The sequence below is a fragment of the Amycolatopsis umgeniensis genome (genome assembly GCF_014205155.1).
GTDB lineage: Bacteria > Actinomycetota > Actinomycetes > Mycobacteriales > Pseudonocardiaceae > Amycolatopsis > Amycolatopsis umgeniensis.
Genome location: NZ_JACHMX010000001.1, coordinates 7844755 through 7960097, shown reverse-complemented (window position 1 = coordinate 7960097; position 115343 = coordinate 7844755). Strand labels below are relative to the sequence as shown.

Sequence of the window (115343 nt, the reverse complement as noted above, 5' to 3'; positions counted from 1 at the left end):
GATTCGTCACGTCCAGAAGGTCGGATTCGGGCCGGGCACGGTTCCCAGCGGGTGGGAGACGTCGGTCACCGTCGGTCACCACGAACAAGAGGTAACGCCTGACAGCCGGCCGACGTCGTGAGATTGTCGGACCCTACTGGGAGGATTCGGACATGTCAGCCTCGCTCATCGGACGCGACCATCCCGCGGGTGTGCTCCGCGCGGAAGTCGCCCGTGCCGCCGAAAGCCACGGCGGCCTGGTGCTGGTCACCGGCGAGGCCGGGATCGGCAAGACCACGCTCGTCACCGGCGCCGCCGAAGAGGCGAAACGCTTCGGCGCACTGGTGCTCAACGGCTCCTGCTGGGACTCGGCCAGCGCGCCGGGCTACTGGCCGTGGACGCAGGTGGTCCGCGGGCTGCGGCGTTCGGTCGGGCCCGGCCGGTGGGCCGCGATGGCGGACAGCGAGCTGGACGTCCTGCTCGGCGAGGCCCGCGGCGACGGCGCCGCCGACGGATTCCGCCTCTACGACGCCGTGACGAGCGTGCTGGTGGCCGCGTCCCAGGAACAGCCGGTCGTGGTGGTGCTCGAAGATCTGCACTGGGCCGACGCGTCGTCGCTGCGACTGCTCGAGTTCGCGGCGCAGCACACCTGGTTCGAACGGCTGCTGCTGATCGGCACGTACCGTGACGTCGAGGTCGAGACCATCGATCACCCGCTTCGCTCGCTCATGCTGCCCTTGCTCACGAAGGCCACTTCGGTGACGCTCACCGGTCTCGAACCGGACGAGGTCGGCGCGCTCATGGCCAGGACGGCGGGCGCGGAACCGGACGGCGCGCTGGTCGCCGAGGTCCATCGCCGCACCGGCGGCAACCCGTTCTTCGTCGAGCAGACGGCGCGGCTGTGGCACAGCGGCGGCTCCGCCGAGACGATCGCGCCCGGCGTCGCCGACGCCCTGCAGAGACGGCTTTCCCTGCTTCCCCAACCGGTGCTCGATCTGCTGACCACCGCGTCGGTACTCGGCAGGGAGTTCCACCGCAGACTGCTCGCGGATGTCGCACCGGCGCCCGTGCCGCAGGTGGACAGGCTGCTCGACCAGGCCGTCGCGGCGCGACTGGTCGTGGTGCACGGCCAGGGCCGGTTCGCCTTCGCCCACGATCTGGTCCGCGAGACGCTGTACGCGAGCCTGTCCGAGGCGGATCGCCGGAAGAAGCACGCCGCGGTCGTCGCGGCCGTCCGAGAGATGCCGAGTTCACCGGACCGGATCTTCCCCGCGGACCTGGCCCGGCACGCGCTGCTCGCCGACCGGGAGCTCGATCCGAATCTGGCCGTCGAACTGTTGCTGGCCGCGGCGATCGACGCCACCGGCCGGATGGCGGCCGAGGAGGCGACCACGCACTACCGGCGGGCGATGGAGCTCGCCGAGGATCGAAAACGGCAGGCGGTCATCGCGCTCGAACTGGGCGCGCATCTGGCCCGTCACAACGAGACCGACGAGGGCAGGCGAGTCCTCGACGAGGTCTCCGAGCTCATCCACGAACTCGACGACGACGATCTCCTCGCCAGGCTGGCGCTGACCCTGATCCGTGCCGATCACAAGAGCCTGCGGGTCGACGAGACGATCAGGGTGCTCACCGAGGCGCACGGACGGCTCTGCGGTCGCGAGCCCGGCCGGGACATCACCGTCGTGGAGATGACGCAGGAGCTGACCGCGCGCATCATGATGACCGCTCGCGACGATCAGGACGATTCCGCGCTGTTGTTCGGTTTGTGGGCCCGCCACGACGCGATCTGGGGGCCGGGCAGCGCCGCGGAACGGGAACGGCTCACCGACGAACTGGTCGCGGTCGGCCGCCGGACGTCGAACCCGGAACTGGAGCACTACGCGGCGTCGTTCAGATGGGTGGCGCTGCTCGAACGCGGCGACCCTCGATATTTCGAGCAGTACCAGGAGTTCGTCGCCTTGGCGAGCACCGGCCGGGCGCCGAGTTCGCAGTTGGCCTCCCGGATCGACCAGAGCATCATCGCCACACTCCAAGGCCGGTTCGCCGAAGCCGAGGCGCTGATCCAGCAGGTGATCTCCAGTCCCGAGGGAGACGAGCATTCCCATTGCGGCGATCTGAACAAGTTGCAGCGGTGGACGCGATGGTGTCTCGAGGGCCGCTTCGACGATCTCGCCGGATTACACCGCGAGATCCACGACGACGGGTACGCCTACGGTCGGCTGCTGGAAGCGATCACCGCCGCCCACCGGGGTGACGCCGCGGAAGCCGTGCGGCTCACCGATCTCGCCGCCGACACGAAACCGTACCCCCGCGACCTGGAAGCGCTGTGGTTGCGCTGCCAGGCGCAAACGGCGGCGGTCTCACGCGACCCTGAACGCTGCGAAGCCGCCCGAGCGCTTCTCGTGCCGTATAGCGGCGAATGGCTGGTTTCCCTGTACGGCTGCGAGGTCTCCGGCCCGGTCGACCTCTGGCTAGGCAGGCTGGACCTGGCACAGGAACGCTGGAACGACGCGGTGGGCCGGTTGCGCGGCGCCGCGCTCTCCGCGGACCGGTTGCGGGCCACGGTCTGGGCGACCGAGGCCAAGTCCTGGCTCGCGAAGGCCTTGCTCGGCCGCGCTCTCGAAGGGGACGCGGCCGCCGCGGCACATCTTCTGTCCGAAGTGGACAGAGAGGCCGCCGCGATCGGCATGTGGCAGGTCGTCGCCAGGGTCGCCGAAACGCGGGATCACGTGCGGGCACCGGCGGCGCCGAAAGCCGAATTCCGCCGGGACGAAGCCGTGTGGACCCTGCGTTTCGACGGCGTCACCTCGCACCTCCCGGATTCGAAAGGCTTGCGGGACCTGCATTTCCTGCTCGGCAGGCCGGGTTCGGACGTGGCGGCCGTCCGGCTGCTCGACCCGGCGGGAGGCGAGGTGGTCGTCGCGGCCAAGAGCCTCGGCGGAGACGCCGTCCTCGACGACGAGGCGAAGGCGCGGTATCGCGCACGGTTGGACGAACTCGACGACCTGATCGACACCGCGACCGGGCTGGGCCAGGACGCCCGCGCCGCGGCCTTGGACCGGGAGCGGGACGCGCTGCTGGCGGAACTGCGGTCCGCGGCCGGGCTCGGCGGCCGCTCCCGGCGGCTCGGAGACGAGGCCGAACGCGCCCGTAAGACGGTGACCGCCCGGATCCGGGACACCCTGCGCAAACTCGACGAACAGCATCCGGCGCTGGCCGCGCACCTGCGCTCGTCGGTCACCACCGGGTCTTCGTGCCGTTACGCGCCCGAAGACAAGGTCCCCTGGCGGCTGTGAGCCGCCAGGGGACCTTGTCACCCCCAGCTCATTTCCGGTTGTAGAGCCGCATCGTCAGCGTGCCGAAGACCGCGAGGATGACCCCGCCCGCGATCAGCACCCAGGTGATCTCGCCGCCGTTCCAGTTGCCGTCCATCATCGAGCGGACCGCCGCGACCACGTGGGTCACCGGGTTGACGTCGACGAAGGCCTGCAGCCAGCTCGGCATCGTCTCCGGGTTGACGTAGATGTTGCTGAGGAAGGTCAGCGGGAACAGCACCATCATGCTGACCCCCATCACCGACTTCTCGCTGCGCAGCAGCAGACCGAACATCGTCCAGATCCACGAGAACGCGAACGAGAACGCCAGCAGCAGGAGGATCGCGGCGGCCACGCCGCCGAACCCGCCGCCGGGACGGAAGCCCATGATCAGCCCGACACCGAGGATCACCAGCGACGCGATGAGGTAGCGCAGCATGTCGCCGAGCAGGTACCCGACCATCGCCGACGGCCGCCAGATCGGCAGCGTGCGGAACCGGTCGAACACACCCTTCTCGATGTCGGTGTTCACCGAGATGCCGGTGTACATGGTGATCATCAGGATGCTGCTCGCCATGATGCCCGGCAGCACGAACTGCAGGTACTCCGTCGGCGAGCCGGACAGCGCGCCGCCGAACAGATAGGTGAACATCAGCGTCATCATGATCGGGAACGCCGTGACGTCGAACAACTGCTCCGGCACGTGCTTGATCTTCAGCATCGCGCGCCACCCGAAGGTGACCGAAGTGGACAGCGCGCTGGCGCGCGGCGGGCGGTTCTTCGCGATCAGGACGGCGGCGAGATCCTCCGCCTTCGGTGCCGCGAGAACGGGTTCGTTTTCTTTGACTGCCGTGGTGCTCAAGCTGCACTCTCCTCAGGCGTGGCTGTGCGGTCGGTGAGGGCCAGGAAGACCTCGTCGAGGCTCGGCTGGCCGAGGGAGAAGGTGTCGACGACGATGCCCGCGCGGGCGAGTTCGGCCAGCGCGCGCGAGGCGTGTTCGGCGGCTCCCTGCTCGGTGCTGTCGCCCGAAAGGCGCGCGGTCAGCGCGAGCGGGTCCGATTCGAGCTGGACCTGGGCCTCCAGGATGCGCACGAGTAGCGCTTCCGCCTCGGGACGCTGATCGGCCTCGCGCAGCCGGACGTGGACCGCGCCCGCGCCGACCGATGCCTTCAGCTGACCCTTGGTGCCTTCGGCGATGACCTTGCCCTGGTCGATGACCGCGATCCGGGAGGCCAGCTGATCGGCCTCGTCGAGGTACTGCGTGGTCAGCAGGACGGTGGTGCCGTGCCGCACGATCGCGCGCACGATGTCCCAGACCTGGTTGCGGCTGCGGGGATCGAGCCCGGTCGTGGGCTCGTCGAGGAAGAGCACGTCCGGGGTGTTGAGGATGCTCGCGGCGATGTCGATCCGCCGTCGCATCCCGCCCGAGTAGTTCTTCACCTGCCGTCCCGCGGCTTCGGACAGGCCGAACGCCGCCAGCAGCTCTTCCGCCCGTGCACGGGCGGCGGGTTTGCGATGCCCGGTCAGCCTACCGATCAGCACCAGGTTCTCGGACCCGGTCAGATCCTCGTCGACCGAGGCGTACTGCCCGGTCAAGCTCACCATGGACCGGACTGCGTCGGCCTCGCGAACGACGTCCTTGCCGAAGATGCGAGCCTCGCCGCCGTTGGGGCGGAGCAGGGTCGCGAGCATCTTCACCGCGGTGGTCTTGCCGGCGCCGTTCGGCCCGAGGACGCCGTACACGGTGCCCGCGGGGACCTTCAGGTCGATCCCGTCGACCGCCCGGTTCTCCCCGAACACCTTGACCAGCCCCGACGCTTCGATGGCCAGTTCACTCATTTCCTTGTTCCTTTCAGAAGCTTTCAGCAGACATAGGGACGAGCGGTGCGCGCTTCTCGCAGGGCGAGGCCCCACCAGACGAGTTCGTCGAGCAAGGTGGTCACGGCCTGTCCCTGCCCGTCGGTGTCGAAGGGGGTGCCGTCGCGGGCGAAGGTGCCGTCGAGGAGGTTGAAGGCGACCGTGTCCCGCATGGTCACGGTGTGCAGCTCGGTGAAAACCGAGCGGAGCTGCTCCACCGCGTAGAGGCCCTGTGAGCGGTAGCCGTAGGAAACGAAGCCGACCGGCTTCGTGCGCCACTCGTCGTAGGCGCAGTCGATCGCCTGCTTCAGCGACGCCGGGAAGCTGCGGTTGTACTCGGGGGTCACCACGACGAACGCCTCCGCGTCGTCGATTCGCGCGCCGAACCGCTTCATGTCCGGGGTCGCCTGCTCCGGCAGCCCGGCGGGCAGCTCGAAGTCGACCAGGTCGAGGACGTCGAGGACGAGGTCTTCCCGGTGTTCCGCGCGGCCGGTGAACCATTTGGCGACGGCGTCCCCCACCCGTCCTTCGCGGGTGCTGCCGATGATCACCGCGACTCGCAGCGGGCTGTTGTTCATGACCGACCTCCTCTCGCCTCACTCTTCAGGCGCGAGAAAGCCGCCGGGAGTTCGCTAGATCGGATCTAGCGAACGCCCGGCGGCTACGGTCGGTGATCTCGCTATGCGTCCAGCGCGATCGCGATCGCGCCCAGCAGGGACGCGTCCTGGTCGAACTTCGCCGACACCAGTTCGGGCGGGAACGGGACGGCCTGCGCCAGCCGTTCACGCAGCGCGGGCAGGAGGACGTCGGCCGAACGCACCAGTCCCCCGCCGACGGCGATCCGCCGCGGGTCGAGCGCGATGGCGAGGTTCGCGACGTGCATCGACAGTTCGTCGAGCGCCGCGCCGACCAGTTCCTTGGCCTGCGCGTTCTCCCTGGCGAGGCCGAACAGCTCGCCCGCGGTCACCGGGCGGCCGAGCAGCACACTCGCCCGGCCGCCCAGCCCACGCCCACCGACGGCTTCTTCCAGCGGCGCCGCTCCGCTGGCGAACCCGTCGGTGTCCTGCGGTGAGAGGAGGTTGTACCCGATCTCTCCCGCAGCGCCATTCGCGCCGGCCAGCAGCCGGCCGCCGACCAGGACCGCCGCCGCGATCCCGGTCCCCAGTGAAAGGAACACCGCCGGATCGGTGTCCGCCAGCGCCCCCCATCGCCATTCCGCGAGCGCCGCCGCCTTGGCGTCGGTGCCCACGGAGATCGGGACGCCGTCGAATTCGTCGGCGACCAGTTCCCGCAGCCGCAGTTCCTCCCAGCCCGGCACGTTGGGGGCCAGCAGGATGCGGTCCTCCAGCACGATGCCGGGGCTGACGACGCCGATCGCGACGAGGTCGTCGGCCGCGCCTTCGTCGGCCAGCAGTTTCCGCGCCGCGGCGAGCGCGCGGCTCACCACCTGTTCGGCGCCCGCGTGCGCGTCGGTGTCGAGCCGCCGGGTGACCAGCAGGCTCCCGGCTCTGTCCGCCAGCCCGATCGCGACCTTCGTCCCGCCGAAGTCGATCCCCAGGATCAGCTCTTCCCCCGTCACTTCCCGTTCCCCTCTGCCGCCCCCGCGAACGATTCCTGGATTCCCTTGGGCCCGAACGGCCACACCCGCTCCGCCTTCGCATAGGCGAGGAACGCCGCCACCCCGAGCGCGATCCATCCCACCGAAAGCCCGATCGAGAGCCAGGTGGCCGAGAAGTAGATGTAGACCCAGCCGAGCAACGCGATGACCGTCGGGATCGGATAGAGCCATTGGCGGTACGGCCGGTGCAGTTCCGGGCGCCGTCGCCGCAGCACCACGATCGCCGCGACCTGCGCGAGAGACTGGATGATCACCAGCACCGTGACCGCCGCGTTGATCACCGCGGTCAGCGTGAACAGCGACCCGATCGCGGTGATGAGCCCCATCGTCAGCACACCGGCTGTCGGCAGGTTCAGTTTCGGATGCAGTTTGGCGAAGACCGGCAGGAACACCTTGTCGCGCGCGGCCTCGAACGGGACCCGCGAGCCGCCGAGGAGACCGGCGAACACCGACCCGATCGCCGCGATCACGATGAACACGGTGATGGCCTTGGCCGCGCCCGTGCCCCAGGCCTGTTCCAGCACGGTGGAGGCGACCGACGTCGCGCTCTTCAGCTCCTCCAGCGGGATCGAGCCCAGCACGCCGAGCTGCAGCAGGAAGTACAGGCTCATGATGCCGAGGATCGAGAAGATGATCGACCGCGGCAGCGTCCGTCCCGGATCACGCACCTCGCCGCCGAGATAGGCGCTGGTGTTGTAGCCGAGGTAGTCGTAGATGGCGATGATCAGGCCGGCGCCGAGCCCGGCCCAGAACGCGCCGCCGCCGAACGAGAACGCTCCCGGCGTGAAGGCGAACGCTTGCGCGCCGTCGAAATGCGTGAAGGCCGCGACGATCACCGAAAGCGCGGCGAACAGCATGATCGCGAACAGGACCGTGGTCAGCTTCCCGATCTCGCCGATCCGGCGGAACAGCGCCAGCACGACCAGCACGATGACGCCGAGCCCGATGACCTTGCCGAGCCCGGTGGTCCCGCCCTCGTCCGCCACCCCCGGGATCAGGTACCCGAGGTACTGGACGAGTCCGATGATGCCGGTGGACATGATCAGCGGGATGAACAGCACCGCGCTCCAGGCGAACAGGAACGGCATGAGCCTGCCGGTCCGGAAGCCGAACGCCTCTCGCAGGTAGACGTAGGTGCCGCCGGCACCGGGGAGGGCGGCGCCGAGTTCGGCCCAGATCAGGCCGTCGGCCAGCGCGATGATCGCGCCGATGAGCCAGCCGAACATGGCCTGCGGGCCGCCGAGGGTCGCCACCATCGCGGGGATGGTGACGAACGGGCCGATCCCGCACATCTGGGTCATGTTGATGGCGGTCGCCTGCAGCGGCCCGATCTTCCGCTCGAGCCCCGGCTGCGGGGATGAACTCAAAACGCGCCTCCCTATTAGTTAGTAAAGTTTCTTAACATAATTTGCGGCGTGTCGGAAGGCCAGGCGGCGAAGTTGTCGCGCCCTGGGACATCCGGAATTGCCCCAACGGGCCGAATCAGCGAAATACGCCCGAATGGACCAATCCGGGACGTATCAGGGAGTAGTGGTTCCGCGTCCTTATCCAGAAGGACGTCTTCACGAGGACGGTGAGGTCCATGAAACGGCTGTTCAGCGCGACGATGGCGATCGCCGCTCTCGGCTTCGCGACGGCTTGCGGCGGAACGTCGGCACCCCGCGACACGGCTCCGGCCGACGTGAGCACGGAGAGCGGGGTGACGACGGAGGTCGCCCCGACGGCATCGGCGGGCTCGACGTCGTCCGCGTCGTCCGGCGGGGGCGGCGGCCACACCGACGGTCCGGCGCCGGGAGTACCCGGCAGCCCGATCATCTACGACCACACCCGCCTCGGCGCCGCCCCGACGATCGCCCAGTCGGACATCCGCGGCGACATCAGGAAGGCCTGTGGCCCGAGCCTGTGCGGTGTGAAGGTCGTGGTCGTCGGCAAGGGCGAATGCACCGCGAGCATCACCCACTCCCCGGTCAAACCCGGCGGGACGGTGACGATCAAGGCCGTCGAGTGCAAACCCGAGGTCACCGAAGAGACCACGACCTCGGAAAGCCCGGTGTCCACCGGCGAGCACCCCACCGAGACCACGGCGGGATGACCGCGCGGCGCGGCCTGCGGCGCCCCTCGCCCCCGGCCACCGAGCCCGACCCCGGGCCACCACAGGCGCTCAAACTGGTCGGTGCGGTGCTGGCCAACACGACCCTGCTCACCGCGCTGCTGTACTTCTTCGGGCTGGTCGAGACGCAGGTGCTCTTCGCGTACTTCCGCGTGCACTACACGCTTCTCGCCCAGACGCCGGACGAGATCTTCGCGCGCGGTGTCGACGGTTTGTACCTGCCGCTGGCGGGTGCCGCGGGGACGGTGCTCGGTTTCGTGATCGCCGTCCGGATCCTGCGGCTGCGGCTGACCGAGCGTTCATGGGCACGGCTGCTCCGGATCTGCGTCCCGGTCGCGGCCGGACTCGGTGCCCTGCTCGTCGTCGCGACCGTGTTCGTCACGCTGGACCCGGAGCCGTTCCGCGACCGTCCAGGCCTGCCGGGGCTCGGCTTCGCGCTCGGCGTGCTGATGCTGCTGTTCGCTTGGCGTCACTGGGCTTCGGCGCTGCGATCGAGCCTGCTGGAACTCGTCCTGGGCTACGCGCTGGTCAGCATCGGGCTGTTCTGGGCCGTCAGCGACTACTCCGCCGCCGTCGGCGTCCGGCGCGGGTTCGAGACCGCGGCGCAACTCCCCACGCGCCCCGCCGCGACGCTCTACAGCGCGGAAAGCCTCAACCTCACCGCAGGCGGTGTCCTGCAGGTGAAATGCGCCGATCCCGACTCGACCTACAAATACCGGTACACCGGGCTGAAGCTGCTGCTCCAGTCCGGCGGCCAGTACGTCTTCCTCCCGGCGAACTGGCGGGCCCCGACCGGAGTGGCCTTCGTGATCCCGAAGACCGACAAACTCCGGCTGGAATTCGGTCCCGCCCGGACGCCGCCGCCCGCCGGTTGCTAGCTCAGATGGCGGACCAGCCACTCGGTGACCGCGTCGTCGACCACCTTCGCGATCGGCAGTTGCGGCGCGGGGTCGATGCCCGGGTCTTCGGCGAGCGGGTGCGCGAGACCGGGCACCCTGGTCAAGTGGACGTCGTCCGGCTCGGCGTACTGCCCGCGCAACGCCTCGACGAGTTCGTCGGTGTCCGCGCGGAAAGCGGGGAAATCCTCTTCGCCGCTGACCGCCAGTAAGGGAACCTGCGTTTCCCGGGCCGAGATTTCACCCGATCGTGCGACGAAGTCGAGCCGATCCGCCGCCTGGTTCGCCTCGTCGTTCCACTGATACGGCTGCTCCAGCATGGTTTCCACCAGGCCGACCACCGAACGCCCCCGCACGGCGGGGTTGACCAGGGCCGCCGCGCGGACCGGGATCTCCCTCGTGGCCAGGATCGTCAGCGCCACGGCACCGCCGAGCGAACCGCCGACGACGGCCAACCGGGAAGTGTCGAAGCCGAAGCGTTCGCGCAGTTCGGCCAGCGCGGCGGGGAATTCCAGCGCCGCCTGCGCGGTGATGGGGTCGATGTAGGCGAGCATCGCGTCACGGCGGGCCCGCTCGACGATCGCGTCCATCGTGCCGTCGACCATTCTCGCGCCGCACAACGGCATTCCGAGGTACACCCGCCACGCAGGCACCCCGGCCAGCGGCAACGCGGCCGCGAACGCGGCATCCGAGCGGGGCGCGTCGATCATGTGCCAGGCGACCACCACCGGCGCGGGGCCGCTGACCTCGGCCGATGGCGGCAAGACCGTGAACGGAACCCTCGCGGCCGTGCCCGTAACCGGTTCTTCCACCGCTGTCCTTCCTCGTGCGCTCTCGATCTCCACGATATCCAGGACGCGCCGGAGGTGGACCTCGTTCCGCCACAAGCGAAACAGTATGCCCACGAGGTCACCCCGACGCGCCGCGGAGGTGGTTGCGGTGCCCCGGCGGCGGCCGAATAGTGTTGCGGCCCGGCCCTTTGGAGGTGAACCGCCCGTGCCAGCTGTCGACTACTACGAGGTGCTCGGCGTGGGCAAGGCCGCCTCGGTCAACGAGATCAAGACCGCGTACCGGCGGCTGGCGAAGTCGCATCACCCGGACGCCGGGGGTTCCGCGCTCACGTTCCAGCTGGTCCGCGAGGCCTACGACACGCTCAGCGATCCGCTGCGGCGCGCGGGCTACGACGCGGACGGCCGGTCCGTGCGCGCGCCGATCCGGCCGCGGCCGAGACGCCGCTTCGGCGACGAGCCGGGCTACGAGCCCGAGCGGGTCGTGATCGATCCGGAAGACCTCGAATGGTGGGAATTCGCCGCACAGGACGAGCGAGTGCGGCACGGACGGCGGCGCGGCCCCGGGCACACCCCGGTCGTGGCCGCGGTCGGCGGGATGGTGCTGGTGCTGCTGCCGGTGCTGACCGGCGTCGGATTCTCGGCCCCCACGCTGATCGTCTGGCTGATCCTGACCGCCGGAACGGCCCTGCTGGTGCAACGGCTCGCCCGCGGCTACCTCGCCGCCTCGCGCGCCAAGAACCGGTTCGCCGCCGAGTTCGGCGGGAAGCGCGTGTTCGGCACCCCCGGCACCGAGGCCGACGAGCTCGCCGAGCGGCTCACCGCCGATCTGCTCGAGCGCTACCTGACCAGGTTGCCCGGCGCCCGCATCTTCCACGGCCTCTCGTGGCCGGACTCGGTGTTCGCCGACGTCGACCACGCGGTGCTGTGCGGGAAGCGGCTTGTGCTCGTCGAATCGAAGCTGTGGCTGCCGGGACACTACGAAACCGACGACGACGATCGCCTGCTGCGCAACGGCCGCGCCTTCCGCGGCGGCGGGAGCAGGCTGACCGAAAGCCTCGCCGAATACCGGCGGATCCTGCCGGGGGTCACGTTGCGCGGGGCGATGATCGTGTACCCGAGCCGGACCGGCGAGATCACCACGGACCACGACGATCCCTCCCCCGCGCCGCCGATGACGCCGGAGCAGTTCCTGCACGAGATCGGCGGCTGGCTGGCGGCGGAGCCGTCCACTGTGGACTCGCCGACGATGCGGGTCGTCCGGGACCGCCTCACCGGCGCCGCCTGAAACCGCCACCCAGGTGCCGGATGCGCGTGAAGGCCCCCTTCCCTCGGCTGAGCCGAGGGAAGGGGGCCTTCACGCGCTGACTACTGAAACTACCGGCCCGAGCGCTCCTTCTTGGCGCGCGCGGAACGGGTGCAGACCTCACCGACGTCGACCGTCTGGCCGCGGTCGATGTAGACGTCCGCCAGTCCGACGAGCTTGCCCTTCGGCGACGTACAGGTCAGCTGGTACGCCTCCTTGGGGCCGTAGGTCGGCGGGATCGGCGACTGGAACGAAACGCCGCCGGTCCAGTCGTCCACAGTGGACGGGCTGGCCTGTGCGTAGTTGACCAGCACGGCCCGGTAGTCCCCGGCGGGCGGGTCGAACAGGGTCGCGTGCTCTTCCGTGGTCCCGCCGTTCGCCGACGACGACACCATGTTGCCCGCGGCGTCGAAGACGTACAGGTCCCAGTCCGTGTCCGGGCTGGCCCACTTGACGTCGACGCTGAACTTCCCGTTGTCCACCTTGGGGAGCCCGTCCACGTGGAACGTGAAGCTCTCCGAGGCCGGATCGGCCGGGTAGTTGGTGTTGATCGCCGGCACGCCGGCCGGGTTCGTCACCGCGATGTTCGCCTGCGCCGGACCCTGCGGCTCGCGGCCGTAGCGGCCCGCGACGTAGGGCCGGGTCGACGGGTTGATCGACCACGCGAACCGGCCACCGGTCGACGCAAGCGACGAGTTCAGGTTGTCGGTCACGTAGATCGGCGGCTTCGTCGAACCGTCCGGCTGCACGACCGGCGCCGTCGGCGTCTGGAACGTCTTGTGCAGCTTCAGCTGGTAACCCTTCGGCGCCGTACCGATCAGCGTCGAGTGGGCCGCCGGGTCGGCGGTGTTGGCCAGCATGTCGATGAAGGCACCGCGGTTGCCACCCTTGCCCGCGCCCGCGGCGGGGGCGACGCCGGTGTACTCGGCGACGACACCGGCCTGGAACGGCGGGTGGAACTCGGTGTTGCCGATCTCGAAGGTGAAGCCCCAGCCACCGGTGGCCCAGTACGACCAGTCCTCGGTCGAGCCGGTCGTGTCGTAGAGCGCCCACGACGGCTGGCTGGTGTACCCGTTGCGCGAGGCCATCTTGTCGCCGAGAGCCTTGTACGCCGGCTCGTCGAGCGGCGGGCGGACGGCGGCGACACCCGGGACACGCAGCACCAGGTTGGAGAAGGTGTGCAGCGTGATCAGGTTGGTCACCTGGCGGTTGGACACGATCGAGCGGATGTTCTGCGTCTCCGGCTCGGAGAACGGGCCGGAGCCGCGGAAGGTGTCGTTGCGCCACACGGTCGACGCGCCGGCGCCGCCCCAGAAGCCCGCGTAGTTGCGGTTCGGGTCGGTGCCGCGTTCACGGCCGCCGGGGTTCGCCTTGCAGACGCCGGTCGCGAACTCCTTGGGCGAGTCGTTGACGTTGCAGTTCTTGCGCTTCATCTCGTAGTCGAAGCGCGAGAAGTCGCCCTTGGGCTCGGCTTCACGGGAGATTTCGAAGCCGTCGGCGTTGACGATCGGCACGATGATGTTGCGGGTCCGGCCGACCAGACCGCGGACTTCGGCGTTGTTGCCGGTGTAGCCCTTGACCAGTTCGTGCGCCCATTCCATCGCGTGCTCGCCCGCGGGCCACTCCCGGGCGTGGTGCACGCCCATGGTGAAGTTGACGGGTTTGCCGTCCGCGATGTTCTTGACGTCGGTGGCGATCTCCAGGCCGATGACGTCGCGGCCTTCCCAGGTCGGCTGCGGCAGCGTGAACGCCGTGACGAGCTTGGGGTTCTTGCGGGCCAGTTCCTTGACCTCGAACTGGTAGTCGTAGAGGTGCCGGTAGCTCGTGCGCCCGGACGGCAGCGTGGAGCCGGGCGTCTTCGCGGCGTACTCGCGGTCGGTCTTGGCGTTCTGGATCGACCGGGCCGAAAGGTCGGCGTCGACCACCTTCGACTTGAAGCCGTTGTCGGCCAGCGTCTTCCGATCGGCGTCGTCGGCGAGAACGACCTCGACACCGGTGGCGTCGGCCTTCTCGGTGACGTCCAGGCCGAGCCGGAGCAGCTTGTCCTTGTCCTGCTTGGCCGGGGTCTCGACCCGGACCAGTTCGGCGCGCTGCGGCGCGGGCGCGACGCCGGTCGGTGTCCCCTGCGGTGTGAGCGCGAGGAAGTCGACCCCCAGGACCGCGTCGCGCGTCTGCCCGTCGTACCGGCAGGTCTGCACGACCAGTTTCTGGTCCTTCTTCACGAAGCCTTCGGCGAGCTCGTGGCTGCGCAACGCGGCGGACGCGGCGACCACGGCGCCGGTGGCCTTGTCGAAGACGGCGAGGTCCCAGTCACCCTCGTTGCCGCCGCGCGGCGCGAGGCGCGCCTGCAGCAGACCGTCTACTGTGGACGTGAACTCCCGGCGATCGGTGCCGGACGCGCCCGGCTTCTGGAGCGCGGCGAAACAGGAACGCGCCACGGCCTGATTGGCTCGCACCACGTTGTCCGCGGCCACCGCCGTCGTGGCCGACGGAAGTGCCACGAACGTGCCGGCGAGCACCAGTGTCGCCGCCGTCCATCCCGCTCTTCGCCGGTTTGGTGAATACCCCACAGACTGACCTCCTTGGACAGTCCGGTGACCGGGTGAGGTCACCGGTAGCGAGACCCTAGACCCGAGACCCCACCCGAGGGACCCGCCACAAGTCGCCTGCACCCCTTTCGGCCCAACGATCTCACCGACCGTGCCGGAACGATCACCACCGCGTGCGCCGGAGAATGGGACTTTCCTGTCGATTCCGACAGGTCGGCCTAAGAAAACCTTCAGGTTGGGTGGTTACCTTTCAACCATGACGACGTCCCAGGTCACCGCCAGATCCCCGCTGGCCCTGCTGGCCGCCGTGGTCTCGGTCGCCGGTGGTGCGCTGCTGATCCTGCTGCTGCAGGTCCTGCCTGCCACCAGCGGCATCAGCCCGGTCCGCCGCACCATCAGCGAATACGCGCTGAGCGAGAACAAGTGGATCTTCGATGTCGCGGTCCTGCTGGTCGCGTTCGGTTCGGCGATCGGCTTCGGCGCGCTGATCCGCCGCAAGCATCTTCCCGCGCTGTCCGCGGCGTCGGTCTTCTGCGCGCTCTGGACGCTGAGCCTGGTGGTGATCGTGGCGTTCCCCAAGAACAACTGGGCGATCGGGCCGAGCGCCGGCGGGACGGTGCACCGGATCGCGAGCGTCGTGGCCTTCGTCTGCCTGCCCCTGGCCGTGTGGTTCGCCGCCAAGGCCGTCTTCCCGTCCTCCCCCGCGCGCCGCGCGGTGACGCGGGTGCTCGCGGTGGCGGCGCTGGCCTGGTTCGGCGTGATCCTCGGGGCGATCGTGGTCTCGATGAACGGCGGCAGGCCGTGGTGGCAGGCGATCCCGCTGGGGCTGGTCGAACGCGCGATGGCGCTGACCGGGCTGATCGCGCTGGCGTCGCTGCTCATCCCGCCCCGGGTGGTCGCACCGGTTCCCGACGAGGCCTTGCGGGTCGCGTCCTGACCGCCGGAGACCTCGCCAGGGGATGGGACGCGGCCGCCGAGGGATACGAGGCCTACTACGTCCCGCGGTTCGCGCCGTGGGTCGCCGCCGCGGTGCGGGCCCTCCCCCCGGACCTGCCCGACGGCCCCGTTCTCGTCCCCTGCTGCGGGACCTTCCCGGAGCTGGACCTGCTCACCGAACGGCTACCGGGACGCGAAATCATCGGTATCGACCTGTCGGCGGGCATGACCGCGCTGGCCCGGCGCCGGGCGGCGGGCAACCCGCTCGTGCGCGTCGTCGAAGGCGACGCCTCGGCACTCGACGTCACGGCAGCGGCCGTCGTCTCGGTCTTCGGCCTGCAGCAACTCCCCGAACCCGACGCCGCGCTCCGGTCCTGGGCAGGCGCGCTACGCCCGGGCGGACTGCTTTCGGTCGTCTACTGGCCGCACAGCCTCGAACCGGGCGGACCGTTCACCGTGCTGTCCGACGTCCTGCGGGGGCACGTCCCGGCCAGGGATCGCTCCTGGGAAGACCGGCTCGTCGCCGCGCTGGAGGACGCCGTGCTCGAGCGGGACGAGCCGTTGTCGTTCCCGATGGTCCATCCGGACGCGGACACGTTCTTCACCGCGCACACCCGGTCCGGGCCGATGCGGCCGTTGGCGGACGCGCGCGGTGAAGCGTTCATCGCCGTGCTGCGCGAGGAATTCCTGCGACGTGCCCCGGAAGGGGAATGGCGACACCGGCCGTCTGCCCGGCATATCGTCGCGCGGGCGTGACCTCGTCCTCGTCCGCGTCCTTGCGCAACCGCGCGGTGCAGACCGAAAGGTGCACCACGTTGGCCCGCTTGTGATGGCGGTACACATGGACGTCGGTGGCGAAGCACGCCGCGGCGAGGAGCGCCCGCCGCTGTTCGATGCGCTCATAACCGACCCCTGCCGGGCAGAACACCGTGACCTCGACTTCGTCACCCCGCGGTTTGGTCCACAGGATCACCGGCAGCTTGCCGTCGAGCGTGCACACCCGCGCCCGGGCGAACCCGGTCCTCAGCCGGTGCTGCACGACGACCGACCGGAGCCGGTCACGGACGAAGCGTCGCGCCGACTTCCAGTAGAAAAGCCAGTTGGCGACGCCGAACAACACGACCGCGGCCCAGATCGGGCCGACCGCCTGGAACAGGGAGAACAGCGCGTAGGGGAAGACGACCAGCGCGCCGATCTCGTACCGCCAGTGATAGAGGGCGGTGAACGGGTTGGGCCTCCTGACCACCGTGACCTCCCTGGCCAGCTCGGCGATCGCCTGGGGTTCCTGCCAACGGTTCATGACCTTCCTCCTGTCCGTCCGGCGGTTTGCTCGGCGGCCGCCGCCGCCGCGGGAAGGGAACGGATGACACCGGCACCGGCGCAGTCCGGGCATACGGCGTCCTCGTAGGGCCACCACCCCGTGCCCCCGCACGGCGCGCAGGCGCGCACGGTGTCCCAGCGAGGATCGCGGTAGACGCGGCGCCTGCTGTTCGGCACACGGGTCACCTGCCAGCCGCGCGCGGCGGCCCTGGCGTCTTCGTCGGTCGCGAAAAGCCAGTTGTCGATGCGTTCGAGTAGTCGATCGAACCAAGTTCGGGATGCTGACGTGTGGTTCTCGTGGTGGGTCATGGGGTTCACCCCCGATGCTGCGAAGCGCGGACTCGGGTCGGCACACACGACGCCTACTCCGGCATTCGTGTGGCCCGCAGACGGCTCGAGCCGGTTCGGATGCGCAGCGTCACATTCAGATGGCTGACAGCATCCGCTTTCCGGTCTTGCCCGGGTCGTACCGGCCCTCGTCGCCGGGTGGGTCACGAACGCCGGGACCTGGCAGAACAGGACCCGGCGAGGCTTTTCGCACGTTGTGACACGACGTTGACCGACGCGCCAGCGCGGTCCGATTCGCTTGCTGTACTCTCGCCGTTGTGTGCACGTTCAGTCACCGCCCTACATTGCCTACCCGAGGTAGGTAAGCCCGTGTCTAGTGCCTACATGAAGCCTACATCGGCCGGGGACCGGCCGGTAAGTCCTGGTGCGGAAACCGTTACCGCGTCGGACGTCGGAGTCGAGCTGAGGCGGCTGCGCAAGACGGCGGGCGAGACGCAGGCGCAGACCGCCCGGATCATCGGGGTCACCCGGGCGAACCTGACCCAGTGGGAGACCGGCAAGTACCTGCCGTCGGTGCCCAACGCCCGCCAGCTCGACGACCACTTCCGCGCCGCGAACGCGCTGTTCACGCTGGTGGAGAAGGCACGATCACCCCAAGACCACAACCCGCCCGCCCTCGGTGACGCGGGCGCCGTCGACACCTCTCGTTCGCTGCTGCAGGTCTTCCGCACCGTCGGCGCCAGACTCGCCGCGCACGTGATCCGCGACGACGACGGGAAGCCGCTGGGCTGGCGGCACAACCTGCAGAAGACCACGGGGCCGAAGGCCCTCAGCACCGCGTACGGGATCAACGCGATGCTGGTGGTAGGCGATCCCTACATCGACCTACATACGCTCGCCGAAGATCTCTACCGGCTGCAGGCGGAACACGACTGGCGTGGTCGAGCGGGCGGCAAACGACCGGAGACCACCGCGTCGGTCGTGGACGCCCTCTTCCGCACCAGCACCATGTCCGCCGACGAAGGGCTGGACCAGCTCGAAAGGTCACTCGACCCGTACAGCCGTACCCGTCCGTACCTGTTGTCCGCCGTGTTGCACACGGCGGTCCGGCTGCGGCCGGACGCCCCGCTGACCGACAGGCTGATCGACGCCCTCCTGGCGGCCCGGCTCGACTTCGACGGTGCGCGGTTGTGGCCGGAGAAGAACGAAGCCGGCCTCGTCGCCCCGGAGGCTTCGGTGGTCCACACCGCCCGTTCGGTCGTCGCTCTGCGGGACGTCCTGAGCAGCCGCGAAGATCGCAACGACGTCCGCGACGCCGCCGACGAAGCCACACAATGGCTCATCGACAGGTCGCACTCGGACGACGGCGTGGCCGAAGATCTCGAAAGGCCCCGCCCCGACGGTGAAGGGACCACCCGGATCATCATCCGGCACTTCACCGCCGCCTGGGTCGTCCAAGCACTCGCCACCGCCCCGCTCCTGCCACTTCCCCGGCTCAACCGGGCGCTCGGAACCCTCTGGGAGCGCTATGACGCCGAACAAGGATTGTGGGCCTGGGGAAGCGGGGACCTACCCATCTGGCAGACACTGGACGCCGTCACCGCCCTCCGCGCGGCCGCATTCGCCGTCGCCGCGCCCCCGCTCAGCCCTCCAGGAACCCCAGGTACGACTTCATGATCGACACTCCGCCCTCGACCCTCATCGCTTCTCCCGCGGGAGAAGCGGACCTGCCTTGGCTGCGTGCCGTGGCGCACCGGATCCAGGACACCCCCGGCACTTTCCTTTCATGGCTCGAAGAAATCCTCGAGGACGACGAAGCCGTCCGCGCCGCGGCGAAGCGGTCCTACTGGCACCCCAACGGGTTCGCCAAAATGGTGCTCCACGCGTCCGCCGATTTCCGGATCCGGCTCCATGTGTGGCCGGAATCCGCGGAACCGTCGCGCGGCGAGTCCAATCCGCACAGCCACCGGTGGGAATTCGCCTCGACCATCATCGCCGGAGAAGGCCTGTCCATGGCCGAGTTCCGCGAGATCACCGAAGGCGGGAAGGTGCACAACCGGTACCGCTACGGTGCCGACCCGGCGAATCCGGCCGCCCTGCTCGCGGACGGCGAAGCCCGGCTCGAGGTGGTGAAGACCCCGAACGCGCGGCGCGGCGACGTCTACTCGTGCGACACCGAGATCGTGCACACCGTCCGGCCGATCGAAGCGGGCTTGACCGCGACGGTGGTGATCCAGGGCCCGCATCGCACCAGCACCACCGTCGTCTACTGCGAACCCGGCGAGACCGACGACCAGCCCAACGGCGAACTGACCGAGACCGACTTCCGGACGCTCGTCGGCGCCGTCGCGAAAGCGGTGGCGTCATGCCCTTGACCCGGCCCGCGCCACGCCGCGGGATCCTGACCGACAAGGCGATCAGACGCGCGCACCGGAACGGGGAACTCACGATCAGCCCGTTCGCGCCGGACCTCGTCCGCCCCGCCGCGATCAGCCTGCGGCTCGGCGACGAGGCGTTCGCGCTGGAATCGACCGGAACCGTCGACATCGCCGACCGGAGCACCTATCCGGAACTCCGGCCGAAGGAACTCGACGCCGAAGGCAGGCTGTGCGTCGAGCCCGGCGAAGTCGTCCTCGCCCCGACGCTCGAGAAGATCGGGCTTTCGGAGAAACTCGCCGGGCTCGTCGACGGTACGAGCGACTACGCGCGGCTCGGCATCAGCGTCGTCCTTTGTGGTCAGGTCAGTCCCGGTTTCGGCCGTGAGAACGGCGCCGTGCTGACCCTCGAGATCGTGAACCACCTGCGGCATCCGGTACTCCTGCATCCCGGCACGCGGATCTGCAATCTCATGTTGTTCGCCACCACCGGCAGCGACCGGCCCTACGGCGCGCTGCCGTACAACTATTCCAGCGACCACACCGTGGCCCCGTCCCGATTGGCGGATCATGTCGGGCGTGACTGAAATCTCGCCCGTCGGCGACCACGTCCGCCTCGGCGACCTCGGCGAGCACAAGATCCTGGAACACATCCTGCGGCCGCGCTACGGCGGTGTCCGCGGTTTCGGTGACGACTGCGCCGTCCTCGACGCTCCGGAAGGGCTTCGCGGCGAGCTGGTCGCCACCACCGACAGCTGCCCCACGCCGCTGGTCACCATCCTGGGCGAAACGGATCCGTACCACGCCGGCTGGCTGCTGGCGACGATCAACCTGTCCGATCTGGCGGCCGCCGGTGCCACCCCGATCGGTCTGGTCGTCAACTACACCCTGCCGAAGACGACCACGGCGGGCGAGTTCCGGCGGCTCCTCGACGGCGTGGACGCGTGCACGGAGACCCACGGGACCAAGGTCGTCGGCGGCGATCTCCGCGACGGCCCGGTCCGGCAGCTCACCGCGACCGCGATCGGCCGGTGCGTCCCGGGGAGCAGACTCGGGCGCGCGGGCGCCGAAGTCGGTGATCGGCTGCTGCTGGTCGGTTCGCCCGGCTACCTGTGGTCGTACGCGTTGCTCGTCGAAGAGCAGGCGCGGCTTCCCGAGTCTCTCGTCGCCGAAATCCGGCAACGCGCCTGCCGCCCGACGGCGCAGGTGACCGCCGGGAGGACGCTCGCCACGGCGGGGCTGGCCCGCGCGGCGATGGACGTGTCCGACGGTCTTTTCCCGACCGTACGCACCCTCTGCGGCGCGAACGGCCTCGGTGCCCGTGTCACGACGGACATCCAGCTGGACGAGGCGCTCGTCGACGTCTGCAAGCAGTCGGGACTCGGCCGGTTCGAGCTCGCGCAGGCCTGGGGAGACTGGACGCTCGTGGTCGCCGTGCGGCCGCAGGACGTCGAACTCGCCAAGAAAACCCTTGCGGGGGAAGGCATCGCGGCGCAGGAGATCGGCACTCTCGTTCCCCGTGAACAGGGAGTCTCGCTGGACGACGGCGAGAAGACCGAGCTTTGGGACGGCATCGCGCAGGAGCGGTTCTCGCCCAGTTCGTGGCACGGCGGCGACCTGCCGAAGCTGATCACGGAGGTCCTGGGCAGGCGGGCGGGCTGAATAGGCAAGTCCGTGAAGGCCTCCTTCCCTACCTTGAGCGTAGGGAAGGAGGCCTTCACGGACCGCACCCACGAACAACCACAGCCAGAACCCGGCAGGCACTCAAGACACGCTTGGCCCTGACCGTCCTTACCACTCACGAGCCACTAATGCGTTACCTCAGGCGATAGGCGTTGACGATCGTCTGCGTCACCGAACCGCCGCCCGACTCCGTCGCCGACAGCCGCAAGGAAACGAAAGGCGACGAGCTGAACAGCGGTGCCACGACGAAGGCCTGCCGGTGCGCGCCACTCCCGACGACGGGCTGCCGGTGCCAGTTCTTACCGCCGTCGAAGGAGGCCTCCGCGGTGACCTGCCGGATGGTGCCCGTCATCCCGGCGGAACGCTGGACCTCGATCGGCACGACGAGCGGCAGCAGGCGCCAAGCGTCGTTGGCCGGGCCGAGCGAGGGAGCGGCCCTCAGTGCCATCAGCGGAAGCGGCTTCTCACCCTCCGCCCGTTGTGAGCGGAACTTCCACGACGTGACCACGTTAGCGGACAGTTCGGCGTTGGTTCCCTCCGGCCGTTTCGCGTCGATGGTCAGCGTGTACTCGCCCGCTTCCGGCGGCACGGTGAAGGTCACCGGGCTGTTGTTCGGCCAGAGGTGGCCGGGAACCCTCGGCACGGAACCGATTTCCTTCCCGTCCCGCGTGAGCCGGGTGGTGCCCTCCACAAACGACAGGCTGGCGTGGTCGCCGCCGGCCGCGAGCAGGGGGAGCAGGAGACTGACGGTGTCCCCGTCTCGCACCGTCTTGGTCAGCTTCGCCAGTGTCGGGCCGACGACCGCGCGGTTCCAGTCCTCTTTGGACCGTTGCCCGGCACGGTACTCGACGCCTGCCGCGGTCTCCTGGGTATCGCTCCAAGTTCCGTTGGTGGCGACCCGATCCACGAAGAGCCGCTTCAGCCAGCGGATCTTCCCGGTGCTGTAGAACTCCTCCCGCGTCGAGGGCAACTCGGCCTGCGCGGTGAGGAACCAGGCGTCGCCGAGGTCGGATTCGTTGTCGTAGGGCGAAGGCAGCACGTGCAGGTTGCCCCATTGCCTGCCGGTACCGGCGTAGGTGGCGTTCACCTTCGCCAGTTCGTGGTCACGCACCCGGTACGCGGAGACGTCGGGAACGCGGCCGTTGGCGGGAAACTGCAGGTTGTACAGGTACGGGCTGTTCTCCGAACGACCCTCGCCGGTCTGCTTGCTCAGCATGGTCGTGACGAGGAAGTCGAAGTCGGCCACGACGGTCCGGGTCGGGGCGACGTAGGCGTACTGTTCGTCGTGGAAAAGCCTCGGCTGGTACCACGAATAGCTCGCGCTCCCCCGGCCCGCGACGCGTTCGGAGAAGGCGATGATCTGGCCGTTCGAACTGGCGCCCTCGCGGTCGGTCCGCACCGTCACCGGTTTCGCCAGGCGCCCGTCCAGCACGACTTCCCGGTCGCGATCGAGCACGAAACCCGGCTCGGTCACCAGACTCGTCCCCGTCGTCTCGGAGATCTCCGAGACGAACAGGTACCGGCCCTGCGGCAGCCGGATCGGGCCGCCGCCACCCTCCGCGGACAGTACCTTCGCCTCGCCACTGTCCAAATTGGTCACGAACACGATGCCGTTCGCCTTGTCGCCCTTGCGGTCGAAAAGCTTGACGTCGGCCGAAAAGACCTCACGCTGGAGGTCCGCGCCGATCAGGCTGCGCACCGTGACATCGGCGGAGGTGGCGAGCAGAGTTCCGCCATAGGCGGCGCGAGGCTTTTGCCCGGGGTTCACCGTGATCGCCGCGGTCGCGGTCCCGCCCGCCGGTACCGTGACCTTCGGCCGGTCCACCGTGAAAAGGCCGTCGACAGCCGGTTTCCCGTTCTCGTCGCGGACATCGAGCCGCAGATCGAGTTCGACGGGCTGCTCACCGCTGTTGCGGTAGGTGATCTCGCGGGTCCGCGGCTTCGGGTCGTCCACCGGGACGGTGCCGAAGGCCACCGTGGTGACGTCGGTGTTCACCCGCTGCTCGACAGCCTTGGCGACGTCGGTGCGTCCCGCTCCCTGCTGGAAAACGGTCAACCCTTCAGCAGGCTTCGCGCTGCCGGTGAGCCCGGCCTTGATCTGCTCGGGACGCCAGTCGGGGTGCTGCTGGACGAGCAGCGCCGCCGCTCCCGCGACATGCGGTGTCGCCATCGAGGTACCCGACATCGGCTGGTAATCACCGCCGGCCTTCGCCGCGACGATCCCCACACCCGGCGCGGTGATCTCCGGTTTGACCGCGTTGTCCCCTCGCCGCGGCCCCTTGCCCGAGAACGACGCCAGCGCGTCGGCCCGGTCCACCGCGCCGACGGTGAGGGCCTCGTCGGCGCTGCCCGGCGAACCCACCGTGCCCGCCCCGCGGTCCCCGTCGTTGCCGGCGGCGATCACGAACAGCACGCCGTTGTCCTTGGTGAGGCGGTTCACCGCCGCCTCCAGGGGGTCGACACCCTCATCGTCGTCACCGCCGAGGCTCAGGTTGATCACCTTGGCACCCTGGGCGACGGCCCACTCCATCCCGCTGATGATCTCCGACCAGCCACCGCTGCCGTCGTCTCCGAGCACCTTCGCGGCGAGCAGCCCGGCGTCGGGCGCGACACCCTTGAGCCGCCCGGCGGAAGCCGAGCCGGAGCCCAGGATCGTCGAGGCGACATGGGTGCCGTGGCCGTGCCGGTCGGTGGGGTCCTCGCCACCCGAGAAGTCCTTGGCCGCGACCACCTTCCCCGCCAGATCCGGGTGGTGGGCGTCGATACCGGTGTCCAGCACCGCGACCTTGACGTCCTTGCCGGTGAACCCGCTCCGCCAGGCCTCGGGCGCACCGATCTGCGGCACGCTGCGATCGAGGTTCGCCTTGACCTTGCGGTCCAGCCACACCTTCCGTACCGAAGCCGCGCGGGGACCGGTCAACGTGGCCCAGAACTCGCCCGCGCGGTCCTTCGGCTGGGCGAACGCGGTCGCGCCGACGCTGTCCAGCCGCCGCACGGTGGTCGCACCCGCGCCGGAAACCGCGCCGTCCTGCTGCACGATCAGGGGCAGGGTCGGCCGCGCGCTGTCGTCGTAGCCGTCGGCGAGCAACCGGTCGACGCGGAAGAGCCTCTCGTCCAGGACGCCTTTCGCCACCAGCGGGAGGGCATCGGCGGGGAAGACCGACCAGCCGTTCTTGTCCTGGGTGCGCTGGAAACCCATCCGTTCCCGGCCGGGACCCGGCTGCACCGAAAGCGTGGGCGCCTCGCCCTGGCGTTCCCGCACGGTGATCCGGTCGCCGGTGATCAGGGTGAGGGTGCGCGGACCCGGCGTCGCGGCGTTCTCCGGCGGCGGCTGCCCGGGAGCGGCCTGCGCGACTTGCGCGCTGGTCACCCCGAGCACGGTCACCAGGAGCAGACCGGCCAGGACATGGGCTCTTCGGCGCATGTGGCACCTCCGTTTGCACTCGTATCGGTGCGCCGAGGCTTTCGGAAGTGCAGGTCGGAGCGCTATACGTCGGGACCGAACAGGTCGCCCGGAATATCCGTTCGGGCATGTGGTGATTACCGTCACATGCGAGGTAATCACCCGGCATCTCTACAGACCAACCGCTTAGTACGGCAGACTCGACTCACTTCAACTCGACGACGAGGAGCAGACCCGTGACCGAACACCCCTCCCGCGTAGCGATCGTCACCGGCGCCGGCCGTGGCATCGGCTCGGCCGTGGCCAAGCGCCTCGCTTCCGACGGGTTCGCCGTCGGCCTGCTGGACCTCGACGAAGCGGGCGTCAAGCAGGGAGCCGAGGCGATCGTCGCCGAGGGCGGCAAGGCCGTCGGTGTCGCGCTGGACGTCAACGACGCCGCGCAGGTCGAGGCGGCGGTGACCCGGGTGGCCGAGGAACTCGGCGCGCCGACCGTGCTGATCAACAACGCCGGTATCACCCGTGACAACCTGCTGTTCAAGATGACCGAACAGGACTGGGACTCGGTTCTGGGCGTTCACCTGAAGGGGTCGTTCCTGATGACCCGCGAGGTGCAGAAGTACCAGACGCAGGAGAAGTGGGGCCGCATCGTCAACCTGTCCAGCACCTCGGCGCTGGGCAACCGCGGCCAGGTCAACTACTCCGCGGCCAAGGCGGGCATGCAGGGCTTCACCAAGACCCTCGCGATCGAACTGGGCAAGTTCAACGTCACCGCGAACGCCATCGCCCCCGGCTTCATCGCCACCGACATGACCGCGGCGACAGCCGAGCGGATCGGCATGTCGTTCGAGGACTTCAAGGCGGCGGCCGCGTCGCAGATCCCGGTCCAGCGCGTCGGCACACCCGACGACATCGCCAACCTCGCGTCGTTCCTGGTGAGCGAGGGCGCCGGATTCATCTCCGGCCAGGTCATCTACGTCGCCGGCGGACCGAAGGACTGAGTCATGCGCGAATTCGCTTCCCTGCAGGAGTTCGAGAACGCCGTCGGCGAGCACTTCGGCTACAGCGAATGGCTGACGCTCACCCAGGAACGGGTGAACCTGTTCGCCGATTCCACCGACGACCACCAGTGGATCCACGTCGACGTCGAGAAGGCTGCCCAGGGCCCGTTCGGAGCGCCGATCGCCCACGGCTTCCTGACGCTTTCGCTCATTTCGGGCTTCGTCGGGAAGATCTACCGGGTCAACGGGCTCAAGATGGGCATCAACTACGGCCTCAACAAGGTCAGGTTCCCCCAGCCGGTCAAGGTGGGCTCGAAGATCAGGGCGGGTGCCGAACTGGTCGAGGTCACCGACGTCACCGGTGGCAAGCAGGCCGTCGTCCGGTGGACGATCGAGATCGACGGTGAACCCAAACCGGCGTGCGTCGCGGAGATGGTCGTCCGGCTCATCGCCTGAGGAGGTGACCTCCGGCACCTCGCCGGACCACCACTACCCGACATACCGACTGGTCGGTACTGTAACCGGAAAGCGAGACGCTGGAGGCACCATGAACCAGACCGACCTGCCGGGCCTCGACCTGGCCAGGCTCAAGGCCCATCTGGACGAGCACCGGCCGGGTCTCGTCCGAGGCGACCTGAGTGGCCAGGTCGTGGAAGGGGGCCGGTCCAACCTCACCTACATCGTGGGCGACGGCCGGTCCCGCTGGGTGGTCCGCCGTCCGCCGCTGGGTCACGTCCTGCCGACGGCGCACGACATGGGCCGTGAGTTCCGGGTGATCTCCGGGCTGCACGGCACGGCCGTCCCGGTGCCGGAAACCGTGCTGTTGTGCGAGGACACCGACGTCATCGGCTCGCGGTTCTACGTGATGGAATTCGTGGAGGGCACGCCGTTCCGCTCGGACACCGAACTGGCCGCGCTGGGCCCCGCCAGGACGAAGGCGATCGCGGACGAGCTGGTCGACACCCTGGTCGAGTTGCACGCCGTCGATCCCGAGTCGGTGGGGCTGGGCGATTTCGGCCGTCCGGAGGGCTTCCTCGAACGCCAGTTGCGACGCTGGAAGAAGCAACTCGACGGCAACCGCAGCCGCGATCTGCCCGGCGTCGACGAGCTGCACGACCGCTTGGCGGGTTCGATACCGGTTTCGGGCAAGCCGTCGATCATCCACGGTGACTACCGGCTCGACAACGTGCTCGTGAACAGCGACGACCGGATCACCGCGGTGCTGGACTGGGAGATGTCCACCCTCGGCGACCCGCTGACCGACCTCGCGCTGCTGGTGGCCTACGCCGAACGCGACAAGGTGTCGCTGCAGTTCGTGTCCAACGCCAGTTCCGCGCCGGGATACCCGCGCAACGACGAGGTCATCGCGCGGTACGCCGAGCGTTCGGGCCGCGACGTCTCGCGGCTCAACTGGTACGTGGGCTTCGCCTTCTTCAAACTCGCGGTGATCCTGGAAGGCATCCACCTCCGCTACAGCAAGGGCCAGACCGTCGGTGCCGGATTCGACGGCATCGGCGCGGGCGTCGTCCCCCTGATCGCGCACGGCAACGAGACTCTCAAGGAAGAGGGATAGAGATGGACTTCGCCTTCGACGCGAAAACCGAGGAACTACGGGGGAAACTCCTCGAGTTCACGGATTCGCACATCTACCCCGCCGAAGCCGTCTTCGAGGCTCAGCTGGCCGAGCGCGACAGCGAATGGTCGCAGCCGCCGATCGTCGAGGAGCTCAAGGCGGAAGCCCGCAAACGCGGGCTGTGGAACTTCTTCCTGCCCGGTGACCACGGCGCGGGGCTGACGAACCTGCAGTACGCGCCGCTGGCCGAGATCACCGGCCGCAGCCTTCGGCTCGCCCCGACCGCCCTGAACTGCGCGGCGCCGGACACCGGGAACATGGAAGTCCTCACCATGTTCGGCACGGACCAGCAGAAGAAGCAGTGGCTTCAGCCGTTGCTGGACGGCGAGATCCGGTCCGCGTTCGCGATGACCGAGCCCGATGTCGCCTCCTCCGACGCGCGCAACATCGCCACCAGCATCCGGCGTGACGGCGACGAGTACGTCATCAACGGCCGCAAGTGGTACATCTCCGGCGCGATGAACCCGAACTGCAAGATCTTCATCGTGATGGGCAAAACGGATCCGGCCGCCCCGCCGCACAAGCAGCAGAGCATGATCCTGGTCCCCCGCGACACCCCCGGCATGACCGTGAAACGCGGCATGCACGTGTTCGGCTACACCGACGGGGATCACGGCGGTCACGCCGAAGTGGTCTTCGAGGACGCCCGCGTGCCCGCGGAGAACCTCATCGCGGGCGAGGGCGACGGTTTCGCCGTCGCGCAGGCCCGGCTCGGACCGGGGCGGATCCACCACTGCATGCGCGCCATCGGCATGGCCGAACGCGCGCTGGAACTGATGTGCCGCCGGGCGCTTTCGCGCGAGACCTTCGGCAAGCCGATCGCCGAACAGGGCGTGGTGCAGGACTGGATCGCCGAGGCGCGGGTCAAGATCGAGCAGCAGCGGCTGCTGGTGCTCAAAACCGCGTGGCTGATGGACACCGTCGGCAACCAGGGCGCGCACACCGAGATCCAGGCGATCAAGATCTCCACGCCGATCACCGTCGAGTGGATCCTCGACAAGGCCGTGCAGTTGTTCGGCGCGGGCGGGGTCAGCCAGGACTTCCCGGTCGCCGAGATGTGGGCTCAGGTGCGCACGCTGCGGCTGGCCGACGGACCGGACGAGGTGCACAAGCGCTCGCTGGCGCACCGTGAACTGAAGAAGTACCGCGGGGAGGCCCAGAAGTGACCACACCACAGGAACTCAAGCAGCGCGTGGCCGACCTGCTGGCCGCGTATCCGCCGGAAAGCACACCACGGCAGGACTTCCTCGACGCGCGGTTCGACGCCGGGCTGGCGTGGATCCACTTCCCCGAGGGCCTGGGCGGCCTGAACGCTCCTCGCTCGCTCCAGTCCGTCGTGGACAAGGAGCTGACGGCGGCGGGTGCGCCGGACAACGACAAACGACGGATCGGGATCGGCCTCGGCATGGCCGCGCCGACCATTCTCGCCTTCGGCACCCCTGAGCAGCACCAGCGGTTCCTGCGTCCACTGTGGACCGAGCGGGAGGTGTGGTGCCAGCTGTTCAGCGAGCCGGGCGCCGGATCCGACCTCGCCGCGCTGGGCACCCGCGCGGTGCGCGACGGCGACGACTGGGTGGTCACCGGGCAGAAGGTCTGGACGTCGGGCGCGCACAAGTCGCAGTGGGCCATCCTGGTCACCCGTACCGATCCCGACGTGCCGAAACACCGCGGTATGACGTACTTCGTCTGCGACATGACCGCGCCGGGCGTCGAGGTCCGGCCGCTGCGCCAGATCACCGGCGAGGCCGAGTTCAACGAGGTCTTCCTCAGCGAGGTCCGGATTCCCGACGCGCACCGCCTCGGCGCTGTCGGCGAGGGCTGGAAGGTCGCGCAGACCACGTTGATGAACGAGCGCGTCGCCATCGGCGGGGCCGAGTTCCCGCGCGACGGCGGCATGGTCGGCGTCGTCACGGAAACCTGGCGGGAGCGGCCGGAACTGCGGACCTCCGAACTGCACGATCGCCTGCTGAAACTGTGGGTGGAGGGCGAAAGCCTGCGCCTGGTGAGTTCGCGGCTGCGGCAGCAACTCGCCGCAGGCGCGCCCGGTCCGGAGGGTTCGGCGGTCAAGGTCGCGTTCTCCGAACTGAACCAGGCCGCGTCCGGGCTGGAGATCGAACTGCTCGGCGACGAAGGCCTGCGCTACGACGACTGGACGATGCGGCGTCCCGACGGCGTGAACTTCCTCGGCCGCGAAGCCGGCTACCGCTACCTGCGCGCGAAGGGGAACTCGATCGAGGGCGGCACCTCGGAGGTCCTGCGCAACATCATCGCCGAACGTGTGCTGGGACTGCCGTCCGAGCCGCGGATCGACAAGGACGTCGCCTGGAAGGACCTGCCCCGATGAGCGACCTGCTGTATTCCGAGGTCGAAGAGGACCTTCGCGCCAGCGTCCGCGACCTGCTCAAGGACCGCGCCGAACCGGCGGCCCTGATCGCCAGGACCGAGACGGCGGAACCGTACGACCTGAAGTTGTGGCGCACGCTCGCGGCCGACCTCGGCGCCGCGGGCCTCGCCGTGCCGGAGTCGCTGGGCGGGCACGGCGCTTCGGCGCGTGAAGTCGCCGTCGTGATGGAGGAACTCGGGCGCAGCGTCGCACCGGTCCCCTATCTCGGCAGCGCGGTGCTGGCGACGTCGGCGCTGCTCGCGACCGACACGTCGCAGGCGGAAGTAGTGGAGAAGCTCGGGAAACTGGCCGCGGGCGCGCTCGTCGGCGCGCTGGCCGTACCGCTGTCGACGGCACCCGGCGCCGAGTTCCCCTCGACGGTCACCGCCGCCGCGGACGGCACGCTCAGCGGTCAGGTCCGCAGCGTCGTCGACGCCTCGGTGGCCGAACTGATCGTCGTCCCCGCGGTGGGGCCCGACGGTCCCGGCCTCTACACGGTCGACGCGGCTTCGGCGGGTGTGACGGTCACCGAGGCGATCTCGCTCGACCTGACCCGGCGCATCGCCGACGTCACCTTGGAGAACGTGGCCGCGAAGCAGATCGCGGGCTCCTCGGCGGCGGTGTCCGCGCTGGACACGGCACTCCTGACCGCGGCGGGGCTGCTCGCTTCGGAACAACTCGGGATCGCCGAATGGGCGCTGACCGAAACGGTGCGGTACCTCAAGGAGCGCTACCAGTTCGGCCGCCAGGTCGGATCCTTCCAATCGCTGAAGCACCGGCTGGCGAACCTGTACACGGATCTGGTGAACGCCAGGGCGACCGCGCGTTACGCCGCCGACTGCCTGGCTTCCGGTGACGACATCGCGATCGCCGTCGCGGTGGCGCAGGCGCGCAACTCCCCCATCGCCGTCCACGCCGCCGAAGAGGCGATCCAGCTGCACGGCGGGATCGGCATGACCTGGGAGCACCCCGCGCACCTGTACCTGAAGCGCGCGAAGAGTGACGAGATCGCCCTGGGCACTCCTGGACGGCATCGGGCGGCCCTCGCACCGCTGATCGATCTGCCCGCCTGATCCACCCGGTGGGGTCCGTCCCGGAAAGTGTCGGACCCCGCCGGTATACCTGTTCGAACATCTGATCGAACAGGGAGTCCTCATGAAACTGCTCGTGGCCACTTCGAAGACCCAGGGTGCGCGGGAGAACGACTTCACTCATTGCGTCGAAGGCGAACTGCTCTGGATCGCCCCATGCTGCGACGACGACGAATGCGGGTGCAGCCGGTCGTTCGCCGGGCTGAACTCGCACCGCGGGACGACGACGGCACTCGTCGCGGACCTGCCCGACTTCACGTATTCCGACTACACCGAAGCGTTGCGGTCGAGCCTTGCCGCCCAGGGCTGGCCCGCCGACGCCGCCGACGAAACGGCGAAAGAAATGCTCGCCTTCACCGCCGGATGGGAGGTAGGGGTGGTGCTCGAACGCCGCCACGAATGGTTCGTGGAACGACTCTTGCCCGCCCCACCGGGCTGAACGCTATTCGGGTCGCAGCGCGGCCAGCAGGAGATCGGCGAAGTGATCGCCGATCTGCCGGGCCGAAAGCGCGCCACCGCGCCGATACCAGGAACCGAGGTGGTGCACCGAGCCGAAGAAGAAGTCGACGATCACGTCGGCCGGTTTGTCCGCGCGGTATTCGCCGGACTCCTGGCCTTCTTCGACGAGCGTGCGGAAACGCTCGTGGTACTTGCGGCGTTCCGCGCGGACGGCCTTCTGCTTCTCCACGCTGAGCTGGTGCATGGACTGCATGAAGATCGTGTTGTCGTCGAGGTTGTCGATCGTGCTGACGACGACGTCGGAAGCGGCGGAGCGCAACCGCTCCCGCAGCGGCGCCTCACTCGAGGCCACCTTTTCCAGTTGCTCGGTCTGCGCGCGCAGCACCCGGGCGTAGATCTCGTAGAGGAGGTCGTCCTTGGAGCCGAAGTAGTGGTACATCGCCCCCTTGGTGACCCCGGCCGCCTCGACGATCTCCTGCACGGAGGTGCGGTCGAAACCCTTCTTGGCGAAGAGCTTCGTGGCATGCGACAGCAGACGGCGCGGTACGGCGGCCTGGTCGTCGCCGCTCGCCTCCACCGTCCCCGCCTTGCGGGTGGTCGCTCGTGTCATGGCCGGCTCCTTCTCGTGCGGACGCTCAGCATACCGGCCGGTTTGTCGAGGCCCGGGGAGCAGCCGGTACCCGGACGGAATTACCGGTCAGTGGGAACCTGGCACGGCCCCGGCCGCCCGGTTCATACGGTTGGGTGACGGTCAGCCGGGCTCCGTCCTGGTGAACTGGGCGCATGAGCACCAGGCACACGGGCACCGGGACGGGTCTGCGGACGGACGTCCGTGTCGAGGAGGTGGGAACCCTGCGGGACGAAGCGGGTCTCGGCACGACCCCGCTCACGGTGCTGGCGGGAGAACCCGGCTGCGGCCGCGGCACGGTGCTCGACAGGCTCGCCGAGGAACTCACCCCGTCGGCGAAAGTGCTGGTCCTGCGGCTGGCCGACCTCGACCGGGCACTCCCGTACGGCGCGATCTTCCGGCTACTCGTCCTCCTCGGCGTGGACAGGGCCGAGGAGGAGCCCGCGCGGCGATCCGTGCTGGCCATGCTCGCCAGGGTGGGTGAGACCATGCCGACCCCGGAGACCGTCGCGAAGATCGCGACAGCCGTGTTCGCGCTCCTGCGCACCCAGACCCCGCTGGTGGTCCTGGTCGACGACGCGCAGTGGCTCGACGAGCACACCGCCCGGCTGGTGAGCCCGCTGCTGCACCGGTGTTCGGCGGAGACGCCGATCAGCGTGGTGGCGACGCTGCGGATCGGCGCGGGCGACGACATGTCCGGGAGCCCCGCGCTCCGGGCCGCCTTCGCGCGGTTGCGGGCGGGCGGCCGCGCGAAGCTGCGGTTCCTCCGGCCGCTTTCGCGAGCCCAGTCGCGCTCCCTGCTGACCGGGCTCGTCTCGGCCCTGCCGAACGACGGGCTGGTGACCGAACTGCATGCCGCGGCCCGGGGCAACCCCGCCGCGCTGACAGCGCTCGTGCACGGCTACCGGTCGGCGGGCGCGCTGCGGATCGTCGACCGCACCGCCTACCGCGTCGACAGGGTCGACCAGCCGGTGGCCACCGAGGACCATCCGCTCCTGCGGGCGGTGACCGAGGCGGGCGGCGGAGTGCGGGAGGTCGCCGAGACGATGGCGGTGCTCGGCCCGCTCGGTGGCTCCGCCGCCGGACTGGCCGCGACCGCGCTCGGGTGGCGGGAGGACGACCTCCTCGTCACGCTCGACAAGCTCGTCGCCGAACGTGTCCTGGTACGGGACAGGGACGGCGGCTACCGGTTCCGGGTCCCCGCCGTCCAGGACGCCCTGCTGACCGGGATCGGGCCGTACGCCTCGCGAAGCCTGTCCGCCCAGGCGGTCCAGGCCGTGTGGTCTGGGTCCGCGACGGTCTCCGACCCGGATCTGGTGCTCGACTGGATCACCCAGGCCGGGTCGCTCGTCGACACGCGCCGCGCGTCGGCCGAACTCCTCGAGAACGGCAAGCGCGTCCTGTTCACCGACGGCGCCAAGGCGGAACGCTGGCTCCACGCGACGTTGTCCTGGGTGACCGAACCGCCGGCACGGACCGTCGTGCTGATGCTGCTGAGCGCGGCCAAGGCACTGCACTACCGGGCCGCCGAGGCCGGGGAATGCGCGCGGCAGGTGCTCTGCAAACACCTCGGCCACCTGGAACAGGCGCAGGCACAGGAACTCTCGACGGTGTTCATCACCGGGCTGGCCGCCCGAGGCGATCTCGGTGAACTCGCCGAGATCGCCGCGGGCGCGTCCCCGGTGCTGCCGGAAGACCCCGCTCTGATGGTGATCAACCGGGCTTATGCCCTGCTGCTGAGCCGCCGCTGGATCGAGGCAAGGGACCTGCTCGAACGGGAACGCGCGGTGTGGACCGGGAGCAACCACATCACCGCCGATTTCGGCACGATGTTCCTCGCGGCCTGCGGTGTCGTGCTGGGTGACACGTCCCAGTTGCACACCCTCGTGGCGCATCCGGAACTTTGGCGGTCGGGACATCTGCCGCAGTACAGCATCGAACAACGCCGGTTCGAAGTGGAAATGCTGCTGCAACTGGGAGAACTCCAGCAGGCGCGGCGGCGGATCACCGAGACCGGGATGAGCATCGACCAGTTGCCCGGGCCGAACCGGTTCGCGTTGAACTATCTGGGCGGGGATTGGCCGGAGGCGATGGAACTCGCCCGCCGGACGATGCTGGGCGGCACCGACCCCGCCCGGCCGCTGCACAGCCTGCTGACCCAGTGCGCGATCCGGATCCTCGGCGCGCAGGGCTGGCTCGCCAGGGCGCGGGCACTGGCCGCCGACAGCCGTCAGTCCGGGATGCAGCACACGGTCGACCACGCCGAGTTCACCGTGCTCAATCTGCTCGGCGACACCGAGGGCGCCGACGCGCTGCTGTACTCGGCCGCGCGCAGCGCCGACGCGGGCGGCTACCTGCTGGGCACCGAAGATCTCTGGGCCGACCTGGCCCGCTCGGCGCTGGTGCGGAACAAGCAACGCGAAGGGGAACACTGGGTACGGCGCGCGGCGCGCACCGCGACCCAGCTCGACACCGCCCGCGCACACCAGAACCATCACCTGGCCCGCGCGGCCGTCTACCGCGAACCCGCCTCGGCACGGCGTGCCGCGGCCATCGCGCGTGAACGCCGGGACGTCCCGTACGAATCGGCGATGACACTCATGCGGGCGGGTCTGGCCGGGCACCGGCCGGAACAGTCGTGGACCGAGGCGTACGAACTGTTCGGCGAGGTGGGAGCCTGGTTCTGGCGTGGCCGGGTACGGAAGCTGTTGCGCGACAACGGCTTCGCCGGGCCAGGCCGGACGGAGACCACCGCCGAGAACGAGCGACTGCTCGCGATCCTCGTCGCCGAGGGCCTCACCAACCGGCAACTGGCGGTCGTCCTCGAGACCAGCGAGAAGAGCGTCGAGGGTCGGCTCAGCAGGCTGTTCTCCCGGACCGGGTACACGTCCCGAGTGGAACTCGCCGCGGCGATCCTGACCGGCGAGTACCTGACCTGACCCCGCGCATTCAGAGGACTAAACGCGGGGGCTTCGGCTCGCGACGTCACGGAGTCGTGAGTGGCACCGTCATGACCGTTGCCGCGAAACGGCGACGGCGTGGGGTGGATCGGGCCGGAGGCGGGGTGAAGGGGCCCTTCGCCGCGTCTGGCGCGGTGAAGGACGCTTTCGGCCCAGCTGAGGCCAGCGCGATTAGAGGACTGATTGCGGGACGGGGCGCGCGCGTTTAGCAGTGAGAACGTCCACAGTCAACACATCGGGCGGTAACTGGCATCGTTCTCGGGTGCCACTGGCACCGAGCCAGTATCCGGGCCGCACCGTTGTCGGCGGGTGGGGTGCGGGGCCACGGTGGAGATCGTCTTCGAAAGCTCCAGGCAAGGTGGTGACCCCGTGCGTTTCGACCTACTCGGCCCCTTCAACGTCGTGCACGACGGACGTCCGGTAGTGCTGCGCGGGGCGACCCAGCGGGCCGTGCTCGCCTATCTCCTGTTGCGCCACAACGAGGTCATCGCCACCAGCACCTTGTTGCAGGCGATCTGGGCGGACGAGATCCCCGCCACCGCGCGCAAGATGGTGCAGAACGCCGTTTCGGGACTTCGCTCCACGCTGGCCCAGCGGACCGGCGCCGCCGAGCAGGCGATGCTGCTCACCCACGCGCCCGGTTACCTGCTGCGCGTCGACAGCGATCAGGTCGACGTCTCCCGGTTCCGTCGGCTCGCCGCCGAAGGACGGACGGCGCAGGCGGGCGGCGACGGCGAGCGGGCCGTTTCGGCCTATCGCGACGCGCTCGCGCTGTGGCGTGGCCCGGTGCTCGCCGACCTCACCGAGACCGGCGTGGTGTGGCCCGAGCTGGTCGCGCTGGAGGATCAGCGGATCGCCGTCCACGAGGATCTTTTCGGTCTGGAGCTGGACCGGGGGCATCACCACGAGGTGCTCACCGACCTGCGCGGGCTGGCCGAGGCCAACCCGAACCGCGAGCGGCTCAACGCCCAGCTGATGACCGCGCTCTACCGCTGCGGCCGTCACGTCGACGCGCTCGAGGTCTACCGCGCGACGCGGGCCAGCCTCGCCGAAGGGCTCGGTCTGGAGCCGGGCAAGGAGCTGCGCGAGCTGGAGCGCGCGATCCTCCAGCACGACGAAACCCTGCTCACCCGTCGGCCGGATCCGGCGCCGCGACCCGCACCCGAGCCGGCGGACGAGCCCGCCCCGATGGTCGCGCCGCTGCCGTTCACCCCGGCGCCGGTGATCGCCCTGTCCCGCACGGAGCCCATCGAAAACGAGCGGAAGCCGGTCGTCGCGATCGGCGTCGCCCTCGCCGCCACGCCGGACGACGATCCCGAGGAGGCCGTCGAGGTCCAGTCGCGGCTGCGGACCGTCGTCGAGGAGGAGACCCTCGCCGCGGGCGCGTATCTGCCCGGGGATTCGGGCCCGGTCGTGCTGGCCCTGTTCGGCCTCCCCCGGACCGGCGACGACGACGCCGTCCACGCGACCCGCACGGCACTACGGATCCTCGACAGGCTGGCCACGGCCGGGATAGCCGGTCAGGTCGGCGTCGACAGCGGCGACGTCCTCGTCGAGTTCACCGCCGCCGGCCCCGGCCAGGTGGCGGGCCCCGTGCTGGACCGCTGTGTCCGCTCGGCGCTACGGGCGCCGGAAGGCCGGATCCGGGTGTCGGACACGGTTCGCGAAGCCTCCGAACCCGCCGTGGTGCACGAGGCCTCGGAGGACTCACCTGGTTGGTGGCACGCCGTTTCGGCCCGTCAGCATCCGGTGGCGGAACCCGCCGACCCCGGCGGCTTCGTCGGCCGTGACCACGACCGCGATCTGCTGAGCCATCTTCTCGGCTTCGTCGAGCGCGGCGGCCGCCCGCATCGGGTGACGGTGCTCGGCGAGCCCGGGATCGGCAAGAGCCGTCTCCTCGCCGAGTTCGCCGAGACCCTTTCCGAGCAACCCCGCTTCCGGGTGCTGGACGCCGGGGCCGACGTCGCCGAAGCGTTCGCCGTCGTGCCGGGCCTGCTCCCCCAGACAGCCTCGCGACTGCGCACCGAAGGCGGCGACGCCGCGCTTCGAGCCGCCGCCACCGAGCTGACCGCCTACGGACCGCTGGTGGTACTGGCCGACGACCTGCATCGCGCCGGCCACGAGACCCGCGACGCCGTCGACAGGCTCGGAGAAGCCTGCGCGGGGCTGCCGGTGCTGATCGTCGCGTCCGCCCGGCCCGGGCTGCTCGAAGCCGAACACGGCGAGCGATGCGGTACGACGGTGTCTCTCTCCCCGCTTTCCGACGACGCGGTCGGCAAACTGCTCGACAAGCTGCTGCCCGGCACCGCCCGGCTCATCCGCGGCAGGCAGGAACTGATCGCCCGGATCGGCGGGAACCCCCGGTTCGCGCACGCGTACGCCCAGGGGGTGCAGGGCCGCACCACCCCGTTTCCGGGACTCGGCCAGTCGATGACACCCCCGCTGGTCCGCCGGACACTCGCCGCGCAGCTCGACAACCTGCCCGCGGCCGAGAAATCCCTCCTGAAGGCGGCCAGTCTCACCGGGGACGCGTTCACCGCCGAGGACGTCGCCGCAGTCTGCGGCCGGGACACCACCGAGGTCGAAGGGACGCTGTCCCGGCTCGCGAGCCTCGCGGTCCTGCGCCGCGAGGACGACGACGCCGGCTACACGTTCCGCCGGGCGACGCTGCGCGAACTGGTCTACCAGCGGATCCCGCGCGCGACCCGCACCGCGCTGCTCCGCCGCCCGGCCGTGCGCCGCATCGAAGCTCTCGCCTGAGAGCTCCATGTCGGCGCGCAGGCGCGACTCGCGTGATCGGGCGACGCACTCGCGTGATCAGAGGCGTGACTCGCGTGATTGGGCGGCGAACTCGCGTGATCAGAGGCGTGACTCGCGTGACTCAGGAGAAAGCCCCCGGCCGCCGAAGCGACCGGGGGCTTTTCCGTACCACCGCTCAGCCGGTGGGACGCTGCATCACGTCCGACGTGTACTTGACCGACGAAGCCTCGTGCCGCGAAGTGAACGGGCACTTCCAGTCGTCCTCGGTCATCCGGCCCGCGAAGTGACGCGACGGCATCTGGTACTCGTAGGTGGTGAAGCTCGGGTTGACCGAGCCGTTGTTGGTCGTCTCGCGTTTGCGGATCGCGTCCTGCATCGAGAAGAACTTGTCGCCCAGCAACATGAACTGCATCAGCGAGTTGAACGCGATCGCGGGCCGGGGGAACCGGCGGCTCGCCCGGGAAGCGCCCGGATGCATGCCGACGACGAAGAACGAGTGCCCGGCCACGTGGAAGCCGAAGTTCGGCTCGTCGGGGTCGGACGTCGCGCCTTCGTCGAGGCCGTAGGTGCGGCTGTCGATGTCGTGCATGAGCTGAAGATGGCGCCACAGCAGACGTTCGTGTTCCTCCTCGTCGAGAATCCCTCCGGGTTCCTCGAAGGTCGACACGAAAGTACGGAAGCTCTTGTCCGACAACGTGGGCCGGATGTCGCGCGCGTAGCCGAGCATGTCGCGGTAGTGGGCGCGCGCCGACTCCGGGTCGCCAAGGGCCGGGTAGTGGCCGTGGACGATCGAGCCCTTCTTCAACGCCGCGCGAGCGCCGAGACAGCTGAACTCCGTGGTCTGGATGAACTCTTCGAGCTCCGCTTTCGGGTCGCTCATTTCACTCCGCCTTTCCGGTACTGTCCGGCCGGTCGCGGCCTGCCGGGCAGCCAATCGAAGGCGCGCACGGTGACCGGGCGCGCCGGGACCGCCAGCGCGGCCGCGTTGCCCGCTCCGGCGTCCAGTTCCGTGATCGTCCATTCAGGACGGTCTTCGAGTTCGACGTCGCCGCCGGTGAGCGTGAAGGAGGGGCCCGGCAATCCGGCGAGGCCGGTGCCTTCGGCCTTGAGGTAGGCCTCTTTGCAAGTCCAGTAACGGAAGAAGGTCAGTGGCTCGCGGACGGCGGCGGCCTCTTCGGGACGCAGCGTCCGCGCGGCGAGGCCGTCGTGGTCGACCTCCCTGACCTCCTCGACGTCCACGCCGATCCGGACACCGTCGGCGACCGCGACCAGCGCCAACCCGCCGGAGCGGGACAGGCTGAACTCGATCCCCGTCGCACCGGCCAGCGCCGGGCGGTCGCCGTCGCGCGTGAACCGCAGCGAGGCAGGCGCGAGGCCCGTGTAGGAGGCGAGGATGTCGCGCAGCGCGACGTGTGCGGCCAGGAAGTGCGCCCGTTCCTCGTCCACCGTGATGGCGGCCGCCCGGCGCAACTCGTCTTCGGAGAGCGCGCCGAGCAGGCTGTAGACCTCGGCGGAGCCGGGGGCGAGCACCCTGGCGAGGGGGACGCGCCACACATGCGCGTCCCGGCCGGGGCGAAGTTGCTCGCTCAACGCGCCTGAGGGCTGCTTCCAGGCCGAGAACCACTGTGTCGTCATCGGCCCAGCTTCCGGTGGATCACACCCAGCAGCTCCGGTACGCGCTGCTCGAGGTAGAAGTGCCCGCCCGGGTAGGTGACCATCGTCGAATCGGTGGCGAGTTCGAGCCACGCCGCCAGTTCGTCCAGATCGGCCCGCGGATCGCGGTCGCCGCCGAACACGGTCAGCGGCACCGGCAACGGCTCCCCCGGCACGTGCCGGTACGTCTCGTTGACCGCCAGGTCGGCCCGCATCAGGGGCAGGAACATCGCCAGCAGCTCCCGTTCGCGCCGCAGGACCTCCGGCAGCCCGCCGAGGGCGTGCAGTTCGGCGGCGAGCCGCTCGTCCGGCAGTCCTCGCAGCTGGAGCCGGGTGTCGGGCAGCTGCGGTGCCGCCCTCCCTGACACGAACAGGTGTTTCGGCAGCGTGGCCCCGCGCTCGGCGAGCCGCCGGGTCAGCAGGTACGCCGTCAGGGCGCCGACGCTGTGGCCGAAGAACGCGAAGTCACCGGTCAGCGCGTCGCCGAGGCCGTCGATGGCCGCCTCGACAAGACTTTCGACGTCTTCGTACGGCGTCTCTCGACCACGTTCGGCCCGGCCGGGCAGCTGGACCGGCAGGACGACCAGGTCTTCGCCCGCCGCCGGGATCCACTCGCGGTAGACCGCCGCGCTCGCGCCGGCGTGCGGGAAACAGAACAGCTTGGTCACCGCGCCCGGCGGGATCCCGCCGGGCAGCCAGGGCCGGGCCGTGATCGGTGCGGTCATCGCAGCTCCATCGTCAGATAGGGCGGCGGCGGCTGGATCGTGCTCAGATCGGACTCCAGGACGAGCCTGTCACCGTCGCGCGAGATCTCGGAGAAACCCGCGAACGCGTACGTCACGTACATGACCCGGTTGCGCCCGGTCTCGACGAAATCCGCGCGCAGCGTCGCGCCGTCTTCCTTCGCCAGCCCCATGATGTGGTTGAGCAGGACCGTGCCGACCCCGCGCGACATCACGCGGCACGACATCAGCATCATCCGCAGGTGCCAGGCCTCCGTGCCGCGTTCGGCCAGTGCGAGACCGATCTTGCCGTAACCGCCGTACTTGTCCGAAAGGGACGCGACGAGCAGCACGTGGTCGGGAGAGGTGCGCAGCTCGTCCAGTTCCTCGTAGGAGTAGGTCCGGCCGGTCGAGTTGAGCTGGTTGGTGCGGACGGTCAGTTCCTCGGCCCGCTGCAGGTCTTCCCGCTGGGCGCGGGCGATCGTGAACTTCATGTCCAAAGTGGACAGGAACTCCTCGCTGGTGCCCTCGTGGTCCTGTTCGACCTGTTCCCGGACGGCGGCCGCGCGGTAGAGCTCGCGGCGCACCCGCGACTCGTCGGTGACGAATTTGGGCCGGAACTCCTCCGACGCCAGTGCCTCCCCCAGCTCCGCCACGTCGACGGTCTTGACCGACGGCAGCGCGTGCGCGACCTCGGCGAGCTCGAAAGGCTGGTCGTCGACGAACGCGATCGCGTCGAGGCCGATGTTGAGCGCCTTCGCGATCCTTTCCACCGAGCCGGATTTGGGGTTCCAGGTGATCTGCGGGTACAGGAAGTACTCGTCGAGACCCGCCACCTTCAGCCGTGTCATCGCCGCTTCGTGGTCGTTGCGGCTGGCCACCGAATGCAGGACGCCCAGCTCGTCGAGCCGCCGGATCTCCGCGACCACCTCGGGGCGCACGGTGACCTCGCCGTCCTCGAGCAGGGTTCCGTCCCACACCGTGTTGTCCAGGTCCCACACCACGCATTTGATGCGGCCGCGCTTCGGTTTCTCCAACAACTCGGTCATCCCGCCACCTCCCGGTACGCTTCGTCCGCGATGGTCAGCTCCTGGATCTGGGTGCTGCCCTCGATGATTTCCATGACCTTCGCGTCGCGGTACAGCCGGGCCACCGGATAGTCCGGGCCGCAGCCGTTCGCGCCGTGGATCTGGACAGCGTCCGAAGCCGCCTTTGCCGCGGCGGTGGACGCGAAGTACTTGGCGACCCAGGTCGCCATGATGGTCGCCGGGTCGCCCGCGTCCTTGAGCCTGCCCGCCTTCTCGCACAGCAACCGCGCGGCGTCGCGCGCGGTGACCATCTCGCTGATCTTGGCGCGGATCTGCGGCAGATCCCGCAGCAGCCCGCCGCCCGCCGAACGCGCCGACGTGTACGCGGCCGAAGCGGCCAGCGCGGCCCGGACGATGCCGACCGAACCGCACGCCACGCTGTAGCGACCGAGGTCGAGCGCGCCGGTCATCACCGTTCCCGCGGCCCAGCCCGGCGGCCCGACCAGCGCGGACGGGTCGAGCCGGACGTCGTCGAACTCGATGGTCGCCAGCATGCTCGCCGTGGTGCCGAGCATGTGCCGGACCGGGGTCACCCGGACTCCCGGATGGTCGGCGGGGACCAGGAACGCGCTCATCCCGGTGGCCGTGCCGGCGAACACCAGCAGCAGCCCGGCGACCTGGCCGCCGGTGATCCAGGTCTTGCGTCCCCGCAATGTCCAGACGCCGTTTTCGGCGACGGCCACGGTTCCCGCGGCCGTCGAGTCGCTCCCGCTGAAGTCGGGTTCGGTCAGGCAGAACGCGCCCAGGGTGGCGCCTTCGGACAGGACGGGCAGCCAGCGCTCGCGCTGTTCGTCGTCACCCCAGCGCTGCACCGTCGCGGTCACCATCGTGTGCACGGTGAGCAGGCTTCGCAGCGACGAACAGCCGCGGCCGACCTCCTCGTGCAACCGTCCGAGGGTGACCATGTCCAGCCCGGCGCCGCCCGCCTCCGCGGGCAGGAACGGGGCCCACAGTCCCAGCTCCCCCACCCGCCGCAGCACGTCACCGGGGATGCTCTCGGCCCGGTCCCACGCGTCCGCGTGCGGGCCGACCTCCTCGTCGACGAAACGCCCGACCACCTCGGCTTCGGGGGTTTCGGGCCGTGTCCTCGCCCTCACGTCTTTCTCCTCGTTCAGTGCGCGGCAGCGGCGGTGCGCCGCTCGACCAGCTCGGTCATCCGCGTGACGGTGCGGAAGTTGTCCAGCTTCAGGTCCTCGTTGGGGATCCGCGTGGCGAACGCCTTCTCGATGAACATGACCAGCTCCATCGCGAACAGGGAGTTCACGAACCCCAGTGCGAAGATGTCCTGCTCGTCGGTGAACGACAGACTGGGGAACTTCGCCCCGATGAAGGCGCGGATCTCGCCTCGGACGTCCTGCGTCATGGTGGATGCCTTTCTCGTGGTACGGAAAGTGGGATGCGGCGAGCCTTCAGCCGCTGTAGTTGTAGAAACCCTTGCCGCTCTTGCGGCCGTGCAGTCCGGCCGCGGTCATCTGCTTGAGCAGGGGGCAGGGGCGGTACTTGCTGTCGTTGAACTCGTCGTAGAGCACTTCGACGCTGTAGAGGATCGTGTCGACGCCGATCAGGTCGGCGGTCTCGAGCGGGCCCATCGGATGCCCGAAGCAGCCGCGGAAGACCTCGTCGACGGTCTCCGCGTCCGCGACTCCTTCGTGCACGAGGAAAGCGGCCTCGTTGACGGTGAGCATCAGCACGCGGTTGGAGACGAACCCGGAGGCGTCGTTGACCGGGATCGGCTTCTTCCCCATCGACAGCAGCAGCTCGCGCACGATGTCCTTGGTGGACTCGCTGGTGTGGTAGCCGGGGATGAACTCGCACGACGGCTTCATCGGCACGGGGTTCATGAAGTGGACGCCCATCACCTTGTCCGGCCGGCGGGTGAGCGCGGCGACCTTGGTGATCGGGATGGCGGAGGTGTTGACGACGAACACCGTGTCGGCTTTGCAGGCCTCGTCGAGTTTCGGGTACAGGCGGGACTTCAGGTCCCAGTTCTCGGTGATGTTCTCGATCACGACTTCGGCTTCGGCGAGCAGCTCGAGTTCGGTCCCGAAGGTGATCCGGCCGAGTACGGCGGCCGCGTCGATCTCCGGTCCGCCGAGCATGCGGCTCATCCGGCATTCGAGTTCGATCCGGTCGCGGGCGTCGGCGAGTTTGCCCGGGTCGACGTCGATGAGCACGGCCTCGTGCTCGCTGGTGGCGAGGTTCTGCGCGACCCCGGTGCCCATCACACCGGCGCCGACGACTCCGACGAGGGTCATCGTTCCTCCTTGGCTGCGTTGCTCGTGGTCAGGTCCAGCACGCCGTCCAGCCGGCCGTGGGCGGCCCGCACGGCGTCGGCGCCGCCGGGGTGTTCTTCGGCGAACAAGACGGTCGCGCCCAGTTCGGCGCCCAGCCGGGCGGCCAGATCCCGGGCGGTGACGTCGAGTTCGCCTTCGATCAGGTAGACCGGCCTGGCGGACCGGGCGCCGAGTGCGACGTCGGCGGCGGCCTGGGTCGGCTCGATCCAGTAGCGGTCGCGCTGGAACGGGTAGCCCGGCAGCGTGGTCTTCCTCGGGTCGCGGCCGTCGTGATAGGCCCGCCAGTCGATGTCCGCCCCCGAGAGCCAGGCGCGGCCGAGCGCTTCGGTGAGCACGGCCGTGTCCTGGCGGGGGTCGGCCTCGCCGGGCAGGGTGGGTACCAGCAGCGGCCACGAGGTCTGCGGGAAATCGGGGTGACCGCGGAACATCGAGCCGAGCGACTGCCCGGCTCCCAGTTCCAGCAACACGGTATCCGGGGAATCACTGGCAATTTGCTCGATCATCGCGGCGAACCGCACCGGACGGCACATGTGCTCGGCCCAGTAGCCGGGATCCTTCAGCTGCTTCGCGGTGATCGGCGCGCCGGTGACGTTCGACAGGTACGGAACCTCCGGCTCGCGCGGTGTGAGGTTCTTCCGGGCCCACGCGGTGAGTTCGGCCGCGGCGGGGCGCAGGGCACGCGAGTGGAAGGCGTGCGTCGTGCGCAAGGGCCGCGCGGGGACGCCGTGTTCGGCGAGCGCGGCGGCCAGCTTCTCGACGCCGTCACCCGCGCCGGACACCACGATCATCCGCGGCCCGTTCACCGCGGCGACGTCGACACCGAAAGCGGTCACGTCACCCACCAGTGCGGTGAGTTCGGTGGTGCCCAGCGGTATCGCGGCCATCGAGCCGGTCGGCAGCTTCTCGATCAGCTTCGCGCGGGTGGCCACCAGCGCGGTGGCTTCCCGCAGCGTCAGGGCGCCCGCGAGCGTGGCGGCGGCGAACTCGCCGACGCTGTACCCGGCGAGCAGGGAGGGCTGGACGCCCCAAGCGCGCAGCAGACGTCCGAGCGCGTAGCCGAGCGTGAACACGGCGGGCTGGGTGACCGACGGCGCCGCGTCCTCGCTGTCGGTGGCGCGGCCCAGCAGCCGGGCCAAGTCGCCTCCGTCGGAGCCGCGAGCGCCGTGCAGGCTCTCCGTCGGGTCGACGCCGAGATGAGACCGGAACAGCGCGGCGCATTCGTCGACGGCGGCCTTGAACTCCGGCTCGCTGTCGTACAGGCCGCCGGCCATGCCGCGGTACTGCTCGCCGACCCCGGCCAGCAGGAAAGCCGCCTTCCGCGGCTTCGTGTCCGCCTCGGCGATCACACGGGTTTCGGACGTGAACGCGTCGGCGGCGTCGTCCACAGAGGACACGACGGTCATCCGGCGGTGGTCGAAGGCCTTGCGCCCGTTGTGCAGCGTGTAGGCGACATCCGCCAGATCTGTCCACTCAGGACGGTCTGCGGCGAGCCTGCCGGTCATCGCGTCGGCCGCTTCCTGGGTCCGCGCGGACCAGGCGAGCAGCTGATGCGGCCGGGCGGCCGGACGTTCCGGGAAGTCCTCGGGAGCTTCCTCGATGACGACGTGGGCGTCGGTACCGCCGAAGCCGTACGCGCTGACCCCGGCCAGCCGCGGCCGCTCACCGCGCGGCCAGTCGGCCAGTTCGGTTGGCACGACGAGTTTGTCGCCGCTGTGGGCCAGCTGCGGGTTGGGCTTCTCGAAGTTGACCGGCGGCGGCTGCTTCTCGTGGTGCAGCGCCAGCGCCGCCTTGATCAGGCGGGCGATCCCGCCCGCCTGGTTGATGTGCCCGAGGTTCGCGTCGATCGAGCCGAGCGTGACCCGCTCGACACCGTCGACGTCGAAGATCTTCTGCAGCGCCGAGATCTCGGCGACGTCACCGAACGGAGTGCCCAAAGTGGACACCTCGATGTGGTCGATCTCGGCGGGTTCGACGTCGGCGGCGGCCATCGCCTCGGCGACGACGGCGGCCTGACCGGGCACACCCGGCAGGTTGAACCCCTGACGCGCGCGGTTGCCCTCGTGGTGGATGGCCCAACCGCGGATCACCGCGTAGATCCGGTCGCCGTCGGCCAGCGCGTCCTCGAGCCGCCGCAGGACGACGACGCCGAGGCCGTTGCCGGGCACCTTGCCGTTGGCGCCCGCGTCGAGGATCCGGTTGATCCCGTCGGGCGCGAACCGGCTCCCCTCACGGTAGAGGTAGCCCGGTTCCTGAGGCACGACAACGGAAACCGAACCGGACACCACCAGATCGGACTCGCCGGTGAGCAGGCTGGAGCACCCTTGGGCGACGGCGGCGAGCGCTGTCGAGCTGCAGCTCTGCACGCTGACCGAGGGTCCGGTCAGGTCGAGCGCGTAGGACAGCCTGGACGCGATCAGGTCCTTCTCGTTCTGCAGGATCAGTTGGTCCGGGCCGACGGTCAGCGCGGTGACGTCGTTGGACAGCAGATTCGACAGGAGGTAGGTGCTCGGGGCGCCGCCCGCGAAAACGCCTGCCAGGCCTTCGATCCGGTCCGGGTCTACGCCCGCGTCCTCCAGCGCGTGCCACGCGCATTCGAGGAACAGCCGGTGCTGCGGGTCGAGCAGTTCGGCGTCGGTCCGGTTGTAGCCGAAGAAGTCGGCGTCGAAGCGGTCGATCCCGGGCAGCAGTCCGGCCGCGGGGACGAACGCGGGATCGTCGGCCACTTCGGCGGGAACACCCGCGGCGAGCAGTTCGGCGCGGGTCATCCGGGTGATGCCGTCGCGGCCTGCGCACAGATCGGCCCAGAACTTGCCGATGTCGGGCGCGCCGGGGAAGTTCCCGGCCATGCCGACGATCGCGATGTCGTCGCCGGTGTCCCGTTCTCGCGTGGTCATGGGGTGGTTCACCTTCCGGTCCGGCTCGGGCGTTTGCGGAGCTTCGCGGTGCGGGCGCGGCGGCGTTCGCCGCGGGCGGAGACGTCTTCGGCGGGTTCGGCGGCCGCTTGGGGTGCGCCCGGTTCACCGAGGAGCGTGACGAATTCGGCGATGGTCGGTTTTTCGAACAGGCTCGCCGGGGCCAGCTCGACGCCGAACTCCTTGGCGACCCGGCCGATCAGCACCAGGCCGATCAGCGAGGTGCCGCCGAGGTCGAAGAACGGGTCGTGCACGCCGACCTCTTCCAGGCCGAGGCAGTCGCACCAAGCGGCGGCGACGCGCTCTTCCGCCGGGGTGCGCGGGGCGACGTACGCGGTACGCAGCTCGGGCCGCGGGTATCGCTCCCCGGTGGGGATCGCGGCGTCGGCGCCGACCAGCGCGTCGACCGAACCCATCCTGGCCAGCGCGGCCAGCACGTCGGTCAGCGGGAGCGGGAGCACGGTCACCAGCGGCTCGCCGGAGGCGACGATCCGCGAAAGCAGTTCGGTGCCTTCCTCGGCGCCGATGCCGAACTCTTCGCGGAACTTGCGCGAACCCTCCTGTGCTTCGGCGGAACCCGAGAGGCCGGACGACGTCCAGGCATCCAGCTGCCAGGGGCCCCACGCGACCGACACGACCTGCTTCGCGGGACCACGTCCACCCGCCGACGCCGAGGCGACCCCGTCGAGGAAGGCGTTGGCCGCGGAGTAGTCGATCTCGCCGACGCCGACGGTGAGCGTCACGGTCGAGGAGTACAGGACCAGCAGGTCGACCGGTTCGACGCGCAGCGCGTCGGTGAGGGCGAGGGTGCCGTCGATCTTCGGCGCCAGCACCGCGGCCGCCTGCTCGCGGGTCTTGTTCTGGAGCAGGCCACCACCGGCGATCCCGGCCGCGTGCACGACACCGTCGAGATAGCCGAAGTAGCCGCGGACCTCGGCCAGCAGCGCGGCGGCCTCGCCGGGGGCGCTGACGTCGGCTCGCAGGGTCAGGACGTCGGCGCCGAGGGCCCGCAGATCCCGCACCGCCAGCAGCACTTCGCTCGTGCGGTCGTCGACACCGTGCTCCCGGATCCAGTCGTCCCAGGTCTCTTCCGGCGGCAGTTCGGAACGGCCTGCCAAGGCGAGGTTCACGCCCAGCGGCGCGAGCCGCTTGGCCAGCGCCAGGCCGAGAACGCCGAGCCCGCCGGTGATCAGGTAGGTCCCACCGGGCTTCCACGCCAGCGCGTCGTCGGTCTCCGGCAGCTCGACGACGTCGAAGCCGCGCAGCCAGCGCCGTCCACCGCGCCAGGCGGCGACGGCCACCCCATCGACGGTGTCCACTGTGGACGCCGCGAGCAGGTCGAGCTCGTGGATGGCTTGGGCGACCTTGTCGCCGGTGCGGTCGAAGTCCGCGTACTGCGCGTGGACCAGCGGGTACTCGGCGGCGATCGCGTCGGCCGTCGCCGCGATGGTCGGAGCGAAGACGTCGGTGGCGTCCCCGCCGAGGACGTCGAATCCGTTGCGGCCCAGCGCGAGCAGGTCGACCCGGCGCCCGGCGCATTCGGAGCCGATGGCCTTGCCCAGTGACAGGAGGCTGTAGAAGCCGGACTCGAGACCACTGGTGGTGAGGCCGTGGGCGTGCACGATCCGCAGCGGGCCGTCCCCGGCGAACACCGGGTGGGCCAGATCGGAGGTGACCGTGACGCGGTGCCCGGCTGCTTCCGCCGCGGCCGCGAAGCCGTCGGCGAACTTGCCCGGCTCGGCGAGCAGGATCAGGTCGCCCGGCGTCGCGGGCATCCGGCGGGTGGTGTCCCGGTGCCAGGTGGGCGTGTGCGCGGCCAGACCGGCGCGGACCGGCGTCTCCTGCTCGGACATCTGGTCGAGCGACCAACCAGCGCCCCGAGACGCGACCTCCGGCCAGTAGCGGGTGCGCTGGAAGCGGTAGCCGGGCAGGGAAACGAACCGTCGATCCGGTCCCGCGCCGTCCGCCCAGCCGATCTGGACGCCGTGCTCCCAGAGCGCGCCGAGCGCGGTCAGCCAGGCACGCCGTCCGGCCCCGGCCGCCGGCTCCGGCAGCAGCGAGACCACCGGCGTCTGCGGCAGGTAACGGCCGGCCGCCTCGGCGCCGTCGTCCCCGAGCCCGGCTTCGACCAGGACACCGGCGTACTTGGCCAGCGCCAGCAGACCGTCTTCGAAGCGGTCGTCCGCGATCCGCCAGTGCGCCGGATCCGCGGCTTCGGCGGCGGTGAGCACCGTGCCGGTGCGGGGCGAGATCACCGGCACCGTCGGTGTTCCCGCCTGCGGAACCTGCCCGCCGAGTGCGAGATCGAGGCCCTCGGAGAGGCTGAACAGCCCACCCGCGACGGCGGCGACGCATTCGCCTGTCCCCCGGCCGAGCACCACCGCAGGTTCGAGACCCCACGCGGTCAGCAGCCGGGAGAAGGCGTACTCGACGGCGAAGACCACGGCCCGCTCGTCGGCTTCGGCGGTGCCGTAGAGCGCGCCGAGCAGATCCACGCGACCGTCCAGCAGGGCCGCGCACTCGTCGATCGCCGCCCGGAAGGCGAGTTCGGTGCGGTACAGCTCGTCGGTGGTGTCCTGCCAGGCGCCGCGAGTGCCGGGCAGCAGGAGACCGAAGCGCCGCTTGTCGGTGACGGCCGAACCGCCGGTGACAGCGCGCAAGGCCGTGACGGCGTCGTCGTGATCGCGCACCAGCACCGCCTTGCGGACCGGAAGCGCGCTGCGCCCGGCCTGGGTGGTGAAAGCGATGTCGGCCAGTTCTCCGGTCAGGTTTTCGGCCAGAGCCTCGGCGTTGGCACGCAGTCCCGCTTCGCTCTGGGCGGAAACCGTGAGCAGCTGCCATTCCCCGCCCGGGCCAGCGGCCGGAGCGGGCGCCGCCTGGTCGAGGACGAAGTGGACGTTCGAGCCGGACCAGCCGAAGGAGCTGACACCCGCGCGCAGCACTCCGGCGGCGTTCGCCGGGAACGGCCGCGCCTCGGGGACCGGGCGTACCGTGCCGTCCACGGTGACCACCGAGTTCGGCGTGCTCATGTGCAGGTTCCCCGGCAGGGTGCCGTGTTCGAGCGACAGCACCGTTTTGATCAGCCCGGCCATTCCCGCCGCGGCGAGCGTGTGACCGACGTTCGTCTTGACCGCGCCGACGTAGAGCGGCTCGGGGGCGTTGCGCTCGCCGAAGATCTCGCCGAGCGCGGTGAACTCGATCGCGTCGCCGAGCTGCGTGCCGGAGCCGTGCGCCTCGACGTAACCGATCTCGTCGGGGGCGACCCCGGCGTCGGCCAGCGCCGCGCGGATGACCGCGTTCTGCGCCGCGCGGTTCGGTGCGGTGAGGCCGTTGCTGCGGCCGTCCTGGTTGGTCGCGGTGCCGCGGATGACCGCGCGGGTACGGTGCGCCCGGCCGACCTCGCCCGCCCTCCGGAGCACGACGACGCCGCCGCCCTCGCCGATGACGTAGCCGTCGGCGCTCTCGTCGAAGGTCTTGGTGCGGCCGTCGACCGCGAGCATGCTCATCTTGCAGGACTGGATGAAGACGTCCGGGTTGATCATCGCCGAAGCGGCGCCGACGATCGCGATGTCGCACTCGCCCCGGCGGAGGCTCTGCACGGCCAGATGTGCCGCGCTCAGCGCCGACGAGCAGGCGGTGTCCACGGTCAGGCAAGGCCCGCGCAGGTCGAGCAGATGCGCGATGCGCCCGGCGGCGGCGGAAAGCGAGCTGCCGAGCCCGAAGTAGGGGTCGTCGGCCGCGTCCATGCCGTCGGCTTCGAGCTGCCGCATGCTGTACTGCATGGTGTCGATCAGCCCGGCGAACACGCCGGTGCGGCTGCCGCGCAGTTCGTCGGCGGTGAGCCCGGCGTCCTCGATGCCCTCCCACACCAGCTCCATGAGCAGCCGGAACGTCGGGTCGAGGCGCCGCGCCTCCTGGGGCGAGAGGCCGAAGAACGCGGCGTCCCAGCCCGCGATGTCGTCGACGAACGCGCCCTGCTGCGTGTACGCCTTGCCCGGCGCGGTGCGGTCGGGGTCGTAGTAGTCGGCGGCGGCCCAGCGGTCCGGCGGGACTTCGCGCACGAGATCCTTGCCCTGCACCAGGTTCTCCCAGAACTTCTCGGGAGTGTCGCTGCCGCCCGCGAAACGGCAGGACAGGCCGACCACGGCGACGTCCTGGCCCGCGGCGGCAGGGCCGGTGACGACGGTCCGGGTCTCCTGCGAGGCCGGGGTGAGCGCGGCCAGCAGGTGCGCGGCCAGCGCGGCCGGGGTCGCGTGGTCGAACACCATCGTCGGCGGCAGCGCCAGTCCGGTCTCGGTGTTGATCCGGCCGCGCAGTTCGATGGCGGTGAGCGAATCGATGCCCAGTTTGGTGAACTGCTGCCCGGCCGGGACGCCGTCGGTGTGCCCGAGTACGGCGGCGGTGTGGGTCAGGACCAGTTCGGTGACGACGCGTTCGCGTTCGGCTTCGGGCAGTCCGGCGAGCCGGGTGCGCCACGCGTCGGCGGCTTCGGCGCCCTCGGCGGCCTGCGCGGCTTCGGCCTCGGCGATGGCGACGACCTCGGGCAGGTCGGCCAGCAGCGGGCTGGGCCGCAGCGCGGCGAACGGCGGCGCGAACTTCTCCCAGGTCAGTTCGGCGACGGTCAGCGCGGTCTCGTCGCGATCCAGCGCCTGGCCGAGCGCGACGAGGCCGGTCCCGGGCGCCATGGCGGGAACGCCGAGCCCGCTGAGCATCTCGTCGAGGTCCGCGCCGACGCCCATGCCGACCTTGCCCCAGCGACCCCACGCGATCGACGTCGCGGGCAGGCCGTGCGCCCGGCGCCGCTGCGCGACCGCTTCGAGATGCGCGTTCGCGGCGCCGTAAGCACTCTGGACCGCGTTGCCGATGGAGGCGGCGATCGAAGAGAACAGCACGAAAGCGTCGAGGTCGAGTCCGTCGGTCAGTTCTTCGAGGTTGCGTGTCCCGGCGACCTTCGGGCGGAGGACATCGGCGTAGCGCGTGCGGTCCATCGTCTCGATGAGGCCGAGTTCGAGGACTCCGGCGAGGTGGAAGACGGCGCGGAGGTCGTCGCGGATCGGGTCGATGACCGCTGCGAGGGCGTCCTTGTCGGCGACGTCGCAGGCGGCGATGGTCACGCGATCGCCTGCCAGTTCGGCCGCGCCGGGTGCGTCTTCTCCCTGGCGTGACACGAGAATGACGTGCTCGGCGCCATGTTCGACCAGCCACCGGGCGACGATCCCGCCCAGGCCGCCGGTACCACCGGTGACGAGCACGGTGCCGCGCGGCCGCCAGGACCGCTTGGGCTCACTGGATTCGGCGTGCGCCAGCCGCCTGCCGAAAGCGCCGGCCGCGCGGACGGCGACCTGGTCTTCGCCGCGCGGGCCGGTGAGGACACCGCGCAGCAGGGACACGACCCGCTCCCCCGGCTCGGCCGGAACGTCGACGAGCCCGCCCCACGCCTGGGGATTCTCCAGTGCGGCCGCGCGGCCGAAGCCCCACAGCTGGGCTTGCGCGGGTGCGTCCGGCGCGTCGTGGGCGCCGGTCGAGACGGCGCCGCGAGTCAGCGTCCACAGTGGACCTTGAGGGTCACGTGCGGCCAGTTCGCGCACCAGCGCCATGGTGGCCTCGGCGCCGAAGGACACTCCGTCTGTCTCGGTCTCGTCGAGGGCCAGCAGGGACAGGATGCCGTCGAAAGTCTCGTCGGGCAGTTCCACACGATCGGGCTGGTCGACGACCAGCCGCCGCACCTCGGCACCGGACAAGGTCTCAAGAGCGGTCGCGGCCCACGGGTGTTCCCTCGCGGAGGTGACCAGCAACCAGCGGCCGGTGGCCGTGGTCGTCGCGGGAGTGAAAGGCTGCCAGCGGACGTGATAGGCCAGCGAAGCCGCTTCGGCCGACAGGGATCGGGCGCGGCGGTAGCGCGACAGCGCGGGCAGAACCGTGCCGAGCGGGGCTTCGACGTCGGACAGCTTCAGTTCGGCGGCGAACTCGCCGACGTCACCGGACTCGACCACCGACCAGAACCGGCCGTCCTCGGCCGCGGGCACTCCCGCGCCCGGGTCTTCCAGCCAGAAACGCTTGCGCTGGAACGGATAGGTCGGCAGCGTGACCACCCGCGCGCCGCTGCCGCCGAGGTAGGCGGGCCAGTCGACGCGGGCGCCGTTGGCGTGCGCGAGCCCCAGCGCGGTGACGAGCGTGGCCGCCTGGTCGCGGTCCTTGCGCTGGGTCGCGGCGAAGACCGCGCCGTCGGGACGGACCGAGCGGCCCATCGGGGTGAGCGACGCATCCGGGCCGAGCTCGAGGAACGTCGTGACCCCTTGGCCGTGCAGGGTTTCCACCGCGTCGGCGAACCGGACGGTGCCGCGGACGTGCTCGGCCCAGTACTCCGGGTCGGTGAGCCTGTCGGCGTTCTCGCCGGTCAGTGTCGAGACGACCGGGATCGAGGGCTCGTGGTAAGTCAGGGTCCGCGCGACCGCGGCGAACTCGGCGAGCATCGGCTCCATCAGAGCCGAGTGGAAGGCGTGGGAGACGGACAGCCGGGTCGTGCGCCGGCCCGGGAAGCGTTCCGCGACAGCGGTTGTCGCCGCCTCGGCACCGGACAGGACGACAGCGCGGGGTCCGTTGACCGCCGCGAGCGCGACGCCGTCGGAAAGGTACGGGCGGACCTCGTCCTCGGTCGCTTCCAGCGCGATCATCGCACCGCCCTCGGGCAGCGCCTGCATCAGACGGCCTCGGGCGAGGACCAGCTTCGCCGCGTCCTGCAGGGAAAGCACCCCGGCGACGTACGCGGCCGAGAGTTCGCCGACCGAGTGCCCGGCGAGGAAGTCCGGAGTGACACCCCAGGAAGTGACGAGCCGGAAGAGCGCGACCTCGAACGCGAACAGGGCGGGCTGGGCGAATTCGGTGCGGTCGAGGCGCGCGACGTCGGTACCGAACACGACGTCCCGGACACCGGGCAGGTGCGTGCAAGCCTCGTCGAAAGCGTCGGCGAACACCGGGAAGCACTCGTGAAGCCGGCGGCCCATGCCGAGCCGCTGCGAACCCTGGCCGGTGAACAGCACGGCGAGCCGTCCGGCGGTGTCGCTGCCGGTGACCGTGCCCGCTTCGCCGCCCGCGAGGGCACGGAGACCGGCGGCCAGCTCAGCGCGGTCTGCGCCGGTGACGACGGCTCGGTGTTCCATCCCGGCGCGAGTGGTGGCCAGCGAGAGCGCGACGTCGACCGGTTCGGCGCCGGACTCGTCCACAGTGGACAGCAGCGCGGCGGCCTGTGCGCGGACGGCGGCGGGAGAAGCACCGGACAGCACGTAGGGAACCACCGGCGGGGCGACTACTTCGCGGTCCGCGGCGGGTTCGTCGAACGGCTGTTCCAGGACGACGTGCGCGTTGGTGCCGCTGATCCCGAACGACGACACCGCCGCGCGGCGCGGCCGGTCCGTGGCGGTCCAGGGGCGGGCCTTGTCGAGCAGCTCCACCGAACCGGCCGACCAGTCGACGTGCGGGGACGGCGCGTCGACGTGCAGGGTCGCGGGCAGCGTGGCGTGGCGCATCGCCTCGACCAGCTTGACGATCCCGGCGAGTCCGGCGGCGGCCTGCGTGTGGCCGATGTTGGACTTCACCGAGCCAAGCCATAGCGGCGTTTCCCGATCCCGGCCATAAGTGGCCAGCAGAGCCTGCGCCTCGATCGGGTCGCCCAGCGCGGTACCGGTGCCATGCGCCTCGACGACGTCCACGGTGGACGCTTCGATTCCGGCGTTCGCCAGCGCCGCGCGGATCACGCGCTGCTGCGACGGGCCGTTCGGAGCCGTCAGGCCGCTGGAGGCGCCGTCGGAGTTGACCGCGCTGCCGCGGACGAGCGCGAGAACCGGGTGGCCGTGGCGACGGGCGTCGGAAAGGCGTTCCAGCACCAGCATCCCGGCGCCCTCGGCCCAGTTCGTACCGTCGGCGGCGGCCGCGAAGGGCTTGCAGCGCCCGTTCGGGGCGAGTCCGCGCTGGCGCGAGAACTCGACGAACGCGCCCGGCGTCGCCATCACGGTGACACCGCCGGCCAGCGCCAGCGTGCACTCCCCCGACCGCAGCGCGCGGGCCGCGAGGTGGACCGCGACCAGCGAAGACGAGCATGCCGTGTCGATCGACACCGACGGTCCTTCGAGACCGAGCGCGTAGGAAACCCGGCCGGACACCACACTGCCGGAGGTGCCGATTCCGAGGTAACCCTCGTGTTCCTCGGGCAAGGCGGTCAGCCGCGACGCGTAGTCGGTGAACCCGACCCCGGCGAACACACCGGTCGCGCTGCCTTTGAGCGAGAGCGGGTCGATCCCGGCCCGCTCGACGGCCTCCCACGCCGTCTCGAGCAGCAGCCGCTGCTGTGGATCGGTCGCCTCGGCCTCACGCGGCGAGATGCCGAACAGTTCGTTGTCGAACTCGGCGGCGTCGTGCAGGAAGCCGCCTTCGCGGACGTAGCTGGTGCCCGGGACCGACGGGTCGAGGTCGTGGATCGCGTCGGTGTCCCAGCCACGGTCGGCGGGGAACGGCGAGATCGCGTCGACGCGGCCGTCGACCAGTTCCCACAGCTGTTCCGGAGTACGGACCCCGCCGGGGAAACGGCAGCTCATCGCGACGATCGCGATGGGCTCGGTCTCCTTCTCCCGCGCGTCCGCCAGCTCGCGGCGGCTCTCACGCAGGTCGGCCGCCATCCGCTTGAGGTAGTCGACGTACTGCTCTTCCGAAGGCATGGGTCACGGCTCCTGAGTGTCTGTCGCGGATGTCAGCGCGGGCCGAACTCGTTGTCGATCAGCGCGAGGAGGTCGTCCGGGGAGGCGGCTTCGAGATCGGCGGTGGCGTGCGCGGGCTTCTTCGCCGCCCAGGCCGACACCAGCCGCTTCAGCCGTCCGTCGATCTCCGCGTCGCCGGGGTCGGCCCCGTCGAGCAGGGCTTCGAGCCGGGTGATCTGGTCGGTCACCGCGGCACCGGCGCCGGTCTCGGGGGCGAGTTCGGTCTGGAGGTACTTGGCCAGCGCGTCCGGCGCCGGGTAGTCGAAGACGACCGTCGTGGGCAGGGTGAGCCCGGTCGCCGCGGCCAGCGCGGTCCGGAACTCGACCGCGGTCAGCGAGTCGAAACCGAGGTCGAGGAAGCCGCGTCCGGGGGCGATCGCGGCCGCCCCGGCGTGCCCGAGCACGGCCGCGGCCTGCCCGCGCACCAGATCGAGCAACGCGCGTTCCTGCTCCGCTTCGGCCAGCCCGGCGAGCTTGAGACGCAGTTCGCCGGCGTCGGCCGCCGCTGCCCGGCGCCGCACCGCGGGAGCCAGATCGCGCAGCACCGGCGGGAGCTGCCCGGCCGCGGCGAGCCCGGCTCGATCGAGCTTCACCGGGACCGACGCCGCCAGGTCCGTGGCCAGTGCCGCGTCGAACAGCGCCAAGCCTTCCTCGGTACTCAGCGCGGGGAAACCGTTGCGGTTCAGCCGTTGTCCGGCTTGCTCGCCGAGCGCCCCGCCCATGCCGTCGGCCCAGCGGCCCCAGGCCAGCGAGCGGGCGGGCAGGCCGAGCCCCTTGCGGTGGACCGCGAGACCGTCGAGGAACGCGTTGGCGGCGGCGTAGTTGCCCTGCCCCGCGTTGCCGAGCACTCCGGCGGCCGAGGAGAACAGGACGAACGCCGCGAGTTCGTGGCCCTTCGTCAGTTCGTGCAGATGCCAAGCGGCGGCGGCCTTCGGGCCGAATACGGTCGCGAGCCGCTCCGGGGTGAGCGTGTCGACGAGGCCGTCGTCGAGGACACCCGCCGCGTGCACGATCCCGGTCAGTCCGGGGATTCCGGCCAGCAGGGTTTCGACGGCGGCGCGGTCGGCGACGTCACAGGCTTCGATCCGGACGTGCGCGCCGAGAGCCTTCAACTCGTCGGACAACTCGGCTGCGCCGGGGGCGGCCGGGCCGCGACGGCTCGTGAGGACCAGGTCGGTGACACCGTGCGTCTTCACCAGGTGTCGCGCGAGGTGGGCACCGAGCCCGCCGGTGCCGCCGGTGACGAGCACCGTTCCCCCCGCCAGCTCCGGTGCTTCGGCGACGGAGCCACGCACCTGCGCGAGCCTTGGCGCGTACAGCTTGCCTTCACGCAGCAGCAGCTGGTCTTCACCGGTCGCCAAGGCCTTGCCGAGAACCGCGGTGTCGCCATCGCCGTCGACGAGGACGAACCGGCCCGGGTTCTCCGATTGCGCGGCGCGCACCAGACCCCACACCGCGGCGGCGGCGGGATCCGCACCGTCCTCTTCGGACAGTGCGACGGCGCCCGCGGTCAGCACGACCAGGCGGCTGTCCGCGTACTTCGGGTCCTGGAGCGCGGCGAGCACGGTCGCGGTCGCCGTCCGAGCCGCGTCGGCGACGTCCCCGGCAGGTTCGGCGAGTTCGAGCACCACCGCGTCGGGCAGCTCCGCGCCGAGGTCTTCGAGACGGGCCCACGACGTTTCGCCGTCGGCCGCCGGAACCGGTGTCCAGACCAGCCGGTGGAGCGACTCGCTCGGCGTCGTCACCACCGCCGGACGCTCGCCGAAGGTCACCTCGGCGGACAGCACCGGGGCACCCGCGAGATCGAACACCGCCAGTTCCCCCGCCGGGCTCAGACTCGCCCGGACGGTGGTGGCGCCGGTGGCGTGCAGGGTGACGTTCCGCCAGGTGACCGGCCAGCCGTGCTCGGCGAGCACCGGGTCGACCAGGCTCGGGTGGAGGCCGAACAGCTGCGGAACGTCGTCCGGCACGGACAGCTCGGTCAGGACGTCGGGGACCGCCGGTGCCGGGGCGGGCGCGGTGACCAGGAATCCGGTGCCGTGCCGCTGCCAGTCCTTCCCTGCGCGGGTGTGGATCGAGACCGGGCGCCGTCCGTCGTCCTCGGGGCCGACGGCGACCTGGACCTCGCGGTCCCCGGTCAGCGGCGCCTCGACGGCGAACTCCGCCAGGGTGCCCGCGCCTGCCTCGTCCCCGGCGCGGATCGCGAGTTCGACGAGCAGCGTGTCCGAGGGGTCGGACGGCAGGACTCCGGTGCACAGGACCGAACCGTCGTCCGCCGAGGTGACCGCGGAGGCCAGGACCGGATGGCGCAGGCCGCCGGCGACCCGCGCCACGGCCGGTTCGCGCAGCCAGTACCGCTCGTGCTGGAAGGCGTAGGTCGGCAGGTCGATCACGCGCGGGTTCGCGGGGGCGAAGAACGCGGACCAGTCGACGTCGATCCCGCGGACGTGCAGGCGGGCCAGCGCGGTGACCACCGCGGTGGGCTCGTCGCGATCGTCACGCAGGGCGGGGATCGCCTCGCCGGACCCCGCGGCCAGTGCCGAAAGCACCGCCGCCGGGCCGATCTCGAGGAAGGTCGTCGCGCCTTCGCCGGTCAGGGCAGCGAGTGCGTCGGCGAACCGGACCGGTTCCTGCACGTGCCGCACCCAGTACGCGGGATCGGTCAGATCGGCCTGCTCGGCGACGGTCGACACGATCGGGATCCGCGGTTCCGAGAACGACAGTTCCCGCACCACTTCGGCGAATTCGTCGAGCATCGGGTCCATCAGCGGCGAATGGAACGCGTGGGAGACGTCGAGGCGCTTCACCTTGCGGCCACGGGCTTCCAGCGCCGCGGCGGCGGCCAGCACCGGTTCCTCCGCACCCGAGAGCACGACGGCGTCCGGGCCGTTGATCGCGGCGACGGCGACCCCGTCGAACTCGGCCACTTCGGCCTCGGTGGCCTGCACGGCGACCATCGCGCCGCCTTCGGGCAGCGCTTCCATCAGCCTGCCGCGGGCTTCGATCAGTTTCGCCGCGTCCTCCAGTGAGAACACGCCCGCGACGTGCGCGGCCGCGATCTCGCCGATCGAGTGCCCCGCGAGGTACGCCGGACGCACTCCCCACGACTCGAAAAGCCGGTAGAGCGCGACTTCCAGCGCGAAGATGGCGGGCTGGGCGGTCCCGGTCCGGCTGAGGTCGCCGTCGAGCGGGAGAAGCGCGGCGACCTCGTCGTAAGCCTTCGCGAAAGCGGGGAAAGCGTTGTAGAGCCCCTGTCCCATTCCGGCGCGCTGCGAGCCCTGACCGGTGAACAGGAACGCGAGGCGGCCGGACGCGGGTTCACCGGAGGCCAGCTTCCGCAGTCCGGCGCCAGGCTCGCCGACGAAGACCGCGCGGTGCGGGTGATGGGTACGAGTGGTCGCCAGCGAGAAACCGGTGTCGGCCGTGTACTCCACAGTGGACAGACGGGAGGTTTGCGCCGCCAGTGCCTCCGGCGTGCGTCCGGAAAGCAGCAGGGGCACCACGGGCAGCGGCCGCGAGGGCTCCGGCTCGGCTTCGGCCGGGGCCTGTTCGAGGACGATGTGGGCGTTCGTGCCGCTGATGCCGAACGACGACACCCCGGCGCGGCGCGGCTGTCCGGTCTCCGGCCACGGCGTCCGCTCGGTGAGCAGGGAGATGTCGCCGGTGGTCCAGTCGACGTGCGGGGTCGGCTCGTCCACGTGCAGGCTCGCCGGGACGACACCGTGGTTCATCGCCTCGACCATCTTGATGATCCCGGCGACCCCGGCGGCGGCCTGCGTGTGGCCGATGTTGGACTTGACCGAACCGAGCAGCAGGGGCCGCTCACGGTCGCGGCCGTAGGTCGCCAGCAGGGCCTGTGCCTCGATCGGGTCTCCCAGCGGCGTGCCGGTTCCGTGTGCCTCGACGACGTCCACTGTGGACGCTTCGACGCCCGCGTTCGCCAGTGCCGAGCGGATCACCCGTTGCTGCGAGGGACCGTTGGGCGCGGTGAGGCCGTTGGACGCGCCGTCCTGGTTCACCGCCGAACCCTTGACGACCGCGAGGACGCGGTGTCCGTTGCGGCGAGCGTCGGAAAGGCGTTCCAGCACCAGGATTCCGACGCCTTCGGCCCAGTTCGTGCCGTCGGCGGCCCCGGCGAACGGCTTGCACCGGCCATCCGGTGCCAACCCACGCTGGCGGGAGAACTCGACGAACATGTCGGGCGAGGCCATCACGTTGACGCCGCCCGCCAGCGCGAGCGTGCACTCCCCCGACCGCAGCGACTGCGCCGCCAGGTGCACGGCGACCAGCGAAGACGAGCACGCCGTGTCGACCGACACCGCAGGCCCTTCCAGCCCCAGCGCGTAGGCGACCCGGCCGGAGACGACGCTGCTGAAGGACGCGGTGCCGAGGAAGCCTTCGACCTGCTCGGGAATCGCGCTCAGCCGCGAGATGTAGTCGTTGGACAGGGCGCCCGCGAAGACACCGGTGCTGGTTCCCCGCAGCGAGGACGGGTCGATACCCGCCCGCTCCAGCGCCTCCCAGGAAGTCTCCAGGACCTGGCGCTGCTGCGGGTCGATGGCCAGCGCCTCACGTGGCGAGATCCCGAAGAACTCGGCGTCGAAATCACCCGCGTTGTAGAGGAAAGCGCCTTCGGAGGCGTAGGTGGTGCCGCGGTGGTCGGGGTCCGGGTGGAACAGCGAGTCCAGGGGCCAGTCGCGGTCGGCCGGGAAGTCCCCGACGCCGTCACGGCCGTCGGCGACCAGCTGCCAGAGTTCGGCGGGTGAGGTGACCTCGCCCGGGTACCGGCAGCCCATACCGACGATGACGATGGGGTCCTCGTGGATACCGGCCCCGGCCGTGGTGGGGGGTACCACGACCGGGGCCGGCGTCTCGTCCCCGACGAGTTCGCCGCGCAGGAAGACCTTCAGCGCGTCGGGCGTCGGGTGGTCGAAGACGAGCGTCGCGGGCAGCCGGAGACCGGTCGCGGCGCCGAGACGGTTGCGCAGCTCGACCGCGGTCAGCGAGTCGAAACCGATTTCGTTGAACGCGCGGGTCGCGGCGATGCCTGCCGCGTCAGTGTGGCCGAGGACCAGCGCGACCTCGCGGCGCACCAGATCCAGCAGCAGCTCGTCCCGGTCCGGTGCGGGCAGCCCGGCGAGCTTGCGCCGCAGTTCACCCGCCTGCTCGGCACTGGCCGTCTTGGCCTTGGCGCGTCCGGAACCGCCGACGAGTGCGCGGAGCAGCGGCGAGATCGGGGCATCGCTCCCGCGCACGGTCGCGCGGTCGAACTTCAGGCCCAGCAGGACGGCGTGGTCGAGGCCGACCGCGCGGTCGAACATCGCCAGGCCTTCTTCGGGGTCGATCGGCGGGAAACCGCTGCGGCGCATGCGTTCCTCGCCCGCGTCGCCGAGTTCGCCCTTCATGCCGCCGGACCACAGGCCCCACGCGACGGACTGCGCCGCGAGACCTTCGGCGCGACGGCGAGTGGCGAGACCGTCGAGGAAGGCGTTGGCGGCGGCGTAGTTGCCCTGGCCCGGGTTGCCGAGCACCCCGGCGGCCGAGGAGAACTGGACGAACCAGCGCAGCGGCAGGTGCGCGGTCAGCTCGTGCAGGTGCCAGGCCGCGTCGGCCTTCGGGGCGAGGACACGATCGAGACGTTCGGGGTTCAGCGCGTCGATAGGGGCGTCGTCGAGGACACCGGCCGCGTGGACGACAGCAGTGAGCGGATGCTCCGCCGGGATCGAGGCCAGCAGGGCGGCGACGGCGTCGCGGTCTGCGCTGTCACACGCGGCGATGGTGACCGTCGCGCCACGGGCTTCGAGCTCGGCGGTCAGCTCGGCAGCGCCGGGCGCGTCCGGGCCACGACGGCTGGTCAGCAGCAGGTGCCGGACGCCGTACTCGGCGATGAGGTGCCGGGAGAGCATCGCGCCGAGGCCACCGGTACCGCCGGTGATCAGGACGGTGCCCCCGGGCTCCGGCCCGCGCGGGACGGTGAGTACGACCTTGCCGATGTGCTTGGCCTGGCTGAGCAACCGGAACGCCTCCGGCGCTCGGCGGACGTCCCAGACGTGACGCGGCAACGGCTTCAGGACACCGTCGGCGAACAGGTCCAGCACCTCGGCCCACATGCGGGAGAACTGCTCGGGTCCCGCTTCGATGAGGTCGTAGGGCCGGTACTCGACGCCGGGGTGCCGCGCGGCGACCTCTTCGGGGTCGCGCAGACCCGCCTTGCCCATCTCGAGGAACCGGCCACCGCGCGGCAGCAACCGCAGGGAGGCGTCCACGAAGTCGCCGGTGAGCGCGTCGAGGACGACGTCCACGCCGCGTCCTTCGCTGGTGTTGAGGAAGTGCTGTTCGAAGTCGAGGGTGCGGGAGTTGGCGATGTGGCCCTCGTCGAGCCCGGCTTCGCGCAGCACGTGCTGTTTGGCGGGGCTCGCGGTGCTGTAGACCTCGGCGCCGAGATGCCGCGCGATCTGGATCGCGGCCATGCCGACCCCGCCGGCACCCGCGTGGACGAGCACGGACTCCCCCGCCTTCAGGCCGGTGAGTTCCTTGAGACCGAAGTAGGCGGTGAGGAACACCAGCGGCACGGACGCGGCTTCCTCGTCGGTCCAGCCGTCGGGGATCCGCGCGCACATCGAGCGCTGCGCGGTGGTGATGGAGCCGATGCCGCCGATGGCGACGCCCATCACGCGGTCACCGGGGGCGAGATCGTCCACTTCGGACCCGGTTTCCAGGACGACACCGGCGATCTCGTTGCCGAGCGGGCCGGGTTCGCCTTCGACCATGCCGAGGACGTTGAGCGCGTCGCGGAAGTTCAGTCCCGCCGCACCGACGCCGACCCGGATGTGCCCGGGCTTGAGGGGTTCCAGGGCCTGCGGGCACGGCTCGAGCCGCAGTTCTTCCAGGGTGCCGCGCGTGGCCATGCCGAGGCGCCACGCGGGTTCGGCGGGCGGGCTCAGCTCGTCGGTTCCCGGGACGGGGCCGAGGCGCAGCGCGGCGAACCCGCTGTCGCGCAAGGTGAGCTGGGGTTCGCCGGTCGCCAGCGCGGCGGCGAGTTCGCTTTCGGAGAGGTCGCCGGTCTCGGTGTCGACGAGGACGACGCGGCCCGGCAGCTCGCTTTGCGCGGAGCGGCCGAGGCCCCAGACCGCGGCGGCCGCCGGGTCGACCTTGCCGGGACCGATCGCGGCGCACGTGACGACGACGAGTTTCGCGTCGGCGAACCGGTCTTCGGTGGAGAACTGCTGCAGGACGGCGAGGACTTCGCGAGTGGCGATCAGGGCACCGGCCGGATCGGTGAAGACCGGGAGCACGACCACCGGCGGCACGGCGCCGCCGCCGACCCGCCCGTGGTAGGCCCACTCGACCGCGGCCGGTTCGGCCGGGGTGGGCACGGGCGTCCAGTCGAGGCGGAAGAGCGAGTCGAGACCGGGGGTCGCCGAGGTGACAGGGGCGAGTTCGCGCAGGGTCAAGGAGCCGATGGTGACGACCGGCGCACCGGTCCCGTCGGCGGCGCGGAGGGTGACGGCGCCGGACGCGGCGGGCGTGAGCTTCAGCCGCAGCGCGGACGCGCCGGTGGCATGCAGGGTGACGTCCTGCCAGAGGAACGGCAGTTTCGCGCCACCCGGCTCATCGGCCAGCAGGCCGATGGCGTGCAGACCGGCGTCCAGCAAGGCGGGGTGCAGGCCGAACTGTTCGATGTCGGCCTTCGCGGTGTCCTCCGGCAGCGCGGTCTCGGCGAAGATCTCCTCGCCGAGGCGCCAAGCCGCCTTGAGTCCTCGGAAAACCGGGCCGTATTCCAGTCCGGCGGCGGCGAACACCGGGTAGACCTCGGTGACGTCGATCGCGACAGCATCGCGCGGGGGCCACTCGGCGAGATCGAAGCTCGCGGCCGGAGCCTGCGGGGCCAGCGTTCCCGAACCGTGCAGCGTCCAGGCGCCGTCACCCGCACGGGAGTAGACGGCGACGGCGCGGCGGGCACTCTCGTCCGGGGCGGCCAGGGCGACCTGGACGTCGAGCGGGCCCGCCAGGACCATCGGCTCGCGCAGGGTGAGTTCTTCCAGCTGCGCGCAGCCGGCTTCGTCACCGGCCCGCAGCGCCAGTTCGACCAGTGCGGTGCCCGGGACGATGACGGTGCCAGCGACCGCGTGGTCGGCGAGCCAAGGGTGGGTGGACGGCGAGATCCGGCCGGTGAGGACGATCCCGGCGCCGTCGGCGAGCGGGACACTCGCGCCCAGCAGCGGGTGGGCGGCGTCGGCGAGACCGAGCCCGCCGGGGTCGCCCGCGCCGCGTCCGCCACGCAGCCAGTAGTTCTCGCGCTGGAACGGGTACGTGGGCAGATCGATCGTGCGGGCGCCGGTGCCGTCGTGGAACGCGGTCCAGTCGACGCGGGCGCCGCGGACGTGCAGTTCGGCCAGCACGGTCATCGCCGTGCGGGCTTCGGGGCGGTCTTTGCGCAGCACCGGGACGACAAGGGTGCCTTCCGGCGGCAGCGTGCGCGCGGCCATCCCGGCCAGCACCGCGTCCGGGCCGATCTCGACGAACCGGGAAACCCCTTCACCGCGCAGGAAACCGATCCCGTCGGCGAACCGGACGGGCTGCCGGACGTGCCGCGGCCAGTAGCCGGGCACGGTGACCTCGTCCGGTCCGGCGAGACGGCCGGTCACATTGGACACCACGGGAATCGACGGCGCCTCGTGCGGGATTTCTTCGGCGATCGCGCCGAATTCGGCGAGCATGCCGTCCATCCGCGCGGAGTGCGACGCGTGGGAGATGTTGAGCCGCTTGATCTTGCGGCCGCGTTCGGCGAATGTGGCGGCCAGTGCTTCGGCGGCGGCCTCTTCACCGGAGACGACGATCGAGTCGGGCGCGTTGAGCGCGCCGATGGCGAGGCCGTCGGTCAGTTCGGCCGCGACCTCTTCTTCGGTGGCCTGGATGCCGATCATCGCGCCGCCCGGCGGCTGGGCCTCCATCAGACGGCCGCGCGCGGTGATCATCCGCGCGGCACCGGCCAGATCCCAGACTCCGGCGACGTGGGCCGCGGCCAGTTCACCGGCGGAGTGGCCGACGACGTAGTCCGGCCGGGCACCCCAGGACTCCAGCAGCCGGAACAGCGCGACTTGCAGGGCGAACATCGCGGGCTGCGCGAAGGTCATCCGGTCGAGGAGCTTCTGGTCGTCGCCGAAGACGACGTCGGCCAGCGGGCGGTCGAGGTGCGGGTCGAGGGCGGCGCAGGCCTCGTCGAAGGCGGCGCGATAGGCGGGGAAGGTGTCGTAGAGTTCGCGGCCCATGCCGCAGCGCTGGGCACCCATCCCGGAGAAGAGGAACGCGGTGCGCCCGAGCAGCGGCTCGCCGGTGACGACGCCGGGGGCGGGTTCGCCCGCGGCGAGCGCGGTCAGTCCCGCTTTGAGGTCTTCCGGGGTACCGACGATCGCGGCGCGTGATTCCAGCGCGGTCCGGGTGGTGGCCAATGACCAGCCGAGGTCGAGCGGGTCGACCTGGTCCACAGTGGACAGCAGGTTGGCCGCGGCAGTCTTGAGCGCGACCGGACCGCGAGCCGACAGCGGCCAGGTCTGGACGGCGGGCGGGATCCGCTCCGGCTCGGCGTCCTCGCTCGCGGGTGCCTGCTCCAGGATGACGTGCGCGTTGGTGCCGCTCATCCCGAACGACGACACCCCGGCCCGTCGCGGACGGTCGCCGGTGTCCCACGGCTTCGGTTCGGTGAGCAGTTCGACGGCGCCCGCCGTCCAGTCGACGTGCGGGGAGGGCTCGTCCACGTGCAGGGTGCGCGGCAGGACACCGCGGCGCATGGCCTCGACCATCTTGATGATCCCGGCGGCGCCCGCGGCGGCCTGGGTGTGCCCGATGTTCGACTTGATCGACCCGAGCCACAGCGGGTTTTCCCGTTCGCGGCCGTAGGTGGCCAAGAGCGCCTGCGCCTCGATCGGGTCACCGAGGGTGGTGCCGGTGCCGTGCGCCTCGACGGCGTCGACGTCGGCAGCGGTCAGCTTCGCGTTCTTCAGCGCGGCGCGGATGACGCGCTGCTGGGCCGGGCCGTTGGGCGCGGTCAGGCCGTTGGACGCGCCGTCCTGGTTGACCGCGGATCCCTTGAGAACGGCGAGGATCCGGTGGCCGTTGCGGCGGGCGTCGGACAGCCGCTCCAGCAGGAGCATGCCAGCGCCCTCGGACCAGCCGGTGCCGTCGGCGGCGGCCGCGAACGCCTTGCAGCGTCCGTCCGCCGCCATCCCGCGCTGCCGCGAGAACTCGACGAACGTCTCCGGCGTGGCCATCACCGTCACCCCGCCCGCCAGCGCGAGCGAGCACTCCCCCGAACGCAGCGCGTGCGCCGCGAGGTGGACCGCGACCAGCGAAGACGAGCACGCCGTGTCGATGGTGACCGCCGGGCCCTCCAGGCCGAGGGTGTAGGCGAGCCGGCCCGACAGCACGCTGTTGGCCGAGCCGGTGCCGAGAAACCCTTCGACCTCTTCGGTTCCGCCGTCGAATCCGGAGACGTACTCGCTGCGCATGGCACCGGCGAACACCCCGGTGGCACTGCCCTTCAACGCGGCCGTGTCCAGCCCCGCCCGCTCGAACGTCTCCCAGGTGACCTCCAGCAGCAACCGCTGCTGCGGGTCCATCGCCAAGGCTTCCCGCGGCGAGATGCCGAAGAAGCCCGCGTCGAACTCACCGGCGTCGTGCAGGAACCCGCCCTGGTCGCTGTAGGTGGTGCCGCGGTGTTCCGGGTCCGGGTGGTAGAGCCCGTCGGTGTCCCAGCCCCGGTTCGCCGGGAAACCTGTCATGCCGTCCCCGCCGCCGTCGACGAGGTCCCACAGTCCTTCCGGTGACGAGACCCCGCCGGGGAACCGGCAGGCCATGCCGATCACGGCCAGCGGCTCGGAGCCGCTTTCCTCGGCTTCTCGCAGGCGACGCCGCGTCTCACGCAGTTCGGCGGTCAGTCGCTTGAGGTAGTCGAGCGTCCGCTCGTCGGTCGTCATGACGGTGGTCCTCCTCGCGGCGCCGGGCCGGGGTCAGAGTTCGTTGTCCAGCAGGGCGAACATGTCGTCGATGGTGTCCACTTCCAGATCCGCGTCGCCGCCGGACGGCCGGACCCGGTCCTGCCACAGGGCGACCAGGTTCCGCAGCTTCGCCTCGACCTCGGCACCGTCCGCGGCCGCGATGTCCACTGTGGACAGCTCGGCGGCGAGCCGGTCGATCCCCGACGCCAGGCTGGTTTCCTCGGCCGGGGCCGCGGGAACCACTTCGGACTGCAGGAACTTGGCGAGGTCGTCCGGGGTCGGGTAGTCGAAGATCAGCGTCGCGGGCAGGCGCAGCCCGGTGGCCGCGTCGAGCCCGTTGCGCAACTCGACCGCGGTGAGCGAGTCGAAGCCCAGTTCGGTGAACGCCCGGCCCGGCTCGATCGAGTCCGCGCCGTCGTGCCCGAGGGCCGCCGCGGCCTGACCGCGCACCACCCCGAGCAGCACGAGTTCGGCGTCCGCCTGCGCAAGCCCGGCGAGCCGTCGCTTGAGCCCGTCGGCCTGCGCCGCCGCGTCCACCGGTGCGGCGCGCCGCACCGAACCGCGGACGAGACCGCGCAGCAACGGCGGTACCGGTCCGGTCATCGTGCGGAGCCCGGCGACGTCCAGCTTCACCGGCACCGAGACCGGCTCGGCCAGACCGGTCGCCAGGTCGAACAGCTCCAGTCCCTCGACCGGGTCGAAACTGCCGACCCCGTCGCGCCCCATCCGGTCCGCGTCCGCCGCGCCGCCCATGCCGTCGGCCCAGAGACCGAAGGCGAGCGACGTCGCGGGCAGCCCGAGGCCGCGACGGTGGTGCGCCAGCCCGTCGAGGAAGGTGTTCGCCGCCGCGTAGTTCGCCTGCCCCGGCGCGCCGAGCACCCCGGCGGCCGAGGAGAACAGGACGAACATGGTCAGGTCGTGGCCACGGGTGAGCTCGTGGAGGTTCCACGCCGCGTCCACCTTGGGCCGCAGCACCTTCTCGAGCCGCTCGGGGGTGAGCGCGGTCAGCAGGCCGTCGTCGAGGACGCCGGCCGCGTGCACCACGCCGGTCAGCTGCGGTGTGCGGTCCAGGACCGCGGCGAGCGCGTCGCGGTCCGCGGCGTCGCACGCCTCGATCCGCACGGTGGCGCCGAGCCCGGTCAGTTCCGCCGCCAGTCCGGCCGCGCCGGGCGCGTCCGGACCGCGACGGCTGGTGAGCACCAGGTCCCGGACGTCGTGCTCGGTGACCAGGTGCTTGGCCAGCACCGCGCCGAGGCCACCGGTACCGCCGGTGACGAGCACCGTGCCGCCGTCCGGGCGGCGCGGCACGGTCAGCACGACCTTGCCGACGTGCTTGGCCTGGGACAGGAAGCGCAGCGCCTCCGGTGCCCGGCGCAGATCCCAGGTGCGGATCGGCAGCGGGGTGAGCGCGCCCTGGTCGAACAAGACGATCAGCTCCTCCCAAATCTGCGCGATCCGGCGGTTGCCCGCTTCGATCACGTCGAACGCCTGGTAAGTCACACCGGGATGGTGCCCCGCGGCGCCGCCGTCCGGACGGACGTCGGTCTTCCCCATTTCCACGAACCGCCCACCGCGCGGTAACAGGCGCATCGACGCGTCGATGAATTCGCCGGTCAGCGCGTTGAGGACCACGTCAACGCCGTTCCCGCCGGTGGTCTCGCGGAAGCGCTCCTCGAAGTCGAGCGTCCGCGACGACGCGATGTGGTCGTCTTCCAGCCCGGCCTCGCGCAGGACGTCCCACTTGCCTTCGCTCGCGGTGCCGAACACCTCGGCGCCGACGTGCCGGGCGAGCTGTGTGGCGGCCATCCCGACGCCACCGGCCGCGGCGTGGATCAGGACCGACTCGCCCTTCTTCAGCGCGCCGAGGTCGGTCAGCGCGTAGTAAGCGGTGAGGAACACCAGCGGGACCGACGCGGCCTGCTCGAACGTCCAGCCCTCGGGCATCTTGGCCACCAGATCGCGGTCGGCGAAGGTGAGCGGGCCGAATCCGCCGTGCACCAGGCCCATCACCCGGTCACCGGGCACCAGATCGTCCACTTCGGACCCGACGTCGGTGATGACACCGGCGGCCTCGTAGCCGATCCGGCCGGCGTCGCCCGGGTACATGCCGAGCACGTTGAGCACGTCGCGGAAGTTCGTCCCGGCCGCGCGGGTGGCGATCCGGACTTCGCGCGGCAGCAACGGTTCGAGCACGTCCGGGTACGGCTCGAAGGAGAGCCTGTCGAGCGTTCCCTTGACGACGCTGTCGAGACGCCAGGCTTCCTCATGCCACGGCGGCACGAGATCGGTCGACGACGCGGCAGTCAGCAGCCGCAGAGCGTGCACGGCGCCATCGCGGACGGCGAGCTGGGTTTCGTCGCCCAGCACGGCCAACGCGGTGTCGACGTCGGCCTCGGCCGCGTCGAGCAGCACCAGCCTGCCGGGATTCTCGGACTGGGCACTGCGGACCAGCCCCCAGACCGCGGCCGACGCCGGGTCGACACTGTCCGAAGTAGACACGGCGACAGCGTTCTCGGTGCGCACCACGAGCGTGGTGTCCTTCTCCTCGGCCAGCCACTCCTGCAGCCTCGCCAGCGTGCTTCGCAGGAGAGCGTGCGCGGCCGCCGGGGTGTCACCGGCGCCGGGGACCGCCGACAGCACGGCCAGCGAAGGAACCGGACCGGCCTCGTTCGCGACCTGCGCCCAGCCGAGCCGGAACAGCGAGTCCGAAGTGGACGGAGCGGCCGGGCCGAGGTCGGTGACCTCGCGCAGCAGCAGCGCTCCCACCGTCAGCACCGGAGCACCGGCACCGTCGGTGAGCTCCAACCGGACCGAGTCGGTGCCGGTGGCGGAGACCCGGACGCGGGCGGCGGTGGCGCCCGCCGCGTGCAGGACGACATCGCGCCAGAGGAACGGCAGCCGGGTGGTCGTGGTGTCCCCGGTGGGCAGCAGCCCGATCGCGTGCAGCGCGGCGTCGAGCAGCGCCGGATGCAGCCCGAACTTCCCGGCGTCGCCGTGGGCGGCGGCGGGCAGTTCGAGATCGGCGCAGACGTCGTCGCCCACCCGCCACGCGGCGGTGAGGCCCTGGAACACCGGCCCGTACTGCAGGCCCGCCTCGGCGAGACCCGGGTAAAGCTCGGTAACGTCAAGTGCTTCGGCCCCGGCGGGCGGCCACGCGGTGTCCTTGGCCGCCGGATAAGCGTCCCCGGGGGCGAGCAGGCCGGTCGCGTGCTCGGTCCACGGGGCGTCCGCGAGCCGGGAGTGGATCGACACCGGACGCCGTCCGTCGTCGTCCGGAGCGCCGAGGACGACCTGCACGGCGAGCCCGCCGGTCTCCGGCAGCACCATCGGCGCGGCCAGCGTCAGTTCGGCGACGCGGGCGCAGCCGAGTTCGCCGCCCACCCGGACGGCGAGTTCGACCAGTGCCGCGCCGGGGACCAGCACGGTGCCGAGCACCGCGTGGTCGGCCAGCCACGGCTGCGCGGCGCGGGACAACCGGCCGTAGCCGACCAGCCCGTCCTCGCCCGCCGTCGGCACGGTCGCGCCGAGCAGCGGATGTCCGGCCGCGGCCAAGCCCAGCCCGGCGGCGTCGCCCGCGGTGGCGGGCGGGTCGAGCCAGAAACGCTCACGCTGGAACGCGTAGGTGGGCAGCGGCACGGTGCGGGCGTCGGTGCCGTCGAAGAACTTCGCCCAATCCACGTCGGTGCCGGTCGCGATCAGCCTGCTGAACGCGACGGCCGCGGTCTGCCGCTCGTCGCGGTCCTTGCGCAGGATCGGGACGAACACCGCGTCCGGGGCGCTGTCCGCGCCCATCGCGGAGAGGACGCCGTCCGGGCCCAGTTCCGCGAACCGGGTGACCCCGGCTTCGGCGAGTACACGGACGCCCTCGGCGAACCGCACGGTTTCGCGGACGTGGCGCACCCAGTAACCCGGGTCGGTCAGATCGGCCGATGCGCTCACGGTGGACACGATCGGGATCCGCGGCTCGCTGTACTCCAAGGACTCCGCCACTTCGGCGAACTCCGCCAGCATCGGCTCCATCAGCGCCGAGTGGAACGCGTGCGAGACGACCAGGGCCTTGGTGCGGCGCCCTTCCGCGGCGAACGCCTCGGCCACCGCGTGCACAGGACCGTCCACACCGGACAGAACGACCGCCTGCGGCCCGTTCACCGCCGCCAGGCAGACCTCGTCGGACAGGTGTTCGCGCACCTCGTCCTCGGTCGCCTGGACCGCGACCATCGCACCGCCCTCGGGCAGTGCCTCCATCAGCCGGCCGCGTGCCTCGACCAGCTTCGCCGCGTCCTCCAAGGAGAACACACCCGCCACATGGGCGGCCGCGATCTCGCCGATCGAGTGCCCGGCCAGGAAATCGGGCCGGATCCCCCACGACTCCACGAGCCGGAACAACGCCACCTCCAGGGCGAAGATCGCGGGCTGCGCGGTACCGGTGCGATCGATGTCACCATCGAGAGGAAGCAGCGCGGCGACCTCGTCATAAGCCGCGGCGAACACCGGGAAAGCGTCGTAAAGTCCCTGGCCCATACCGAGCCGCTGGGAACCCTGACCGGTGAACAGCATCGCGAGCTTGCCCTCGGCCGCACGGCCGGTGACGACCTCCGGGGTGGTCCGGCCGCCGGCGAGGGCGGCCAGTCCGGTGCGCAGCGCGTCGGCGTCGCCGGTGAGCACCGCCCGCCGTTCGAACGCGGTCCGGGTGGTCGCCAGGGCGTACCCGATGTCCAGCGGGTCGGCGAATCCGACCGTGCCGAGCAGTCGCCCGGCCTGGGCCCGCAGCGCGTCCTCGGTGCGGGCGCTCAATATCCATGGCAGGAGCGACGGCGGCGCCGGAGTCCTGGCGGGAGCCGCCGGTTCCGGGACCTGCTCCAAGATGACGTGCGCGTTGGTCCCGCTGATGCCGAACGCCGAGACCGCCGCGCGCCGCGGTCGTCCGGCCTCGGGCCATGGCCGTGCTTCGGTGAGCAGACGGACTTCGCCCTCGCTCCAGTCGACGTGCGGTGACGGCTCGTCGACGTGCAGGGTCGCGGGCAGCACGCCGTGACGCATCGCCTCGACCATCTTGATGATCCCGGCGAGCCCGGCGGCGGCCTGCGTATGGCCGATGTTGGACTTCACCGAGCCGAGCCACAGTGGTTCTTCGCGGTCCTGACCGTAGGTGGCGAGCAACGCCTGCGCCTCGATCGGGTCACCCAGCGCGGTGCCGGTGCCGTGGGCCTCGACGATGTCCACTGTGGACGATTCGACGCCCGCCGCCGCCAGCGCGCGGCGGATCACTCGCTGCTGTGAAGGACCGTTGGGCGCGGTCATGCCGTTGGACGCGCCGTCCTGGTTGACCGCGCTGCCCCGGACCACCGCGAGGATGCGGCGTCCGTTACGGCGCGCGTCGGAAAGCCTTTCCAGGAGCAGGAAACCCGCGCCCTCGGCCCAGGCGGTGCCGTCGGCCGCCGCCGCGAACGGCTTGCAGCGACCATCGGCGGCGAGACCGCGCTGACGGGAGAACTCGATGAACGGGTTGGGGCTGGCCATCACGGTCGCGCCGCCGACCAGCGCCAGACCGCATTCACCCGAGCGCAAGGCCTGCGCCGCCCAGTGCAGGGCGACCAGCGACGAGGAGCACGCCGTGTCGACCGACACCGCCGGACCTTCGAGCCCGAACGTGTAGGCGACGCGGCCGGTCAGCACGCTGCTCGCGCTGCCGGTGCCGAGCAGGCCCTCCATTCCCTCTGGGGTGGCGGCGAGACGAGAGGCATAGTCGTCGTACATCACGCCGGCGAACACACCGGTGGCGCTGCCGCGCAGCGAGACCGGGTCGATCCCGGCGCGCTCGAACGCCTCCTGCGCGGTCTCCAGCAGCAACCGCTGCTGCGGGTCGACAGTGACCGCCTCGCGCGGCGAGATGCCGAAGAACTCCGCGTCGAAGTCGGGGGCGTCGTGCAGGAAACCGCCCTCGCGGGCGTAGCTGGTGCCGGGGTGGTCGGGGTCCGGGTGGTACAGCCCGTCGAGGTCCCAGCCGCGGTCGGACGGGAACGGGGTGATCGCGTCGGTCCCTTCGGCGACCAGGCGCCACAGATCCTCCGGCGAGCTGACACCGCCCGGGAACCGGCAGCTCATCGCGACGATCGCGATGGGCTCGTCCGGCTCGGCCACGCGCACCGGCTCGACGTCCACAGTGGAATCTTCACCGGCGAACTCGGTGCGGATGTACGTGGCCAGCGCCGCCGGGTTCGGGTGATCGAAGATCAGCGTGGCGGGCAGCCGCAGACCGGTCGCCTCACCGAGTCGATTACGCAGCTCGACAGCGGTGAGCGAGTCGAAGCCGAGTTCCGTGAACGCGCGACCGGCCTCGACCGACGTCGCCGTACCGTGTCCGAGCACGTCGGCGACGTGACCGCGGACCAGGTCGACCAGATGCGAGAGCTGGTCGGCGGGCGAAAGCCGGGTCAGCGTCGCGGTCAGCCCGGCGGCCGCCGCGTTGGCCGCGCCCCGTCGCTTCGGCACGCGGACCAGGCCGCGCAGTGCGGGGGCAGGATCACTGGTGCGGGCCAGCGTGCGCAGTGTCGCCAGGTCGAGCTTGACCGGAACCGGGACCGGCGTCGAAGCGGCCAATGCGGCGTCGAACAACGCCAGGCCCTCTTCGTCGGTCAGCGCTCCGAATCCGGCGCGGGCCAGCCTGTCCACATCGGACTGTCCGCCCATACCGTTGGCCCACAGGCCGTACGCCAGCGAACGGGCGGGCAGCCCCTCCGCGTGACGTCGGCGCGCGAGGTCGTCGAGCAGGGCGTTGGCCGCGGCGTAACTGGCCTGCCCCGGACCGCCGAGAATCCCGGACACCGACGACACCAGGACGAACTGCGTCAACGGCTTGCCGAGGGTGAGTTCGTGGAGCACGAGCGCCGCGTCGGCCTTGGGCCGCAGCACGGTGTCGAAGCGCTCCGGGGTCAGTTCGGTGACGACACCGTCGTCGAGGACGCCGGCGGCGTGCACGATCCCGGTGAGGTCTTCGATCCCGTCGAGCAGGGCGGCGAGCGCGTCGCGATCGGTGACGTCGCAGGCGACGACCTCGGCGCCGAGTTCTTCCGCCAGCTCCGGCGCGCCAGGCGCGTCGAGGCCACGGCGGCTGGTGAGGACCAGCTTGGTGACCCGCGGCGCGAGGTGCCGGGCGATCGCGGCCCCGACCCCGCCGGTGCCGCCGGTGACGAGAACCGTGCCCTCGCCCCAGATCGCGGGTTCTCCCGCCGTGGTTCGGGCCAGTCGCGGTACCTCCACGACGCCGTCGCGGATCCGGACCTGCGGCTCGCCGGTGGCCAGCGCGGTCGCGATGTCTTCGCCCTCGAGGACGACGAACCGGTCCGGGTGTTCCGAGGCGGCGGTGCGGGCGAGACCGCGCACGGCGGCCCCGGCCGGGGTGTCGCCCGTGCGGACCACCAACCGCGTCCCGCCGTCGGCCAGGAATTCCTGGATCGCCGTGAGGGTCGCGGCCAGTGCCTCTCGGGGCTCGCCGTCCGGTGCGGTGAAGACCTGGACGTCTTCACTGACTTCGCCGTCGGCGGGCACCTCGACCCAGGTGAGCTCGTACAGCGAGTCCGTGCCGCGCTGCCTCGGCGCCTCCGCCGCCCGGACCGCGACCGTGCCGATCGCGGCGACCGGCGCGCCGGTGGTGTCGGTGACCAGCAAAGAGAATCCGGATCCGGCGGGCGTGACCCGGACGCGCAGCGCGGTGGCGCCGGTGGCGTGCAGGGCGACGTCGCCGAACAGGAACGGCAGACGGGTGCCCTCACCGGGGAGGAGGCCCAGGGTGTGGAGTGCCGCGTCGAGCAGCGCCGGGTGCAGGCCGAAGCCGTCGACTTCGGTGCCCTCGGGCAGTTCCACCTCGGCGAACACGGTGTCCCCGTCACGCCAGGCGGCGGTGAGCCCGCGGAACGGCGGGCCGTAGTCGAGACCCACGGCCGCCAGGTCGGCGTAGAGCCCGTCGAGCGGGACGGGCTCTGCGGCGGGCGGCCATTCGGTCAGGCCGGACGGTACGGCGGCCGTTTCCGGGGTGAGGGTGCCGGTGGCGTGCTCGGTCCACTCCCCCTGCGGTTCCCGCGAGTGCACCGAGACCGGGCGTCGTCCGCCCGTGCCCGCCGCACCGACGAGCACCTGGACGTCCAGCGCGCCGTGCGGCGGCAGCACCAGCGGGGCGGCGAGTGTCAGTTCCTCCACGCCGGCGCAACCGGCTTCGTCACCGGCGCGGACGGCGAGTTCGAGCAGTCCGGTGCCGGGGACGATCACTTCACCGAACGCGGCGTGCCCGGCCAGCCACGGATGCGTGGCGACCGAAAGCCGTCCGGTGAGGACCCAGCCGTCACCGTCGGCGAACGGCACCGCGGCGCCCAGCAGCGGGTGCCCGGCGGCCTGGAGCCCGGCCGTGGTGACGTCGCCCGCGCCGGATCCGGCGGCGAGCCAGAAGTGGCGCCGGTCGAACACCGACGTCGGCAGGTCGACGACGCGAGCCCCGGTCGGGCGGAACACCGCGGCCCAGTCGACTCCGACACCGCGCGTGTACGCGGCGGCCAAGGTGGTGAGCGCGGTCTCCGCCTCGTCGCGGTCGGCACGCAGGAACGACGCCGCGAAGGTGTCCGGACCGTCGTCGGCGAGCGCGGTCAGGACGGCGGCCGGGCCCAGTTCCACGAACCGGGTCACGCCTGCCTCGCGCAGCCACGCCAGCCCGGCGTCGAAGCGAACGGTGGCGCGGACGTGCTCCACCCAGTACTCCGGTTCGGCGACGCGACCGGTCCGTTCTCCATCCACAGTGGACACGAACGGGATCGCCGGGGACGAGAACTCCAGTTCCCGCACCACGGCGGCGAACTCGTCGAGCATCGGCTCCATCAAGGCCGAGTGGAAGGCGTGCGAGACGTCCAGCCGCTTGGTGCGGCGGCCGAGCTTCTCGAACTTCTTGGCCAGCTTCAGCGTCGGCGACGCGGCACCCGAGAGAACGACCGCGTTCGGTCCGTTGACGGCGGCCAGCGAGACCTTGGGCGTCAGGTGCTCGCGCACCTCGTCCTCACTCGCCTGCACGGCGACCATCGCGCCGCCCTCGGGCAGCGCCTCCATCAACCGGCCGCGAGCTTCGACGAGCTTGGCCGCGTCCTCCAGCGAAAGCACCCCGGCCACGTGAGCGGCCGCGATCTCGCCGATCGAGTGCCCGGCCACGAAATCAGGGGTGACACCCCACGACTCGGCGAGCCGGTACAGCGCGACTTCCAGGGCGAAGATCGCGGGCTGGGCGGTACCCGTCCGGCTGAGATCGCCGTCGATCGGGAGCAGCGCGGCGACCTCGTCGTAGGCGGCGGCGAACACCGGGAAGGCGGCGTAGAGCCCCTCGCCCATGCCGAGCCGCTGGGATCCCTGTCCGGTGAACAGGAACGCCGTCCGGCCGGACAGGACACGTCCGGTGATGACCGACGGCGTGTTGGCGCCCTCGGCGAGTGATTCCAGCCCGGCACGGAGATCCGCGTCCGTGGCACCGAGCACGACGGCACGCCGTTCGTGCGCGGTGCGGGTCGTGGCGAGCGCGAAGCCGACGTCGACCGGCTCGCCGTCACGGCCGAGCAGACGCCCGGCCTGCTCCCGCAGGGTGTCTTCGGCGCGGCCGGAGAGCACCCACGGCACGAGAGCCGGGGTCACGACCTCACGCGGTGCCGGGGTCTCGGACGGCGGCTGTTCGAGGATGACGTGCGCGTTGGTGCCGCTGATCCCGAACGACGACACGGCGGATCGCCGCGGCCGACCGGTTTCCGGCCAGCCCCTGCCTTCGGCGAGCAGCTCGACGTCACCGGCTTCCCAGTCGACGTGCGGGGTCGCTTCGCCCAGGTGCAGCGTCTTCGGCAGGACGCCATGGTGCATCGCCTGGACCATCTTGATGATCCCGGCGACACCGGCGGCGGCCTGCGTGTGACCGAAGTTGGACTTCACGGAGCCGAGGTACAGCGGTTCGCCGTCACGCTCACGGCCGTAAGTGGCCAGAAGCGCCTGGGCTTCGATCGGGTCGCCCAGCGTCGTTCCGGTGCCGTGCGCCTCGACAGCGTCCACAGTGGACGACGGGACACCGGCGGCGGCCAGCGCCTGGCGGATCACCCGCTGCTGCGAAGGACCGTTGGGGGCGGTGAGGCCGTTGGACGCGCCGTCGGAGTTGACCGCCGAGCCCTTGACGACCGCGAGGACACGGTGCCCGTTGCGGCGCGCGTCGGAAAGCCTTTCCAGCACGAGCATTCCCGCGCCTTCGGCCCAGCCGGTGCCGTCAGCGTCGGCAGAGAAGGACTTGCAGCGGCCGTCGGCGGCGAGGCCGCGTTGGCGGGAGAAGCCGATGAACGTCTCCGGCGTCGCCATCACCGTGACGCCGCCGGCCAGCGCCAGCGAGCACTCCCCCGACCGCAAAGCCTGCGTCGCCCAGTGCAGCGCGACCAGCGACGAGGAGCACGCGGTGTCGACCGAAACCGCCGGTCCCTCCAGGCCGAGGGTGTAGGCGACGCGGCCGGACAGCACGCTGCCCGAGGTGCCGGTGCCGAGGAAGCCCTCGACGTCGTCGGGGACGTCGTTGCCGAGCCGGGTGCCGTAGTCGTGATACATGACGCCGGCGAACACGCCGGTCGGGCTGCCCTTGAGCGACGTCGGATCGGTGCCGGAGCGTTCCAGCGCCTCCCACGCGACTTCGAGCAGCAACCGTTGCTGCGGGTCCATCGCGAGCGCTTCACGCGGCGAGATCCCGAAGAACTCCGGGTCGAAGTCGCCCGCGTCGTGCAGGAATCCGCCTTCGCGGGTGTAGGTCTTGCCCGGCCGGTCGGGGTCGGGGTCGTAGATGCCGTCGACGTCCCAGCCGCGGTCCTCGGGGAATCGGGTCACGCCGTCCTTGCCGCCGGAGACGAGGTCCCACAGCTCCTCCGGCGACGTCACGCCACCCGGGTAGCGGCAGGCCATGCCGACGATGACGATCGGGTCGCCGTCGGCGCGGGCGGCGGTGAAGACCGGGGTCGCGTCGGCGGGTTCGTCGAGCAATTCGGCGAGCAGGAATTCGGCCAGCGCGAGCGGGGTCGGATGGTCGAAGGTCAGGGTCGCGGGCAGGCGCAGCCCGGTGACCGTGCCGAGGCGGTTGCGGAATTCGACCGCGGTGAGCGAGTCGAAGCCGAGGTCACCGAAGGCACGGTCCGCTTCGACGGCGTCGGGGCTGGTGTGGCTGAGCACGTGCGCGGCCTCGGTGCGGACCAGTTCGGTCAGCAGTCGCGTGCGTTCGGTGACGGGAACTCCGGAGAGCCGCTGCCGCAGTCCGGCGGCTTCCGCTTCCTCCGCCGCACGGCGACGGCGCGGCCGGACCAGGCTCCGCAGCACATGCGGCACCTCGGCTTCGGCACGCAGCGCGGCCAGGTCGAGCTTGGTCGCGACGGGACGCGGGTCTTCACCGAAGGCCAGCAGGTCGAACAGTTCCAGCCCGGCTTCGACGGGCAGCGCCGCTCCACCGCGCCCCTCGCCCATGCCGGTTTCCCAGAGACCGAAGGCGATCGAGGTACCGGGGAGGCCCTGGGCACGCCGGTGCGCGGCGAGTCCGTCGAGGTAGCCGTTGGCCGCGGCGTAGTTCGCCTGGCCGGGGGCGCCCAGCGCTCCGGCGATCGAGGAGAACGTGACGAACAGCTTGAGGTCCGTGGTCAGTTCGTGCAGATGCCGCGCGGCTTCCGCTTTGGGGCCCGCGACGGCGGCGAGCCGTTCGGGCGTCATCGCGGTGAGGACGCCGTCGTCGAGGACACCCGCGGCGTGCACCACGCCACTCAGCGGCTGCTCGGCGAGGGCGAGCACGGACTCGAGCTGGGAACGGTCGGCGACGTCGCACGCGGCGATCGTCACCTCGGCGCCGAGCGCGGTCAGGTCCTCCCGCAGCGCTTCGGCACCGGGAGCGTCGGCGCCCCGGCGTCCGACGAGCAGCAGGTGCCGGACGCCATGACGCTCGACGAGCCGCCGGGCGACGTGCGCGCCGAGTCCGCCGGTACCGCCGGTGACCAGCACGGTGCCGTCGAGGGTCCAGTCCGGGTCGGCGGTGGCGCGGGACCGCGTCAACCGGGGAACGCGCAGGCCGTCTTCGGTGAAGGCGACCTCGGGCTCGCCGGTGGCCGCCGCGATCTTGGCGTCTCCGGTGCCGTGGACCAGGACGAACTTGTCCGGGTACTCGGCCTGGGCGCTGCGCACCAGTCCGGCGACGGCGGCGTGGGCCGGGCTGTCACCGGTGAGGTGCACGACGAGCCGGTCTTCGGCGGCCTGCAACGCTTCGAGCGCGGCTTCGACCGACGCGGCTTCGTGCACGGCGACGTCTTCGGCCTCTGAGGGCAGTGCGAGGGGGATCCAGTCGATGCCGAACAACGCGTCGGTGGCGGCGCTGGGCAGCGGCCCGTCGCCGACCGGGCGCAGACTCAGCGAGGCGACCGAGAGCACCGGAGCACCGGTGCCGTCGGTGACACGCAAGGAGACGGCGTCCTGACCGGCCGGGGTGAGCCGGGCCCGCACCGTGGTCGCACCGGTGGCGTGCAACGCCACTCCGGCCCACGAGAACGGCAGCCGGGCCGGGCCGCCGGTCAGGCCGACGGCGTGCAGGACAGCGTCGAGCAGGGCCGGGTGCAGCCCGAACCCGCGGACGTCGGTGCCCTCGGGCAGCGCGACCTCGGCGAAGATCTCGTCACCCTGGCGCCAAGTCGCACGCAGACCGCGGAACGGGTCCGCGTAGGTGAGCCCGGCGTCGGCGAGCGTCGGGTAGAAGCCTTCCAGGTCAACGGGTTCGGCTCCGGTCGGCGGCCATTCCGTGATCGCGGTCGGTTCCTCGGCGGTCGTGGTCAGCGAGCCGGTGGCGTGCAAGGTCCATTCGCCGTCCTGGGGACGCGAGTGCACCGCGAGGGCGCCATTGTCCGAAAGGGACACCCGCAGCTGGACCGGGGCCGCGGTGAGCACCAGCGGTGCCTGCAGCGTCAGTTCCTCGACGGTGCCACAGCCGACCTCGTCGCCCGCCCGCACGGCCAGTTCGGCGAACGCGGTACCGGGCAGCAGGACGGCGTCGCGGACGCGGTGCCCGGCCAGCCACGGCTGTTCGTCGAGCGACAGCCGTCCGGTGAGCACCAGCCCGCCGCGTTCGGGGAGCGCGACGGCGGCGCCCAGCAGCGGATGGTCGAGCGCGCCGAGACCCAGTGCGGTGGCGTCGCCGGAGCCCGGCGGTGCCAGCAGCCAGAAGCGACGGCGCTGGAAGGGATAGGTGGGCAGGTTCGCGGGTCGCGCGCCGCTGCCCTCGAAGAAGCGATCCCAGTCGACGGGAGCGCCCGCGGCATGCACCGCGCCCAGGGCGGTCATCGCGGATCGCGCTTCGTCGGAGTCCTTGCGCAGGGCGGAGACGAAGACGCCTTCGGTGCCCATCGCGGAGAGCACGGCGTCCGGGCCGAGCTCGAGGAAAGTCGTGACGCCCTCGGCGGTCAGCGCCGCGAGACCGTCGGCGAACCGCACGGTTTCGCGGACGTGGCGCACCCAGTAACCCGGGTCGGTCAGATCGACCGACTCGTCCACTGTGGACACGATCGGGATCCGCGGCTCGGAGTACTCCAGTGACTCCGCCACTTCGGCGAACTCCGCCAGCATCGGTTCCATCAGCGCCGAGTGGAAAGCGTGCGACACCACGAGATGCTTGGTACGTCGCCCATCGTGGGCGAACCGGGCGGCGACCTCGCGGACCGGACCGTCCACACCGGACAGAACGACCGCGTCGGGCCCGTTGACCGCGGCGAGGCTGACCTCGTCGGTCAGGAACTCGCGCACCTCGTCTTCGGACGCCTGGACAGCGACCATCGCGCCGCCCTCGGGCAGCGCCTCCATCAACCGGCCCCGTGCCTCGACGAGCTTCGCCGCGTCTGGAAGGGAAAGCACACCTGCGACGTGCGCCGCCGCGATCTCGCCGATCGAGTGCCCGGCGAGGAAGTCCGGGGTCACACCCCAGGACTCGTAGAGCCGGAACAGCGCTACTTCCAGCGCGAAGATCGCGGGCTGGGCGGTACCGGTGCGGTTGAGATCGCCATCGAGGGGAAGCAGCGCGGAGACCTCGTCGTAAGCCGCGGCGAAGGCGGGGAAGGTCTCGTAAAGGCCTTGGCCCATGCCGAGGCGCTGGGACCCCTGACCGGTGAACAGGAACGCGAGCCGTCCGGTGACCGCACGGCCGGAGACGACGTTGACCGCCCGGCCGGTGTCGGCGAACGCGGCCAGCCCGGCACGCAGCACCGACGGATCGGTTCCGACGACGACCGCGCGCCGTTCGTGCGCGGTGCGGGCCGTGGCCAGCGACCAGGCGACGTCGAGCGGGTCGGCCGTCAGGTCGGCGAGCCGTGCGGCCTGTGCTCGGAGGGCTTCCTCGGACCGGCCGGACAACACCCACGGCAGCATCACGGGCTGAGCGGCGGTTTCCTCGATCTCCGGCGCGGGAACGTGTTCGAGCACGACGTGCGCGTTGGTCCCGCTGAACCCGAACGAAGACACTCCCGCCCGGCGCGGACGGCCGGTCTCCGGCCAGCTCGCGGACTCGGTGGCGACGCGGATCGCGCCCGCTTCCCAGTCGACTTGGGCCGAGGGCGCGTCGACGTGCAGCGTCGCGGGGACGACGCCGTGCCGCATCGCCTCGACCATCTTGATCACCCCGGCCACGCCCGCCGCGGCCTGCGTGTGCCCGAAGTTCGACTTGACCGAGCCGAGCAGCAGCGGCTCTTCGCGGTCTTGGCCGTAGGTGGCGAGCAGGGCCTGTGCCTCGATCGGGTCACCCAGCCGGGTACCGGTGCCGTGCGCCTCGACGACGTCGATGTCCGAAGTGGACAGCCCGGCGTTGGCGAGCGCCTGGAGGATCACACGCTGCTGCGACGGTCCGTTCGGGGCGGTGAGCCCACTGGACGCGCCGTCCTGGTTGACCGCGGATCCCTTGAGCAGCGCGAGAACCGGGTGACCGTTGCGGCGCGCGTCGGACAGTTTCTCCAGCAGGACGAATCCGGCGCCCTCACCCCAGCTGACGCCGTCGGCGCCGTTGGCGAAGGCCTTGCAGCGGCCGTCGATCGCCATCGCGTTCTGCTTGCTGAAGTCGATGAACGGGTCGGGGTTGGCCATCACGGTGACACCGCCGGCCAGCGCCAGCGAGCACTCCCCCGAACGCAGCGCCTGGCTCGCCAGATGCATCGCGACCAGCGAAGACGAGCACGCCGTGTCCACCGACACCGCCGGCCCCTCGAAGCCGAACGTGTAGGAGACGCGGCCGGACATCATCGCGCCGGACGTGCCGGTGCCGAGGAAGCCCTCGACCTCTTCTGGGATCTTCGTCAGCCGGGACGCGTACTCGTGGTAGATCGCGCCGGTGAAGACACCGGTGTCGCTGCCGCGCAAGGTGCCGGGCGGGATGCCCGCGCGTTCGAACGCCTCCCACGCGATCTCCAGCAGCAAGCGCTGCTGCGGGTCCATGGCGAGGGCTTCACGAGGCGAGATGCCGAAGAACTCCGGGTCGAAATCGCCCGCTTCAGGCAGGAATCCGCCGGTGCGGGTGTTCGACACGCCCTGTTTGCCCGGCGTCGTGTCGAACAGTGCTGCCAGGTCCCAGCCTCGGTCGGCCGGGAAGTCCGTGAGGCCCTCGCGGCCTTCGGACACCAGGCGCCACAGGTCTTCCGGCGTGTTCACGTCGCCGGGGAACCGGCAGCTGGTCGCGACGATCGCGATCGGTTCACCGGCATCGATGACACGGGCACGGGCGCGAGGTCCGGCGGTGAGGTCGCCGAGCAGTTCGGAGCGCACGTAACCGGCGAGGGCGACCGGGGTCGGGTGGTCGAAGATCACCGTCGACGGCAGCCGCAGCCCGGTCACGGAACCGAGGCGGTTGCGCAGTTCGACGGCGGTCAGGGAGTCGAAACCGAGGTCCATGAAGCCGCGGCCGGGTTCGACGGTGGCGGCGTTGACGTGCCCGAGCACCAGGGCGACCTGAGTGCGGACGAGGTCCAGGAGTTCGCGGTCCTGGTCGGCCTCGGTCAACCCGGCGAGCCGCCTGGCCAGCGAGGAGTCACTGCCCGATTTCGCGGTCCGACGGCCGGGTTTCACCAGGGCGCCGAGCAGCGGCGGGAGCGGTCCGGACGCGGCGAGCACCGGCAGATTCAGCTGCACCGGGATCGCGAGAGGTGCCCCAGCGGCGATGGCCGCGTCGAAGAGCGCGAGGCCGTCCTCGACGGCGAGCGCGGGAGTGCCTCCGGCGCGCAGCCGCGCCAGGTGGGCCTCGCCGAGCGTCTCCGCCATCCCCGCGGCCCACGGGCCCCAGGCCAGCGACTGTCCGGACAGGCCGAGCGAGCGGCGGTGGGCGGCGAGACCGTCGAGGTAGCCGTTGGCCGCCGCGTAGTTGCCCTGCCCCGGCGCACCGAGCACCCCGGCGGCCGAGGAGAACGTGACGAACAGGTCCGGGTCGCCGGACAGCTCGTGCAGATGCCGGGCCGCGTCGGCCTTCGGGCCGAGTACGAAGTCGAGCCGTTCCTGGGTGAGCGCGTCGATGGTGCCGTCGTCCAGCACCCCGGCGGCGTGCACGACACCGGTCAGGTCGGCGCCGTCGAGCAGCGACGCCACGGCATCGCGATCGGCGACGTCGCAGGCGACGACCTCGACTTCGGCGTCGAGCTCCTCCGCCAGCTCAGCCGCTCCGGGCGCGTCGAGGCCACGGCGGCTGGTGAGCAGGAGTTTCCGGACTCCGTGCGCGTTGACCAGATGGCGGGCGATCAAGGCGCCGAGACCGCCCGTGCCGCCGGTGATCAGCACCGTCCGGTCCGGGTCGAGGGTCCTCGGCATGGTGAGCGCGACCTTGCCGATGTGCTTCGCCTGACTGAGAAACCGGAACGCTTCACGGGCTTCGCGGACGTCCCAGGTCCGGGTCGGCAGCGGGGCGAGCGCGCCGGAGGCGAACAGGTCGGTCAGCGCGTCCCACAGCTGCGCCGTCCGCTCCGGACCCGCGTCGATCAGGTCGAAGGCGCGGTAGTGGACGCCTTCGGGCTCGCGGATGTCGGTCTTGCCCATCTCCAGGAAACGGCCGCCCGGTGCCATGGTGCGGATCGAGGCGTCGATGAAGTCCCCGGCGAGCGCGTTCAGGACGACGTCGATACCGCTGAACCGCTCCTCGAACTCCAGCGTGCGGCTCGAGGCGATGTGCGCGTCGTCGAGTCCGGCGTCGCGCAGCACGTATTGCTTGCTTTCGCTGGCGGTGCCGTACACCTCGGCACCCAGATGGCGCGCGAGCTGCGTCGCGGCCATCCCGACCCCGCCGGCGGCGGCGTGGATCAGGATCGACTCGCCCGCTTTGAGCCCGGCCAGGTCGACCAGCGCGTAATAGGCGGTCAGGAACACCAACGGCGTCGAGGCCGCCTGCTCGTAGGTCCAGTCCGCGGGCTTGCGGGTGATCATCGGCCGCTCGGCGACCGCGATCGGCCCGGCGCCGCCGGAGACGAGACCCATCACCTCGTCGCCGGGGCTCAGGTCGGTGACGTCGGCGCCGACCTCGAGGACGGTTCCGGCGAACTCGCTGCCGAGCAGCCCGGCCTCGCCGGGGTACATGCCGAGCGCGTTGAGCACGTCGCGGAAGTTGAGCCCGGCGGCGCGGACGGAAACCCGGACGCCCAGCGGGCCGAGCGGCTCGTCGGGCAGCGATTCCAGGGTCAGGTGGTCGAAGGTGCCCTTGCCGGACAGGCCGAGCCGCCAGTTGCCGGACGGCGGCAGCAGACGTCCGGTGGATTCCGGCGTGACCAGGCGCGGGACGCGCAGTTCGCCCTCGCGGACGGCGATCTGCGGCTCACCCGCGGCCAGCACGGCGTCGGTGAGTTCGTCGGCGTCGACGAGCAGGAACCGGTCCGGATGCTCGGACTGCGCGCTGCGCACCAGTCCCCATACCGCGGCCGCCACCGGGTCCACATCGGACTGTCCGGTGTGGACGAGCAGTTTCGCTTCGGCGAAGCGGTCTTCGGCGAGGAAGGTCCGCAAGACGTCCAGGGTCTCGCCGGTGACGGCGTGCACGTCGTCACCCTCGGCGCGGTACACGACGACCTCGGGGACCTCGTCGGTGACATCGGCGAACCGCGCCCAGATCGGCGCTTCGCCGTCGGGTGCGGCGATCGGGTTCCAAGCCAGTTCGTACAGTCCCTCACGGGAGGTCGCGGGACGCAGCTGTCCGGCCGAAACCGGGCGGACGACCAGCGACCCGACGGTGGCGACCGGCGCGCCGGTCCCGTCGGCCACGCGCAGGGTGACCGCGTCGGTCCCGGCCGGGGTGAGCCGGACGCGCAGTTCGGCCGCGCCCGAGGCGTGCAGGACGACGTCGCTCCAGGCGAAGGGCAGGCGGGCGGGACCGTCGCCCTCGGCGAGGGCATGCAGCGCCGAGTCGAAGAGGGCGGGGTGCAGACCGAACCGGGCCGCTTGATCGCGGGCGGCTTCGGGCAGCGAGACCTCCGCGTAGGTGTGCTCGCCGTCGCGCCACAGGGAGCGCAAGCCCTGGAAGATCTCGCCGTACTCGAGCCCCGCCGCGGCCAGCTCGGGGTAGCGGCCTTCGAGGGAGACGGCCTCGGCGCCGGGCGGCGGCCACTCGGCCAGATCCCAGTCCGGCGCGGGCGAAGCCGGGGCGAACGCGCCGGTGGCGTGCAGCGTCCACTCCCCCGTGCCGTGCGGGCGCGAGTGCACGGTCAGCGGGCGGTGCCCGGTTTCCTCCGGCGTCCCGGCCCACAGCTGGACCTGGACCGCGCCGCTGTCCGGGAGCACCAGCGGGGTCTGCAACGTCAGTTCTTCGAGCACCGCCAGGCCGGTCTCGTCGGCGGCACGTACGGCGAGCTCGACCAGCGCGGTGCCGGGCACGACGACCTGACCGTGCACCACGTGCTCGGCCAGCCACGGATGCGTGCGCAGTGAAAGGCTGCCGGTGAACAGGAATCCGCCCGCGTCGGCGACCGAAACGGCGGCACCGAGCAGCGGATGGTCGAGTGAGCCGAGGCCGAGACCCGCCGCGTCACCGGCGGCGTGGGTCGCGGGAAGCCAGTAGAACTCGCGCTGGAACGGATACGTGGGCAGCTCGACCGGACGCGCGCCGTCGAACGCGGCGGCCCAGCCGACCGTCCCGCCGTGGACGTGCACGGCGGCGAGCGCGGCGACGAAGGTCTCCGGTTCGGGCCGGTCGCGACGCAGCACCGGGACGAACAGGCCGTCCGCGCTTTCCTGACCCGCCGCGGAAAGGACGCCGTCCGGACCGAGTTCCAGGAAGCGGGTGACACCTGCTTCGGCCAGCGCCTCGACACCGTCCGCGAACCGCACGGCTTCGCGCACGTGCCGGACCCAGTAGGCCGGGGCGAGGATCTCGGCGGTCTCGGCGATGCCGCCCGTGACGTTGGAAATCAGCGCGATCTTCGGGGTTTTGTAGGTGACGCTGCGGGCGACGGCGGCGAAGTCGTCGAGCATCCCGTCCATCAGCGCCGAGTGGAACGCGTGGGACACGGCGAGGTTCTTGGTCCGTCGGCCCTGCTCGGTGAAAGCCGCGGCGACGGTCCGCACGGCGTCCTCGGTGCCGGAGACGACGATCGCGCGCGGCCCGTTGACCGCCGCGATGTCCGCCCCGGCGACCAGGGCGGCGCGAACCTCGTCCTCGGCTGCCTCGATCGCGCACATCGCGCCCCCGCGCGGCAAGGCGCTCATCAGGCTGCCGCGCGCCGCGACCAGTTCGGCCGCGTCCTCCAGTGACCAGATGCCGGCGACGTGCGCCGCGGCGAGTTCACCGACGGAGTGACCGATCAGGAAATCCGGGACGACGCCCCAGGATTCGACCAGCCGGTAGAGCGAAACCTCCAGCGCGAACAGCGCGGGCTGGGCGTTTCCGGTGTCGTTCAAGGCTTCGGCGTCATCACCGAAGACGATCTCGCGCACGCCCGGCAGCAGCTCGCAGACCTCGTCGAACGCGGCGGCGAAGGCCGGATACGCCTCGTACAGCTCGCGGCCCATGCCGAGCCGCTGCGAGCCCTGACCGGTGAAGCACACCGCGAGGCCGCCGTCGGTCGCTTCACGAACGCTCGGATCCCCCTCCGCGACCGCCGTCAGCCCTTCACGCAGCGTGGCCTCGTCACGGCCGGTGACGACGGCGCGGTACTCGAAGGTGGACCGGGCCACGGCCAGCGACCAGCCGATGTCCGCCGGGTCACCCTCGACATTCAGCAGTGCGTGAGCCTGAGCGCGCAACGCCGCCGGAGTGCGGCCGGACAGCACCCACGGAGTCACCGGCGGGACGGATCCGTCCACTGTGGACGGATCCGTGGCGGGTGCCTGCTCCAGCAGCACGTGGGAGTTGGTCCCGCTGATACCGAACGATGAGACCCCCGCCCGGCGGGTTTCCCCCTCCGGCCAGGATCGCGCGGACGACAGCAGCTCGATCGTTCCCGGCGACCAGTCGACCTGCGGGCTCGGCGCGTCGATGTGCAGGCTCGCGGGCAGGGTTCCGTTGCGCAGGGCCAAGACCATCTTGATGATCCCGGCGACCCCCGCGGCGGCCTGGGTGTGGCCGATGTTCGTCTTCACCGAGCCGAGCAGCAACGGTCCCCGCTCGCCGCGGTCGCGACCGTAGGTGGCCTGCAGGGCCTGGACCTCGATCGGGTCGCCCAGCGTCGTACCGGTGCCGTGCGCCTCGACGACATCGACGTCCTTGGTGGACAGACGAGCGTCGGCGAGCGCCTGACGGATGACACGCTGCTGCGAAGGACCGTTGGGGGCGGTGAGCCCGTTGGACGCGCCGTCCTGGTTGACCGCGGAGCCACGCACGACGGCCAAGACCGGGTGACCGTTGCGCTGGGCGTCGGAAAGGCGCTCCAGCACGATCATGCCGGCGCCCTCACCCCACGCGGTGCCGTCCGCCCCGGCGGCGAACGCCTTGACGAGGCCGTCACGGGCGAGACCTCGCTGACGGGAGAACTCGATGAACGCGTCCGGGCTCGCCATCACGGTGGCGCCGCCCGAAAGCGCGAGATCGCACTCGCCCGCACGCAACGCGCGGACGGCGAGGTGGAGCGTGACCAGCGACGCCGAGCACGCCGTGTCGACGGTGACCGACGGGCCTTCCAGCCCGAGGACGTAGGAGATCCGTCCGGAAAGGACACTGCCGGAGATCCCGGTGCCGAGGTAGCCCTCGACGCCTTCGACACCCTTGGGCAGGTCGCGGCCGTAGTCCTGGCCGTTGGTGCCGACGAAGACCCCGGCCCGGCTGCCGGACAGCGACGCGGGGTCGATCCCGCCGCGCTCCAGCGCTTCCCACGACGTCTCCAGCAGCAGCCGCTGCTGCGGGTCCATCGAGACGGCCTCGCGCGGCGAGATACCGAAGAACTCGGGATCGAATTCCCCTGCACCGTCGACGAAACCGCCTCGATCGACGTAGCTGGTGCCGAGATGGTCCGGATCCGGGTCGACGAGCGCGCCGACGTCCCAGCCGCGGTCCTCGGGGAACCCGGTGATCCCGTGGTCCCCGGCGGTCAGCAGCTCCCAGAACCGCTCCGGTGTCCGGACGCCGCCCGGGAACCGGCAGCCCATGCCGACGATGGCGATCGGTTCGGCGGCGCGGTCTTCCAGCGCGGCGAGCCTGCCGCGCGTGCGCTGCAGTTCGCCGGTGACTCGCGTCAGGTAGTCGCGAAGCTTGTCGTTCTCACCCACGGTGTCCCCACTCATCGGTCGAGGTCGCGTGCACTCGGGCTCAAGCGCCGAGTTGCTGGTCAATGAAGGCGAAGAGTTCGTCGTCCGAAGACGGCGTGAAGCCGGGCCCGTCCAGGCGCTCGGCAAGTTTCCGCAGCCGCTCGCCCGCTCTGGCGTGGTCATCGCCGCCGGGCTCGAGGCGGCCCAGCGCGGCTTCCAGCCCGTCGAGCAGGCCTTCCAAGTCATCCTCGGCTCCGGCGAGCTCCTGCCAGAGGTAAGCGGCGAGGGCCTGCGGGGTCGGATGGTCGAAGACGAGCGTGGCGGGCACGGCGAGGCCGGTCGCGGCGTCGAGACGGTTGCGCAGTTCGACGGCGGTGAGCGAGTCGAAACCGAGTTCGGTGAACGCGCGGTCCGGCCCGATCGCCGACGTGTCCGGATGGCCGAGCACACGGGCCACGGTCTCGCGAGCGACCTTCAGCAACAGCCGTCGCTGCTCCGGTTCGATCAGCCCGGTCAGCCGCGACCGCAGATCCGCCACCGGCGCTTCGGCCGCCGCGGTTTCCGGTCGTGGCAGTTCGGCGAGCATCGGAGCATCACGGAAGTCCTCGAAGAACGACGGCCAGTCGAAGTCGGCGACGGTGACGCAGGTGTCGTCCGCGGCGATCGCCCGCACGAACTCCTCCGCCGCGGCTTCGGGCGTCATCGGGCGCAAACCCTTGCGGCGGACGGCGTCGTCGACGGCCTCGGCCATTCCGCCTTCGGCCCACGGGCCCCAGGCGATCGACACCGCCTTGACACCCTCGGCCCGCCACTCGGTCGCGAGTGCGTCGAGTTCCGCGTTGGCGGCGGCATAGGCGGCCTGACCGCCGTTTCCGAGGACCCCGGCGACGGAGGAGAACAGCACCAGCGCGTCGAGGTCTTTCGTGAGTTCGCGCAGATGCCGCGCGGCGGTCACCTTGGGCCGGGCGACGGCTTCGAACCGCTCCGGGGTGGCGTCGTCGAGCAGGGCGTCGTCGAGGACACCGGCGGTGTGCACGACCACCCGGAGGTCTTCGAGGCCGGTGACCACTGTGGACAGTGCGTCGCGATCCGCGGCGTCACAGGCGTGGATGCCGACGCGGGCGCCGAGACCTTCCAGCCGTTCGCGCAGTTCCGCCGCGCCCGGCGCGTCCTCACCACGGCGCGAAAGAAGTACGACGTGGTCCGTCCCGGCGCGGATCAGCCGTTCGGCCACGAGCGCGCCCAGCGCCCCGGTGCCGCCGGTGATCAGCGCGGTGCCGGAGGTCGTCCACTCCTGGGTCGGTACGGGAGCGGCGGGGACGAACCGGCGGGCGAAGATCCCGTCCTCGCGGATCGCGACTTCGTCTTCCGGTCCGCCGAGTACTTCGCGCAACCGGGCGGCGGTGTCCGGCCGATCGGGCAGCGTCACGCAGCCTCCCCAGCGACGGGGTTGCTCGATCGCGGCGACCCTCGCGACCGCGGCGACGCCGGGATCGCCGGTGGCGCACCAGATCTTCGCCGGAGTGTCCCGCAGGAGCGCGGCGAGCGCGGCACCGTCCGCCGGGAAGGCGAGGACCGGCCCGGTGTCGGGCACTTCCGTCACAAGAGGTGCGTCGAGCGCCTTCGCGGCGGCCTCGGCCCAAGCGTTGGTTTCGGGGGCGTAGACGGTCCAATTCTCTTGTATCGCCACCGGCTCCATCGGGCGCCACACGACTTCGTAACGCCGGGCCGGGGGCGCGCTCCGGTCGGCGGCGGCGAGCCAGAAGCGGTCCCGCCGGAACGGATACGTCGGCAAGTCGACACGGGTGCCCCCGCCGAGGATCCCGGCCCAGTCGAGCCGGACCCCGGCGGTGAACAGCCTCGCTCGCGCCAGATCGGCGGCGGCCGCCTCGTCGCGGTCTTTCCGTTGGGTGGCGATGAAAGTGCCGTCGGCGACGCAGTCCGCGCCGAGCGCGGTCAGCGAAGCGTCCGGCCCGATCTCGACGAAACGCCGGACCCCGCGCGTGTGCAGCGACGCGATGCCGTCAGCGAACCGGACGGGCTCGCGCACCTGCCGGACCCAGTACTCCGGGTCGCGAACGTCGCCGGAGACGATCGGGATCCGCGGCTCGGCATAAGTCACGCTCCCGGCGACCTCGCGGAAGTCGTCGAGCATCCCGTCCATCATCGCGGAGTGGAAGGCGTGACTGACCGAGAGCCGTTTGGCGCGGCGGCCCGGGAAGGCTTCGAGCATGGCGGTGACGGCGGCTTCCTCGCCGGAGAGCACGACGGACGAGGGACCGTTGATCGCGGCGATGCTCACGCCGTCGGGCAGATCCAGTTCCGCTTCGGTGGCCTGCAGCGCGACCATCACGCCGCCCGAGGGCTGTGCCTGCATCAACCGGCCGCGGGCGGCGACCAGGCGGGCGGCGTCGTCGAGCGACCACACGCCGGCCAGGTGGGCCGCGGCGAGCTCGCCGATCGAATGCCCGAGCAGGTAGTCGGGTTCGACACCCCAGGACCGCACGAGCTCGGCCATCGCGACCTCGAAGGCGAACAACGCGGGCTGCGCCACGTCTGTCCGGTCGATCCTCGTCTGGTCTTCGCAGGACAGGATTTCGGCCAGTTCGAAGCCGGTGTGCGCGTCGAGCCGTTCCGCGACGCGGGCGAAAGCCTCGCCGAAGACGGGGAACGCCGAGGAAAGCGCGGTGCCCATCGCGAGCCGCTGCGCACCTTGCCCGGTGCACAGGAACGCCAGCTTGCCGCCGCCCGCGCGGCCGGTGACGACACCGGGCGCGGACTCGCCGCGGGCCAAGGCGCCGAGTCCGGCGAGGAGTTCCTCTTCATCGGCGCCGGTGACGACCGCGCGGTACGGCAGCGCCGCCCTGCCCGTGGCCAGCGACCAGGCGAGGTCGGCGGGGTCTCCCCCGGTCTGCCGCAGCCGGTCCGCCAGCTCGGGCAGCGCGGCCTCGGACCGCGCGGACAGCACCCACGGCACCCGGGCCGGCGCGGAGCGCTCGACCGCGGGCGCCGGTTCCGGCGCCTGACGGAGGATGACGTGCGAGTTCGTGCCGCTGATCCCGAACGACGACACCGCGGCCGCGCGCGGGCGGCCGGTCTCGGGCCAGGGACGGTGCTCGGTGAGGAGTTCGACGGCGCCGGAATCCCAGGCGACGTGCGGGGACGGCTCGTCCGCGTGCAGCGTGCGCGGCAGTTCGCCGCGGCGCAACGCCTCGACCATCTTGATGATCCCGGCGACGCCCGCCGCGGCCTGCGTGTGACCGAGGTTCGACTTGACCGAACCGAGGTACAGCGGCACTTCGCGGTCGCGGCCGTAGGTGGCCAGCAGGGTGTCGGCCTCGATCGGGTCACCGAGTTTCGTGCCCGTGCCGTGTGCTTCGACGACGTCGATGTCCGAAGTGGACAGACCCGCGCCCGCCAGGGCGGTACGGATCACGCGCTGCTGCGACGGCCCGTTCGGCGCGGTGAGACCGTTGGACGCGCCATCGGAGTTGACCGCGGAACCTTGAACGACAGCGAGTACGCGATGTCCGTTTCGGACGGCGTCGGACAGCTTCTCCAGCACCAGGACCCCGGCACCCTCGCCCCAGCCGGTGCCGTCGGCACCCGCGCCGAACGACTTGCAGCGTCCGTCCGGGGCGAGCCCGCGCTGGCGGGAGAATTCGACGAAGGTGTCCGGGACGGCCATCACGGTCGCTCCGCCGGCCAAGGCGAGCGAACACTCCCCAGCCCGCAGCGCCTGCGCGGCGAGGTGCACGGCCACCAGCGACGATGAGCAGGCGGTGTCGACCGAGACGGCCGGGCCTTCGAAACCGAAGGTGTACGCGACACGGCCGGAAAGCACGCTGCCCGCCGTACCGGTGCCGAGGAAGCCTTCGACGCCTTCGGGCAACTCGGTGACGCCGGATCCGTAGTCGTGGTACATGATCCCGGCGAACACACCGGTCGCGCTGCCCTTCAACGCCGAGGCGTCGAGCCCGGCGCGCTCGATCGCTTCCCAGCTGATCTGGAGCAGGAGCCGCTGCTGCGGGTCCATCGCGAGCGCTTCGCGCGGCGAGATACCGAAGAACTCGGGGTCGAATTCGGCGGCCTCGTGGAGGAATCCCCCTTCCCGCGCGTAGGACGTGCCGGGATGATCGGGATCGGGGTGGAACAGCTCGGCGAGATTCCAGCCGCGATCGGCGGGGAACTCCGAGACCGCGTCGCGGCCGTCGGCCACCAGCTCCCACAGCGCCTCGGGCGAGTCGGCCCCGCCCGGGTAGCGGCATCCCATGCCGATGATCGCGACCGGTTCCCGCGCCGCCTCGGCGAGTTCGCGGTTGCGCGCGGCCAGCCTGCTGTTCTCCTTGACCGATTCCCGCAGCGCGGTCACCAGCTCTTCGGGTGTCGCCATCAGATTCTCCGGACCGGACGAGACGGGCGCAGCTCGGGCATGGCCTCATCCTGGGCGCGGGCGCCGCTCCCCCCGCGCGCTCTTTGCCACCCCGGCCCCATTCCCCGGTAACCGAGGGCCCACTCCGGTGGTTGAAGTACGTGAAGGCGCCCATCGCGTACTCGCGGGGGATCAGCTCGCGACGGGGGGCGGCGAGTTGTGAAAGCCACTTTCGCAACGTTGAAGGTTGCGAAAGTGGCTTTCACAACCCGCTCTGCCTTACGCAGAAGTCCGTGAAGGCCTCCTTCCCGACCCTCAAAGTAGGGAAGGAGGCCTTCACGGACTTACGATCACCACATTTCGCCGCATCAGCCCCAGTCGTCACAACGATGCGCGTGAAGGACCCCTTCGCATCGCCGCCAGGAAGACAGAAGTCCGCGGATCGCCGACCGAGAGGCTGAAGGACGCTTTCCCCGCATCTCATGGGGGGGAAAGCGCCCTTCACCGCGTCCAACGGGGGTAAAGCGTCCTTCACTCCTGCCCGGAAGAAGACATCGCCCGGCTGATCAGGTCACCCACGTCAAGGTCGTCGATGGACTCGACGGACACCGCGGGCGCGTCCGAAGGCAGCTCCTCGGCCAGCTTCACCAGCGCCTCCAGCACCCCCAGCTCACGGAACCGGTCGAGCGACGCTCCCGCCAAGGCCCGCCGCAGGCGCGCCTCATCCGGCACCGGGACCTCCGGGAACAGCAGCGTGCCGAGGTGCGCCGCGAGCGCGGCCGGGGTCGGGTGGTCGAACACCACCGTCGCCCCCAGTTGACGGCCCGCCGCGGCCGCGAGGCGGTTGCGGAGCTCGACCGAGGTCAGCGAGTCGAAACCGAGGTCGGTGAACGCGTGCTCCGGATCCACCTCGCCCGCCGTGGCGAACCCGAGTACCTGCGCGGTCTGTGTCAGGACCAGGTCCTCCAGCGCGTCCGGTGTCAGCGAAACCGACTCGGCGACCGGGGAAGCCGTCCTCCGCACGGGGAGCCGGACGAGTCCGGTGAGCAGCGCGGGCAGCACGCCCGCCCGGGCCTGGTCCCGCAGCCCGGCCAGATCGAGTTTGACCGGCACGGCCACCGGGCCGGGAGCGAGATCGAACAGGACCGCGCCCTCCTCCGGGCTCAGGGCGCCGAACCCGTCGCGTCGCATCCTGTCGATCAGCGCCTCGTCGAGCACGCCGCCCATCCCCTCGGCGGCCCACATCCCATAGGCGAGCGACCGCGCGGGCAGGCCGTCGGCGTGCCGTCGCTCGGCCAGCGCGTCCAGGTAGGCGTTTGCCGCGGCGTAGTTGCCCTGCCCCGGGCCGCCCAGCACGCCGGACACCGACGAGACCAGCACGAATTCGGTCAGCGGCCGGTCGAGGGTCAGTTCGTGCAGGTGACGGGCACCGTCGGCCTTCGGGCCGAGCACCCGGTCCAGGCGTTCGGGGGTCAGCGCGGTGACGACGCCGTCGTCGAGCACGCCGGCCGCGTGCACGACGCCCGACAGGCCGGGGATGCCGTCGAGCAGGGCGGCCACGGCGTCACGATCGGCGACGTCGCACGCCTCGACGCGCACCTCCGCCCCCAGTTCACCCAGCCGGGCCGCCAGTTCTCGAGCGCCGGGAGCGCCGAGGCCGCGACGGCTGGTGAGGACCAGCCGTTCGACACCGTGTTCGGTGACCAGCCGTTCGGCCAGTTTGGCCCCGACCCCACCGGTGCCACCGGTGATCAGCACCGTGCCCGCGGACTCCCAGTCCGGTTTGGGGCCGGCCTCGGCCCGGACCAGCCGCGGCACCTCGGCCCGGCCGTCCCGCACCCGGACCCGGGGTTCGCCGGTGGCCAGCGCGATGTCCACATCGGACACTTCACCGTCGAGGATCACGAACCGGCCGGGGTTCTCCGCCTGCGCGGACCGCACCAGTCCGGCGGCGGCCGCGTCGTCGAGACCGTCGCCGGTGACCACCACCAGCCGTGAGCCGGAGAATCGCGGTTCGGTGAGAAAGCGTTGTAGAACAAGGAGAACGGCGTGGATCCCTTCCGGCGGAACCGGCAGGACGACCACCGGCGGAACCGGTTCGGTCACCTCGTCCCACCGCGCCCACGCCACCGGCGTGCTGACCGGAGACTCGGCCGCGATGTGCTCGACGCGGAACAGCGACCGGTCTTCACCGGCCCGCAGTTGCTCACCGGTGACCGCGCGGACGACCAGCGAACCGACCGACAGCACCGGCGCCCCGGCGAGATCGGTCAGGTCGACGGCGACCTCACCGGCCCCGATGAACCGCAGCCGCGCACGGACCGTCGTGGCACCGGTCGCGTAGAGACTGACATCGCTCCAGCTGAACGGCAGCGCTCCCGATTCCTCTCCCTCGCCGAGGAACATGCCGTGCAGGGCGGCGTCGAACAGCGCGGGGTGGATACCGAAGCGGGCCGCGTCCTCCTGCGCCTCCTCCGGCAGCGAGATCTCGGCGTAGCGGTCCTCACCGTGCCGCCAGGCCGCCCGCAAGCCCTGGAAGAGCGGGCCATAGGCGAACCCGCGGTCGGCGAGGTCGTCGTAGAAGGAACCGAGGTCGATCGGCTCGAGACCGTCCGGCCACGCGAATCCCTTGGCGGGCGCGTCCGCCTCGGCCAGCAGGCCGAGCGCGTTGAGTTCCCACTCCTCGCCGGGGATCCGCGAGTGCACGGTCACCGCCGCCGCGCCGCTGACCGCGACCTGCAGTTCGATCGGCCCGCTCTCGGGGATCACCACGGGCGCGTGCAGCGTCAGTTCGACCAGCCGCGGCCGCCCGGCCTCGTCACCCGCCCGCACGGCGAGTTCGGCGATCGCCGCACCCGGCAGCAGGACGGTGTCGTGCACGGTGTGCCCGGCGAGCCAAGGGTGGGTCGCGAGCGAAAGCCGTCCGGTGAGGACGGTGCCGTCCCCCTCCGCGAGCGAGAGACCGGCGGCGAGCAACGGATGCCCTGGCGAGTCCAGCCCGGCGGAGCCGAGATCCGCGACAGGTGCGGGCTCGAGCCAGAAGTGCTTGCGCTGGAACGGATACGTCGGCAGGTCGAGGGCACGCGCGCCGGGCAGGACACCCTCCCAGCCGACGCGGACACCCCGGACGTGCAGGGTGGCGAGTGCGGTCATCGCCGTCACGGCTTCGTCGTGTCCCTTGCGGAGCAACGGGATTCCGTCGGTGAGTGCCGAGAGCACCGCGTCGGGTCCGAGTTCGAGGAACTTCGTGACGCCGTCGGCGCGAAGCGTCTCGACCCCTTCGGCGAACCGGACGGTCTCGCGTACGTGCGACACCCAGTACGCCGGGTCCGTCACGGCCGACACGAGCGGAATGCGAGGCTCCGAGAACGTCAGCTCGGCCACCACCGCGGCGAAGTCGTCCAGCATCGGCTCCATCAACACCGAATGGAACGCGTGCGAGACGTCCAGCCGTTTGGTCTTGCGGCCGCTGAACCGGGCCGCGACCGCGAGCGTCGGCTCCTCCGCACCCGAAAGCACCAAGGACGTCGGGCCGTTCACCGCGGCCAGCGAAACACCGTCCGGCAGCTCCCCGAGCTCGTCTTCGGACGCCTGCAGGGCCACCATCACGCCACCCTCGGACAGGGCCTGCATCAACCGCCCACGCGCCGTGACCAGCTTCGCCGCATCCTCCAGCGAGAACACACCGGCCACATGAGCCGCCGCGATCTCACCGATCGAATGCCCCGCCAAGTAGTCGGGCCGCACGCCCCACGACTCCACCAACCGGAACAGAGCCACTTCCAACGCGAAGATGGCAGGCTGCGCGAACTCCGTCCGCGACAGATCCCCGAACTCCGGCAGCAGCGCGCACACCTCGTCGTAGGCAGCCGCGAACACCGGAAACGCCTGGTACAAATCGGTTCCCATCCCGAGACGCTGCGAACCCTGACCGGTGAACAGGAACGCGAGTTTGCCCGGCTGCGCTTTGCCGGTGAGGCCGCCACCTTCGGCGACAGCTTCGAGCCCGGCACGCAAACCGGCGGCGTCCGCGCCGACGACAGCGGCCCGGCGCTCGTGCGCGGTCCGGGTGGTGGCCAGGGAGAACGCGACGTCACGCGGATCCGCTGAGTCCACAAGGGACAGAAGGGCCCGGGCGCGCTCGGCCAAAGCCTGATCGGTCTTCGCCGAAAGCACCCACGGTACGACGCCGTGCGTGGCGGGCTCCGCGAACACTTCGGCCGGGACCTGTTCCAGGACGACGTGCGCGTTGGTCCCGCTGATCCCGAACGACGACACCCCGGCGCGTCGCGGCCTTCCGGTACCGGGCCACTCGCGCGGCTCGGTGAGCAGTTCCACCGCTCCCGCGTCCCAGTCGACCTCGGCCGACAATTCCGTCGCGTGCAGGCTGCGCGGCAGGACCCCGTGACGCATCGCCTCGACCATCTTGATGATCCCGGCGACCCCGGCGGCCGCCTGTGTGTGACCGAGGTTCGACTTGACCGAACCGAACCACAGCGGCTCTTCCCGTTCGGCGCCGTAGGTCGCGATGAGCGCCTGCGCCTCGATCGGGTCGCCCAGCCTCGTACCCGTGCCGTGCGCCTCGACCGCGTCGATGTCCGAAGTGGACAGACCGGCGTCGGCGAGCGCCGCCCGGATCACGCGCTGCTGCGAAGGACCGTTCGGTGCGGTGAGACCGTTGGACGCGCCGTCCTGGTTGACCGCGGAACCGCGGACCACGGCCAGCACCGGATGCCCGTTGCGGCGGGCGTCCGAAAGCCGCTCCAGCACGAGCACTCCGGCGCCTTCGGACCAGCCCGTGCCGTCGGCGTCCTGGGAGAACGACTTGCAGCGGCCGTCCGGGGAAAGCCCGCGCTGACGGGAGAAGTCGAGGAACGTCTCCGGCGTCGCCATCACGGTGACCCCGCCGGCGAGAGCCATGTCGCATTCCCCCGCCCGCAGCGACCGCGCGGCCAGATGCAGGGCGACCAGTGAAGACGAACACGCCGTGTCGACCGACACCGCCGGACCTTCCAGCCCGAGGGTGTAGGCGATCCGCCCGGACAGCACGCTGGCCGAGGTGCCGGTGCCGAGGAATCCGGCGACGCTGTCGGGGACGCTCGCCAGTTTGGCGGCGTAGTCGTAGTACATGATGCCGGCGAACACACCGGTCGCGCTGCCCTTCAGCGAGGCCGGGTCGAGCCGGGCGCGTTCGAAGGCCTCCCAGCTGATCTCGAGCAGGAGACGCTGCTGCGGGTCCATCGCGAGGGCTTCACGGGGCGCGATACCGAAGAACTCGGGATCGAATTCGCCCGCGTCGTGCAGGAATCCGCCGTGGCGCGTGTAGGTCTTGCCGGGCAGACCGGGTTCGGGGTCGTAGATCCCGTCGACGTCCCAGCCTCGACGGCCGGGGAACGGCGAGATCGCGTCGGTGCCCGCGTCCACGAGGTCCCAGAGATCCTCGGGCGATCGGACGCCGCCGGGATAGCGGCAGCTCATCGCGACGATCGCGATCGGCTCGTCGGCGGCGCCGCGACGCGTCACCACCGGACGGACCGGTTCCGGGGCGCCGAGCAGTTCGGTGCCGAGGAACGCAGCCACGTCCGCCGGGCTCGGGTGGTCGAAGACGAGGGTCGCGGGCAGCCGCAGGCCGGTCTCGGTGGTGAGTTCGTTGCGCAGTTCGACGGCGGTCAGGGAGTCGAAGCCCAGCTCGGTGAACGGCCGCGACGCCTCCACGGTGTCCGCGCCCGCACGGCCGAGGACCGCCGCGACGCGGGCACGGACCAGGTCGATCAGCAGGGCTTCGCGGTCGGTCTCGGACAGCCCCGCGAGCCGTCCCGCCAGGCCGGTATCGGTGCGACGAGCGGCTTCGCGGCGAGTCCGGACACGGACCAGCCCGCGCAGCAGGGGCGGTACCCCGGCGTTCCGCACGGTCGCGAGGTCGAGCCGCACCGGGACGAGGACGGCGCCGCCGTCGGCCACCGCGGCGTCGAACAGCTCGAGACCTTCCTCCGGTTCGAGGGCGCCGAAGCCGTCCCTGCCGATCCTGTCCCGGTCGGTGCCGCTCAGCGCGGCGCCCATGCCCTCCCGCCACAGGCCCCAGGCCAGCGACTGGGCGGGTTTCCCGTCGGCGCGACGCTGCCGCGCGAGGGCGTCCAGTGCGGCGTTCGCGGCCGAGTAGGCCGCCTGCCCCGGCGAGCCGAACACCCCGGCGATCGAGGAGAACAGCACGAAGAAGTCCAGGTCGCCGGCGAGTTCGTCGAGGACGTGCGCGGCGGTCGCCTTCGCCCGGAACACCCCGGCCACCCGCTCGGGAGTGAGCGAGGTGAGAACGCCGTCGTCGAGGACGCCCGCCGCGTGGACGATCCCGGTGACCGGCGGTTCGGCCCGGTCGAGCAGGTCACGCACCTGATCGCGATCGGCGACGTCGCAGGCCTCGATCCGGGCCCCGAGTTCCTCGGCGAGTTCCTTCGCGCCGGGCGCGGCCTCACCACGGCGGCTGACCAGCAGCAGATGCCGCACGCCGTGCGCGGCGACCAGATGCCGGGCGAGGCGGGCGCCGAGCCCACCGGTGCCGCCGGTGATCAGGACCGTACCCGAAGTGTCCAGTGTGGACTCCCCGGCTCCGGCCCTGGCGAGACGCGGCGCGGACAGCACCCCGTCGAGCGCGTGCACTTCGGGTTCGCCGGTGGCGAGCGCGGCTTCGACGTCCGCGTGGGTACCGCGCACCAGGACGATCCGTCCTGGATGTTCGGCCTGCGCGGTCCGGACCAGGCCTTCGACAGCGCCTTCGTGACCGGTCAGCACCACGAGTGGGCCGGACTCCTCCGTGGCCAGGAAGTCTTGCAGCGCGACGAGAGTGGCGTCGAGCGAATCGGCTTCCAGGACCGCGGCGGGCGCGACGTCCGAGGAACCGGCAGGAAGCGGAACGTCTTCGAGGCGGTAGAGGCCGTCCCGCACCGAACCGGCGGCCGTCACGGCGCGGACGCTGAGCCCGCCGATCGTGGCGACCGGTGCACCGGTGCCGTCGGCGAGGTCGAGCGCGAACGAGCCATCGGTGCCCGGCCGGGCGTGCACGCGCAGTTCGGTCGCGCCCCGCGCGTGCAGCACGACGTCGCGCCAGGCGAACGGCACCGCTCCTCGGTCTTCGCCGAGGACCGCGGTGGCTTGCAGCGCGGCGTCCAGCAAGGCCGGGTGCAGGCCGAATTTCGCCGCTTGATCGGGATGCGGCAGGGCGACCTCGGCGAAGACCTCCGCACCGCGACGCCAGACCTTGCGCAGGCCGCGGAAACTCGGCCCGTAGGCCAGCCCGGCGGCGGCAAGCCGGTCGTAGGCGTCTTCGAGGTCCACGGATTCGGCGTCCTCCGGCGGCCAAGAAACGTCCTTAGTGGACACTGGCGGCGTGCCGAGGAAGCCCGAGGCATGAGTGGTCCACGGATGCTCCGGCAACCGCGAGTGGATCGACACCGGGCGGCGGCCATGCTCGTCTGCGGCGCCCGCGACGACCTGGACCTCAGGCGTGGCACCGGGTTCGAGCACGAGCGGTTCCTGGAGAATCAGCTCTTCGACGCCCGCGCAGCCCGCTTCGTCGCCCGCGCGGACGGCGAGTTCGGCGAACGCGGTACCGGGGACGAGCACACGGCCGCCGACGACGTGGTCGGCCAGCCACGGATGCCGGTCGAGCGAGAGCCGCCCGGTGAGCAGGATGCCGTCGTCGGCGGCCACGGACACCGCGGCGCCGAGGAGCGGGTGGTCGGCGGCGGCGAGCCCGGCCGCGGTGACGTCGGCGTCGCTCTCCTGGCCGAGCCAGAAGTATTCGTGCTGGAAGGCGTAGGTCGGCAGTTCGGTGAAGCGGCCGCTGCCGCCGAGGTACGCGGTCCAGTCGACGGCGACACCATGCGCGTGCAGCGCGCCCAGCGCGGTAACCAGATGCCGAGGTTCGTCGTGCCCGCGGCGCAGCGCGGGAACCCCACCGTCGACGAGCGCGCTGAGCACGGCGTCCGGCCCGAGTTCGAAGAACTTCGTGACCCCGTCGGCCGTCAAGCGCTGAACCGCGTCGGAGAATCGCACGGTCTCGCGGACATGGGCGACCCAGTAAGCCGGGTCTGTCACGGGCGACATCATCGCGATACGCGGTTCCGAGAACGTCAGTCCTCGCACCACCTCGGCGAAGTCGTCCAGCATCGGCTCCATCAACACCGAATGGAACGCGTGCGAAACGTCCAGCCGCTTGGTCTTCCGGTCCTTGAACCGTTCCACGAAAGCGAGCGTCGGTTCCTCGGCACCGGACAGCACCACCGAAGACGGACCGTTCACCGCGGCCAGCGAAACACCCTCGGGCAGCTCGTCGAGCTCGTCCTCGGACGCCTGCACCGCGACCATGACCCCGCCCTCGGGCAGAGCCTGCATCAACCGTCCACGCGCCGTGACCAACTTCGCCGCATCCTCCAACGAGAACACACCGGCCACATGAGCCGCCGCGATCTCGCCGATCGAATGCCCCGCCAGGAAGTCGGGCCGCACGCCCCACGACTCCACGAGGCGGAACAACGCCACTTGCAGGGCGAAGATGGCGGGCTGCGCGAACTCCGTCCGGCCGAGGTCGCCGAACTCCGGCAGCAGCGCGCACACCTCGTCGTAGGCAGCCGCGAACACCGGAAACGCCTGGTACAGCTCGGTTCCCATCCCGAGACGCTGCGAACCCTGACCGGTGAACAGGAACGCGAGCCCGCCCTCGGTGACCCGGGTCGCGGAGACGTCGGACAGACCCGCCGAAAGGGTCTCCCAGTCCGTCCCCGTGACAACCGCTCGATACGGCAGCGCGGCCCGGGTGGTCAGCGTGTGGGCGACGTCGATCGGCTTCACGGTTCCGGCGACCGACAGCAGGCGAGACGCCTGAGCTGCCAGCGCCGGTTCGGTGGCCGCCGACAGCAGCAGCGGCACGACCGCGGGCGCGTCCCGCACAGCGGCGATTTCCGCCGAGGGCGCCTGTTCCAGGACGATGTGCGCGTTGGTGCCGCTGATACCGAACGACGAAACCGCCGCCGAACGGGGGCGGCCGGTCTCGGGCCACGGCGTGCTTTCGGTCAGCAGCGAGACCGGTCCGGCGGACCAGTCGACCTCGCGGCTGGGCGTGCCGACGTTCAAGGTGGGCGGCAGGACACCGTGGCGCATCGCCTCGACCATCTTGATGATCCCGGCGACCCCGGCGGCCGCCTGCGCGTGCCCGAAGTTCGATTTGACCGAGCCGAGGAACAGCGGACGATCGCGGTCACGGCCGTAGGTGGCCATCAGTGCCTCGGCCTCGATCGGGTCGCCCAGCCTGGTCCCGGTGCCGTGCGCCTCGATGGCGTCGATGTCCGAAGTGGACAGTCGCGCGTCGGCGAGCGCGGCACGGATCACCCGTTGCTGTGAAGGGCCGTTGGGCGCGGTGAGGCCGTTCGAGGCGCCGTCGGAGTTCACCGCGGAACCCCGCACCACGGCGAGGATCCGGTGACCGTTGCGCTGGGCGTCGGACAGCTTCTCCAGGACGAGCATCCCGACGCCCTCGGCCCACGCGGTGCCGTCGGCGTCGTCGGAGAACGACTTGCAGCGGCCGTCCGGCGCAAGGCCGCGCTGGCGTGCGAAGTCGACGAAGATCCCCGGCGAGGCCATCAGGTTGACCCCGCCGGCCAGCGCCAGCGTGCACTCCCCCGCGCGCAGGCCGCGCACCGCGGCGTGCACGGCGACCAGGGAAGACGAGCACGCCGTGTCGATCGACACCGCCGGACCCTCCAAGCCGAGCTGGTAGGCGATCCGTCCGGAGTGGACACTGCAGGTGGTGCCGGTGAGCAGGTAGCCGTCCACCGTGTCGCCGGGGTTGTGCAGGCGTGGCCCGTACTCCTGCGCGGAGACACCGACGTAGACACCGGTGGGGCTGCCGCGCAGCGCGGCCGGGTCGAGGCCGGAGCGTTCGACGGCCTCCCAGCCGACCTCCAGCAGCAGCCGCTGCTGGGGTTCCATCGCCAGCGCCTCGCGTGGCGAGATCCCGAAGAATTCGGCGTCGAACCCGGCGGCGCCGGGCAGGAAACCGCCGGTGCGCACGTAGGTGGTGCCGCGGTGGTCGGGGTCGTCGTCGAACAGGCCGGAGGTGTCCCAGCCGCGGTCGGCGGGGAACTCGCCGATGCCCTCGCGGCCGGAATCGACCAGATCCCACAGCGCGGCGGGCGTGTCGGCCCCGCCGGGGAACCGGCAGGCCATGCCCACGATCGCGACCGGCTCGTGCCGTCCGTCCTCGGCGTCGCGCAGCCGTTCCCGCGTCCGGTGCAGATCCCCGGTCACTCGCTTGAGCAGGTCGAGAAGCTTCTCTTGGTCCGCCATCACACCCTCGCTGGTCAGAAGATCTCGTCGGTGAGGAAGTCGAAGACCTTGTCGACAGCGGCGTCGAAGAGCAGGTCGTCGAACTCGTCGTCCTTGTCTCCGGCCGCATAGGCCAGCAGCAGCTTCTTCAGCGGCTTGGCGACCTTCTTGCGGTCTTCGGGCTCCAAGTCGCTCAAGCGCTCGCTCAGCCGCTCGATGTCGGCGAGCACCTTGGCGACGGCTTTCTTGTCCGCCATCACGAAATCCCCAGTTCGGTGGCCAGGAAGTCGACGACTTCGTCCGCGGTCGCGTCCTCCAGCCGCCCACCGACGTCGGTCCCCGGCGTGGTGAGGCCGTCGAGCAGCGCCCGCAGCCGTCCGGCGACCGCCGTGCGGCCGTCGTCGTCGACCCCGGTCAGGCGCGCCTCGAACGCGTCGAGTTCGGCGAGCACCGCGTCCGCTGCGCTGAGCGACGGCGGGGCCAATTCGGCCAGCAGATGCCCCGCGAGCGAGGCGACCGTCGGATGGTCGAACACGGCGGTGGCCGACAACCGCAGCCCGGTGACGGCGTTGATCCGGTTGCGCAGTTCGACCGACGTCAGCGAGTCGAACCCGAGGTCCTTGAACGCGCGCGCCGGATCGATCATGCCGCCCGCCTCGTGCCCGAGGACGGCGGCGGCGTTGTGCCGCACCAAATCGATCAGCAGGGCCGTGCGTTCTTCGTCCGGCAGTGCCGTGAGGCGCTCGGCGAGGCCGGCGCCTCCCGTCGTCGCGCGCCCGGCCACGCGCCGGGTCGCGACCTTCGCGAGGCCGCGCAGGACAGGCGCGACCTCGGTCGTCCGGGCGTGGGCACGCAGCGCGGCCCGGTCCAGTTCGATCGGCAGGACGGTGGTGAACCCGCCGTCGAGGGCGGCGTCGAACAGGGCGAGTCCGGACTCCGCTGTCAGCGGCGGCAGCCCTTCGCGAGCCATCCGGTCGACGTCGTTCCCGGCCAGCCCGCTGCCCATTCCCTCACGCCACAGACCCCACGCGAGCGAGACGGCGGGCAGGCCCCGCACCCGGCGATGGGCGGCCAGCGCGTCCAGGAAGGTGTTCGCGGCCGCATACGAAGCCTGCCCCGCGGAACCGACGATCCCGGACACCGAGGAGTAGAGCGCGAACAGCGCCAGGTCGTGGCCTCGGGTCAGCTCGTGCAGATGCCAGGCCGCGTCCACCTTGGGACGCAACACTTTCGCGAGCCTTTCGGATGTCAGCCCGGTGAGCACGCCGTCGTCGAGGACGCCCGCGGTGTGCACGACGCCGGTCAGCTCGACGCCGTCCAGCAGCGCGGCGAGCGCGCCCCGATCCGCGACGTCACAGGCGACGACGCGGACTTCGGCGCCCAGCCCGGTCAGCTCGGCGGCGAGTTCGCCCGCGCCCGGCGCGTCCGGACCGCGACGGCTGGTGAGCAGCAGTTTGCGGACTCCGTGGGTGGTCACGAGATGCCGCGCGACGAGCGCTCCGAGTCCGCCGGTGCCCCCGGTGACGAGCACCGGCCGCTCCGGATCCAGTGCTCGCGGCACGGTCAGCGCGACCTTGCCGACATGCCTGGCCTGGCTGACGAACCGGAACGCGTCCGGCGCGTGCCGGACGTCCCAGGTCCGCACCGGCAGTGGGGTGAGCGCCCCCTTGTCGAACAGCGCGAGCAGCTCGGCCCAGATCTCGGCGGTCCGCGTCCGGCCCGCTTCGATGAGGTCGAAGGCCCGGTAGGCGACGTTTTCGGGCGCGCGGACGTCGGTCTTGCCCATTTCGAGGAATCGGCCGCCGGACGCGGTCATGCCGAGGGACGCGTCGACGAACTCGCCCGCGAGGGAGTTGAGCACGACGTCGACACCTCGGCCGCCGGTGGCCGCCCGGAAGCCGGCCGCGAAATCGAGGGTTCGCGAGGACGCGATGTGCTCCGCGGGCAGTCCGGCGGCGCGCAGGACGTGCTGTTTGCCCTCGCTCGCGGTGCCGAACACCTTCGCCCCCAGGTGGAGCGCGAGCTGGGTCGCGGCCATCCCGACCCCGCCCGCCGCGGAGTGAATCAAGATCGACTCGCCCGACTTGAGCCCGGCGAGGTCGACCAGCGCGTAGTAGGCGGTCAGGAAGACCAGCGGCACTGTCGCGGCCTGCTCGTCGGTCCAGCCGTCCGGGATCCGGGTCAGGAACGGGCGCTCGCCGACGGCGACCGGACCGATACCGCCGTGCACCATGCCCATCACGCGGTCGCCCGGCGCCAGATCGGTCACCGCCGCGCCGGTGGCCAGCACCGTCCCGGCGACCTCGCAGCCCAGCGGCCCGGCCTCACCCGGGTACATGCCCAGGACGTTCAGCACGTCGCGGAAGTTCAGCCCGGCCGCCCGGACGGCGATGCGCACGTCGCCGGGTCCGAGGTCGGGTTCGTCGATCGGGGTCAGGGCGAGGTTTTCGACCGTGCCCTCGCCGGATTTGTCCAGCCGCCAAGGTCCGGCGGGCGGCAGCAGAACCCCCGCGCCCGCCTCGGCGATCCGAGGGACGAGCGGAACGCCGTCGCGCACCGCGACCTGCGGTTCCCCCGTCGCCACGGCCAACGGCACGTCTTCGAGCGCGGCGTCGACGAGGACGAACCGGCCCTGGTGTTCGGCCTGCGCGCTGCGCACCAGTCCCCAGATCGAGGCGGCCGCCGGAGCCGCGGCGTCGGGCCCCGCCGCGTGTCGCGTGTGGACGACCAAAGTGGACTCTTCCCGCGTCACCCAGTCCTGGAGCACTTCCAGCACGTGGGCGCCGAGTTCGTGTGCCGAGGTCACCGGGTCACCCTCGGGCAGCAACGACAGCACGGCGGGCTTGCCCGGAACGACCTCCGGATACGTCGTGCACGCCACCGGTTCCACGGCCGCGACCGGCGTCCAGTCCACAGTGAACAGTCCGGCGGGAAGCTCCCTGCCGCGTGCGGAGGGTCGGCGGACGACCAGCGACTCGACGCTCAGCACCTCTGCGCCCGAGGGATCGACGGCGACCAGCGACACGGTGTCCGCCGCGTGGAACGTGATCCGCAGCCGCAGCGCTGTCGCGCCACTCGCCCGCAGGCGGACTCCCGACCAGGAGAACGGCAACCCTCCGGCGGATTCCGCGGACTCACGCAGGAACATCGCGTGCAGACCGGCGTCCAGCAGGGCCGGATGGATGCCGAAGCCGCCGCCCTCGTCGCCGGGGAGCGCGACTTCGGCGTGCACGTCGTCGCCGTCCACCCACACCGCTCGCAGGCCGCGGAAGACGCCTTCGTAGCCGAATCCGGGCAGGTCGTCGTAAAAACCCTCCAAGGATGGGGATTCCCCCGGTGGTGGCCACGTGACGGCCGATGTGACGGCGTCGGTGTCGGGGACGAGAGTGCCGTTCGCGTGCCGGGTCCAGTCCTCGCCGTGCTCCGGTCGCGAATGGACGGTGACCGCGCGGCGGCCGTCGTCGTCCGCGGCGGCCACGACCACCTGCACCTCGACCGGGGCCGCGAGGACGAGCGGTGCGCCCAAGGTCAGTTCCTCCACACATCCGCAGCCTGTCTCGGCGCCGGCGTGCAGGGCCAGCTCGAGGAATCCGGTGCCGGGGAACAGGATGTCGTCGCCGACCCGGTGCCCGCTCAGCCACGGCTGGTCGGCCACCGAAAGCCGCGCGGTGAACACGGTGTCACCGCCGGGGACCGGCACCACCGCCCCGAGCAGCGGGTGTTCGGCGTTGCGCAGGCCGAGTCCGCGCGCGTCCTTGGCGGGTCCGGCGGCGAGCCAGTAACGCGACCGCTGGAACGGGTAGGTCGGCAACGCGATCCGGCGCCCGCCCGGGGCGAGCGCCGCGAAGTCGACATCCACCCCGCGTACGTGAACGGTGCCCAGCGCGGTCAGGATTTCGGGCACCTCGGGCCGGTCCCGGCGGAGCAGCGGCCGGGCGACGCCGTCGTCGACCAGCGCCGAAAGAACGCCGTCCGGGCCCAGCTCCAGGTAGGTGCCGCAGCCGTTGTCCCGCAGCACACGCAGCGCGTCGGCGAAGCGGACGGTCGCCTCGACGTGGCGGATCCAGTACTCGGCCGAGTCGTGCCCGCCGATCTCGGCGGTGACCGTCGAGACGATCGGCAGGTTCGCGGGGTGGTAGTCGGCGAGCCGCGCGATCCGGGCGAAGTCGTCGAGCATGTCCCGCGTCAACGGCGAGTGGAAGGCGTGGCTGACGTTGAGCCACTTGACCTTGCCGTCGAATCCGGCGAGCGCCGCCTCCAGCGTGGCACGCGCGCCGGACAGTACGACGGCTTCCTCGCCGTTGACGGCGGCGATCCCGGCGCTGCTCTCGTACCCGGTCAGCAGTGCGCGAGCCGTTTCTTCGGAGGCACGGAGGGAGACCATCGCGCCGCCTCCGGGCAGCTCTCGCATGAGCCTGCCGCGAGCGGTCACCAGCATCGCCGCGTCGGACAGCGACAGCACACCCGCGACGTGCGCGGCCGCGAACTCGCCGACCGAATGCCCGCACAGGTAGGCCGGGACGACCCCCCAGGACTCCAGCAGGCGGAACAGCGCGACCTCGACGGCGAACAGCGCGGGCTGCGCGTAGTCGGTGCGGTCCAGCAGCGCCGGGTCCGCGTCGCCGAACACCACGTCCCGCAACGGCGGATCGAGCTGCGGGTCCGCGTGGGCGCAGACCTCGTCGAAAGCCTCGGCGTAGACGTCGTAAGCGTCGTAGAGCCCCCGGCCCATCGCGATCCGCTGAGCACCCTGTCCGGTGAACAGGTACGCGAGTTCGGCGGGCTCCTGGAGCGGGCCACCGCGCAGCACCCGCTCGTCGAAAGCGGTCAGGGCTTCCGTCAGGCCCGCGGCGTCCGGCGCCAGGACGAAAGCGCGTTCGGCCAGCGTCGCCCGGGTCTTGGCGAGCGAGAAGGCCAGGTCCAGCGGATTCGCTTCGACGGCGGCGAGCTGGGCAGCGTGGGCACGCAACGCCTCCGGGTCGGCGGCCGAGAAGGCGATCGCGATCGGGGAAGACACCTCGGATGCGGGCACTTCGGACGCGGCTGGCGCCGGTTCTTCGAGGATCAGGTGGGCGTTGGTGCCGGAGATGCCGAACGACGAGACGGCGGCCCGGCGCGGTTCCTCGCCGCGCGGCCACTCGACCGGCTCGGCCAGCAGCGAAACCGCACCGGCGGACCAGTCGACCGCCGGTGTCGGATCGTCGCCGTACAGGGTGCGCGGCAACCGATCGTACCGCAGTGCCATGATCATCTTGATCACCCCGGCCGCCCCCGCGGCCGCCTGCGCGTGCCCGATGTTGGCCTTGACCGAACCCAGCCACAGCGGGGTTTCCCGGTCCCGGCCGTAGGTCGACAGCAGCGCCTGCGCCTCGATCGGGTCGCCGAGGGTGGTCCCGGTCCCGTGCGCTTCGACGGCGTCCACAGTGGACGGATCGACCCCCGCGTCGGCCAGCGCGGCGCGGATCACCCGTTGCTGAGAGGGGCCGTTGGGTGCGGTGAGCCCGTTCGACGCGCCGTCGGAGTTGACCGCGCTGCCGCGGATCACCGCGAGCACCGGATGGCCGTGGCGTTCGGCGTCGGAAAGCCTTTCCACGACGAACATCCCGGCGCCCTCGGCCCACGCGGTGCCGTCCGCCGCGGCAGAGAACGGCTTGCAGCGTCCGTCCGGCGCCAGGCCGCGCTGGTGCGAGAAGGCCACGAACGGACCGGGCGTGCCGAGCACGGCCACCCCGCCGGCCAGCGCGAGGGTGCATTCACCGTTCCGCAGCGCGCGGACCGCGAGATGGAGGGCGACCAGCGAGCCGGAACACGCGGTGTCGACGGTCAGGGCGGGCCCTTGCAGGCCGAGCGTGTACGCGATGCGGCCGGAGACGACGCTCGGCGCGCTGCCGGTGAGCAGGAGCCCGTCGAGGCCTTCGGGCGCGTCGGCCAGCCGGGTGCCGTATTCCTGCGGCTCGGCGCCGACGAACACCCCGGTCCGGCTGCCGGTCAGGGTTCCGGCGTCGATCCCGGCGCGTTCCAGCGCCTCCCACGCCGTTTCCAGTACCAGGCGCTGCTGCGGGTCCATGGCCAGCGCCTCGCGCGGCGAGATACCGAAGAACCCGGCGTCGAATTCGGCCGCGCCGGGCAGGAAACCGCCGTGGCGCACGTAGGTCCGGCCCGGTGTGCCAGGGCGGGGGTCGTACAGGCCGTCGACGTCCCAGCCGCGGTCGCGGGGGAACTCCGTGACGACGTCCCTGCCTTCGTCCACAAGGGACCACAGGGCGGCGGGCGAGTCCGCGCCGCCGGGGAAGCGGCAGCCGATGCCGACGATCACGATCGGCTCGCCGGTGTCCGCACCGCTCTCCGCGGCGTCCTCGGCCTCGGCTCCGAAAAGGCACTCGTCGAGGAAGTCCGCCAGGGCTTCCGGCGCCGGATGGTCGTAGGCGAGGGTCACCGGCAGCTCGAGACCGGTCTCGGCGCTCAGCCACGCGTGCAGCTTCACCGCCAACAGCGAATCGAACCCCAGGTCGGCGAAGGTGCGGCCGGCCGGGAGCGGCCCGTCCAACACCGCCGACGTCGCCCGGCGCACCAGGCCCAGCAGCGTCCGGCGCCGTTCGGCGCGCGGCCTGCTCTCCAGCCGTCGCAAGGAATCCAGCTCGGTCATGCGCGCACTCGCCACCTCGGGTCGCCTGGCACAGGGAAGTCACGGTCCAGCTATCCACAACGGGCCGGGCGGGCGGGGCGGAACTGTTCCACCGCCGGGTAACCGCGCGCCCCTCAGCCGGGTTTCCGTGCCATGGGCAAGCGGTGGAAAAGGTATCCAGCGCACCGGTTCGGAATCGTTAACGTGGTTTTCGGCGAACCGGATTTCAGCGTTGAGACCCGTAGCCGCACGAGAACGCCGGCGTCCGCCGTGCCGGCCCGGGGTCGTCAGCGCGACGCCAGAACTAGTGCCGGAGGTAACGCCGATGACCATGTCTCCCGTCGAAGAACGCGTCCTGCCCCGCCAGCGGGCCGAGGCGGCGCCGCCGACGAGCATGCTGTGCCCCGATTTCCCGTTCGCCTACGACGACTGGATCCGCCACCCCGCCGGCATCGGCCGCGTGCCACGCCAGGCGCACGGCACCGAGGTCGCGGTGATCGGCGGCGGACTGTCCGGGATGGTGGCCGCCTACGAGCTGATGAAGCTCGGCCTGAAGCCGGTGATCTACGAGGCCGAGCAGCTCGGCGGCCGGATGCGCTCGGTCAGCCTGCCCGGCTACCCGGACGCCGTCGCCGAACTGGGCGCGATGCGCTTCCCGCCGTCCGCGGGCGCTCTTTTCCACTACATCGACAAGGTGGGGCTGGAGACGACGCCGTTCCCCAACCCGCTCTCCCCCGCGTCGCCGAGCACGGTGATCAACCTGCACGGCGAGAACCACTGGGCCCGCACGTCCGCCGACCTCCCCGCGGTGTATCGCGAGGTCAACGACGCCTGGACGAAGACGCTGCAGGAGCAGGCGGATCTGTCGCTGATGGAGGACGCCATCCGGCGTCGTGACATCACGACCATCAAGGCGCTGTGGAACCATCTGGTCACCAAGTTCGACAACGTGTCGTTCTACGGGTTCCTGACCTCTTCCCCGCTGTTCTCCTCCTTCGAGCACCGCGAGATCTTCGGCCAGGTCGGCTTCGGCTGCGGCGGCTGGGACACCGACTTCCCCAACTCCGCGCTCGAAATCCTGCGGGTGATCTGCACCGACACCAGCGACGAGCACCACCGGATCCTCGGCGGCTGCCAGCAGCTGCCGCTCGGGCTGTGGGCCGACGAGCCCGCCGACCTCGAATACTGGCCGTCCGGCACGTCGCTGAAGAGCCTGCACGGCGGCGAGCCGCGTCCGGCGGTGGTGCGGATCGACCGGACCGGCCGCGGGTTCACCATCGAGGACGCGAACCGCGACGTGCGCACCTATCCGGCGGCGATCTTCGCCGCGCAGAACTGGAATCTGCTCTCGGGGATGAAGAGCGACGACGCCCTGCTGCCTCAGCCGGTCTGGACCGCGCTGGAGCGTACGCACTACATGGGCGCGTCGAAGCTGTTCGTCATCACCGACAGGCCGTTCTGGCTCGATCAGGACCCGGAGACCGGCCGCGACGTGATGAGCACGACGCTCACCGACCGCATCCCGCGCGGGGTCTACCTGATCGACAACGGCCCCGACGAGCCCGGCACGATGCTGCTTTCCTACACGTGGAACGACGACTCGCTGAAGGTCGCTTCGCTGACCCCGGACGAGCGGCTCGACGTGATGCTCTCCGCGCTGGCCAAGATCTACCCCGGCGTCGACATCCGCTCCCACATGATCGGCCCGCCGATCGCGATCACCTGGGAGACCCAGCCGCATTTCAAGGGCGCCTTCAAATCCTGCCTCCCCGGCAGCTACCGCTACCAGCGGCGGCTGTTCACCCAGTTCATGCAGCGCGACGCCGCCGACCACCACCGCGGCTTCTTCCTGGCCGGCGACGACGTCGCGTGGATCGCCGGTTTCTCCGAGAGCGCGGTCACCACCGCGCTGAACGCCGTGTGGGGCGTCGTCGAGCACCTGGGCGGCGGCACCCATCCGGACAACCCCGGTCCCGGCGACGTGTTCGACGAGATCGCCCCGGTGAGCCTGGATTGACAGCGGAAAGGACTTCCCCATGTTCGCGAAGATCTATTCCCCCGACGCGGTCACCGGCGGCGCGGCCTTCGAACAGCAGGCGCTCCGCGTCGCCGAAGTGCTGCGGGACCGCGGTGTCGGCTCCGGTGACCGTGTCCTGCTCAAGGCCGACAACACGTTGGCCTATCTGACGATCCTCGTCGCGCTGATGCATGTCGGCGCGTCGGTGGTGCTCGTCGATCACATGGAGCACGCCGACCGCACGGCCGAGACGATCACCGGTTCCGGTGTCGTCCTGGCGGTGATCGACGACGACGCGCCGATGCCTCCGGACGCGCCCGCGGCCTACACCTACGAGATCATGGTGGCCGCCGCCGACCGGACCCCGACCGACGTCCAGTTGCGTTTCGACGTCTGGGAAAAGCTGCCCGACAGTCTCGTGATGTGGTCGTCCGGCTCGACCGGCGTCCCCAAAGGCGTCGCGAAGAACGGCGCACGGTTCCTGAAGAACCTGGAACGCAACGCCGATCTGGTCGGTCACGTCGCCGAAGACGTCCTCCTGCCGTTGCTGCCGTTCAACCACCAGTACGGCCTTTCGATGGTGATGATCGCGTGGCTGCGGGACTGCTCGCTGGTGATCGCGCCCTATCGCCGTCCTGACCGGGCACTGCGCCTGGCCGGACGTGCCGGCGCGACGGTCGTCGACGCGACGCCGTCCACCTATCGGAGCCTGTTCAACATCATCGGCAAACGTCCGGCGCTCAAAGCGGAATTCTCCCGCGTGCGCATGCTGTGCAGCGGCGCCGCCCCGCTCGAACCCGGCGTCGTGGCGCAATCCGACGAGCTCTTCGGCATGCCGCTGCTCGACAGTTACGGCAGCACCGAAATGGGCAACGTCGCCTTCGCGAATATCGGGAATCCGCGTGGCTGTGGGCAAATCGTCGAAGGACTGACGCTGGAGGTGCGCGCCGACGACGGCACCGTGCTGCCCGACGGCGAAGTCGGCGAACTGTTCGTGCTCGACCCGGACCTCATGGAGGGTTACCTCGACGGCACCGGACAGGTGCTCCCTGCCGACCGCGGCTGGTACGCCACCGGCGACCTCGGCCGTCTCGACGCGGACGGGAACCTGTTCGTGGTGGGGCGCAAACGCGCGGTGCACCGCAACGGGCACACCCTGCATCCCGAGGTGATCGAGCACCGGCTGGCCGGAGAGGGCTGCTCCGCGAAGATCGTCGCGCTGCCCGACCAGCGTCGCGGATCGAGCCTGGTGTTCGTCGTCGAGGACGACGCACAGCGGGACTCGCGCTACTGGCGTGACCGGATCTGCGGCGTGCTGCCCCCGGCCGAGCAGCCGAACCGCGTCCTCGTCACCGATCAGTTCCCGTTGAACCGCAACGGGAAACCGGACCGGAAGCGGCTCGAGCAGTTCGCCGCGGCCGAACAACTCTGATCCGATCACGAAGCTGGGTGTGCACTGTGGACAGTTTCACGGATGCCGTCCTCTTCCCCGGTATGGGCCCCGCCCGTGCCGCGGAACTGGGCAGGTTCCTCGTCATCGACCCGTCGGCTCGGCGCCTGCTCGGCGCGGCGGAGCACGCGCTCGGCCGCTCCCTGCTGGATCCGCTCGCCAGAAGGGGCGAAGAGTACAACGAGCACACCCAGATCGCGTTCGTGCTCGCGTCGCTGGCGCTGGCCGAACGGGCCGAGCGGGAGCACGGGCTGGCACCGGTCGCGGTCGGCGGCGCCAGCTTCGGTGAACGCGCGGCCGTGGTCCGCGGCGGTGCTCTTCCCGTCGAGGATCTCGTCCGGCTCGTCGACGCCGTCGCACGCCGGGAACGGGAGTATTTCGAGACGGCGCATCAGGATCTCGTCAGCCAGTTCATCGTGCGGACGCCGGAGACGGCGCTCGGCGAGATCCTCGACGGGATCGGCCACGAGCTCTCCGGCCGGTTCGACGACGAGGTCCACCTCGTGACCCTGCGTGAGACGAAGCTGGACGAGTTCGTCCGGCGGGTGCGGGCCTCGGGCGGATACGCGCTCACGACCATGCGTCCCGCCGCCCACGCGCGGATGCTCGGCGGGCTGCGCGACAGGCTGGCGGAAGAGGTCTTCGGCGGGTTCGTCTTTTCGGATCCGGTGCTGCCGATCGTGTCCGATCAGGACGGAGGACCGGTCCGGACCGGTGAGGAGGCGGCGTCGCTCCTGCTGGAGTCGACGGTCAACGCTGTCCGGCTGCCCGGGCTGGTCCACCGGTTCGCCAGGCTCGGCGTCGGCCGGGTCCTCGTCGCCGGTCCGGACCACCTGCTGCACCGGCTGCCCGGACTGACGTCGGCGTTCACCCTGCTGCGCGCCGACATCCGGGACACGCTGAAACCGAAACCCCGGCCCCGCCTGCCCGAGGCGGTGGCGGCATGAGTTCCAAGGCCCGCGACATCGCGACGATCATGGTGGCCTGCCTGGCGCAGCTGATGGTCGCGATCGACATGACCGTGCTGCATCTGGCCGTCCCGGCGCTGACCACACAGCTCGGCGCTTCGGCCGAAGAACTGCTGTGGATCGCGGACGTCTACGGCTTCGCCATGGGCGGCCTGCTGGTGACCATGGGCAACCTCGGCGACCGGTTCGGCAGGCGGCGGGTGCTCCTGATCGGGGTGGCCGCGTTCGCGCTGGGCTCGCTGGTGGCCGCCTACGCCCCGAGCGCCGAAACGCTCATCGCGGCTCGCGCGCTGCTGGGGGTCGCGGGTGCGGCCGTCCTGCCTTCGACGACTTCGTTGCTGCGCGCGGTTTTCACCACCCAACGGGCACGGACCGCCGCCGTGGGTGTCACCGCCGGGGTGTCGGCCGCGGGCTTCGCGATCGGCCCGATCGTCGGCGGAGTGCTGCTGGAGCACTTCTGGTGGGGCTCGGTCTTCCTGGTCAACATCCCGGTGGCGCTGCTGATCCTCGGCGCCGCCCGCGTCGTGCCCGAATCCCGGTCCAGCGGCAGGCTTCGGCTCGATCTGCCCAGCGTGCTGCTGTCCATCATCGGACTGGTGGCCGTGGTGTACGCGTTGAAGGGCGCGTTCTACGTCGGCGTGTGGTACCCGGAGGTGCTCGGCGCGTTCGCGGTCGGAGGCGCGTCGCTGTGGTGGTTCGCCCGCCGTCAGCGGCGGCTCGAGCAACCGCTGATCGACCTGGAACTGTTCCGGCGCCGAGGATTCTCGGCCTCGGTCGGCTCGAATCTGGTGTCGGTGTTCACGATGTCGGCGTTCGCCCTGATCTCCAGCCAGTATTTCCAGCTCGTCCTGGGCTGGAGCCCGCTGCGCTCCGGGCTGGCGTTCGTACCGGGCGCGATCGCGGCGCTCGTCGCGGGCGGTGTCCTGGCGGCGAAGGCGGTGCGCCGGTTCGGCCGGGCACCGACGGTCTCGGGAGGGCTGGCGCTGGCATCGGTCGGCTTCGGGCTGTTCGGCGCGGTGAACACGGACTCGACGTACGTGCTGGTGCTGGCCGCGCAGGTGGCGTTCGGCGCCGGCGCGGGGCTCACGCTGACCGCCACCGGCGACACCATCCTCGGCACGGTCCCCCGCGACCGCGCCGGCGCCGCGTCGGCGATCTCCGCCACCGCCTACGAACTCGGCGGCTCACTCGGCATCGCGGTGGTCGGCAGCGTGCTGTCGGCCGTCTACCACGCCGAACTGACCCTGCCCGCCGGCGTCCCGCCCGATCTGGCCGCCCAGGTGCGGGAGTCGTTCAGCGCCACGGCGGCGGTCGCGACCGGCCTGCCGGAACCGGTGGCGACGGCGGTCCGCACGGCGGCGGAGGAGTCGTTCGTCGGCGGCATCCGCACCAGCATGCTGGGCAGCGCGGCGGTGATGGTGGTCCTCGCGGTGGTGGCGCTCCGGAGCCTGCGCGGCGTGCCGAAGGTGATCGAGACGGACGTACCCCCTCCGCAGCCCGATCCCGTCTCGGAAGCCCCGGGCACCCGTATTTAGTCCTCCGGATGCGGTAGTTGCACACGCAAGGACCGCATCCAGAGGACTAAATGCGGCTAGAGAGCGCTTTCTCCAGAGGGCTGACTCCGGTGGAAGCGGTCGACCGTGGTCCGCCGGGGCAACTATGCTGGCCGAAGGTGCCCCGGCCGCCTGACCTCCCGACCGAACGCTCCTCCTTGCGCCATGCTCGGAGCGACCGTCGCCCGGCCGCGCCGTGGTCCCGCGCCGGCCGAGGAGGGAAATGGGAGCGACGGCCGTCACGAGTGCCGGACCGGAAGACGCGCAGGCCGCTTTGGACCGGGTGCTCACCGGATCCGGCGCGATCTGGGTGCTGCACGGGCAGGCGGGCAGCGGCCGCAGCACCGTCCTTTCCGGGCTGGCCCAGCGCGGACGCCGCTCCGGCGCCGCCGTGCTGGCCGTGCCCGCCGGTCCCGAGCCCGAGACCGTCCTGCTCCGGCTGACGACCCAGCTGGTCGAGCTGATCGCGACCCTCGACCGGCCCGAGCTGGTCAGCATGCTCAGCGCGGTGGCCTGGCTGCGCGCCCGGCTCGAGTCGGGATCCGGCACCGGACCGCAGACGACGGCCCACGATCTGATCACCGTCCTC

At 71.1% G+C, this 115343-nt stretch carries 50 protein-coding genes (1 of these 50 running past the window's edge); 24 read left to right on the top strand and 26 right to left on the bottom strand.

Annotated features, from left to right (window positions below):
- Positions 1-152 precede the first annotated feature (152 nt).
- Positions 153-3278, top strand: coding sequence for an ATP-binding protein (locus HDA45_RS36770; RefSeq protein ID WP_184903277.1), 3126 nt, complete (start codon positions 153-155; stop codon positions 3276-3278).
- 28 nt (positions 3279-3306) lie between these two features.
- Here the strand turns inward: HDA45_RS36770 and HDA45_RS36765 are convergent, their stop codons facing one another.
- The 5 genes from HDA45_RS36765 to HDA45_RS36745 all read right to left on the bottom strand — a co-directional run bounded on the left by HDA45_RS36765 (position 3307) and on the right by HDA45_RS36745 (position 8138).
- Positions 3307-4158 carry an ABC transporter permease gene (locus HDA45_RS36765; protein ID WP_184903275.1) on the bottom strand — a complete coding sequence of 284 codons (852 nt, stop codon included), beginning with the start codon at positions 4156-4158 and terminating at the stop codon, positions 3307-3309.
- The gene (locus HDA45_RS36760) at positions 4155-5135 is read right to left on the bottom strand and encodes an ATP-binding cassette domain-containing protein (RefSeq protein WP_184903273.1); all 981 of its coding nucleotides are present in this window, start codon (positions 5133-5135) and stop codon (positions 4155-4157) included. The genes HDA45_RS36765 and HDA45_RS36760 overlap by 4 nt, the downstream gene beginning before the upstream one ends.
- A gap of 23 nt (positions 5136-5158) precedes the next feature.
- On the bottom strand, positions 5159-5731 hold the full coding sequence (locus HDA45_RS36755; RefSeq protein WP_184903271.1) for an NADPH-dependent FMN reductase: 573 nt from the start codon (positions 5729-5731) through the stop codon (positions 5159-5161).
- Between the two features lie 101 nt (positions 5732-5832).
- Positions 5833-6732: an ROK family protein gene (locus HDA45_RS36750; RefSeq protein WP_184903269.1), complete on the bottom strand. Its 900-nt coding sequence runs from the start codon at positions 6730-6732 to the stop codon at positions 5833-5835.
- Positions 6729-8138 carry an APC family permease gene (locus tag HDA45_RS36745; protein WP_184903267.1) on the bottom strand — a complete coding sequence of 470 codons (1410 nt, stop codon included), beginning with the start codon at positions 8136-8138 and terminating at the stop codon, positions 6729-6731. Before HDA45_RS36745 ends, HDA45_RS36750 begins: the two co-directional genes overlap by 4 nt.
- Positions 8139-8353: 215 nt before the next feature.
- On the opposite strand from HDA45_RS36745, the gene HDA45_RS36740 reads away from it, so the two are divergent.
- Positions 8354-8863, top strand: a complete 510-nt coding sequence (locus HDA45_RS36740; RefSeq protein ID WP_184903265.1) for a hypothetical protein — start codon at positions 8354-8356, stop codon at positions 8861-8863.
- On the top strand, positions 8860-9759 hold the full coding sequence (locus tag HDA45_RS36735) for a hypothetical protein (protein ID WP_184903263.1): 900 nt from the start codon (positions 8860-8862) through the stop codon (positions 9757-9759). The genes HDA45_RS36740 and HDA45_RS36735 overlap by 4 nt, the downstream gene beginning before the upstream one ends.
- Here HDA45_RS36735 and HDA45_RS36730 read toward each other — a convergent pair.
- Positions 9756-10589, bottom strand: a complete 834-nt coding sequence (locus tag HDA45_RS36730) for an alpha/beta hydrolase family protein (protein WP_343072228.1) — start codon at positions 10587-10589, stop codon at positions 9756-9758. The two genes, HDA45_RS36735 and HDA45_RS36730, sit on opposite strands and share 4 nt — an antisense overlap.
- Positions 10590-10773: 184 nt before the next feature.
- Here HDA45_RS36730 and HDA45_RS36725 point away from each other — a divergent pair, with 184 nt between their 5' ends.
- Complete coding sequence (locus HDA45_RS36725) at positions 10774-11853, top strand: DnaJ domain-containing protein (protein ID WP_184903261.1); 1080 nt, start codon at positions 10774-10776, stop codon at positions 11851-11853.
- Positions 11854-11942: 89 nt separating this feature from the next.
- On the opposite strand, the gene HDA45_RS36720 is transcribed toward HDA45_RS36725, so the two are convergent.
- Entirely contained in the window at positions 11943-14441 is a 2499-nt protein-coding gene (locus HDA45_RS36720) for a M14 family zinc carboxypeptidase (protein ID WP_343072227.1), read from the bottom strand.
- A gap of 235 nt (positions 14442-14676) precedes the next feature.
- On the opposite strand from HDA45_RS36720, the gene HDA45_RS36715 reads away from it, so the two are divergent.
- Together HDA45_RS36715 and HDA45_RS36710 are read left to right on the top strand one after the other, a co-directional pair.
- The gene (locus HDA45_RS36715) at positions 14677-15357 is read left to right on the top strand and encodes a DUF998 domain-containing protein (RefSeq protein WP_184903259.1); all 681 of its coding nucleotides are present in this window, start codon (positions 14677-14679) and stop codon (positions 15355-15357) included.
- 92 nt (positions 15358-15449) lie between these two features.
- Positions 15450-16112 carry a methyltransferase domain-containing protein gene (locus tag HDA45_RS36710; protein ID WP_221471338.1) on the top strand — a complete coding sequence of 221 codons (663 nt, stop codon included), beginning with the start codon at positions 15450-15452 and terminating at the stop codon, positions 16110-16112.
- Here HDA45_RS36710 and HDA45_RS36705 read toward each other — a convergent pair.
- Positions 16018-16656, bottom strand: a complete 639-nt coding sequence (locus HDA45_RS36705) for a hypothetical protein (protein ID WP_184903257.1) — start codon at positions 16654-16656, stop codon at positions 16018-16020. The genes HDA45_RS36710 and HDA45_RS36705 overlap by 95 nt on opposite strands.
- Positions 16653-16985 (bottom strand): hypothetical protein, encoded by a 333-nt coding sequence (locus tag HDA45_RS36700; protein ID WP_184903254.1) that lies wholly within the window; start codon positions 16983-16985, stop codon positions 16653-16655. The genes HDA45_RS36705 and HDA45_RS36700 overlap by 4 nt, the downstream gene beginning before the upstream one ends.
- 363 nt (positions 16986-17348) lie before the next feature.
- Between HDA45_RS36700 and HDA45_RS36695 the strand changes: the two genes are divergently transcribed.
- Genes HDA45_RS36695 through HDA45_RS36680 form a run of 4 tightly spaced genes read left to right on the top strand, consistent with a single transcriptional unit; the run spans position 17349 to position 21001 of the window.
- Entirely contained in the window at positions 17349-18641 is a 1293-nt protein-coding gene (locus HDA45_RS36695) for a helix-turn-helix domain-containing protein (RefSeq protein ID WP_184903252.1), read from the top strand.
- On the top strand, positions 18638-19339 hold the full coding sequence (locus tag HDA45_RS36690) for a hypothetical protein (RefSeq protein ID WP_184903250.1): 702 nt from the start codon (positions 18638-18640) through the stop codon (positions 19337-19339). Before HDA45_RS36695 ends, HDA45_RS36690 begins: the two co-directional genes overlap by 4 nt.
- Complete coding sequence (gene dcd, locus HDA45_RS36685) at positions 19330-19926, top strand: dCTP deaminase (protein ID WP_184903248.1); 597 nt, start codon at positions 19330-19332, stop codon at positions 19924-19926. Before HDA45_RS36690 ends, dcd begins: the two co-directional genes overlap by 10 nt.
- Entirely contained in the window at positions 19910-21001 is a 1092-nt protein-coding gene (locus HDA45_RS36680) for a thiamine-phosphate kinase (protein ID WP_184903246.1), read from the top strand. Before dcd ends, HDA45_RS36680 begins: the two co-directional genes overlap by 17 nt.
- Positions 21002-21155: 154 nt before the next feature.
- Here the strand turns inward: HDA45_RS36680 and HDA45_RS36675 are convergent, their stop codons facing one another.
- Positions 21156-24446, bottom strand: coding sequence for a S8 family peptidase (locus HDA45_RS36675; protein WP_184903244.1), 3291 nt, complete (start codon positions 24444-24446; stop codon positions 21156-21158).
- Between the two features lie 215 nt (positions 24447-24661).
- Here HDA45_RS36675 and fabG point away from each other — a divergent pair, with 215 nt between their 5' ends.
- The 7 genes from fabG to HDA45_RS36640 all read left to right on the top strand — a co-directional run bounded on the left by fabG (position 24662) and on the right by HDA45_RS36640 (position 30969).
- The gene (fabG, locus tag HDA45_RS36670; protein ID WP_184903242.1) at positions 24662-25423 is read left to right on the top strand and encodes a 3-oxoacyl-ACP reductase FabG; all 762 of its coding nucleotides are present in this window, start codon (positions 24662-24664) and stop codon (positions 25421-25423) included.
- A 3-nt stretch (positions 25424-25426) separates the two neighbouring features.
- On the top strand, positions 25427-25879 hold the full coding sequence (locus HDA45_RS36665) for a MaoC family dehydratase (RefSeq protein WP_184903240.1): 453 nt from the start codon (positions 25427-25429) through the stop codon (positions 25877-25879).
- 91 nt (positions 25880-25970) lie between these two features.
- Complete coding sequence (locus tag HDA45_RS36660) at positions 25971-26996, top strand: phosphotransferase family protein (protein ID WP_184903238.1); 1026 nt, start codon at positions 25971-25973, stop codon at positions 26994-26996.
- Positions 26997-26998: 2 nt separating this feature from the next.
- Complete coding sequence (locus HDA45_RS36655; RefSeq protein WP_184903236.1) at positions 26999-28222, top strand: acyl-CoA dehydrogenase family protein; 1224 nt, start codon at positions 26999-27001, stop codon at positions 28220-28222.
- Complete coding sequence (locus HDA45_RS36650) at positions 28219-29400, top strand: acyl-CoA dehydrogenase family protein (RefSeq protein ID WP_184903234.1); 1182 nt, start codon at positions 28219-28221, stop codon at positions 29398-29400. The genes HDA45_RS36655 and HDA45_RS36650 overlap by 4 nt, the downstream gene beginning before the upstream one ends.
- Positions 29397-30512: an acyl-CoA dehydrogenase family protein gene (locus HDA45_RS36645; RefSeq protein ID WP_184903232.1), complete on the top strand. Its 1116-nt coding sequence runs from the start codon at positions 29397-29399 to the stop codon at positions 30510-30512. Before HDA45_RS36650 ends, HDA45_RS36645 begins: the two co-directional genes overlap by 4 nt.
- A gap of 82 nt (positions 30513-30594) precedes the next feature.
- A complete protein-coding gene (locus tag HDA45_RS36640; RefSeq protein ID WP_184903230.1) occupies positions 30595-30969 on the top strand; it encodes a DUF7715 family protein in 375 nt (124 codons plus the stop codon).
- Positions 30970-30972: 3 nt separating this feature from the next.
- Here HDA45_RS36640 and HDA45_RS36635 read toward each other — a convergent pair whose 3' ends face one another.
- Positions 30973-31599, bottom strand: a complete 627-nt coding sequence (locus HDA45_RS36635; protein ID WP_184903228.1) for a TetR/AcrR family transcriptional regulator — start codon at positions 31597-31599, stop codon at positions 30973-30975.
- A gap of 173 nt (positions 31600-31772) precedes the next feature.
- Here HDA45_RS36635 and HDA45_RS36630 point away from each other — a divergent pair, with 173 nt between their 5' ends.
- Both HDA45_RS36630 and HDA45_RS36625 read left to right on the top strand, forming a co-directional pair.
- Positions 31773-34556, top strand: coding sequence for an AAA family ATPase (locus HDA45_RS36630; protein ID WP_184903226.1), 2784 nt, complete (start codon positions 31773-31775; stop codon positions 34554-34556).
- Between the two features lie 390 nt (positions 34557-34946).
- A complete protein-coding gene (locus HDA45_RS36625; RefSeq protein ID WP_184903224.1) occupies positions 34947-37337 on the top strand; it encodes a BTAD domain-containing putative transcriptional regulator in 2391 nt (796 codons plus the stop codon).
- A 175-nt stretch (positions 37338-37512) separates the two neighbouring features.
- Here HDA45_RS36625 and gntA read toward each other — a convergent pair whose 3' ends face one another.
- The 15 genes from gntA to HDA45_RS36550 all read right to left on the bottom strand — a co-directional run bounded on the left by gntA (position 37513) and on the right by HDA45_RS36550 (position 108787).
- Complete coding sequence (gntA, locus tag HDA45_RS36620) at positions 37513-38217, bottom strand: guanitoxin biosynthesis heme-dependent pre-guanitoxin N-hydroxylase GntA (RefSeq protein WP_184903222.1); 705 nt, start codon at positions 38215-38217, stop codon at positions 37513-37515.
- A complete protein-coding gene (locus HDA45_RS36615; RefSeq protein ID WP_184903220.1) occupies positions 38214-38972 on the bottom strand; it encodes a 4'-phosphopantetheinyl transferase family protein in 759 nt (252 codons plus the stop codon). Before HDA45_RS36615 ends, gntA begins: the two co-directional genes overlap by 4 nt.
- Complete coding sequence (locus HDA45_RS36610; RefSeq protein ID WP_184903218.1) at positions 38969-39715, bottom strand: thioesterase II family protein; 747 nt, start codon at positions 39713-39715, stop codon at positions 38969-38971. Before HDA45_RS36610 ends, HDA45_RS36615 begins: the two co-directional genes overlap by 4 nt.
- A complete protein-coding gene (locus tag HDA45_RS36605; RefSeq protein ID WP_184903216.1) occupies positions 39712-40761 on the bottom strand; it encodes an HAD-IIIC family phosphatase in 1050 nt (349 codons plus the stop codon). The genes HDA45_RS36610 and HDA45_RS36605 overlap by 4 nt, the downstream gene beginning before the upstream one ends.
- Positions 40758-41897 (bottom strand): acyl-CoA dehydrogenase family protein, encoded by a 1140-nt coding sequence (locus tag HDA45_RS36600; protein ID WP_184903214.1) that lies wholly within the window; start codon positions 41895-41897, stop codon positions 40758-40760. The genes HDA45_RS36605 and HDA45_RS36600 overlap by 4 nt, the downstream gene beginning before the upstream one ends.
- Before the next feature lie 14 nt (positions 41898-41911).
- Positions 41912-42163 carry an acyl carrier protein gene (locus tag HDA45_RS36595; protein WP_184903212.1) on the bottom strand — a complete coding sequence of 84 codons (252 nt, stop codon included), beginning with the start codon at positions 42161-42163 and terminating at the stop codon, positions 41912-41914.
- 46 nt (positions 42164-42209) lie between these two features.
- A complete protein-coding gene (locus HDA45_RS36590) occupies positions 42210-43055 on the bottom strand; it encodes a 3-hydroxyacyl-CoA dehydrogenase family protein (RefSeq protein ID WP_184903210.1) in 846 nt (281 codons plus the stop codon).
- On the bottom strand, positions 43052-45988 hold the full coding sequence (locus tag HDA45_RS36585; protein ID WP_184903208.1) for a type I polyketide synthase: 2937 nt from the start codon (positions 45986-45988) through the stop codon (positions 43052-43054). The genes HDA45_RS36590 and HDA45_RS36585 overlap by 4 nt, the downstream gene beginning before the upstream one ends.
- Positions 45989-45996: 8 nt before the next feature.
- Positions 45997-54717 (bottom strand): type I polyketide synthase, encoded by an 8721-nt coding sequence (locus tag HDA45_RS36580; RefSeq protein WP_184903205.1) that lies wholly within the window; start codon positions 54715-54717, stop codon positions 45997-45999.
- A 32-nt stretch (positions 54718-54749) separates the two neighbouring features.
- The gene (locus tag HDA45_RS36575; protein ID WP_184903203.1) at positions 54750-65732 is read right to left on the bottom strand and encodes a type I polyketide synthase; all 10983 of its coding nucleotides are present in this window, start codon (positions 65730-65732) and stop codon (positions 54750-54752) included.
- Between the two features lie 33 nt (positions 65733-65765).
- Positions 65766-87473: a type I polyketide synthase gene (locus HDA45_RS36570; protein ID WP_184903201.1), complete on the bottom strand. Its 21708-nt coding sequence runs from the start codon at positions 87471-87473 to the stop codon at positions 65766-65768.
- A gap of 40 nt (positions 87474-87513) precedes the next feature.
- Entirely contained in the window at positions 87514-91845 is a 4332-nt protein-coding gene (locus HDA45_RS36565) for a type I polyketide synthase (RefSeq protein WP_184903199.1), read from the bottom strand.
- A 510-nt stretch (positions 91846-92355) separates the two neighbouring features.
- A complete protein-coding gene (locus HDA45_RS36560) occupies positions 92356-102162 on the bottom strand; it encodes a type I polyketide synthase (protein ID WP_184903197.1) in 9807 nt (3268 codons plus the stop codon).
- A gap of 14 nt (positions 102163-102176) precedes the next feature.
- Entirely contained in the window at positions 102177-102398 is a 222-nt protein-coding gene (locus HDA45_RS36555; protein WP_184903195.1) for a hypothetical protein, read from the bottom strand.
- Positions 102398-108787, bottom strand: a complete 6390-nt coding sequence (locus tag HDA45_RS36550) for a type I polyketide synthase (RefSeq protein WP_184903193.1) — start codon at positions 108785-108787, stop codon at positions 102398-102400. Before HDA45_RS36550 ends, HDA45_RS36555 begins: the two co-directional genes overlap by 1 nt.
- Before the next feature lie 304 nt (positions 108788-109091).
- On the opposite strand from HDA45_RS36550, the gene HDA45_RS36545 reads away from it, so the two are divergent.
- The 5 genes from HDA45_RS36545 to HDA45_RS36525 all read left to right on the top strand — a co-directional run.
- The gene (locus HDA45_RS36545) at positions 109092-110783 is read left to right on the top strand and encodes a flavin monoamine oxidase family protein (protein ID WP_184903191.1); all 1692 of its coding nucleotides are present in this window, start codon (positions 109092-109094) and stop codon (positions 110781-110783) included.
- A gap of 19 nt (positions 110784-110802) precedes the next feature.
- Positions 110803-112215 (top strand): class I adenylate-forming enzyme family protein, encoded by a 1413-nt coding sequence (locus tag HDA45_RS36540; protein WP_184903189.1) that lies wholly within the window; start codon positions 110803-110805, stop codon positions 112213-112215.
- 26 nt (positions 112216-112241) lie between these two features.
- Positions 112242-113180 (top strand): ACP S-malonyltransferase, encoded by a 939-nt coding sequence (locus HDA45_RS36535; protein ID WP_343072225.1) that lies wholly within the window; start codon positions 112242-112244, stop codon positions 113178-113180.
- Positions 113177-114736 (top strand): MFS transporter, encoded by a 1560-nt coding sequence (locus HDA45_RS36530; protein ID WP_184903186.1) that lies wholly within the window; start codon positions 113177-113179, stop codon positions 114734-114736. The genes HDA45_RS36535 and HDA45_RS36530 overlap by 4 nt, the downstream gene beginning before the upstream one ends.
- A gap of 241 nt (positions 114737-114977) precedes the next feature.
- On the top strand, positions 114978-115343 hold the beginning of the coding sequence (locus HDA45_RS36525) for a helix-turn-helix transcriptional regulator (protein WP_184903184.1). 2400 nt of this gene lie beyond the right edge of the window; only the first 366 of its 2766 coding nucleotides appear in the window; its start codon is at positions 114978-114980; the stop codon falls past the right edge of the window.

Bases quoted from the DNA above. Each gene is read 5' to 3' on its own strand.
- HDA45_RS36555 (WP_184903195.1), bottom strand. From the start codon at position 102,398: ATGGCGGACAAGAAAGCCGTCGCCAAGGTGCTCGCCGACATCGAGCGG.
- HDA45_RS36550 (WP_184903193.1), bottom strand. From the start codon at position 108,787: ATGACCGAGCTGGATTCCTTGCGACGGCTGGAGAGCAGGCCGCGCGCC.
- HDA45_RS36545 (WP_184903191.1), top strand. From the start codon at position 109,092: ATGACCATGTCTCCCGTCGAAGAACGCGTCCTGCCCCGCCAGCGGGCC.
- HDA45_RS36580 (WP_184903205.1), bottom strand. From the start codon at position 54,717: ATGCCTTCGGAAGAGCAGTACGTCGACTACCTCAAGCGGATGGCGGCC.
- HDA45_RS36695 (WP_184903252.1), top strand. From the start codon at position 17,349: ATGAAGCCTACATCGGCCGGGGACCGGCCGGTAAGTCCTGGTGCGGAA.
- HDA45_RS36690 (WP_184903250.1), top strand. From the start codon at position 18,638: ATGATCGACACTCCGCCCTCGACCCTCATCGCTTCTCCCGCGGGAGAA.
- HDA45_RS36590 (WP_184903210.1), bottom strand. From the start codon at position 43,055: ATGACCCTCGTCGGAGTCGTCGGCGCCGGTGTGATGGGCACCGGGGTC.
- HDA45_RS36735 (WP_184903263.1), top strand. From the start codon at position 8,860: ATGACCGCGCGGCGCGGCCTGCGGCGCCCCTCGCCCCCGGCCACCGAG.
- HDA45_RS36645 (WP_184903232.1), top strand. From the start codon at position 29,397: ATGAGCGACCTGCTGTATTCCGAGGTCGAAGAGGACCTTCGCGCCAGC.
- gntA (WP_184903222.1), bottom strand. From the start codon at position 38,217: ATGAGCGACCCGAAAGCGGAGCTCGAAGAGTTCATCCAGACCACGGAG.
- HDA45_RS36610 (WP_184903218.1), bottom strand. From the start codon at position 39,715: ATGACCGCACCGATCACGGCCCGGCCCTGGCTGCCCGGCGGGATCCCG.
- HDA45_RS36715 (WP_184903259.1), top strand. From the start codon at position 14,677: ATGACGACGTCCCAGGTCACCGCCAGATCCCCGCTGGCCCTGCTGGCC.
- HDA45_RS36540 (WP_184903189.1), top strand. From the start codon at position 110,803: ATGTTCGCGAAGATCTATTCCCCCGACGCGGTCACCGGCGGCGCGGCC.
- HDA45_RS36605 (WP_184903216.1), bottom strand. From the start codon at position 40,761: ATGACCGAGTTGTTGGAGAAACCGAAGCGCGGCCGCATCAAATGCGTG.
- HDA45_RS36585 (WP_184903208.1), bottom strand. From the start codon at position 45,988: ATGACCACGCGAGAACGGGACACCGGCGACGACATCGCGATCGTCGGC.
- HDA45_RS36770 (WP_184903277.1), top strand. From the start codon at position 153: ATGTCAGCCTCGCTCATCGGACGCGACCATCCCGCGGGTGTGCTCCGC.
- HDA45_RS36755 (WP_184903271.1), bottom strand. From the start codon at position 5,731: ATGAACAACAGCCCGCTGCGAGTCGCGGTGATCATCGGCAGCACCCGC.
- HDA45_RS36700 (WP_184903254.1), bottom strand. From the start codon at position 16,985: ATGACCCACCACGAGAACCACACGTCAGCATCCCGAACTTGGTTCGAT.
- HDA45_RS36740 (WP_184903265.1), top strand. From the start codon at position 8,354: ATGAAACGGCTGTTCAGCGCGACGATGGCGATCGCCGCTCTCGGCTTC.
- HDA45_RS36635 (WP_184903228.1), bottom strand. From the start codon at position 31,599: ATGACACGAGCGACCACCCGCAAGGCGGGGACGGTGGAGGCGAGCGGC.
- HDA45_RS36675 (WP_184903244.1), bottom strand. From the start codon at position 24,446: ATGCGCCGAAGAGCCCATGTCCTGGCCGGTCTGCTCCTGGTGACCGTG.
- HDA45_RS36575 (WP_184903203.1), bottom strand. From the start codon at position 65,732: ATGACGACCGACGAGCGGACGCTCGACTACCTCAAGCGACTGACCGCC.
- dcd (WP_184903248.1), top strand. From the start codon at position 19,330: ATGCCCTTGACCCGGCCCGCGCCACGCCGCGGGATCCTGACCGACAAG.
- HDA45_RS36630 (WP_184903226.1), top strand. From the start codon at position 31,773: ATGAGCACCAGGCACACGGGCACCGGGACGGGTCTGCGGACGGACGTC.
- HDA45_RS36565 (WP_184903199.1), bottom strand. From the start codon at position 91,845: ATGGCGACACCCGAAGAGCTGGTGACCGCGCTGCGGGAATCGGTCAAG.
- HDA45_RS36560 (WP_184903197.1), bottom strand. From the start codon at position 102,162: ATGGCGGACCAAGAGAAGCTTCTCGACCTGCTCAAGCGAGTGACCGGG.
- HDA45_RS36595 (WP_184903212.1), bottom strand. From the start codon at position 42,163: ATGACGCAGGACGTCCGAGGCGAGATCCGCGCCTTCATCGGGGCGAAG.
- HDA45_RS36665 (WP_184903240.1), top strand. From the start codon at position 25,427: ATGCGCGAATTCGCTTCCCTGCAGGAGTTCGAGAACGCCGTCGGCGAG.
- HDA45_RS36615 (WP_184903220.1), bottom strand. From the start codon at position 38,972: ATGACGACACAGTGGTTCTCGGCCTGGAAGCAGCCCTCAGGCGCGTTG.
- HDA45_RS36660 (WP_184903238.1), top strand. From the start codon at position 25,971: ATGAACCAGACCGACCTGCCGGGCCTCGACCTGGCCAGGCTCAAGGCC.
- HDA45_RS36530 (WP_184903186.1), top strand. From the start codon at position 113,177: ATGAGTTCCAAGGCCCGCGACATCGCGACGATCATGGTGGCCTGCCTG.
- HDA45_RS36705 (WP_184903257.1), bottom strand. From the start codon at position 16,656: ATGAACCGTTGGCAGGAACCCCAGGCGATCGCCGAGCTGGCCAGGGAG.
- HDA45_RS36680 (WP_184903246.1), top strand. From the start codon at position 19,910: ATGTCGGGCGTGACTGAAATCTCGCCCGTCGGCGACCACGTCCGCCTC.
- HDA45_RS36655 (WP_184903236.1), top strand. From the start codon at position 26,999: ATGGACTTCGCCTTCGACGCGAAAACCGAGGAACTACGGGGGAAACTC.
- HDA45_RS36640 (WP_184903230.1), top strand. From the start codon at position 30,595: ATGAAACTGCTCGTGGCCACTTCGAAGACCCAGGGTGCGCGGGAGAAC.
- HDA45_RS36760 (WP_184903273.1), bottom strand. From the start codon at position 5,135: ATGAGTGAACTGGCCATCGAAGCGTCGGGGCTGGTCAAGGTGTTCGGG.